This window comes from Pantoea sp. CFCC18179, from assembly GCF_059412405.1.
The window spans coordinates 57672-171544 of the sequence record NZ_JBNBPM010000005.1 but is presented as its reverse complement, the minus strand read 5'-3'; the positions used below and the strand labels follow the sequence as shown (position 1 = coordinate 171544).

At 54.0% G+C, this 113873-nt stretch carries 107 protein-coding genes, 10 tRNA genes and 1 riboswitch (2 of these 118 cut by a window edge); of the genes, 66 read left to right on the top strand and 51 right to left on the bottom strand.

Features of this window, described 5'->3' with window-relative positions; genetic code table 11:
• Positions 1–1677, bottom strand: partial view of a leucine--tRNA ligase gene (gene leuS / locus ACPUC7_RS12125; protein WP_494923101.1) — the 5' portion only. It extends 906 nt beyond the left edge of the window; 1677 of the gene's 2583 nt are visible here — the first part of the coding sequence; the start codon lies at positions 1675–1677; the stop codon falls past the left edge of the window.
• A gap of 222 nt (positions 1678–1899) precedes the next feature.
• Between leuS and ACPUC7_RS12120 the strand changes: the two genes are divergently transcribed.
• The gene (locus tag ACPUC7_RS12120; protein ID WP_007890691.1) at positions 1900–2382 is read left to right on the top strand and encodes a zinc ribbon-containing protein; all 483 of its coding nucleotides are present in this window, start codon (positions 1900–1902) and stop codon (positions 2380–2382) included.
• Positions 2383–2421: 39 nt separating this feature from the next.
• Here ACPUC7_RS12120 and ACPUC7_RS12115 read toward each other — a convergent pair whose 3' ends face one another.
• The 9 genes from ACPUC7_RS12115 to miaB all read right to left on the bottom strand — a co-directional run bounded on the left by ACPUC7_RS12115 (position 2422) and on the right by miaB (position 11725).
• Complete coding sequence (locus ACPUC7_RS12115) at positions 2422–3147, bottom strand: amino acid ABC transporter ATP-binding protein (protein WP_494923100.1); 726 nt, start codon at positions 3145–3147, stop codon at positions 2422–2424.
• The gene (gene gltK / locus ACPUC7_RS12110; protein WP_494923099.1) at positions 3148–3825 is read right to left on the bottom strand and encodes a glutamate/aspartate ABC transporter permease GltK; all 678 of its coding nucleotides are present in this window, start codon (positions 3823–3825) and stop codon (positions 3148–3150) included.
• On the bottom strand, positions 3825–4565 hold the full coding sequence (locus ACPUC7_RS12105; RefSeq protein ID WP_494923098.1) for an amino acid ABC transporter permease: 741 nt from the start codon (positions 4563–4565) through the stop codon (positions 3825–3827). Before ACPUC7_RS12105 ends, gltK begins: the two co-directional genes overlap by 1 nt.
• Positions 4566–4725: 160 nt before the next feature.
• The gene (locus ACPUC7_RS12100) at positions 4726–5619 is read right to left on the bottom strand and encodes a glutamate/aspartate ABC transporter substrate-binding protein (protein WP_343554064.1); all 894 of its coding nucleotides are present in this window, start codon (positions 5617–5619) and stop codon (positions 4726–4728) included.
• Positions 5620–6055: 436 nt separating this feature from the next.
• Positions 6056–7582 (bottom strand): apolipoprotein N-acyltransferase, encoded by a 1527-nt coding sequence (lnt, locus tag ACPUC7_RS12095; RefSeq protein ID WP_494923097.1) that lies wholly within the window; start codon positions 7580–7582, stop codon positions 6056–6058.
• A gap of 3 nt (positions 7583–7585) precedes the next feature.
• Complete coding sequence (gene corC / locus ACPUC7_RS12090; protein ID WP_343554066.1) at positions 7586–8467, bottom strand: CNNM family magnesium/cobalt transport protein CorC; 882 nt, start codon at positions 8465–8467, stop codon at positions 7586–7588.
• An 82-nt stretch (positions 8468–8549) separates the two neighbouring features.
• The gene (gene ybeY / locus ACPUC7_RS12085) at positions 8550–9023 is read right to left on the bottom strand and encodes an rRNA maturation RNase YbeY (protein WP_494923096.1); all 474 of its coding nucleotides are present in this window, start codon (positions 9021–9023) and stop codon (positions 8550–8552) included.
• Positions 9023–10093, bottom strand: a complete 1071-nt coding sequence (locus ACPUC7_RS12080) for a PhoH family protein (protein WP_343554068.1) — start codon at positions 10091–10093, stop codon at positions 9023–9025. The genes ybeY and ACPUC7_RS12080 overlap by 1 nt, the downstream gene beginning before the upstream one ends.
• Before the next feature lie 207 nt (positions 10094–10300).
• Complete coding sequence (gene miaB / locus ACPUC7_RS12075; RefSeq protein WP_343554069.1) at positions 10301–11725, bottom strand: tRNA (N6-isopentenyl adenosine(37)-C2)-methylthiotransferase MiaB; 1425 nt, start codon at positions 11723–11725, stop codon at positions 10301–10303.
• A gap of 169 nt (positions 11726–11894) precedes the next feature.
• Here miaB and ubiF point away from each other — a divergent pair, with 169 nt between their 5' ends.
• Positions 11895–13067 carry a 3-demethoxyubiquinol 3-hydroxylase gene (gene ubiF, locus ACPUC7_RS12070; RefSeq protein ID WP_494923095.1) on the top strand — a complete coding sequence of 391 codons (1173 nt, stop codon included), beginning with the start codon at positions 11895–11897 and terminating at the stop codon, positions 13065–13067.
• Positions 13068–13155: 88 nt separating this feature from the next.
• On the opposite strand, the gene ACPUC7_RS12065 is transcribed toward ubiF, so the two are convergent.
• From ACPUC7_RS12065 to nagB, 12 genes are all read right to left on the bottom strand, one after another.
• Positions 13156–13230: transfer RNA gene (locus ACPUC7_RS12065), tRNA-Gln, on the bottom strand.
• Between the two features lie 32 nt (positions 13231–13262).
• A tRNA-Gln gene (locus ACPUC7_RS12060) sits at positions 13263–13337 on the bottom strand.
• Between the two features lie 6 nt (positions 13338–13343).
• Positions 13344–13420, bottom strand: a tRNA-Met gene (locus tag ACPUC7_RS12055).
• Positions 13421–13446: 26 nt separating this feature from the next.
• Positions 13447–13521 (bottom strand) — tRNA-Gln (locus ACPUC7_RS12050).
• A 35-nt stretch (positions 13522–13556) separates the two neighbouring features.
• Positions 13557–13631, bottom strand: a tRNA-Gln gene (locus tag ACPUC7_RS12045).
• 21 nt (positions 13632–13652) lie between these two features.
• Positions 13653–13737, bottom strand: a tRNA-Leu gene (locus ACPUC7_RS12040).
• Positions 13738–13743: 6 nt separating this feature from the next.
• Positions 13744–13820: transfer RNA gene (locus ACPUC7_RS12035), tRNA-Met, on the bottom strand.
• A 215-nt stretch (positions 13821–14035) separates the two neighbouring features.
• Positions 14036–15703, bottom strand: coding sequence for an asparagine synthase B (gene asnB / locus ACPUC7_RS12030; protein ID WP_343554071.1), 1668 nt, complete (start codon positions 15701–15703; stop codon positions 14036–14038).
• A 328-nt stretch (positions 15704–16031) separates the two neighbouring features.
• On the bottom strand, positions 16032–16784 hold the full coding sequence (locus ACPUC7_RS12025; RefSeq protein WP_494923094.1) for an HAD-IIA family hydrolase: 753 nt from the start codon (positions 16782–16784) through the stop codon (positions 16032–16034).
• Between the two features lie 41 nt (positions 16785–16825).
• Positions 16826–18046 carry a DNA-binding transcriptional regulator NagC gene (gene nagC, locus ACPUC7_RS12020; protein WP_343554073.1) on the bottom strand — a complete coding sequence of 407 codons (1221 nt, stop codon included), beginning with the start codon at positions 18044–18046 and terminating at the stop codon, positions 16826–16828.
• Positions 18047–18053: 7 nt separating this feature from the next.
• The gene (nagA, locus tag ACPUC7_RS12015; RefSeq protein ID WP_494923093.1) at positions 18054–19202 is read right to left on the bottom strand and encodes an N-acetylglucosamine-6-phosphate deacetylase; all 1149 of its coding nucleotides are present in this window, start codon (positions 19200–19202) and stop codon (positions 18054–18056) included.
• 61 nt (positions 19203–19263) lie between these two features.
• Complete coding sequence (nagB, locus tag ACPUC7_RS12010) at positions 19264–20064, bottom strand: glucosamine-6-phosphate deaminase (RefSeq protein WP_343554075.1); 801 nt, start codon at positions 20062–20064, stop codon at positions 19264–19266.
• 331 nt (positions 20065–20395) lie between these two features.
• Here nagB and nagE point away from each other — a divergent pair, with 331 nt between their 5' ends.
• The 3 genes from nagE (at position 20396) to ACPUC7_RS11995 (ending at position 24871) form a co-directional block, all read left to right on the top strand.
• Positions 20396–22420, top strand: a complete 2025-nt coding sequence (nagE, locus tag ACPUC7_RS12005; RefSeq protein ID WP_494923209.1) for an N-acetylglucosamine-specific PTS transporter subunit IIBC — start codon at positions 20396–20398, stop codon at positions 22418–22420.
• Between the two features lie 152 nt (positions 22421–22572).
• Positions 22573–24240, top strand: coding sequence for a glutamine--tRNA ligase (gene glnS, locus ACPUC7_RS12000; RefSeq protein ID WP_494923092.1), 1668 nt, complete (start codon positions 22573–22575; stop codon positions 24238–24240).
• A gap of 235 nt (positions 24241–24475) precedes the next feature.
• Positions 24476–24871, top strand: coding sequence for a hypothetical protein (locus ACPUC7_RS11995; RefSeq protein ID WP_494923091.1), 396 nt, complete (start codon positions 24476–24478; stop codon positions 24869–24871).
• Between the two features lie 59 nt (positions 24872–24930).
• Here the strand turns inward: ACPUC7_RS11995 and fur are convergent, their stop codons facing one another.
• The 4 genes from fur to ybfF all read right to left on the bottom strand — a co-directional run bounded on the left by fur (position 24931) and on the right by ybfF (position 27607).
• Positions 24931–25380, bottom strand: coding sequence for a ferric iron uptake transcriptional regulator (gene fur / locus ACPUC7_RS11990; protein ID WP_007890672.1), 450 nt, complete (start codon positions 25378–25380; stop codon positions 24931–24933).
• Between the two features lie 354 nt (positions 25381–25734).
• Positions 25735–26265 carry a flavodoxin FldA gene (fldA, locus tag ACPUC7_RS11985; RefSeq protein ID WP_494923090.1) on the bottom strand — a complete coding sequence of 177 codons (531 nt, stop codon included), beginning with the start codon at positions 26263–26265 and terminating at the stop codon, positions 25735–25737.
• Positions 26266–26401: 136 nt separating this feature from the next.
• Positions 26402–26677 (bottom strand): LexA regulated protein, encoded by a 276-nt coding sequence (ybfE, locus tag ACPUC7_RS11980; protein WP_007890670.1) that lies wholly within the window; start codon positions 26675–26677, stop codon positions 26402–26404.
• Between the two features lie 165 nt (positions 26678–26842).
• Positions 26843–27607 (bottom strand): esterase, encoded by a 765-nt coding sequence (gene ybfF, locus ACPUC7_RS11975; RefSeq protein ID WP_494923089.1) that lies wholly within the window; start codon positions 27605–27607, stop codon positions 26843–26845.
• 248 nt (positions 27608–27855) lie between these two features.
• Here ybfF and seqA point away from each other — a divergent pair, with 248 nt between their 5' ends.
• Both seqA and pgm read left to right on the top strand, forming a co-directional pair.
• The gene (gene seqA, locus ACPUC7_RS11970) at positions 27856–28395 is read left to right on the top strand and encodes a replication initiation negative regulator SeqA (RefSeq protein ID WP_343554020.1); all 540 of its coding nucleotides are present in this window, start codon (positions 27856–27858) and stop codon (positions 28393–28395) included.
• 24 nt (positions 28396–28419) lie between these two features.
• On the top strand, positions 28420–30060 hold the full coding sequence (gene pgm / locus ACPUC7_RS11965) for a phosphoglucomutase (alpha-D-glucose-1,6-bisphosphate-dependent) (RefSeq protein WP_494923088.1): 1641 nt from the start codon (positions 28420–28422) through the stop codon (positions 30058–30060).
• A 39-nt stretch (positions 30061–30099) separates the two neighbouring features.
• On the opposite strand, the gene kdpE is transcribed toward pgm, so the two are convergent.
• Positions 30100–30774: a two-component system response regulator KdpE gene (gene kdpE, locus ACPUC7_RS11960; protein ID WP_343554022.1), complete on the bottom strand. Its 675-nt coding sequence runs from the start codon at positions 30772–30774 to the stop codon at positions 30100–30102.
• 247 nt (positions 30775–31021) lie between these two features.
• On the opposite strand from kdpE, the gene ACPUC7_RS11955 reads away from it, so the two are divergent.
• The 11 genes from ACPUC7_RS11955 (at position 31022) to nei (ending at position 40267) form a co-directional block, all read left to right on the top strand.
• Positions 31022–31222, top strand: coding sequence for a YbfA family protein (locus ACPUC7_RS11955; protein WP_343554023.1), 201 nt, complete (start codon positions 31022–31024; stop codon positions 31220–31222).
• A gap of 140 nt (positions 31223–31362) precedes the next feature.
• Positions 31363–32319: a YbgA family protein gene (locus ACPUC7_RS11950; protein ID WP_343554024.1), complete on the top strand. Its 957-nt coding sequence runs from the start codon at positions 31363–31365 to the stop codon at positions 32317–32319.
• An 11-nt stretch (positions 32320–32330) separates the two neighbouring features.
• Positions 32331–33758 (top strand): deoxyribodipyrimidine photo-lyase, encoded by a 1428-nt coding sequence (gene phrB / locus ACPUC7_RS11945; protein WP_494923087.1) that lies wholly within the window; start codon positions 32331–32333, stop codon positions 33756–33758.
• Positions 33759–33776: 18 nt separating this feature from the next.
• Entirely contained in the window at positions 33777–34520 is a 744-nt protein-coding gene (locus ACPUC7_RS11940) for a type 2 GTP cyclohydrolase I (RefSeq protein WP_494923086.1), read from the top strand.
• A 181-nt stretch (positions 34521–34701) separates the two neighbouring features.
• Positions 34702–35358 carry a 5-oxoprolinase subunit PxpB gene (gene pxpB, locus ACPUC7_RS11935; RefSeq protein WP_494923085.1) on the top strand — a complete coding sequence of 219 codons (657 nt, stop codon included), beginning with the start codon at positions 34702–34704 and terminating at the stop codon, positions 35356–35358.
• A complete protein-coding gene (gene pxpC / locus ACPUC7_RS11930; protein ID WP_343554028.1) occupies positions 35352–36284 on the top strand; it encodes a 5-oxoprolinase subunit PxpC in 933 nt (310 codons plus the stop codon). The genes pxpB and pxpC overlap by 7 nt, the downstream gene beginning before the upstream one ends.
• Positions 36274–37011 carry a 5-oxoprolinase subunit PxpA gene (pxpA, locus tag ACPUC7_RS11925; RefSeq protein ID WP_494923084.1) on the top strand — a complete coding sequence of 246 codons (738 nt, stop codon included), beginning with the start codon at positions 36274–36276 and terminating at the stop codon, positions 37009–37011. The genes pxpC and pxpA overlap by 11 nt, the downstream gene beginning before the upstream one ends.
• 56 nt (positions 37012–37067) lie before the next feature.
• A complete protein-coding gene (locus tag ACPUC7_RS11920; RefSeq protein ID WP_494923083.1) occupies positions 37068–37796 on the top strand; it encodes a DUF969 domain-containing protein in 729 nt (242 codons plus the stop codon).
• Positions 37796–38812 carry a DUF979 domain-containing protein gene (locus ACPUC7_RS11915; RefSeq protein WP_494923082.1) on the top strand — a complete coding sequence of 339 codons (1017 nt, stop codon included), beginning with the start codon at positions 37796–37798 and terminating at the stop codon, positions 38810–38812. The genes ACPUC7_RS11920 and ACPUC7_RS11915 overlap by 1 nt, the downstream gene beginning before the upstream one ends.
• Before the next feature lie 7 nt (positions 38813–38819).
• Positions 38820–39467 (top strand): pyroglutamyl-peptidase I, encoded by a 648-nt coding sequence (gene pcp / locus ACPUC7_RS11910; protein ID WP_494923081.1) that lies wholly within the window; start codon positions 38820–38822, stop codon positions 39465–39467.
• 11 nt (positions 39468–39478) lie between these two features.
• Positions 39479–40267 (top strand): endonuclease VIII, encoded by a 789-nt coding sequence (nei, locus tag ACPUC7_RS11905; protein ID WP_494923080.1) that lies wholly within the window; start codon positions 39479–39481, stop codon positions 40265–40267.
• Positions 40268–40382: 115 nt separating this feature from the next.
• Here the strand turns inward: nei and ACPUC7_RS11900 are convergent, their stop codons facing one another.
• Positions 40383–41666: a citrate synthase gene (locus ACPUC7_RS11900; RefSeq protein ID WP_343554034.1), complete on the bottom strand. Its 1284-nt coding sequence runs from the start codon at positions 41664–41666 to the stop codon at positions 40383–40385.
• A 636-nt stretch (positions 41667–42302) separates the two neighbouring features.
• Between ACPUC7_RS11900 and sdhC the strand changes: the two genes are divergently transcribed.
• From sdhC to ACPUC7_RS11790, 22 genes are all read left to right on the top strand, one after another.
• A complete protein-coding gene (sdhC, locus tag ACPUC7_RS11895) occupies positions 42303–42692 on the top strand; it encodes a succinate dehydrogenase cytochrome b556 subunit (protein ID WP_034829146.1) in 390 nt (129 codons plus the stop codon).
• Positions 42686–43033 (top strand): succinate dehydrogenase membrane anchor subunit, encoded by a 348-nt coding sequence (gene sdhD / locus ACPUC7_RS11890; protein ID WP_343554036.1) that lies wholly within the window; start codon positions 42686–42688, stop codon positions 43031–43033. The genes sdhC and sdhD overlap by 7 nt, the downstream gene beginning before the upstream one ends.
• Positions 43034–44800 (top strand): succinate dehydrogenase flavoprotein subunit, encoded by a 1767-nt coding sequence (gene sdhA / locus ACPUC7_RS11885; protein ID WP_343554037.1) that lies wholly within the window; start codon positions 43034–43036, stop codon positions 44798–44800.
• Positions 44801–44814: 14 nt separating this feature from the next.
• The gene (locus ACPUC7_RS11880) at positions 44815–45531 is read left to right on the top strand and encodes a succinate dehydrogenase iron-sulfur subunit (RefSeq protein ID WP_494923079.1); all 717 of its coding nucleotides are present in this window, start codon (positions 44815–44817) and stop codon (positions 45529–45531) included.
• Positions 45532–45737: 206 nt separating this feature from the next.
• Entirely contained in the window at positions 45738–48545 is a 2808-nt protein-coding gene (gene sucA / locus ACPUC7_RS11875) for a 2-oxoglutarate dehydrogenase E1 component (RefSeq protein WP_343554039.1), read from the top strand.
• A gap of 15 nt (positions 48546–48560) precedes the next feature.
• Positions 48561–49787 (top strand): 2-oxoglutarate dehydrogenase complex dihydrolipoyllysine-residue succinyltransferase, encoded by a 1227-nt coding sequence (gene odhB, locus ACPUC7_RS11870; protein ID WP_494923078.1) that lies wholly within the window; start codon positions 48561–48563, stop codon positions 49785–49787.
• Between the two features lie 60 nt (positions 49788–49847).
• Complete coding sequence (gene sucC / locus ACPUC7_RS11865) at positions 49848–51014, top strand: ADP-forming succinate--CoA ligase subunit beta (RefSeq protein WP_494923077.1); 1167 nt, start codon at positions 49848–49850, stop codon at positions 51012–51014.
• Positions 51014–51889 carry a succinate--CoA ligase subunit alpha gene (gene sucD / locus ACPUC7_RS11860; protein ID WP_101763214.1) on the top strand — a complete coding sequence of 292 codons (876 nt, stop codon included), beginning with the start codon at positions 51014–51016 and terminating at the stop codon, positions 51887–51889. The genes sucC and sucD overlap by 1 nt, the downstream gene beginning before the upstream one ends.
• 662 nt (positions 51890–52551) lie before the next feature.
• The gene (gene cydA / locus ACPUC7_RS11855; protein ID WP_494923076.1) at positions 52552–54123 is read left to right on the top strand and encodes a cytochrome ubiquinol oxidase subunit I; all 1572 of its coding nucleotides are present in this window, start codon (positions 52552–52554) and stop codon (positions 54121–54123) included.
• Positions 54124–54134: 11 nt separating this feature from the next.
• Positions 54135–55274 carry a cytochrome d ubiquinol oxidase subunit II gene (cydB, locus tag ACPUC7_RS11850; protein ID WP_343554043.1) on the top strand — a complete coding sequence of 380 codons (1140 nt, stop codon included), beginning with the start codon at positions 54135–54137 and terminating at the stop codon, positions 55272–55274.
• 15 nt (positions 55275–55289) lie between these two features.
• Entirely contained in the window at positions 55290–55406 is a 117-nt protein-coding gene (gene cydX, locus ACPUC7_RS11845) for a cytochrome bd-I oxidase subunit CydX (protein WP_343554044.1), read from the top strand.
• On the top strand, positions 55406–55699 hold the full coding sequence (gene ybgE / locus ACPUC7_RS11840; protein ID WP_343554045.1) for a cyd operon protein YbgE: 294 nt from the start codon (positions 55406–55408) through the stop codon (positions 55697–55699). Before cydX ends, ybgE begins: the two co-directional genes overlap by 1 nt.
• A gap of 197 nt (positions 55700–55896) precedes the next feature.
• Positions 55897–56301, top strand: a complete 405-nt coding sequence (gene ybgC, locus ACPUC7_RS11835) for a tol-pal system-associated acyl-CoA thioesterase (protein ID WP_008107385.1) — start codon at positions 55897–55899, stop codon at positions 56299–56301.
• Positions 56298–56984: a Tol-Pal system protein TolQ gene (tolQ, locus tag ACPUC7_RS11830; RefSeq protein ID WP_494923075.1), complete on the top strand. Its 687-nt coding sequence runs from the start codon at positions 56298–56300 to the stop codon at positions 56982–56984. The genes ybgC and tolQ overlap by 4 nt, the downstream gene beginning before the upstream one ends.
• A gap of 13 nt (positions 56985–56997) precedes the next feature.
• A complete protein-coding gene (tolR, locus tag ACPUC7_RS11825; protein ID WP_007890638.1) occupies positions 56998–57426 on the top strand; it encodes a colicin uptake protein TolR in 429 nt (142 codons plus the stop codon).
• 25 nt (positions 57427–57451) lie between these two features.
• A complete protein-coding gene (tolA, locus tag ACPUC7_RS11820; protein WP_494923074.1) occupies positions 57452–58729 on the top strand; it encodes a cell envelope integrity protein TolA in 1278 nt (425 codons plus the stop codon).
• A 116-nt stretch (positions 58730–58845) separates the two neighbouring features.
• Complete coding sequence (gene tolB, locus ACPUC7_RS11815) at positions 58846–60141, top strand: Tol-Pal system beta propeller repeat protein TolB (protein WP_494923073.1); 1296 nt, start codon at positions 58846–58848, stop codon at positions 60139–60141.
• 65 nt (positions 60142–60206) lie between these two features.
• Positions 60207–60722, top strand: a complete 516-nt coding sequence (gene pal, locus ACPUC7_RS11810) for a peptidoglycan-associated lipoprotein Pal (RefSeq protein ID WP_008107396.1) — start codon at positions 60207–60209, stop codon at positions 60720–60722.
• Between the two features lie 9 nt (positions 60723–60731).
• On the top strand, positions 60732–61538 hold the full coding sequence (cpoB, locus tag ACPUC7_RS11805; RefSeq protein WP_494923072.1) for a cell division protein CpoB: 807 nt from the start codon (positions 60732–60734) through the stop codon (positions 61536–61538).
• Between the two features lie 165 nt (positions 61539–61703).
• Positions 61704–61779: transfer RNA gene (locus tag ACPUC7_RS11800), tRNA-Lys, on the top strand.
• 53 nt (positions 61780–61832) lie between these two features.
• A tRNA-Lys gene (locus ACPUC7_RS11795) sits at positions 61833–61908 on the top strand.
• Between the two features lie 26 nt (positions 61909–61934).
• Positions 61935–62010: transfer RNA gene (locus ACPUC7_RS11790), tRNA-Lys, on the top strand.
• Positions 62011–62200: 190 nt separating this feature from the next.
• Here ACPUC7_RS11790 and ACPUC7_RS11785 read toward each other — a convergent pair.
• On the bottom strand, positions 62201–63664 hold the full coding sequence (locus ACPUC7_RS11785; protein WP_494923208.1) for an AlkA N-terminal domain-containing protein: 1464 nt from the start codon (positions 63662–63664) through the stop codon (positions 62201–62203).
• 158 nt (positions 63665–63822) lie between these two features.
• On the opposite strand from ACPUC7_RS11785, the gene ACPUC7_RS11780 reads away from it, so the two are divergent.
• The 3 genes from ACPUC7_RS11780 (at position 63823) to pnuC (ending at position 66267) form a co-directional block, all read left to right on the top strand.
• A complete protein-coding gene (locus ACPUC7_RS11780; protein ID WP_343554661.1) occupies positions 63823–64320 on the top strand; it encodes a methylated-DNA--[protein]-cysteine S-methyltransferase in 498 nt (165 codons plus the stop codon).
• 135 nt (positions 64321–64455) lie between these two features.
• A complete protein-coding gene (gene nadA / locus ACPUC7_RS11775) occupies positions 64456–65517 on the top strand; it encodes a quinolinate synthase NadA (RefSeq protein ID WP_494923071.1) in 1062 nt (353 codons plus the stop codon).
• Positions 65518–65544: 27 nt separating this feature from the next.
• Positions 65545–66267: a nicotinamide riboside transporter PnuC gene (gene pnuC / locus ACPUC7_RS11770; RefSeq protein ID WP_494923070.1), complete on the top strand. Its 723-nt coding sequence runs from the start codon at positions 65545–65547 to the stop codon at positions 66265–66267.
• On the opposite strand, the gene zitB is transcribed toward pnuC, so the two are convergent.
• From zitB to ACPUC7_RS11750, 4 genes are all read right to left on the bottom strand, one after another.
• A complete protein-coding gene (gene zitB / locus ACPUC7_RS11765; protein WP_343554658.1) occupies positions 66261–67226 on the bottom strand; it encodes a CDF family zinc transporter ZitB in 966 nt (321 codons plus the stop codon). The two genes, pnuC and zitB, sit on opposite strands and share 7 nt — an antisense overlap.
• A complete protein-coding gene (locus tag ACPUC7_RS11760) occupies positions 67195–70236 on the bottom strand; it encodes a hybrid sensor histidine kinase/response regulator (RefSeq protein ID WP_494923207.1) in 3042 nt (1013 codons plus the stop codon). Before ACPUC7_RS11760 ends, zitB begins: the two co-directional genes overlap by 32 nt.
• Positions 70237–70259: 23 nt before the next feature.
• Positions 70260–70844 carry a response regulator gene (locus ACPUC7_RS11755; RefSeq protein ID WP_494923069.1) on the bottom strand — a complete coding sequence of 195 codons (585 nt, stop codon included), beginning with the start codon at positions 70842–70844 and terminating at the stop codon, positions 70260–70262.
• A gap of 112 nt (positions 70845–70956) precedes the next feature.
• Positions 70957–71298, bottom strand: a complete 342-nt coding sequence (locus ACPUC7_RS11750; RefSeq protein ID WP_494923068.1) for a YbgS-like family protein — start codon at positions 71296–71298, stop codon at positions 70957–70959.
• Between the two features lie 298 nt (positions 71299–71596).
• On the opposite strand from ACPUC7_RS11750, the gene aroG reads away from it, so the two are divergent.
• Positions 71597–72649, top strand: a complete 1053-nt coding sequence (gene aroG, locus ACPUC7_RS11745; protein WP_494923067.1) for a 3-deoxy-7-phosphoheptulonate synthase AroG — start codon at positions 71597–71599, stop codon at positions 72647–72649.
• 60 nt (positions 72650–72709) lie between these two features.
• Here the strand turns inward: aroG and gpmA are convergent, their stop codons facing one another.
• The 6 genes from gpmA to modE all read right to left on the bottom strand — a co-directional run bounded on the left by gpmA (position 72710) and on the right by modE (position 79434).
• A complete protein-coding gene (gene gpmA, locus ACPUC7_RS11740) occupies positions 72710–73462 on the bottom strand; it encodes a 2,3-diphosphoglycerate-dependent phosphoglycerate mutase (protein ID WP_343554655.1) in 753 nt (250 codons plus the stop codon).
• A gap of 151 nt (positions 73463–73613) precedes the next feature.
• Positions 73614–74648 (bottom strand): galactose-1-epimerase, encoded by a 1035-nt coding sequence (galM, locus tag ACPUC7_RS11735; RefSeq protein WP_494923066.1) that lies wholly within the window; start codon positions 74646–74648, stop codon positions 73614–73616.
• Positions 74642–75790 (bottom strand): galactokinase, encoded by a 1149-nt coding sequence (gene galK, locus ACPUC7_RS11730; RefSeq protein WP_494923065.1) that lies wholly within the window; start codon positions 75788–75790, stop codon positions 74642–74644. Before galK ends, galM begins: the two co-directional genes overlap by 7 nt.
• Complete coding sequence (gene galT / locus ACPUC7_RS11725) at positions 75791–76834, bottom strand: galactose-1-phosphate uridylyltransferase (protein WP_494923064.1); 1044 nt, start codon at positions 76832–76834, stop codon at positions 75791–75793.
• Positions 76835–77102: 268 nt separating this feature from the next.
• Complete coding sequence (modF, locus tag ACPUC7_RS11720) at positions 77103–78575, bottom strand: molybdate ABC transporter ATP-binding protein ModF (protein WP_494923063.1); 1473 nt, start codon at positions 78573–78575, stop codon at positions 77103–77105.
• Positions 78576–78651: 76 nt separating this feature from the next.
• Positions 78652–79434 (bottom strand): molybdenum-dependent transcriptional regulator, encoded by a 783-nt coding sequence (gene modE / locus ACPUC7_RS11715; RefSeq protein WP_343554847.1) that lies wholly within the window; start codon positions 79432–79434, stop codon positions 78652–78654.
• A 118-nt stretch (positions 79435–79552) separates the two neighbouring features.
• On the opposite strand from modE, the gene ACPUC7_RS11710 reads away from it, so the two are divergent.
• The 4 genes from ACPUC7_RS11710 to modC all read left to right on the top strand — a co-directional run bounded on the left by ACPUC7_RS11710 (position 79553) and on the right by modC (position 82485).
• Complete coding sequence (locus ACPUC7_RS11710; protein WP_494923062.1) at positions 79553–79711, top strand: AcrZ family multidrug efflux pump-associated protein; 159 nt, start codon at positions 79553–79555, stop codon at positions 79709–79711.
• 253 nt (positions 79712–79964) lie between these two features.
• Positions 79965–80738 carry a molybdate ABC transporter substrate-binding protein gene (gene modA, locus ACPUC7_RS11705; protein WP_494923061.1) on the top strand — a complete coding sequence of 258 codons (774 nt, stop codon included), beginning with the start codon at positions 79965–79967 and terminating at the stop codon, positions 80736–80738.
• The gene (modB, locus tag ACPUC7_RS11700) at positions 80735–81427 is read left to right on the top strand and encodes a molybdate ABC transporter permease subunit (RefSeq protein WP_494923060.1); all 693 of its coding nucleotides are present in this window, start codon (positions 80735–80737) and stop codon (positions 81425–81427) included. Before modA ends, modB begins: the two co-directional genes overlap by 4 nt.
• On the top strand, positions 81427–82485 hold the full coding sequence (gene modC, locus ACPUC7_RS11695) for a molybdenum ABC transporter ATP-binding protein ModC (protein ID WP_494923059.1): 1059 nt from the start codon (positions 81427–81429) through the stop codon (positions 82483–82485). Before modB ends, modC begins: the two co-directional genes overlap by 1 nt.
• Positions 82486–82546: 61 nt before the next feature.
• Here the strand turns inward: modC and ACPUC7_RS11690 are convergent, their stop codons facing one another.
• Positions 82547–83365 carry a pyridoxal phosphatase gene (locus ACPUC7_RS11690; protein WP_494923058.1) on the bottom strand — a complete coding sequence of 273 codons (819 nt, stop codon included), beginning with the start codon at positions 83363–83365 and terminating at the stop codon, positions 82547–82549.
• 148 nt (positions 83366–83513) lie between these two features.
• Here ACPUC7_RS11690 and pgl point away from each other — a divergent pair, with 148 nt between their 5' ends.
• Entirely contained in the window at positions 83514–84506 is a 993-nt protein-coding gene (gene pgl, locus ACPUC7_RS11685) for a 6-phosphogluconolactonase (RefSeq protein ID WP_494923057.1), read from the top strand.
• Positions 84507–84545: 39 nt separating this feature from the next.
• Here pgl and ACPUC7_RS11680 read toward each other — a convergent pair whose 3' ends face one another.
• Positions 84546–85022 (bottom strand): kinase inhibitor, encoded by a 477-nt coding sequence (locus ACPUC7_RS11680; RefSeq protein WP_343551567.1) that lies wholly within the window; start codon positions 85020–85022, stop codon positions 84546–84548.
• Positions 85023–85051: 29 nt separating this feature from the next.
• The gene (bioA, locus tag ACPUC7_RS11675) at positions 85052–86347 is read right to left on the bottom strand and encodes an adenosylmethionine--8-amino-7-oxononanoate transaminase (protein WP_494923056.1); all 1296 of its coding nucleotides are present in this window, start codon (positions 86345–86347) and stop codon (positions 85052–85054) included.
• 87 nt (positions 86348–86434) lie between these two features.
• Here bioA and bioB point away from each other — a divergent pair, with 87 nt between their 5' ends.
• The 4 genes from bioB to bioD are packed head-to-tail and all read left to right on the top strand — an operon-like array spanning position 86435 to position 90025.
• Positions 86435–87466: a biotin synthase BioB gene (gene bioB / locus ACPUC7_RS11670; RefSeq protein WP_494923055.1), complete on the top strand. Its 1032-nt coding sequence runs from the start codon at positions 86435–86437 to the stop codon at positions 87464–87466.
• Positions 87467–88618 (top strand): 8-amino-7-oxononanoate synthase, encoded by a 1152-nt coding sequence (gene bioF, locus ACPUC7_RS11665; RefSeq protein ID WP_494923054.1) that lies wholly within the window; start codon positions 87467–87469, stop codon positions 88616–88618.
• Positions 88602–89357 carry a malonyl-ACP O-methyltransferase BioC gene (gene bioC / locus ACPUC7_RS11660; protein ID WP_494923053.1) on the top strand — a complete coding sequence of 252 codons (756 nt, stop codon included), beginning with the start codon at positions 88602–88604 and terminating at the stop codon, positions 89355–89357. Before bioF ends, bioC begins: the two co-directional genes overlap by 17 nt.
• Complete coding sequence (gene bioD, locus ACPUC7_RS11655; RefSeq protein WP_494923052.1) at positions 89354–90025, top strand: dethiobiotin synthase; 672 nt, start codon at positions 89354–89356, stop codon at positions 90023–90025. Before bioC ends, bioD begins: the two co-directional genes overlap by 4 nt.
• Before the next feature lie 116 nt (positions 90026–90141).
• On the opposite strand, the gene ACPUC7_RS11650 is transcribed toward bioD, so the two are convergent.
• On the bottom strand, positions 90142–90858 hold the full coding sequence (locus tag ACPUC7_RS11650; protein WP_494923051.1) for an ABC transporter ATP-binding protein: 717 nt from the start codon (positions 90856–90858) through the stop codon (positions 90142–90144).
• A 927-nt stretch (positions 90859–91785) separates the two neighbouring features.
• On the opposite strand from ACPUC7_RS11650, the gene uvrB reads away from it, so the two are divergent.
• The gene (gene uvrB / locus ACPUC7_RS11645) at positions 91786–93807 is read left to right on the top strand and encodes an excinuclease ABC subunit UvrB (RefSeq protein ID WP_343551559.1); all 2022 of its coding nucleotides are present in this window, start codon (positions 91786–91788) and stop codon (positions 93805–93807) included.
• Between the two features lie 65 nt (positions 93808–93872).
• On the opposite strand, the gene ACPUC7_RS11640 is transcribed toward uvrB, so the two are convergent.
• Positions 93873–94775, bottom strand: coding sequence for a gluconeogenesis factor YvcK family protein (locus ACPUC7_RS11640; RefSeq protein WP_494923050.1), 903 nt, complete (start codon positions 94773–94775; stop codon positions 93873–93875).
• 196 nt (positions 94776–94971) lie between these two features.
• A riboswitch (molybdenum cofactor riboswitch) is annotated at positions 94972–95107 on the top strand.
• Between ACPUC7_RS11640 and moaA the strand changes: the two genes are divergently transcribed.
• The 7 genes from moaA to ACPUC7_RS11605 all read left to right on the top strand — a co-directional run bounded on the left by moaA (position 95096) and on the right by ACPUC7_RS11605 (position 99739).
• Complete coding sequence (gene moaA / locus ACPUC7_RS11635; RefSeq protein WP_494923049.1) at positions 95096–96082, top strand: GTP 3',8-cyclase MoaA; 987 nt, start codon at positions 95096–95098, stop codon at positions 96080–96082. Its footprint overlaps the riboswitch before it by 12 nt.
• A 16-nt stretch (positions 96083–96098) precedes the next feature.
• Positions 96099–96614, top strand: coding sequence for a molybdenum cofactor biosynthesis protein B (gene moaB / locus ACPUC7_RS11630; RefSeq protein ID WP_343551556.1), 516 nt, complete (start codon positions 96099–96101; stop codon positions 96612–96614).
• Between the two features lie 2 nt (positions 96615–96616).
• Positions 96617–97102 carry a cyclic pyranopterin monophosphate synthase MoaC gene (gene moaC / locus ACPUC7_RS11625; RefSeq protein ID WP_343551555.1) on the top strand — a complete coding sequence of 162 codons (486 nt, stop codon included), beginning with the start codon at positions 96617–96619 and terminating at the stop codon, positions 97100–97102.
• Positions 97095–97340: a molybdopterin synthase sulfur carrier subunit gene (gene moaD / locus ACPUC7_RS11620; protein ID WP_494923048.1), complete on the top strand. Its 246-nt coding sequence runs from the start codon at positions 97095–97097 to the stop codon at positions 97338–97340. The genes moaC and moaD overlap by 8 nt, the downstream gene beginning before the upstream one ends.
• 2 nt (positions 97341–97342) lie before the next feature.
• Positions 97343–97795 (top strand): molybdopterin synthase catalytic subunit MoaE, encoded by a 453-nt coding sequence (gene moaE, locus ACPUC7_RS11615; protein ID WP_494923047.1) that lies wholly within the window; start codon positions 97343–97345, stop codon positions 97793–97795.
• Positions 97796–97875: 80 nt separating this feature from the next.
• The gene (locus tag ACPUC7_RS11610; protein ID WP_494923046.1) at positions 97876–98970 is read left to right on the top strand and encodes a DUF1615 domain-containing protein; all 1095 of its coding nucleotides are present in this window, start codon (positions 97876–97878) and stop codon (positions 98968–98970) included.
• A gap of 61 nt (positions 98971–99031) precedes the next feature.
• Positions 99032–99739 (top strand): Bax inhibitor-1/YccA family protein, encoded by a 708-nt coding sequence (locus ACPUC7_RS11605; protein WP_343551551.1) that lies wholly within the window; start codon positions 99032–99034, stop codon positions 99737–99739.
• A gap of 72 nt (positions 99740–99811) precedes the next feature.
• Here ACPUC7_RS11605 and ACPUC7_RS11600 read toward each other — a convergent pair whose 3' ends face one another.
• The 3 genes from ACPUC7_RS11600 to ACPUC7_RS11590 are packed head-to-tail and all read right to left on the bottom strand — an operon-like array spanning position 99812 to position 102788.
• The gene (locus ACPUC7_RS11600; protein ID WP_343551550.1) at positions 99812–100786 is read right to left on the bottom strand and encodes a lysylphosphatidylglycerol synthase domain-containing protein; all 975 of its coding nucleotides are present in this window, start codon (positions 100784–100786) and stop codon (positions 99812–99814) included.
• Entirely contained in the window at positions 100786–102030 is a 1245-nt protein-coding gene (gene clsB, locus ACPUC7_RS11595; RefSeq protein ID WP_494923045.1) for a cardiolipin synthase ClsB, read from the bottom strand. The genes ACPUC7_RS11600 and clsB overlap by 1 nt, the downstream gene beginning before the upstream one ends.
• Positions 102027–102788: an endonuclease/exonuclease/phosphatase family protein gene (locus ACPUC7_RS11590; protein WP_494923044.1), complete on the bottom strand. Its 762-nt coding sequence runs from the start codon at positions 102786–102788 to the stop codon at positions 102027–102029. The genes clsB and ACPUC7_RS11590 overlap by 4 nt, the downstream gene beginning before the upstream one ends.
• A 178-nt stretch (positions 102789–102966) precedes the next feature.
• Here ACPUC7_RS11590 and ACPUC7_RS11585 point away from each other — a divergent pair, with 178 nt between their 5' ends.
• The 4 genes from ACPUC7_RS11585 (at position 102967) to ACPUC7_RS11570 (ending at position 107362) form a co-directional block, all read left to right on the top strand.
• Positions 102967–103359: a YbhQ family protein gene (locus ACPUC7_RS11585; RefSeq protein ID WP_494923043.1), complete on the top strand. Its 393-nt coding sequence runs from the start codon at positions 102967–102969 to the stop codon at positions 103357–103359.
• A 313-nt stretch (positions 103360–103672) separates the two neighbouring features.
• Complete coding sequence (gene rhlE, locus ACPUC7_RS11580) at positions 103673–105064, top strand: ATP-dependent RNA helicase RhlE (RefSeq protein WP_494923042.1); 1392 nt, start codon at positions 103673–103675, stop codon at positions 105062–105064.
• Between the two features lie 4 nt (positions 105065–105068).
• Positions 105069–106016 (top strand): tRNA dihydrouridine(16) synthase DusC, encoded by a 948-nt coding sequence (dusC, locus tag ACPUC7_RS11575; protein WP_494923041.1) that lies wholly within the window; start codon positions 105069–105071, stop codon positions 106014–106016.
• A gap of 137 nt (positions 106017–106153) precedes the next feature.
• The gene (locus ACPUC7_RS11570; protein WP_494923040.1) at positions 106154–107362 is read left to right on the top strand and encodes an MFS transporter; all 1209 of its coding nucleotides are present in this window, start codon (positions 106154–106156) and stop codon (positions 107360–107362) included.
• Here the strand turns inward: ACPUC7_RS11570 and ppk2 are convergent.
• Both ppk2 and ACPUC7_RS11560 read right to left on the bottom strand, forming a co-directional pair.
• Positions 107359–108279 (bottom strand): polyphosphate kinase 2, encoded by a 921-nt coding sequence (ppk2, locus tag ACPUC7_RS11565; RefSeq protein WP_343551543.1) that lies wholly within the window; start codon positions 108277–108279, stop codon positions 107359–107361. The genes ACPUC7_RS11570 and ppk2 overlap by 4 nt on opposite strands.
• A 13-nt stretch (positions 108280–108292) precedes the next feature.
• Positions 108293–109906, bottom strand: coding sequence for an inorganic phosphate transporter (locus ACPUC7_RS11560; protein ID WP_343551542.1), 1614 nt, complete (start codon positions 109904–109906; stop codon positions 108293–108295).
• A 161-nt stretch (positions 109907–110067) separates the two neighbouring features.
• On the opposite strand from ACPUC7_RS11560, the gene ACPUC7_RS11555 reads away from it, so the two are divergent.
• Positions 110068–111093, top strand: a complete 1026-nt coding sequence (locus ACPUC7_RS11555; protein ID WP_494923206.1) for a transporter — start codon at positions 110068–110070, stop codon at positions 111091–111093.
• A 184-nt stretch (positions 111094–111277) separates the two neighbouring features.
• Here ACPUC7_RS11555 and ACPUC7_RS11550 read toward each other — a convergent pair whose 3' ends face one another.
• Together ACPUC7_RS11550 and ACPUC7_RS11545 are read right to left on the bottom strand one after the other, a co-directional pair.
• Positions 111278–112330, bottom strand: a complete 1053-nt coding sequence (locus ACPUC7_RS11550; RefSeq protein WP_494923039.1) for a L,D-transpeptidase family protein — start codon at positions 112328–112330, stop codon at positions 111278–111280.
• 196 nt (positions 112331–112526) lie between these two features.
• A protein-coding gene (locus ACPUC7_RS11545) for a glycoside hydrolase family 15 protein (RefSeq protein WP_494923038.1) crosses the window boundary here: on the bottom strand, positions 112527–113873 show its 3' portion. It continues 468 nt past the right edge of the window; only the last 1347 of its 1815 coding nucleotides appear in the window; its start codon lies off the right edge, out of view; it ends in the stop codon at positions 112527–112529.

Below are 113873 nucleotides of genomic sequence, written 5' to 3'. Positions count from 1 at the left end.
CGGCTCATCAGAGTTCACCAGGCCTGCATCACGCAGCAGCTTGTGATAGAAGCGGAAGTACATCAGGTGCATGATGGCGTGTTCGATACCGCCAACATATTGGTCAACCGGCAGCCAATAGTTCGCTGCGGCCGGATCCAGCATGCCTTCGTTGTAGTTGGCGCAGGTATAGCGCGCGTAGTACCACGATGACTCCATAAAGGTGTCGAAGGTGTCGGTTTCGCGCAGCGCAGGCTGACCGTTAACCGTGGTTTTCGCCCACTCAGGGTCGGCCTTGATTGGGCTGGTGATACCGTCCATGACCACATCTTCTGGCAGGATCACCGGCAGTTGATCTTCTGGCGTTGGCATCACGGTGCCATCTTCCAGCGTCACCATTGGAATTGGCGCGCCCCAGTAACGCTGACGGGAAACGCCCCAATCGCGCAGACGATAATTCACTTTACGCACGCCCACGCCTTTGGCTGCCAGCGCGTCGGCGATGGCATTGAAGCCCGCCTGATGATCCAGACCGTTGTATTCGCCGGAGTTGAACAGCGTGCCTTTTTCGGTCATCGCCGCTTCACTCAGATCCGGCGTGGAACCGTCGAGGTTAAGGATCACTGGCTTGATATTCAGGTTGTACTTGGTGGCGAATTCCCAGTCACGCTGATCGTGGCCTGGAACAGCCATAACTGCGCCAGTGCCGTATTCCATCAGCACGAAGTTAGCCACCCAAACTGGGATCTCTTCACCAGTCAGCGGATGGATAGCGTACAGGCCAGTGGCCGCGCCTTTTTTCTCCATCGTCGCCATATCGGCTTCGGCTACCTTGGTGGTGCGGCATTCGTCGATGAATTCAGCCAGCGCCGGGTTAGCGGCAGCAGCTTGCTGCGCCAGCGGGTGACCCGCCGCAACGGCGACATACGTCGCACCCATAAAGGTGTCAGGACGCGTGGTGTAAACCGTCAGCTTCTCTGCGCTGTTCGCCACATCAAAGGTGATTTCCACGCCTTCTGAGCGACCAATCCAGTTGCGCTGCATGGTTTTGACCTGCTCAGGCCAATCTTCCAGCTTATCGAGATCGTTCAGCAACTCTTCCGCGTAAGCGGTGATTTTCACGAACCACTGTGGGATCTCTTTGCGCTCGACTTTGGTGTCGCAGCGCCAGCAGCAGCCGTCGATAACCTGTTCGTTCGCCAATACGGTTTGGTCGTTCGGGCACCAGTTCACCGCAGAGGTCTTTTTGTAGACCATGCCTTTTTCGTACAGCTTGGTGAAGAACCACTGTTCCCAGCGATAGTATTCTGGTTGGCAGGTCGCCAGCTCGCGGCTCCAGTCATAGCCAAAGCCCAGCAATTTCAGCTGGTTCTTCATATAAGCGATGTTGTCGTAGGTCCACGGAGCAGGTGCGGTGTTGTTCTTCACCGCCGCGCCTTCGGCCGGCAGGCCAAACGCATCCCAACCGATTGGCTGCAATACGTTTTTGCCGAGCATACGCTGGTAGCGCGCGATCACATCGCCGATGGTGTAGTTACGCACGTGGCCCATGTGTAGGCGGCCAGAAGGATAGGGCAGCATCGAAAGGCAGTAGTATTTCTCTTTGCCTTCCTGCTCGGTCACTTTAAAGGTTTCGTTTTCGTCCCAGTGTTGTTGGACGCGGGTTTCTATCTCTTCCGGGCGGTATTGCTCTTGCATGGCTGCCTGTGGTCCTTTGTGAAAATCGGTTTGATGCTTTTTAGATCCGCATAGCATACCCATAAGGCTGCGCCTCAACAACTTTTCACGCCCTCAACGGCTGGATTTCTCCTCAATGCGCCGCCGCTTTCACCCTTTTGTGATTTCTCCCTGCGATACCTTAGCAATTGTGACAAAACGGCTAAACTTAACAGCAGCATCCGCAGCGGAAAGGAGAACAAAATGAATAACGTGGCGCAGGAATACCGTGCAACGATTGAAGCATTATCCCAGCGACTGGATCATGGCGAGCGTGATGTTGATGCGCTAGTGGCAGAGGCGCGGCAAAGCTTATTGGCGAAAAAAACGCTTTCACCCGCCGAGGTGAATGAAGTGATGCGTGCGGTGCGGCGCGATTTGCATGAATTTGCACTGAGCTATCAAGAGTCTTCCGATGTGGTCGGCGATTCGGTGTTTTTACGTGTTATTCGCGAAAGCTTGTGGAAAGAGCTGGCGGACATCACCGACAAGAGCCAGTTGGAGTGGCGTGAAGTGTTTCAGGACTTGCGCCATCACGGCGTTTACCAAAGTGGCGAAGTGGTGGGATTGGGCAATTTGGTGTGTGAGAAGTGTGGTTTTACCCGCGCGATTTATACGCCGGAGAGTTTAACGCGCTGCCCAGAGTGCGGGCACGATCAGTTCCAACGTCAGCCGTTTGAACCCTGATATGAAAACGGGCAGCGTTGTCGCTGCCCGTTCAATCGATTAATGCAGAATCTTCGCGAGGAAGTCTTTGGCGCGATCGGATTGTGGATTATTAAAGAAGTCATCCTTATTGGTGTCTTCGATAATTTTCCCTTCATCCATAAAGATCACGCGATTCGCCACTTTACGTGCAAAGCCCATTTCGTGTGTCACCACCATCATGGTCATGCCTTCATTGGCTAACTCCACCATCACGTCCAGCACTTCGTTGATCATTTCCGGATCGAGCGCTGAAGTCGGTTCGTCAAACAACATCGCGACGGGATCCATGCATAACGCACGCGCAATGGCGACACGCTGCTGCTGACCACCCGAAAGCTGGCCGGGGAATTTATCCGCGTGAGCCGAAAGACCAACACGTTTCAGCAGTCCCAGCGCTTTCTCACGCGAAGTCGCTTTATCCCGCTTTAATACTTTAACCTGCGCCAGCGTCAGGTTTTCAATGATGCTGAGATGCGGGAACAGTTCGAAATGCTGGAACACCATGCCCACTTTGCTGCGCAGTTGTGCCAGGTTGGTTTTTTTGTTGTTCACTTCGGTGCCGGTAACCTGAATGCTGCCCTGTTGAATCGGCTCAAGGCCGTTAACAGTTTTAATCAGCGTTGATTTCCCTGAGCCAGATGGACCGCAGACCACCACCACTTCACCTTTTTTCACTTCGGTGGAGCAGTCGGTCAGCACCTGAAAGTGCCCATACCACTTTGAAACATTTTTCAGGCTAATCATTTAAACCGTCCTTTTTCTTTTCAGATAGGTAACCAACAACGAAGCGCTCAGGCTGATCACGAAGTAGACCAGACCGGCAAACAAAATCATTTCAACCTGGGTGCCGTCACGCTCACCAATGGTGGAGGCGGTACGGAAGAAGTCGGCCAGGCTTAATACATAAACCAGCGAGGTATCCTGGAACAGCACGATGCCTTGCGTTAACAGTAGCGGCACCATGGCGCGAAACGCCTGCGGCAGAATAATCAATTTCATTGATTGCCAGTGCGTCATACCTAACGCCAGTGCTGCATTGGATTGTCCACGCGAGATACTTTGGATACCGGCACGGATGATTTCCGAATAGTAGGCGGCCTCAAAAAGTGCAAACGCGACCATCGCGGAAATCAGGCGAATGTCCGATTTAGGCGATAAGCCCAACACCTGTTGCAGAAACGCTGGAACCACCAGATAGAACCACAGTAGCACCATCACCAATGGCACCGAACGGAACAGGTTGACGTACAGCTTGGCAAACCAGCGAATCGGCATAATCGGCGACAGGCGCATCACCGCCAGAATCGTGCCCCAGATGATGCCAAAAATCACGGCAACAGCGGTGATCTTGAAGGTGATGAGCAGGCCATTCCACAGGTAAGGCAGGCTGGGAACAATCGAACTCCAGTCAAACTCGTACATTATTTGCCTCCCATATTGCCAGGCAGGCGAATTTTGCGTTCTACCAAACTCATAATCAGCATGATCACCAGGTTAATGCCGACATACGCCAAGGTGATGGCGGTGAAGGATTCGTAAGCGTGTGCCGAATAATCCAGCAACTTACCGGCCTGCGCCGCCATATCGACCAAACCAATGGTTGAGGCGATGGCTGAGTTCTTCACCAGGTTGAGCATTTCCGAGGTCATCGGCGGCACAATCACGCGATAAGCATTCGGCAGCAGCACATAACGATAGGTTTGCGGCAGCGTTAGCCCCATCGCCAGGCCAGCATTTTTCTGTCCACGCGGCAGCGATTGAATCGCCGCACGCACTTGCTCACACACGCGCGCAGCGGTGAACAAGCCGAGGCAAATGGTCGATGACAGGAAGAACTGAATGTTCGGGTCCAGCTCCGACTTAAACCACATGCCGAGGTTTTCTCCCACCAGTTCTGGTGCCACCAGATACCAGAAGAAGAACTGCACAATCAGCGGGATATTACGAAACAGTTCTACGTAGCAGGTACCAATCGTCGCCAACAGGCGGTTGGGTACGGTACGCAGAATGCCAAAGAAGGAACCTACCAGGAAGGCGATAATCCAGGCGCAGCAGGACACCGCAATGGTGACCTGGAATCCGGACCACAGCCAGCCGAGGTAAGTCGTATTGCCGAACGGGGCCTGTTGTAAAAAGATGCCCCAGTTCCAATCGATACCCATAACGAGCTCCGGTAAAAAAAGGGTAGCGAGGCTACCCATAAGATTGTTGAGCGGTGTCTTGCGTCCTGCTTCAGGGGAACGGCCTGTTGCAGTCTGTCTGTCCGCACCGCATGTTCAGCAATCGAGAGGGCAGCGGGCTGCCCTTGTTGTCGTTGTTAAATTAGAGTGCTTTGTCGTTCGGTGCTTTGAACAGGGCTTGCATATCTGGTGACAGTTCGAAGTTCAGGTTCAGATTCTTTGGTGGAATCGGTTGTTTGAACCAGGTTTCAAACCATTTAGAGGCTTCGCCAGAGGTCTGCGCTTTAGCAATGGTTTCATCCATCAGCTGTTTGAACTGTGGATCTTCATTACGCAGCATGCAGCCGTAAGCTTCTTTGGATTGCGGCGTGCCAACGATTTCCCAGTTGTCTGGTTTCTTCGCTTTAGCACGTTCACCCGCCAGCAAGGCATCATCCATCATGAAGGCCACAGCACGACCGGTTTCCAGCGTACGGAATGAATCGCCGTGGTCTTTCGCGCTGATGATGCGCATGTCCATTTTCTGATCGTCATTCAGCTTGTGCAGCAACACTTCTGAAGTGGTACCCGAAGTAACTACTACGGTTTTGCCTTTCAGATCGGCGAAATCTTTGATGTCGCCGCCTTTTTTCACCAACAGACGCGTACCGATGATAAATACGGTGTCAGAGAAAGCAGCCTGCTTCTGACGCTCCAGGTTATTGGTGGTTGAGCCGCACTCAAAATCGTAAGTGCCGTTCTGCAACAGCGGGATACGGTTCTGAGAAGTGATTGGCAGCATTTTGATCTGCAAATCGGGCTTATTCAGCTTGGCCTTGATAGCGGCCACGATAGCGTTGGAATAATCCTGTGAGTAGCCAACCACTTTTTGCTGGTTGTCATAATAAGAAAAGGGAACTGATGATTCACGATGCCCAACGACGATCACGCCGCTATCATTGATTTTTTTCAGGGTACCGGTGAGATCTTCCGCCTGGGCCGCTCCCGCTGCTGCTCCCAACAGTAAAAGGGATAATGCCACTTTGCGTATCTGCATGTTCCAACTCCTTCGTATGGATGTCGCGCAGAACATAAACTGCGCAGATTGTGATGTTGTGTGTATTTCGTGCTGCTTTTTTAGTAATCACCTAGCGCAAGCACGCGCAGGATAGTGATTAACATAGCGAATTGTTAACGCAATGAAACAAAAAAGTTTCTTTTTTGCGAGCCGCTCCGCACCAATAAAAGGCAAAAATCTACCAATGCGCTATTGAAGTGCGCATCACTGTCCTAAATTAGTGCGTAAAGGTTGCATTACGCTGACAAAAGCCGATGTTTGCGAAAATCACTGAAATAATTAGCAATGATCGTGCCAGCACGGTGAAAAAGGTAAAAATGGCAGCAGAGAATCGCGGCAAGCGCAGCGGAAGGGAGAGAAAACAGCGTATAAAAAAGGCGAAGTGATCACTTCGCCTGGTTATGTCTCGGTGTTATCAGTGGCGACGACGCAAAATCGCTACCACAATGCCAATCAGCGTCAGCATCCATACTGGCCAGATGCCGACTTTGGCATACGGCGTTTCACCAGTGGTTGGCGTGACTTTGGCTTCCAGAACATCCCGTGTGAATTGCGGCAGCTCTTTCTCCACCTCACCGTTGGCATTCACCACCGCCGTGACGCCATTGTTGGTGGAGCGCAACAGTGGACGCCCCAGCTCCAGCGCACGCATGCGTGCCATCTGGAAATGCTGCCACGGGCCGATTGAGTGACCGAACCACGCATCGTTAGATACCGTCAGCAGGAAATTGGTATCCGGACGGAAGTTCGCACGCACCTGTTCACCCAGCACTATTTCATAGCAAATGGCGCTGGTCAGGTTATATCCCGAGACTTTCAACTGCGGCTGCACATAGGCGCCACGGCTGAAGGAGGACATCGGCAGATCAAAGAACGGTGCCAGCGGACGCAGCAGGTCTTCCAGCGGAACAAATTCACCAAATGGCACCAGATGATTTTTCTGGTAGCGATTTTGGCTTTGATAGCTGTAAGGCTGCTCACCACCCAACACAATCACCGAGTTGTAATCGTGATAGCGGTTATCCCCTTCGACGCGAGAATCCACAATCCCCGTAATCAGCGAGCTGCCACGCGAACGCAGCTCCGCATCCAGCGCACGCAGGAACGGCTGCTGATTGCTTTCCAGGTCGGTAATCGCTGATTCAGGCCAGATGATGATCGGGGCTTTACCGATAAACGGTTGGCTGAAAGAGGTATACACGCGCAGCGTGTTCAGCAGTTGCTGCGGATCCCACTTCATCGACTGCGGGATGTTGCCTTGCACCATGGCGACATCAACGCTGCGTTCCGGCAACGGTTGATACCACTGCAACATGCGCAGCGGCCACGGCAACAGCAGCAATACGGCGGCGGCAACCAGGCTTTTTACCGTGCGATGATGCATTGCATGCACCAGCAATCCTGCAATCACCATCAGCAAGAAGGTAATGGTTTCCACGCCGGCTAACGGCGCCAGCCCTTTCAGCGGGCCGTCAATCTGGCTGTAGCCGAACTGCAGCCACGGGAAGCCGGTCAGCACCCAACCGCGCAAGAATTCACTAATTTGCCACAATGCCGGTGCGGCTAGCGCCAATCGCCACAGTGTGGCGCGCGGCCAAAAGCGGTTGAGCACGCTGGCAAACAGCAGTGGATAGAGCGACAAATACGCCGCCAGCAATACCACTAAGAAGACGTTGACCGGGCCGGGCATGCCGCCAAAGGTAGCAATGCTGACGTACACCCAATTGATACCGCTGCCAAACAGGCCAAAGCCCCATACGAAGCCAATCGCTGCCGCCTGTGCGGTGCGACGCTCCAGCAGCAGTAGTTGCAGACCAAACAGCGAAATTAACGCAGCAGGCCAGAAATCGTAGGGGGAAAAGGAAAGGGTGCCAACGGCACCCGTAATCAACGCCAGCAGCAGGCGAACCCGCTGCTGCGAGTAAAGAGAGGCTAAAGCCATAAATTATTCGTCTTCGAGTTGCGGTTGTGGTGAGTCTTCTGGAATTTTCACATGCACCTGGATGATACGGCGACTATCTGCCATCGCGACTTTAAACTGGTAGCCGTCAATAACAATACTCTCACCGCGAGCCGGAAGGTGGCCGAATCCCTGCATGACCAATCCACCAATGGTATCAACTTCGTCATCGCTGAAATCAGTACCAAAGACTTCATTAAAATCTTCAATTTGCGTTAAGGCACGCATGGTATAGGTGTGACGATTAAGCTGACGGATATCACGATCTTCTTCATCGTCATATTCATCCTCAATTTCGCCGACAATCAGCTCGAGAATATCCTCGATGGTTACTAAACCCGAGACGCCGCCAAATTCATCAATCACAATCGCCATGTGATAACGCTGCGAGCGGAACTCTTTGAGCATGCGATCGACACGTTTGCTTTCCGGCACCACCACGGCGGTACGCAGCACTTTTTCCATGCTGAAAGGTTCAGACGCGCTGGCCATAAATGGCAGCAGGTCTTTAGCCATCAAAATGCCTTCAACGTGATCTTTATCTTCGCTGATGACAGGAAAACGGGAATGCGCAGATTCAATAATCACCGCAAGGCACTCTTCCAGAGTTTGATTGCGTTTTAAGGTGATCATTTGCGAACGCGGAATCATGATGTCGCGCACACGCTGCTCGGCAATGTCCAGCACACCTTCGAGCATGTCGCGGGTGTCCTGATCGATCAGCTCTTTCTGCTCAGAATCACGGATTAACCCCAGCAGCTCATCACGGTTTTTAGGTTCACCGTGAAAAAGTTGGTTGATAAGTAGGGAGAAAAAACCCTTTTTACTACTGGGTGCGTCGCTGTTTTGAGAATGGTCGTCGCTCATGGCGTTTTTATTTAGTTCTCTCTGATGAGGGAAGGGTGCTGCCGGCATCCGCGCCAGCAGCGCAATAACCTAAGCCAGTGGCTCAGGCGTCTTCTTTCTCCGAAATGTACGGATCAGGATAACCAAGAGCAAGCATTATCTCGGTCTCCAGCGCCTCCATCTCTTCGGCTTCACTGTCTTCGATATGATCGTAACCCATCAAGTGCAGCGTGCCGTGTACCACCATGTGCGCCCAATGCGCTTCGACGGTTTTGCCTTGTTCAGCAGCCTCAAGCTCTACCACCTGACGGCAAATGATCAAGTCGCCAAGCAGCGGCAATTCAATACCTGGCGGCGCTTCAAACGGAAAAGAGAGCACGTTGGTCGGCTTGTCTTTGCCACGATAAGTCAGATTAAGCTCATTACTTTCGGCTTCATCCACCAAACGAATGGTGACCTCACTTTCCGGTTGAAAAGGGGTGACTGCCGCTTCCAGCCAGCGCTGAAAAGCGGCTTCTGCCGGCAGATTATTTTCATCGGCGCAGGCCAGTTGTAAATCAAGTATTACCGCGCTCATTAACGCTCCTGCGGGGTGGTTTGGCTGGCAAGCTGAGCGGCAATCGCTTCGCGTTTGCGCTCTTCTGCCTGTTGGTCACGGCGTTTCTGATCGGCGGTTTCCCAGGCTTCATAAGCATTCACGATGCGTGCGACAACCGGATGACGCACCACGTCTTCGCTGTGGAAAAAGTTAAAGCTGATTTCATCGACTTCCGCCAATACTTCAATGGCGTGGCGCAAGCCGGATTTGGTGCTGCGCGGCAAGTCAATTTGCGTCACGTCACCGGTAATCACCGCTTTCGAATTGAAGCCGATACGCGTCAGGAACATCTTCATCTGTTCGATGGTGGTGTTCTGGCTCTCATCAAGGATGACAAACGCATCGTTGAGCGTACGACCGCGCATATAGGCTAACGGAGCCACTTCAATTACGTTGCGCTCAATCAGTTTTTCAACCCGCTCAAAACCGAGCATTTCGAACAGCGCGTCATACAGCGGGCGCAGATAAGGATCGACTTTCTGACTTAGATCGCCGGGCAGGAAGCCAAGTTTTTCACCCGCTTCCACCGCCGGACGCGTCAAGAGAATACGGCGAATCTCCTGGCGCTCCAGCGCATCCACTGCCGCCGCCACCGCCAGATAGGTTTTACCGGTACCGGCCGGGCCAATACCAAAGGTAATATCGTGCGCGAAAATATTGGCGATGTATTGCGCCTGATTCGGCGTACGCGGTTTGATCACGCCACGCTTGGTTTTGATGTTTACCGCTTTACCGAACTCTGGCACGCTCTCCGCGCTTTGCTCCAGCACACGGCTCTCTTTGATTGCCAGGTGGATTTCATCCGGTTCGATATCTTTAATTTGTCCACGCATCGGCGCTGTATCGACATACAACGTGCGCAATATATTGGCGGCGGCATCGACGCACATTGAGCGACCAGTCAGCGTGAAGTGGTTATCACGACGTTTGATCTCAATGCCCAAACGACGCTCCAACTGCTTCACATTGTCGTCCATGGGACCACACAAACTCATCAGTCGTTGGTTGTCTGCCGGTTCAAGGGCGATTTCACGCGTTTCGATATTCAAATGAATCCTTAGGGTCGCTTAGGGCCAGTTGAAAAGGTGTATCAGAGGCTGCAAGCAAAGGATGTCGCCTCTTGATGGAATTATTTATGGCGCTGCGCATCGGCGCAAGCTTCAGAAACGATATTTGGGCAGCGTTTGCGGAAAGCAAGGGCGGCAGGATGAAACGGGCGACAGCACTTTGTGCGCTGCCGCTCAACATTCGTGGTTTCAAGGCTGGAACAGTCCGACGCCGATGTCATTCTCTTTGCGGGTTCGCGCAATCACCGAAGCCGGGCTTTCTGCCACGCGCAGGTCCATTTGATCTTCAGTGCGCACCAGAACACCGCGCAATGAGGTGGCATACACATCGACAATTTCGACATCAACGAACTTACCGATCATTTCAACCGGAGCTTCGAAGTTCACCACGCGATTACTGTCAGTACGACCGCTCAACTCCATCACATTCTTACGCGAAATACCTTCTACCAGTACACGCTGCGTGCTGCCCAGCATGCTGCGGCTCCACGCCATCACCTGTTGGTTAATGCGATCCTGTAAAATGTAAAGGCGCTGTTTTTTCTCTTCTTCCGGCACATCATCCGGCAAATCGGCGGCGGGTGTGCCTGGGCGCATCGAATAAATAAAGCTGAAGCTGACATCGAAATTCACTTCGCCAACCAGCTTCATGGTTTGTTCGAAATCTTGCTGTGTTTCGCCAGGGAAACCGATGATGAAATCGGAGCTCAGCAAGATGTCCGGACGCGCGGCTTTCAGCTTACGAATGATCGCTTTGTACTCTAGCGCGGTGTGCGCACGCTTCATCAGCGTCAGGATACGGTCTGAGCCGCTCTGTACCGGCAGATGCAGAAAACTCACCAACTCAGGTGTATCGCGATAAACATCAATGATGTCATCGGTAAATTCAATCGGATGGCTGGTGGTAAAACGAATGCGATCAATGCCGTCAATCGCCGCCACTAAACGCAACAACTCAGCAAAGCTGCAAACTTCACCATCAAAAGTGGCACCACGATAAGCATTGACGTTCTGACCGAGCAGATTGACTTCACGCACGCCTTGCGCGGCGAGCTGGGCGATTTCCAGCAGAATATCGTCGCTGGGGCGGCTGACTTCCTCGCCACGGGTGTAAGGCACCACGCAGAAGGTGCAGTATTTGTTGCAGCCTTCCATGATGGAAACGTAGGCGGTTGGGCCATCGGCACGCGGTTCTGGCAGGCGATCAAACTTTTCGATTTCCGGGAAGCTGATGTCCACGACAGGACTTTTGCTGCCGCGCACGGTGTTGATCATTTCCGGCAAGCGGTGCAAGGTTTGCGGGCCAAACACGATATCAACGTAGTTGGCGCGCTGGCGCAGACGTTCGCCTTCCTGCGAGGCAACGCAACCGCCGACACCAATGATCACATCGGGATTATCCGCTTTCAGCTTTTTCCAGCGACCCAACAGAGCAAAAACCTTCTCCTGCGCCTTTTCACGAATCGAGCAGGTATTGAGCAGCAGAACATCCGCCTCTTCAGCTTCCTCGGTGAGAGTGTAGCCGTGCGTACTGTTCAGCAGATCGGCCATCTTCGATGAATCGTATTCATTCATCTGACAGCCCCAGGTTTTGATGTGTAGTTTTTTGGTCATCGAACTAGCCATTGATTAACGCGAAGTGCAGGGCGCGTATTGTAATGCTTCGCTGTAGTGGTGGCTAGGCTTCACGCATCAACATCGCATCGCACTGCCAATTTCCGGTACACTTTCGCTATCAATGTGATGCTGGCAGGTATCACGGCAATAACAAGGATTAGAGTCGATGCAGGATTCACATTTTGATGTGGTGATCGTGGGCGGCGGCATGGTCGGTGCCGCGTTGGCGTGTGGTCTGGCGCAGCAGCAGTTTCGTGTGGCGGTGATTGAGCGCGCGGAGCCAGCCGTCTTTGATGTTGCGAGCGATCCCGATGTGCGTATTTCCGCGATTGGCGCCTCTTCGGTCGCGCTGTTGCAGCAGCTGAATGTTTGGCCACAAGTGCAAGCAATGCGTTGCGCACCGTATCGCCAACTGGAAACCTGGGAGTGGCAAAATGCGCATGTGACCTTTGATGCGGCCTCATTGGGTTTGCCTGAGTTGGGTTTTATGGTGGAAAACAGCGTCTTGCAACGTGCGTTATGGGAAAAAATGCAGCAAGAGGGCATTACGCTGCTTTGTCCGGCCAGCTTGCAGGGTTTGCAGCCGCATAATGCGGGCTGGCATGTGCAACTGGATAATGGCCAAACGCTGGATGCGCGTTTAGTGGTGGGCGCGGACGGTGCCAACTCGCGCGTGCGTCAGTTGGCGGGAATTGGCGTGCGTGGCTGGAACTATGCGCAATCCTGCATGCTGATCAGTGTGGAGTGTGAACACGATGCCGGCGACTCAACCTGGCAACAGTTCACGCCGCAAGGCCCACGTGCGTTTCTGCCGCTATTTGATCGTCGCGCGTCGCTGGTGTGGTATGACGCGCCAGCACGTATCCGCCAGTTGCAAAGTTTGCCATTGCCGCAATTGGAAAAAGAGATTCATGCCCACTTCCCGGCGCGCGTTGGTCGCTTCAAGGTAAAAGCTGCAGCATCCTTCCCGCTGGTGCGTCGCCATGCCACGCGTTATGTGATGCCAGGATTAGCCTTGGTGGGTGATGCGGCGCATACCATCAACCCGTTGGCCGGGCAGGGCGTTAATTTAGGCTATCGTGATGTTGATGCGTTGATTACTACGCTGGTAGAGGCGCGCAGCCAGGCGCAGATCTGGTCATCAAACGAAGTGCTGCAGCGTTATCATCGTCAGCGTTATAAAGATAATTTGTTGATGCAAGGTGGGATGGATCTGTTCTATTTCGCGTTTAGCAATAAACTGCCACCACTGCGCTTTGCACGTAATCTGGCGTTGATTGCGGCTGAGAATGCCGGAGCCTTAAAACGTCGGGTGCTGCGTTACGCATTAGGTTTGTGATTCATATCGGGAGCGTGACTTTGCGCTCCCTGATTTCCAGAATGCAGAAAACAATAAAGCCCGCAAAAGCGGGCTTTATTGTGCAATTTGGCTGGGGTGCAGGGATTCGAACCCCGGAATGCTGGTATCAGAAACCAGAGCCTTACCGCTTGGCGACACCCCAATAAATTGGTGCTTATTCAAATTGTCTTTGTATGGCTGGGGTGCAGGGATTCGAACCCCGGAATGCTGGTATCAGAAACCAGAGCCTTACCGCTTGGCGACACCCCAAAAATTTGGTGGCTACGACGGGATTTGAACCTGTGACCCCATCATTATGAGTGATGTGCTCTAACCAGCTGAGCTACGTAGCCAAAATACTGCTTACTGCTATCAACGATGGCTGGGATACCTGGATTCGAACCAGGGAATGCCGGTATCAAAAACCGGTGCCTTACCGCTTGGCGATATCCCATTCGTCGATTTTTATATCCACAACAATAATCGGATTGGCTGGGATACCTGGATTCGAACCAGGGAATGCCGGTATCAAAAACCGGTGCCTTACCGCTTGGCGATATCCCATCCGACTGCCGAAGACTGAAATGGTGCGGGAGGCGAGACTTGAACTCGCACACCTTGCGGCGCTAGAACCTAAATCTAGTGCGTCTACCAATTTCGCCACTCCCGCAAAAGATGGTGGCTACGACGGGATTTGAACCTGTGACCCCATCATTATGAGTGATGTGCTCTAACCAGCTGAGCTACGTAGCCATCTTTTGCGCATAACCTTCATCGGCGTTGCGGGGCGCATTATGCGTATTGAGTCTTGTAGCGTCAACAATTTTTTTGCCGTTTTTCGCCTTAAAACGCCTGTTTGTCTGGCTTGTAACCAGGCTGGCGGTTTATTCAGCAAATTTCATTCAATGTGTGTGATCTTGCACAAAAAAGGGGCTCAATTGAGCCCCTGATCTTATTGAGTATAAACCTTATTTGTAAGCGGACTGATGCACGCCAACGGCACGACCTGAAGGATCATCCATTGATTTAAATGCTTCGTCCCACTCAATCGCTTTAGCCGAAGAACAGGCCACCGATGGACCACCCGGCACACACTCAGCTGCGCTGGCAATTGGGAACAACTCTTCAAAGATTTCGCGATACAAATACGCTTCTTTCGAGTTTGGCGTGTTGTACGGGAAGCGGAAATGCGCCGTCGACAACTGTTGATCGGTGATTTGCTTCGCCGCCACTTCTTTCAGCGTATCGATCCAGCTGTAGCCAACACCGTCAGAGAATTGCTCTTTCTGGCGCCATGCCACGCTTTCCGGCAGATAAGAGGAGAAGCACTCACGCAGGATGTGTTTTTCCATCTTGCCGTTGCTGCCACACAGCTTATCTTCTGGGTTGATGCGCATCGCAACATCAAGGAATTTCTTATCGAGGAACGGCACGCGCGCTTCCACGCCCCACGCCGACATCGCTTTGTTAGCACGCGCACAGTCAAACATATGCAGCGCCAGCAGCTTACGCACGTTTTCTTCGTGGAATTCTTTGGCGTTAGGCGCCTTATGGAAATAGAGGTAGCCGCCAAACACTTCGTCCGCACCCTCGCCGGACAGCACCATTTTGATGCCCATCGCTTTGATTTTACGTGACATCAAATACATCGGCGTTGAGGCGCGAATGGTGGTCACATCATACGTTTCGATGTGATAAATCACGTCGCGAATCGCATCCAGGCCTTCTTGCACGGTGAAGTGGATTTCGTGGTGCACGGTGCCCAGATGTTCAGCAACAGATTTTGCTGCTTTCAGATCAGGCGAGCCTTCTAAACCGACAGCAAAGGAGTGCAGCTGTGGCCACCACGCATCGCTCTTGTCGGCATCTTCAACGCGCTTCGCGGCAAAACGTTTGGTCACGGCGGAAATGATTGAAGAATCCAGACCGCCAGATAACAGCACGCCATAAGGAACGTCTGACATCAGGTGACTTTTCACTGACTCTTCCAGCGCATGTTTCAGCTCAGCGGCATCAGTGGTGTTGTGCTCAACGGCGGAGAATTCCATCCAGTCACGCTGCCAGTAACGGCGGATTTCACCGTCGGCGCTCGACATGAAGCTTCCCGGCGGGAATTCTTTGATGCTGCGGCAAACCGGCACCAGTGCTTTCATCTCAGAAGCCACATACAGGTTGCCGTGTTCATCGTTGCCCATATACAGCGGGATGATGCCGATATGATCACGGCCAATCAGATATTGCTGTTTTACGCTGTCCCACAAAATGAAGGCGAACATACCTTGCAACTCGTCGAGGAAATCAACGCCTTTTTCCTGATACAGCGCCAGGATCACTTCGCAGTCAGAACCGGTCTGGAAAGCATAACGATCGCTCAACTCGGCACGCAGCGCCTGATGGTTGTAGATTTCACCGTTTACCGCCAGCACGTGGGTGTGATCGGCGTTGTACAGCGGCTGAGCGCCGTTATTAACGTCAACAATTGATAGGCGCTCATGCACCAAAATGGCTTTGTCATCGGCATACACACCTGACCAATCCGGGCCGCGGTGACGCATTAAACGAGAACATTCCAGCGCTTTCTTGCGCAGCTCAACCGGATCGCTTTTCAGATCCAACACACCAAAAATTGAACACATAACTGACTCCTGATCTCACCTTGTGGCGAATTATTTTTTACGTTTGTCCGGCAGCATTGACTGCGTGATGCATAAGAAAATGCGCTAAATGGTGGTGTTAACGCAAGCGAAAATGAAAAGTTTTGATAAAAATGATGTTGCCAGGCAATGAAAATTGAATTTTATTCAATTTATTACTGTTAATTTTAGACGGTATCTAATGATTTGGCGTTTCTGATGATTTCATGCGCAATGAATCGCTTACGTTAAGTTGATTTTGCGCCGTAAAAACAAAAGCCCTGCACGCATTCAATACGAGCAGGGCTATAAGTATCTGTGATGGCTGAAATCAGAACAGGTCGATATCCGCAACCGAAGGGTAGATCCAATCTGGACGGAATGGCATCGCATCAATATCGCTCAGCGTTGAGACGCCGGACAATACCAGAATGGTTTCCAGACCCGCCTGGAAGCCGGCCAGAATGTCGGTGCGCAAATTATCGCCCACAATCACCGTTTCTTCTGAGTGCGCATGCATCTTATTTAACGCGGCACGCATGATGTACGGACTCGGTTTCCCGACATAAAACGGCTTACGACCGGAGATGGTTTCAATACCAGCACACAATGCGCCGCAGGCGGGTACAAAGCCGCGCGCGTGAGTATCGGGATTGGTGGCGATGAAGCGTGCGCCATTGGCAACGAAGAACGCGGCTTTATGCATCATTTCCCAGTTGAAGGATCGCGTTTCACCGACGATAACAAAGTCAGGATTGACGTCAGTGATAGTGAAGCCGGCTTTGTACAGTTCGTGAATCAATGCGCCTTCGCCAATCACATAAGCCTTTTTGCCTTCCTGACGACGCAGGAAATCGGCGGTGGCCATCGCCGAGGTGTAAAACACCGAATCTGGCACATCAACACCGGCGTTGGCAAAGCGGTTAGCCAGATCTAACGCGGTTTGCGAAGGATAGTTGGTCAACACCACCAACGGCATATCTTTCGCCAGGATGCGCTGCAAAAATTCGTTCGCGCCGGGAACGGCGGTATTGTCGTGCATCAACACGCCGTCGATGTCACAAATTACGCTTTTAATCGTCATAGATTGCATCCAGTCGGGCCTGCTAAACAGCAGGCTGGTGGTTACTCTTCCAGCAGATGTTGCAGCAAAATGCCATTCAGCATTGCGCGTTTTGCCAGGGCGAAAGCGCCAATCGCCGAACGATGATCAAGCTCAGAACGCACCACGGGCAGATTCTTACGGAAGGCATTGAGCGCTTGGGTATTAATGCAACCTTCAATCGCAGGGAACAGCACTTTGTCAGCCTCGGTGATTTCACCGGCCAACACCACTTTTTGCGGGTTGAAGAGGTTAATAGCAATGGCAATCGCCTTACCCAAATAGCGACCAACATATTCGATCACTTCACAGGCCAACGCATCGCCATGATTGGCTGCGCGGCAGATCTGCGGCATCAGGCAATCATTCAACGTTAAGCTGCTTGGATAGCCTTGATTGAGCAGATGGCGTACGCGGTTTTCAATTGCACCGTTGGCGGCAATGGTTTCAAGGCAACCGAAATTACCGCAATGACAGCGCTCGCCTAACGGATCGACCTGAATGTGACCGATCTCGCCAACGTTGCCATTGCTGCCGAGGAAAATGTGTCCATTAGCGATGATGCCCGCGCCGGTACCGCGATGTAAACGCACCAGAATGGAGTCTGCGCAGTCGCGACTTGCACCGAAGTAGTGCTCAGCCAACGCCAGGCTGCGGATGTCATGACCGACAAAACTGGTGACGTTAAAGCGTTTTTTCAGGCTGGAAACTAACGGCCAATGGCTCACCGCAATGTGCGGCATATAGCGAATAATGCCGTTAATCGGATCGACTAACCCTGGCAGAATCACCGCGATGGCAATCAGCTCATGAATTTTACGCTGATGCGCCGCCATAAAAGCGCTGATGGCATTGAACAGGGCGTTTTCCAGCGTTTCCTGGGTGCGCTCTGGCAGCGGATAATCTTCCTGTGCCAGCGACTTTCCGCTCAAATCAAACAGCGTTAGTGTGGCGTCGTTACGCCCTAAGCGCACGCCAATGGTATGGAAATGACGCGTTTCGGTAATGATGGAGATGGCGCGGCGCCCGCCGGTGGAAGCTTGTTGTTCCACCTCTTTAATCAGGCCGCGCTCAATCAGTTGGCGGGTAATTTTGGTGACACTGGCGGGCGCAAGCTGGCTGTGTTCAGCGATTTGAATGCGCGATATCGGCCCTTGTTGATCTATCAGCCGATAGACGGCTGCACTGTTGAGTTGTTTGACAAGATCGACATTTCCTATTTGAGACTGGCCGCCAGTGGTCATTCAATACTTACTCGCTGAGGACGTTGTCTCCATTGACTAACGTCTTAGTGATTTGATAATCGCGGGTAAAGACAGTCAGGTTGGCGATTTTTCCTGCTTCAATCGATCCTAACTGTTTCTCCACACCCATCGCCTGCGCGGGATACAGCGTCGCCATACGCAGCGCTTCATCCAGAGCGATACCACAGTGTTCAACGCTGTTCTGCACCGCTTCAATCATGGTCAATGCAGAACCACTGAGGGTACCGTTTTCGTCAACGCACAGGCCATCGCGATAGTATATTGTTTTGCCTGCAAAAATGAATTGATCAATCGACGCGCCTGCCGGTGCTGTGGCATCCGTCACTAACACCAGTTTGTCGCCTTTGATGCGTTTTGCATTGCGCACATTAGCGTAATGGACATGTAAACCATCTGCAATGATGCCGCAGTATACATCAGGCGAATCAAACAGCGCACCGATCAGGCCTGGCTCACGACCGGCAAAGGTCGGCATGGCGTTATAGAGGTGCGTTGCGAAACTTACACCGGCACTGAAACCGATTTTCGCTTCTTCATAAGTGGCATTTGAATGGCCTGCGGAAACGATGATTCCCGCGTCACGTAGTTTGCGAATCACCTCGCTGCCTGCATTTTCCGGCGCTAAGGTGATTTTGGTGATGACATCGGCGTTGGCGCACAGGAAATCCACCAGTTCAGCGTCTGGCAGACGAATCAATTCCGGATTGTGCGTGCCTTTTTTCGCCTTGTTCAGCCATGGACCTTCAAGATGCAGGCCCAATGCCTGATTCTGATGCTTCGCCAGGTAGGCGCGCATGGTTTCTACCGCGCGCTTCATCAGTTCATCGGTGCTGGTGATCAGCGTCGGTAAATAGCTGGTGCAGCCCGATTTTTCGTTGGCGCGTTGCATGATTTCGAGGGTTTCAACGCTGATTGCATTGATGTCGTCATTAAATTGCACGCCACCGCAGCCGTTGAGCTGTAAATCGATAAAACCAGGAGCGATAAACGCACCAGCTACATCCTGCTGTGCGATTGCCGCGTCCAGGCTATCACGCGGACACACGCGCTCAATCAGGCCATTTGCAATGACGACAGCATGATTGTCCAGAATTTCATGACCGGTAAAAATCCGGCCGTTAACTAATGCGTACATCGTTTTTCTCTCCCGGCTAAGCCTGCTGCCTAACTAGCAGCAGGTTTTCTACAACGTGTTGTTACACACCCTTCATATTTTCCGCTTCCATTTCGCGGAAATATTTCACGGTTTTCACTTTCAGTTCCATGGTGGCTGGCTCATCACACACCACAACGGATTTTGCATGCAATTGCAGGCAGCTAATGGTCCACATGTGATTCACGTTACCTTCAACCGCCGCTTGCAGCGCCTGCGCTTTCAAATGACCTGTCACCAAAATCATCACTTCTTCCGCATCCAGCAGGGTGCCCACGCCAACGGTCAGCGCATATTTCGGCACCTGATCAACATCGCCATTAAAGAAGCGTGAGTTGGCGATGCGCGTATCGTGCGTCAGGGTTTTGATGCGGGTACGGGATGAGAGTGAAGAAGCTGGTTCGTTGAAGGCGATATGACCATCGTTGCCTACGCCACCCATGAACAGGTTAATTTTTCCATAGGCGCGCATCTTCTCTTCGTATTGACGACATTCTGCGTCAATATCTTCGGCATTGCCATTCAGAAGATTGATGTTTTGCTCTTGAATATCAACGTGATCGAAGAAGTTACGGTACATGAAGCTGTGATAGCTTTCCGGATGCTCTTTCGGCAGGCCAACATACTCATCCATGTTGAAGGTGACAACATGCTTGAAACTAACCTGGCCCGCTTTGTGCATGTCAATCAGGTGCTTGTAAGCTTCCAGTGGCGTGCCACCGGTTGGCAGACCCAGCACGAAAGGACGTTCTGCGCTAGGCTTAAACGCGTTAATGCGGTTAACAATATGGCGTGCAGCCCATTTACCCACTTGGGTAGTTGTGGCTAAAGGGATCAGTCTCATGTCTTCACCTCAATTAAGATTGGAAATGTGGAGTTGCGGTTTTCTGCCCTTAAGCGTAATGCGTTTAAGCTTAGCCATCCGGGAAAAGTGCGACTCGATATTTTTCATCATAAAATAAGTTTGTGGTGCTGGCTAGCATTTCGCATTCCCAAACCACCATTTTGGTGATTAAAGTCACAGTTGTAGTGGTTTTAATTTGCGAGGCGAATTAATTTGTCTTTACACTGCGCATCGTGGTGAAAAGTGTCATCAAGGTACCGGGCGACGGGATAATAAAATCAACTCGCGCCACGGCAAAACGCCAGTCTCATAGGGGGAGAATAAGGTGAGTATTTTAGGATATCTGCAAAAGGTCGGCCGCGCACTGATGGTGCCGGTAGCGACTCTGCCGGCAGCGGCAATCTTGATGGGTGTCGGGTATTGGATTGATCCAGATAGCTGGGGTGCAGGTAATGCGCTGGCAGCACTGTTAATCAAATCGGGCTCGGCGATCATCGAAAATATGTCCGTGCTGTTTGCCATTGGTGTGGCTTACGGTATGTCAAAAGATAAAGACGGTGCTGCTGCATTAACCGGCTTCGTCGGCTTCCTGGTGGTGACCACACTGTGTTCACCGGCTGCGGTTGCGATGATTCAGAAAATGCCGGTTGAGCAAGTGCCTGCCGCGTTCGGAAAAATCAATAACCAGTTCGTGGGTATTCTGGTCGGTATTCTCTCCGCAGAAGTGTATAACCGCTTCAGTCACGTTGAGCTGCCAAAAGCGCTGTCGTTCTTCAGCGGCCGCCGTTTGGTGCCGATTCTGGTCTCCTTCCTGATGATCCTGGTGGCGTTCATCTTGATGTATATCTGGCCGATCATCTTTGGTGGCCTGGTTAACTTCGGTGAACACATTCAGAAGCTGGGTTCTGTCGGCGCAGGCGTGTATGCCTTCTTTAACCGCTTGCTGATCCCGGTTGGTCTGCATCACGCGTTGAACTCGGTATTCTGGTTCGACGTAGCGGGCATCAATGATATTCCTAAATTCCTTGGCGGTGCGCAGTCTATCGCTGATGGTTCTGGTATCCCGGGTATCACCGGTCGTTATCAGGCTGGCTTCTTCCCAATCATGATGTTTGGTCTGCCTGGCGCTGCGCTGGCAATCTACCACTGTGCGCGTCCAGAAAACCGCGCCAAAGTGGGCGGTATTATGTTGGCTGCGGCCTTTGCTGCCTTCTTTACCGGTATTACTGAACCGCTGGAATTCTCCTTCATGTTCGTGGCGCCGGTGCTGTATGTGATTCACGCTGCGTTAACCGGTCTGTCCGTGTTCATCGCGGCAAGCATGCAGTGGATTGCGGGCTTCGGCTTCAGCGCCGGTTTGGTGGATATGGTGCTGTCAACGCGTAACCCGCTGGCAGTGCATTGGTGGATGCTGATCCCACAAGGTTTAGTGTTCTTCGTTATCTATTATGTGGTGTTCCGTTTCACCATCAAAAAATTCAACCTGATGACACCGGGTCGCGAACTCTCTGCGGGCGATGAAACTGACGGTTATGACGTTAATGTTGATAACAGCGGCAATGGCGAAAGCCAAACTGAATCGCTGGCACGTCGTTACATCGCTGCGATCGGTGGTTCAGACAACCTGACTCACATCGATGCTTGTATCACTCGTCTGCGTTTGAATGTAAATGACTCTGCGCTGGTCAATGAAGGTGTTGCCAAACGCCTAGGCGCTTCAGGTGTGATTCGTCTGAACAAGCAAAGTGTGCAGGTGATCGTCGGTACTCAGGCTGAAAGCATTGCTACTGCAATGAAAACGGTTCTGAGCAAAGGCCCAGTTGCCGCCTCGGCAGCAGCGCCAGCCGTAGCTCCGGTAGCAGCAAAACCACAGGCAGTGCTGAATAGCGAAAAAGCCGTTATCGCAACATTGTTGGCTCCGGTCACCGGTGAAGTGGTAGCGCTGGAAAATGTGCCTGATGAAGCTTTTGCCAGCAAAGCGGTCGGCGATGGTTTAGCCATCAAGCCAACCGATAAAATCGTGGTGGCACCAACTGCCGGTACCGTGGTGAAAATCTTCAACACTAACCATGCTTTCTGCCTCGAAGCAGAAAATGGTGTCGAGATCGTGGTTCACATGGGTCTGGATACCGTGGCGCTGGAAGGTAAAGGCTTCACGCGTCTGGTAGAAGAGGGCGCAGTCGTAACCGCAGGTCAGCCAATCCTGGAAATGGATTTGGATTTCCTCAACGCTAATGCGCGCTCAATGATCAGCCCGGTTGTGGTTAGCAACAGCGATGATTTCGCCGGTCTGAATTTACTGGCCAGCGGTTCAGTAGTGGCAGGTCAAACCCCGTTGTATGAGGTTAAAGGCTAAGTCCTTGTGATTGACCCAGAAGGCAGGAAGCAATTCCTGCCTTTTTTGTTTTAAAACGACCAACAAACGGTTGTTTCCCTCCTGCGCTTTGTGGATCATACTCCGTTACTTCGTGGTACAAATCACCCGTTATAGTTTTTGAGGATTTTGAGATGAGTGAGGCTGAAGCCCGCCCAACGAACTTTATTCGTCAGATCATCGACGAAGATTTGGCGAGCGGTAAGCACAACAGTGTGCATACCCGTTTCCCGCCTGAGCCCAATGGTTACCTGCATATTGGCCATGCGAAATCTATCTGCCTGAACTTTGGTATTGCGCAAGACTACCAAGGCCAGTGCAATCTGCGTTTCGACGATACCAACCCAGTGAAAGAAGATCTGGAGTTTGTCGAATCCATCAAGCGTGACGTGCAATGGCTGGGCTTTGAGTGGAGCGGCAACATTCGTTACTCCTCAGACTATTTCGATCAACTGTTCAACTATGCGGTTGAGCTGATCAACAAAGGATTGGCTTACGTTGATGAACTGTCTGCTGACGAAATCCGTGAATATCGCGGTTCGTTGACTGCACCGGGCAAAAATAGCCCGTATCGCGATCGCAGCGTGGAAGAGAACTTAGCGCTGTTCCAGAAGATGCGCGATGGCGGCTTCGAAGAAGGTAAAGCCTGCTTGCGTGCCAAAATCGACATGGCTTCCAGCTTTATCGTGATGCGCGATCCGGTGCTGTATCGCATTAAGTTTGCCGATCATCATCAGACGGGCAGCAAATGGTGCATCTATCCGATGTACGATTTCACCCACTGCATTTCGGATGCGATTGAAGGCATTACGCATTCACTGTGCACCTTGGAATTCCAGGACAACCGTCGCCTGTACGATTGGGTGTTGGATAACATCACTATTCCAGTGCATCCGCGCCAGTACGAATTCTCGCGCCTGAATCTGGAATACGCGGTGATGTCTAAGCGTAAACTGACGCAGTTGGTGAGCGAGAAGGTTGTTGAAGGTTGGGACGATCCACGCATGCTGACTGTTTCCGGTCTGCGCCGTCGTGGTTACAGCGCGGCTTCAATCCGTGAATTCTGCCGCCGCATTGGTGTGACCAAGCAGGACAATATCGTTGAGATGGCGTCTTTGGAATCATGCATTCGTGACGATCTCAATGAGAACGCGCCGCGCGCCATGGCGGTAATGGATCCGTTGAAGGTGGTGATTGAAAACCTGCCAGCGGGTCACGAAGAGATCCTCACCATGCCGAATCACCCAAGCAATCCGGAGATGGGCACGCGTGAAGTGCCATTCAGCCGTGAAGTGTGGATTGATCGCGCTGACTTCCGTGAAGAAGCCAACAAACAATACAAACGTTTGGTGCTGGGTAAAGAAGTGCGTCTACGTAATGCCTACGTGATTCGTGCCGAGCGAGTGGCGAAGGATGAAGAAGGCAACATCACCTGCATTTACTGCACCTGTGATGTGGATACCTTGAGCAAGGATCCGGCGGATGGCCGCAAAGTGAAAGGTGTGATCCATTGGGTTTCCGCTATTCATGCACTGCCAGCAGAATTCCGCCTGTACGATCGTCTGTTCAGCGTGCCAAATCCTGGAGCGGCGGAGGACTTCCTCACCACCATCAACCCAGCTTCACTGGAAATCAAGCAGGGCTTCGTTGAGCCAGGTTTGCGTGAAGCTGCGCCAATGGCAGCGTATCAGTTTGAACGCGAAGGCTATTTCTGTTCTGACAGCGTCTACTCGCAGCCATCCAAATTGGTATTCAACCGTACCGTTGGCCTGCGTGATACCTGGGCAAAAATCGGCGATTAATTGTTTTTGTTTCTAGCACCATAAGATAACGAAAGGGCGAGCAATCGCCCTTTTTTATTGCCTGCATTTGGCCTCAAACAACCATTTATGCTGATTCGCTAATAATGTGCTAATTGCCTTTCTTGCGACTATTCTGACTTTAGCAAAATTAATCCATTTGCCAGTGTGAAAAACTTTTTTTCAGGTAGGCTATGCGCTCTCAGACGTTGCTCCGCGGGTTATCGAAGGAAGAAAAATGACAAGTCTCGCTCTGGAAGCCAAACACAGCGTGGTGGTTTTACATCAGCTTATCGAACGTATTTTTAACCAGGCAGAAGGTAGCGATGACAGCATTGATCTGTTTTTATCGCACTTTCATCCCGAATTTAAAATGGTGACGCCGCAAGGCAAACAGATGGACATCCATGAAATGGAAACGCTGTTTCGCCAGTTGCATGGTCAACGCGAAGGGATGCGCATTGCCACCAGCGAGCATGCCATCATTTCGCAGCAAAGCCAGGAAGTGACAATTCAGTATCGTGAATTGCAGATGATGAATGGCGTCAATCAAACTCGCATCTCATTGGCGGTGCTGGATTGCAGCACGCCGATTCCGCGTTGGCGCTATCTGCAAGAAACCTTCGTTGCCTAATTCAGACGTAAAAAAACCGGCTTAAGCGCCGGTTTTTTTATACTGCATAGCACACTCGATTATTTATCGTGGAGCGTATCGTCTTCGCGGCAGTCTCCCAGAGCACAGTGACCATACAAGTACAGGCTGTGGTTGCTGAGCTTGATACCGTGGCGAGTGGCAATTTCACGCTGACGCGTTTCGATTGATTCATCGCTGAATTCGATAACCTTGCCACAATCCAGGCAAATCAGGTGATCGTGATGATGCTGCTGAGTCAGTTCAAATACGGATTTACCGCCTTCGAAGTTATGACGGGTTACGATGCCCGCGTCGTCAAACTGGTTAAGAACGCGATATACCGTTGCCAGGCCAATCTCTTCGCCCATATCGATCAGGCGTTTATACAAATCTTCCGCACTGACGTGATGGGACTCGGGTCCGGGTCCCTGAAGCACTTCCAGAATTTTCAGTCTGGGGAGAGTGACTTTCAGGCCAGCCTTCTTCAATGCGGAGTTGTTGTCAGTCATGCGGATATTGTCCTGTTACTTTGCTAGTCACTTACGGCGCAGGGGCCTTGAATGTTTAGGTCAACGCGCATTCTCATTTGCGTCTCATTATAGAACTCAAGCAGTGAAATGAAAACCAAGGCAACGTCCTTAATCACCATTAGCGGTAAGGATAATGTCTCTAACGTCTTCAAGACGTTTGGTTTTTGGATTCCATTTCACTCAGCCTCATTCTACTGCCAGAGGAATAAGCGGATGACCATTGCGGGTATTCTACAGATTTGCGGGGAAAAGTTAAAAAACCGTAGCTATTATTTTTATAGGAAATTCCGTTGCCCGATGTGAGTCAGCGCCCACATCGGGAAGAGAAGGGAATTAGGCTTCGATAATCTCTTTCAATTGCAATTCGTCAAAGATTTGCTTCACCCACTTCTCAACACGGTCGTTGGTCAACTCTGGCTGACGATCTTCGTCAATCGCCAGGCCGAGGAAGTGTTTGTCATCCGCCAAACCTTTCGACGCTTCGAAATGATAGCCTTCGGTTGGCCAGTGACCGACGATCACCGCGCCGTTTGGCTCAATGATGTCGCGAATGGTGCCCATCGCATCACAGAAGTACTCGGCGTAATCTTCCTGATCGCCACAGCCAAACAGCGCAACCAATTTGCCGTTGAAGTCGATCTCTTCCAGCGTCGGGAAGAAATCATCCCAATCGCACTGCGCTTCGCCGTAATACCAGGTTGGAATGCCCAGCAGCAGGATATCGAAGGCATCGAGATCTTCTTTGGCGCTCTTAGCAATGTCATGCACTTCGGCGACATCTTTACCCAGTTGTTTCTGGATCATTTTTGCAATGTTTTCAGTGTTGCCGGTATCGCTGCCGAAGAAAATGCCTACGATTGCCATGAGTTAGGTAGCCTCTTAAATCCTGAGTGTGGAAGTCAGTCAATTGACTGCACAGATATGCGAATAATAGCAGACCGGGAAAAAGCGCGGAACTTGTAAAGCCACGACATTTGTTCCTGCGTGCGGTCTGCGCGCGTTACGACAGTTTGAGCTGCGCCAGCAGCATTTGTTCAATCAATTCGCTGCGGCTGATGTTTTGCTGGTCGGCCAGCGTGCTCAGCGCATCAACCGCCTCGCTGGACATTTTCAGCTCGACACGACGCAGCCCACGCACTTTATCGCGCTTGAGCTGATTACGTTTGTTGATACGCAATTGTTCATCGCGCGTCAGCGGGCTGGTTTTCGGGCGACCAGGACGCCGCTCGTCTGCGAAGAGATCAAGCGTTGTACGGTCTGTTTGTTCTTTTGCCATGGTTTGTAAAACTGAGTGGGCGCGAACGGCGGAAAGGCGCTGCGCGATTAAAACATTATCGGCCCGACCGCGGCGAAAATATCCGCGGCAAATTTTTAGCGCGACATCATACTCCAGCGCCTTCCCTGACGCCAACCCTAAAGCATAGACAGCAAGCTTTTGCTTTTACAGGTTAAAAAAACGTCGAACCGCGCGCAAAACCGCATCAGGTTTCTCGGCGTGCACCCAATGTCCCGCGCCGCTGATCACATGTGCGTGCGCTTGCGGGAACTGGCGAAGCAGGGCGTCGCGATGCTGATTATCCAGATACGGCGAATCGCCACCGCGAATAAACAACGCCGGATGCGGCCAGGCCGGGACCTCTTGCCAGCCTGAAATGGTGCTGTAGTTGTCCCATAACACCGGTACATTGAAGCGCCATTCGCCATCGGCGAACGATTTCAGGATGAACTGGATTACACCTTCTTCAGCAATATGCTGGCGCATCACTTCAGCGGCTTCACTGCGACGCGTTACGCCCGCCGCGCTCACTGCGCGAATGGCGGCAAAAATTTCATCGTGGCGACGGGTTTGATAATCGACGGGTGCGATATCGATCATTACCATTTTTTCAATGCGTTGCGGGGCAATCGCGCTGAGCGCCATGGCGATCTTGCCGCCCATCGAATGGCCGATCACGCCAGCACGCTCAATATTGTGCGCATCCAGCGTCTCAACGATATCTTGCGCCATGGCGGCGTAATTCATCACTTCACTACGTTCAGATAAACCGTGGTTGCGAACATCAACTTGCAACGTCGGGCGTGCATCGCGCACACCGCGTGCCAGCACGCCAAGGTTATCAAGGCTGCCGAAAAGGCCATGAATTAACAGAATCGGCGTGGCATTTGCGGGAGATTGTTCAGTTTGCAGACGGGCGTTCAAAATCATGGCTAAAGTTCTTACGGTTGTGACCTTGGCTTAGGTTATCATGGATTCACCTGTCCAGCAGTCAGGCCGGTGGGCATTAGGGCATATTCCGACTTTTGCCCGGAAACGTTGCCAACGCTATCGGCTGCCACGGATTTAACTTTATAATCCTTATGTTAGAGCCCGCTCACGTTTTGCACAGCTGAATTTTGCTAAAGCCGTTGCATTAATGCGTGGTTCTGTCATTTGCCAGAATCGTACGGAAAAAGATGAAAACGATTGAAGTTGACGAAGAACTCTACCGTTATATTGCCAGCCACACGCAGCACATTGGTGAAAGCGCCTCTGATATTTTGCGCCGCATGTTGAAGTTCACCGCCGGTCAAAGCGCACCAGCTGCGCCTGCCGTGGGTGCATCAGTGAAAGAAGCACAACCTGCCAGCCGTGAAGCGCGTCCTCAGGATCGCGTGCGTGCGGTGCGTGAACTGCTGCTTTCCGATGAATATGCCGAGCAGAATAAGGCGGTTAACCGCTTCATGCTGGTATTGTCAACGCTCTATCGTCTTGATCCAGCAGCATTTGCTGAAGCCACTGCCTCGTTGCAGGGCCGCACCCGCGTTTACTTTGCGGGTGATGAGCATACGCTGCTGCAAAATGGCACCCATACCAAGCCGAAGCATGTTCCCGGCACGCCGTACTGGGTGATCACCAATACCAATACAGGTCGCAAATGCAGCATGGTGGAACACATCATGTTGGCTATGCAGTTCCCTCAGGAACTGACAGAGAAAGTTCGCGGCACCATTTAACTGAAGCGTCAGGGAGAAGCGCCAATGGCCAATCACCCCCGTGCTGGGCAGCCTGCTCAGCAGAGCGATTTGATTAACGTTGCACAATTAACCTCGCAGTATTACGTCCTGAAGCCCGATGTGGCCAATGCGGATCATGCGGTGAAATTTGGCACTTCAGGCCACCGCGGCAGCGCGGGACGCCAAAGCTTCAACGAACAGCACATTTTGGCGATTGCGCAGGCGATTGCTGAAGAGCGCAAAAAGAATGGCATCACCGGCCCGTGCTACGTTGGTAAAGACACGCACGCGCTGTCTGAACCGGCGATTCTGTCAGTGCTGGAAGTATTGGCGGCGAACGGTGTTGATGTGATTGTGCAGCAGGACAACGGTTACACGCCAACGCCTGCAATCTCAAACGCCATTCTTGAGCACAACAAACGCGGTGGCGCGCAGGCGGACGGCATCGTGATCACGCCTTCGCACAACCCACCGGAAGATGGCGGGATTAAATACAATCCGCCAAACGGTGGTCCAGCAGATACCAACGTGACCAAAGTGGTAGAAGATCGCGCTAACCAACTGATCAAAGGCGAGCTGAAAGACGTGAAACGTCTGCCGCTCGATCAAGCATGGGCGAGCGGCCACATCGTGGAGCAGGATCTTATTCAGCCGTACATTGAAGGTCTGGCGCAGGTGATTGACTTCCCGGCGATTCAGAAAGCTGGCCTGAAAATTGGCGTCGATCCATTAGGCGGTTCAGGTATCGCTTACTGGCAGCGCATCGCTAAACACTACAAACTGGATCTGACCATCGTTAACGATGCCATCGATCAGACTTTCCGCTTCATGCATCTGGATAAAGATGGTGTGGTGCGTATGGACTGCTCATCGGAATGCGCGATGGCCGGTTTGCTGGCCTATAAAGACAAATTCGATCTGGCATTCGGTAACGATCCTGATTACGACCGCCACGGCATTGTTACGCCAGCCGGTTTGATGAATCCGAACCACTATCTGGCTGTCGCGATCAACTACCTGTTCCAGCATCGCCCTCAGTGGGGCAAAGACGTTGCCGTCGGTAAAACGCTGGTATCCAGCGCCATGATCGACCGCGTAGTTAATGACATTGGTCGCAAGCTGGTGGAAGTGCCGGTTGGCTTCAAATGGTTTGTTGATGGCTTGTTCGATGGCAGCTTTGGCTTCGGCGGCGAAGAGAGCGCGGGCGCATCCTTCCTGCGTTTCGATGGCTCAGCCTGGTCAACCGATAAAGACGGCATCATTCTGTGCCTGCTAGCGGCGGAGATCACTGCGGTGACTGGCAAGAATCCTCAGCAGCATTACGACGAATTGGCCGAGCGCTTCGGCGCGCCAAGCTACAACCGTCTGCAAGCACCAGCAACGTCCGCGCAGAAAGCCGCGCTGTCGAAGCTGTCGCCAGAGATGGTCAGTGCTGACACGCTGGCGGGCGATCCGATTACCGCACGTCTGACCGCTGCGCCGGGCAATGGCGCGTCAATCGGTGGTTTGAAAGTGATGACGGAAAACGGCTGGTTTGCTGCGCGTCCTTCAGGCACTGAAGACGCTTACAAAATCTACTGTGAAAGTTTCCTCGGCGCTGAACATCGTCAGCAGATCGAGAAAGAAGCGGTTGAGATTGTTAGTGAAGTGCTGAAAAACGCCTAATCGCACTGCGAACAGAAAAGGCCGCTTAGCGGCCTTTTTTTATGGCATAAAACGATAGCCAATGCCGGTTTCTGTCAGCAAATGGCTGGGCTGAGTGGGATTCGCTTCCAGTTTCTGCCGCAAATGCCCCATGTAGATGCGCAAATAATGGCTGTGTTCGACCGCGTTCGGTCCCCAAACCTGATTAAGTAACTGACGTTGCGTCAGCACTTTTCCTGCATTATTCAGCAGCAAACTCAGCAAGCGAAATTCGGTCGGTGTCAGATGCACTTCTTGTTCATTACGCAGCACACGTCGCGCCGCTAAATCCACACTCACTTCGCCAAACTTCACGATCGGTTCTGGCTGCTCACGTTGATGACGACGCAGCGCCACACGCACGCGCGCCAGCAATTCACCAATGCCAAACGGCTTGGTGAGATAATCATCCGCACCGGCATCCAGCGCATCAATCTTATCCTGCTCATCGCTGCGCGCTGACAGCACAATCACCGGCATGCTGCTCCATTGGCGCACTTCGCGAATAAAATCATTGCCATCACCGTCCGGCAAACCGAGATCGAGGATCACCAAATCCGGCTTTCGCGTGGCGGCTTCAATCAGGCCGCGCTGCAACTGTTCCGCTTCAACAATTTTCAGACCTTCGCTTTCCAGCGCCAGGCGCACGAAACGGCGGATCTCTTTTTCATCTTCAACAATCAAGATGGTGGTCACGCTGCCTCCAGCGGCAAAAAAGTCAACGCACCACTTTAGCAATAAAGCGTCGCGCCGTCCGCGATGATGTTTTTAACCTAACGAGATCTTAGAATTTACATTTATGTAACTAACTTTCATCAGTGCACAAAAAGGTGAAAAAAAGCGCAAAATTAGTGGTCGGATGAGTAGTAAAATTACACAGCCAGGCGTAATATCTGCGGTAGATCACATTTCAACGCAATATTTACCACGAGGGAGGCAAAAGATGTATCAGGCATATCCACTCTATAAAATCGTGCTGCGCCGTGTGCTGGTGGTATTAATCGGTTTGCTGGCGCTGCCAGTGATGTTATTCCGCCAGGATCGCGCACGTTTTTACAGTTATCTGCATCGCGTATGGTGCAAAACCAGCACTAAACCAGTTTGGTTAGCGCAGTCAGAAGCCACGGCTGGCATTCACTGGTAATCGCTTTGCAGCAATAAAAAACCCGGCTACTTCCCATGAAGCGCTGGGTTTTTTATTGCTTCTCGCTTTGGCCCCGCTGTTATCCCCTCTCATTTCAGCTACACTTAAAACCTCTACAAGATTTTTGAGGTTGTACAAGTATGAGCGAGAAAATTCCTGTCGGTATCAGCGCTTGCCTGCTCGGGGATAATGTCCGATTCGATGGCGGCCACAAACGTTTTTCCTTCGCCACAGACGAACTCGTGCCATATGTGCGCTTCGAACCGGTGTGCCCGGAAATGGCAATTGGTTTGCCCACGCCGCGCCCAGCTCTACGCCTGGTGAAAGAGGGCGATGACAACATCCACCTCTGTTTCAGCAAAGACGGCGGTGAAGAAGTCACCGATGAAATGCAGCGCTGGTCAGCCGAGCGCGTCAAATCGCTGCATCATCTGTGCGGTTATATTCTGTGTGCCAAATCGCCTAGCTGCGGCCTGGAACGTGTGCGCGTTTATCAGCCTAAAACCAATGACAATCGTAAAGCCGGCACCGGCATGTTCACCGCATTTCTGCAAAAAGAGCTGCCGTGGCTACCGCTGGAAGAGGATGGTCGGCTGCATGATGACGCCATTCGCGAAAACTTCATGGGCCGCGTGTATGCGCTGCATGAGTTTAATGAGATGTGGCGCAGCGGGTTGTCGCGCCACAAATTGATGGCGTTCCACAGTCGTTACAAACTGCTGCTGCTGTCGCATGCGCAAGATGAATACCGCGAAATGGGGCGTTTTGTGGCGGCGATGGATCAGTGGGATTCGTTGGATGATTACGCTACTGAATATCGCAATCGCCTGATGCATTTAATGTCGCATCAGGCTTCGCGTCGCAATCACACCAATGTGTTAATGCACGTACAAGGATACTTCCGCCCGCAACTGAGCTCGCCGCAGCGTCAGGAATTGGCGCAGTTAATCGATCGCTATCGTCGCGGCGTGCAGCCATTGCTCGCGCCAATCACCATGCTGAAACATTACATGGCGGAGTTCCCGCATCCATGGTTGGCACAGCAGCGCTACTTTGATCCCTATCCAGAAGCGCTGCGTTTGCGCTACGGGCAATAATTCGGAGCTTTATGACCACCCATTTAGTTTGGTTGCGCAATGATTTGCGCGTCAATGACAACATGGCGCTGGCCGCAGCTTGCCGCGACAGTAAAGCCAACATTCTGGCGCTATTTATCGCCACGCCAAAACAGTGGCAGCAACATCATATGTCGCCAAAGCAGGCGGCATTTATTCAACAAAATTTGCGTTTATTGCAGGCATCGCTGGCCGAACGCGGCATTCCATTGCATTACCAACAATGTGATGATTTTGCCGCGTCGGTGGATTTTCTGGCGGAATTTTGTCAGCAGCATCAAGTGGATGAGTTGTATTACAACTATCAGTATGAAATCAACGAACGCGAGCGTGATGCCGCAGCCGAAAAGCGCCTGGATGCGCAAGGTGTGATTTGTCAGGGTTTCGACGACAGCTTGCTGTTGCCGCCCGGTAGCGTCCAAACCGGCAGCAACACCATGTTCAAAGTGTTCACGCCTTTCAGTAAAGCCTTTGTGCGCCGTCTGCATCAAGGCTTGCCGGAGTGCCATCACGCGCCAAAAGCCCGCGCTGATGCGCCGATTCGTATTGCGAAAAAGATTCCTGATTTTGATTATCCCAGCGAACAGTTTGATGAAAGCTGGTTCCCGGTGGGTGAAGAAGCGGCCTTAAAACAGTTGCGCCATTTCGCCAAACAGGCGGTGCAACATTATCCCGATCAGCGTGATTTACCGGCCATCGATGGCACCAGTCGCTTATCGGCGTATCTGGCGATTGGCGTGCTATCGCCGCGTCAGTGTTTGCATCGTATTTTGAAAGAACATCCCGACGCGTTGGACGCGGGTAAAGCGTTTACCTGGCTGAACGAACTGATTTGGCGCGAGTTTTATCGTCATTTGATGGTGGCGTTTCCGGCACTGTGCAAGCATCAGCCGTTTGTTGATTGGACGCGCAACGTGCGCTGGCAAAGTAGCAAAGAGCACTTAACCGCCTGGCAGCAGGGAAAAACCGGTTATCCGATTGTTGATGCAGCGATGCGACAGCTCAACACGCTGGGCTGGATGCACAATCGACTGCGCATGATAACCGCCAGCTTCCTGGTGAAAGATTTGCTAATTGATTGGCGCGAAGGTGAGCGTTATTTCATGCAGCAACTGATCGATGGTGATCTGGCGGCCAACAACGGCGGTTGGCAATGGGCTGCGTCAACGGGCACCGATGCCGCGCCTTATTTCCGTATCTTCAATCCCACCACGCAAGGCGAGCGTTTTGACAAACAAGGCGAGTTCATCCGCCAATGGCTACCGGAACTGAAAGATGTGCCGGACAGTGATATCCATCAACCGCAGGCTTGGGCTGAGAAAAATAATAAGAAACTCGATTATCCCGCGCCAATCGTGGAACATAAGGACGCACGTAAAAAGACACTAGACGCCTTTGAGCGCGCTCGCAGCGCGGCTTGAGGCGGTCAGGGAGCCGTAATGAACAATATCGAATTAGAACAGATCGTTAATCAGCAACTGAACAACAGTGCATTTAGCGACTATGCGCCGAATGGTTTGCAGGTGGAAGGCCGCGCCGAGGTGCACACCGTGATTACTGGCGTGACTGCTTGTCAGGCTTTGCTGGATGAAGCAGTAAAACGCAACGCCGATGCGATTTTGGTGCACCATGGTTACTTCTGGAAAAGTGAAGCGCCGGTGATAAAAGGCATGAAGCGTCAACGTCTGCGCACGCTGTTGGCGAATGACATTAACCTGTACGGCTGGCATTTGCCGCTGGATGCGCATCCGCAGTTGGGCAATAACGCACAACTGGCACGCCTGTTTGATATTGATGTTAAAGGTGAAATTCAGCCGCTGGTGCCGTGGGGCGAGTTGGCCGAACCGCTGAGCGGCGCAGCGTTTGCGCAGAAGATTGCCCAGCGTTTAGGCCGCACGCCGCTGCATTGCGGTGATAATGCGCCGGCGCTGATTAAACGCGTTGCCTGGTGCAGCGGCGGTGGTCAGGGCTTTATCGATAGCGCAGCTGCATTTGGCGTTGATGCCTTTATTACCGGTGAAGTCTCTGAACAAACCATTCATAGCGCGCGCGAACAAGGTCTGCACTTCTTTGCTGCCGGACATCATGCGACCGAGCGCGGCGGTATCAAAGCGTTGGGCGAATGGTTGGCAGCCCAGCATGGTCTTGATGTGACTTTTATCGATATCGATAATCCCGCTTAATTACACTTCACTCACGCCCTTAACCTGCGTTAAGGGCGCAAATCTATTGACACATCTCTGTCACTTTCGCATAACTTATTGCCTTTACGCATAAGCGTCACATTTGATCGCCATGAATGGCGTTCCTACGACACAGGCAAAACGCGGATGCGCGCCTGTGTTCATGACCAGGAGGTGGTTTTTGCAACGAGCACGTTGTTATCTGCTAGGTGAACGCGCAGTGGTGCTGGAACTGGAGCCGCCGGTTTCGTTGGCCAGCCAGCAGCGTATCTGGGGATTGTGCCAGCGACTGCAACACAATGAGCAGGTTGAGGAAGTGATTCCAGGCATGAATAACCTGACTTTACTGTTGCGCGATCCGCAGTTGAAGGCGCTGGACGCGATTGAACGCCTGCAACAATGGTGGGAAGAGAGCGAAGCCCAATTGCCTGAATCCCGTCGGGTAGAAATCCCGGTGGTGTACGGTGGCGCAGGCGGACCGGATTTGTCCGTGGTGGCCGATCGCGCCAGCATGACGCCACAGCAAGTGGTGGAACTGCACAGCAGCATCGATTACGTGGTCTATTTTATCGGCTTCCAGCCGGGATTCCCGTATCTCGGTGGCCTGGATGAGCGTTTGCATACGCCGCGCCGCGCCGAACCGCGCGTGTTGGTGCCGAGTGGTTCAGTTGGCATTGGCGGCAGTCAAACTGGCATTTATCCGCTGGCGGCCCCTGGTGGCTGGCAGTTGATTGGTCACACACCGCTGAGCTTGTTTGATCCGCTACAGCAACCGCCAACCTTGTTACGCCCCGGCGATAGCGTGCGTTTTGTGCCGCAAAAGGAGGGCGTATGTTGAAAATATTACGCGCCGGAATGATGACCTCCATCCAGGATCAAGGCCGCACCGGCTGGCGACAATTTGGTATCAGCGTCGGTGGCGCACTGGATCAACCAGCGATGCGCACCGCCAATATGCTGGTGGGCAATCCGGAGCAGAGCGCGGTGCTGGAAATCGTGCTCGGCCAGTTTAAAGCGCAGTTTACCCGCGACGGTTGGTTTGCCTTGACTGGCGCAGGTTGTAATGCCGATTTGGATGGCAAATCGGTGTGGACCGGCTGGCGTTTGCCGGTGAAAAAAGGGCAAGTGTTGACGCTCGCCACGCCAACGCGCGGCATGCGCAGCTATCTGGCGATAAATGGCGGGTTTGCCGTGCCGGACATGCTCGGTTCCGCCAGCACCGATCTCAAAGCGGCATTTGGCGGCTGGCAGGGACGTAAATTGCAGGATGGCGACCCATTACCGTTGGGCGAGCCAACGCATGATTTCAAAGACAAAGCCGGTGTACGCCAGTTGTTGTGGGGCAACCGCATCCGCGCTTTAGCTGGCCCGGAATACAACGAATTTACCCGTGAAGCGCAGCAAGGTTTCTGGCGCAGTCCGTGGAAACTCAGCCCGCAAAGTAATCGTATGGGTTATCGCTTGCAGGGACGCCAATTGTCGCGCGATGCGACACGCGATCTGCTATCGCACGGTTTGGTGCCGGGCGTGGTGCAAGTGCCACCGAACGGTCAACCAATTGTGTTGATGGCGGATGCGCAAACCACCGGCGGCTATCCGCGCATCGCCTGCATCATCGAAGCCGATCTTTATCATCTGGCGCAAATCCGCCTTGGCGAACCGATTCACTTTATCCACTGCACGTTGGAAGAGGCGCTGCATGCCAAGCAGCATCAGCAACGCTCATTCGACCAAATCGCCTGGGGATTAGCACATGAAGATTGATCTTAACGCCGATCTTGGAGAAGGCAGCGCCAGCGATCAGGAACTGCTGACGCTGGTTAGTTCAGCCAACATCGCCTGCGGTTTTCACGCTGGCGATGCGCAAACCATGCTGCAATCGGTGCGCTGGGCAAAAGCCTCTGGCGTAGCGATTGGCGCGCATCCGAGTTTTCCCGATCGTGAAAACTTTGGCCGCACCGCGATGCAACTGCCGCCAGAAACAGTGTATGCACAGATGATCTACCAAATTGGCGCGCTGAAAAGTATCGCCGAAAGCGAAGGGGAACGATTAGTCCACGTCAAACCGCATGGCATGTTGTACAACCAGGCGGCGGGCGATGCGCAATTGGCAGATGCGATTGCGCGCGCGGTCAAAGCCGTGGATAGCGGATTGATTTTAGTCGGCTTGGCGGGCAGCGCATCAATTGCGGCAGCGGCACATCACGGTTTGCGCACGCGCGAAGAGGTGTTTGCCGATCGTGGCTATCTGCCAAACGGCGCGTTGGTGCCACGCAGCCAGCCGCAGGCGATGATTGAAGATGCCAATTTAGCGCTGGTACAAACCTTAGCGATGGTGCAGCAGCGCCAGGTGCAGAGCATCAGCGGCGAATGGGTAAACGTCAACGCCGAAACCGTGTGTTTACATGGCGACGGCGCACACGCGCTGCAATTTGCCCGCACGCTGCGCGCCGCTTTTGCGACACATCAGATTGCGGTCACCAGCGCATAACAATTGAATGATTGCCCGGCACTTGGCCGGGCTTTTTCTATCTCACGAGGGTAAATATGGACAACGTGGTAAATCTCTGGCCGCTGCTGGGTATCGCCGCCATTATTCTGGGTTTTGTACTGCGCTTTAACCCGGTTCTGGTGGTGATTGTGGCGGGCTTCGTCACCGGATTGGCGGCACATCTGCCGCTGACCGACATTCTGGAAAAACTCGGCTCAGGCTTCCTTAACACCCGCAATCTGCCGCTGATTCTGTTGCTGCCGCTGGCGGTTATCGGCTTGCTGGAGCGCCACGGTTTGAAAGAACGCGCACAGAGCTGGATCGCCCAAATCAAAACCGCCACCGCTGGCCGTTTGCTGATCGTCTATCTGTTTGTGCGTGAAGCCACGGCGGCGCTGGGCTTAACCAGCCTCGGCGGACATCCGCAAATGGTGCGCCCATTGCTGGCCCCGATGGCGGAAGGTGCCACGGAAAACCGTTACGGCGAGGTGCCGCCGGAAGTGCGTCATCGTCTGCGCGCCATGTCGGCTGCGACAGACAATGTCGGTTTGTTCTTTGGTGAAGATATCTTTGTCGCGTTTGGCGCGATCATCTTTATGCACAACTTTATGCAGGAATCAGCGGGTATCAGTACCGAACCGCTGCATATCGCGCTGTGGGGCATTCCGACTGCGCTTTGTGCTTTCCTGATCCATTCGGCGCGATTGGTGCGTCTTGATCGTCAATTAGCGCGTGAATTGGGTGCCATCAATCAGCAGGCGTTGAACGCTAAGGGTGGCAAATAATGTTCCAGCAACAATATTTGATGTGGTTGGCAGGCGTGATCCTGCTGATTGTCGCGCTGCTTTCATGGCGTGACAGCACCAACCCGCGCCGTTTTACCACCGGTTTGTTCTGGGCGCTGTATGGTCTGATTTTCCTGATTGGCGATGGCGCCTATCAGCTGATGGGACAGTGGGCGGGCGATGCTGACGTTGGGCGTCGTTGGTTACATATCGGTGTCGGGATCGCCGTGGTGTTGATGGCGCTAATCGCCGGTTTCGGCGGCGTGCGTTTAGGCAGCTACCATCAACGCAGCGATGAGCAGAAGCAGGAAAGCGCCAAACGTCTGCATAACAAACTGTTCTTGCCAGCGCTGGCGATTCCGCTGGTGACGGTAATCGGCGTGCTGGCGTTTAATCACATCCCAGGTTTGCAGGAAAAGGTGTTTGGTCCGGGCAATCACTCCACCTTAGTGACGTTGTTCTCGATGATGGTGGGCTGCGTGCTGGGTTGGCTGATCGCGCTCAAGTTCACCCATGAAAAACCGCTGCAATCGATGCAGGAAACCCGTCGCTTGTTGGATGCGGTCGGCTGGGCATTTATTCTGCCGCAGATTCTTGCCACGCTTGGCCTGTTGTTCACCAGCGCTGGCGTTGGCACCGCGATTTCACATCTTACTGAACAGTATCTGGCGGTGGATAATCGGCTGGTGGCGGTAGCGGTGTATGCGATTGGTATGGCATTGCTGACCATGGTGATGGGTAATGCGTTTGCTGCGTTCCCGATTGTTACCGCCGGCATCGGCATCCCGATTCTGGTGCTGCAACACGGCGGCAATCCGGCGGTAATGGCGGCGATTGGTATGTTCTCGGGCTATTGCGGCACCCTAATGACGCCAATGGCCGCGAACTTTAACATCGTGCCCGCGCGTCTGTTGGAGTTGCCGGATCGTAATGCGGTGATCAAGGCTCAGGTGCCAACCGGTGTGCTACTGTTATTGGTCAATGTGGTGCTGCTCTACTTCCTGATGTTCTTGTGAGGTTGCAATGAAAACGGTGTTAATGACGGCGTTTGAGCCCTTTGGTGGCGAAAACATCAACCCTTCGTGGGAAGCGGTACGTTCATTTGATGGCAAAGAAATTGGCGGGGCGCGCATTGTGGTGCGCCAGTTGCCGGTGGTATTCGCCACCTGCGGCGAAGTATTAACGCGTGCATTGGAGGAGATCCAGCCCGATCGCGTGTTGTGCGTCGGACAAGCCGGTGGACGCGTGGATATTACCGTTGAGCGCATTGCTATCAATGTCGATGACGCGCGCATCCCAGACAACGATCAGCAGCAACCCATCGATCAGCCGATTGCGGCAGATGGCCCGGCGGCGTATTTCTCCAGCTTGCCGATCAAAGCTATCGTTGCCGCACTGCGCGAAGTGGGCGTACCGGCATCGGTGTCGCAAACCGCCGGGACCTTTACCTGCAATCACGTGATGTACAGCTTGCTGCATTGGATTCACACCACTAACAGTAAGGCGCGCGGTGGTTTCATCCATATCCCGTATATGCCGGAACAAGCGGCCAATCATCCGGGTGTGGCGAGTATGGCGACCGCCAGCGTGATGCTGGCGCTGGAAACCGCGTTGCATGTAATCCTCAGCACCGAAAATGATATTCGTGTGGTCGGTGGCGCTACGCATTAACAGGAGTGGTTATGCCTGAAGGACCGGAGATCCGCCGCGCGGCGGATCAACTGGCTGCGGCGATGGAGGGCAAACCGCTGACCGATGTGTGGTTTGCCTTTCCCGCGTTGAAAACCTACGAACCGGCATTGTTGGGCGCAACCATTAATGCCTTCGAAACCCGCGGCAAAGCGCTGCTCACACATTTCTCCAACGGTCTCACGCTTTACAGCCATAACCAGCTTTATGGCGTGTGGCGTGTGGTACCAACCGGCACGCAGCCGAATACCACGCGACAATTGCGTGTGCGGCTGGCGAATGCGGAACAAACCATCCTGCTTTACAGCGCCTCGGATATCGAATTGCTCAACGTCGATACGCTGGCGGCGCATCCGTTTCTACAACGCGTTGGCCCGGATGTGCTGGATAGCCGCTTAACGGTGGATGAGGTGCGCGAACGTTTGGTGTCTACGCGTTTTCGTCGCCGCCAGTTCAGCGGGTTGTTGCTCGATCAGGCATTTCTCGCCGGGTTGGGTAATTACCTGCGTGTGGAGATTTTGTGGCATGCCGGATTGCTGGCCTCGCATCGCGCGCAGGATCTCAGCGAGCAACAACTAACGGCGCTGAGTGAGGCGATGTTGGCGGTGCCGCGCTTGTCGTATCAGATGCGCGGTAGCATGAAGAAATATCATGAAGATGCGGCGTTTCGCTTCGAAGTGTTTCATCGGCAGGGTAAAAAATGTCGGCGCTGCGGCGAGGTGATTGAGAAGGGCGTGCTGTCATCGCGGCCATTTTATTGGTGTCCGGGATGTCAGGTTTAGTCTGAATCGACTGCGGATTGGATATTCGTAGGGTGCGCATTTATGCGCACCTGGTCACCATAAATGGCGACCCTACGGCAAAAAAATGGCGACCTATTGGTCGCCATTTTCATGTTTATTTTTTCAGTGCTGAAGTAAATTCGCGCTCAGTGTAACCGGTATAAAGCTGACGTGGACGCGCAATTTTCATGCCTTCGTCGTGCATCTCTTTCCAGTGTGCAATCCAGCCCACAGTACGCGCCATCGCAAAGATCACGGTAAACATGGAAGACGGAATGCCCATCGCTTTCAGGATGATACCTGAGTAGAAATCGACGTTTGGATAGAGTTTACGCTCAATGAAGTACGGGTCGTTCAGCGCGATGTGTTCCAGCTCCATCGCCACTTCCAGCAGATCATCTTTCATGCCCAACTCGTTCAGCACTTCGTGGCAAGTGTCGCGCATCACGGTGGCACGTGGATCGTAGTTTTTGTACACGCGGTGGCCGAAGCCCATCAGACGGAACGAATCGTTCTTGTCTTTGGCGCGCTTAACAAATTCAGGGATGTGCTCAACGGTGCTGATCTCTTCCAGCATACGCAACGTCGCTTCGTTGGCACCGCCATGCGCCGGTCCCCACAGAGAAGCGATACCGGCCGCGATACACGCAAACGGGTTGGCGCCAGAAGAACCAGCGGTACGCACGGTTGAAGTTGAGGCGTTTTGTTCGTGGTCAGCGTGCAGAATCAGAATACGGTCCATGGCGCGTTCCAGCACCGGATTGACTTTGTACTCTTCACACGGCGTAGCAAACATCATATGCAGGAAGTTACCGGCATAAGAGAGGTCGTTGCGTGGGTAAACAAACGGCTGGCCAATCGAGTATTTGTAGCACATCGCGGCCATGGTCGGCATTTTCGACAGCAGGCGGAAAGCGGCGATTTCACGGTGACGTTCAATGTTGACGTCTAAAGAGTCGTGATAAAACGCGGCCAGCGCGCCCGTCACACCACACATTACTGCCATCGGATGCGAGTCGCGACGGAAGCCATGGAACAGACGGGTGATTTGCTCGTGGATCATGGTGTGGCGGGTAACGATGGTGCGGAATTCTTCAAACTGGGCTTGGGTCGGGGCTTCGCCATTCAGCAAGATGTAACACACTTCAAGGTAGTTCGAGTGGGTTGCCAGCTGATCAATCGGGAAACCGCGGTGTAACAGAATACCTTCATCACCATCAATAAAAGTGATTTTGGATTCGCATGACGCAGTAGAGGTGAAGCCGGGATCGAAGGTGAACAGGCCTTGAGAGCCAAGGGCGCGGACATCAACAACATCTTGTCCCAGCGTACCTTGCATCACGTCCAGTTCAACAGACGTATCATCTTGTAGGGTTAGCGTCACTTTTTTATCTGTCATTATTTCGTCTCCATAGCGCCTTAAGGTAAGGATCTTAGACACCAGAATAGCCTTGTTGTTGCGTAAAACCACAATCTTCCCAGCATCACTCTACGGTAACGTTGGTCTTGCAAGGTTACAGAGTAAACGCGGAATTTGGGCCATTCGGTGGCGTCGGGGCATGACATGCTGCACATCGAGGATGTTAAAGTTCCTGTCACGACATAACTTCTTGGTAACCAATAACCTGATGCTTTTTACTGCTCGTATCGGCAATGTTACATAACTTGAGCTTAGGGGAAAGTGTATCCCCATAACTTTTGTGCATCATAGGGCTTTAATGCGATTGTTTGTAACTGAAATGTTGATCTTTTGTCAAATCAGATAATTAAAAATGTATAAATTGTGAAATTCGTGAGCAGGATCACTGTTCAGCCTAAATGTGACCAAAGAGATTGTAGGGGAATTGTAATCAGAATGTGATCCTCCTATACTGCGGCCAGGTCTCCGGAACACCCTGACACCAGGAGCCACCCAGCGTTTTACCCGCTTTATTTAACACTGGATGTTGCTATTTTGGTGGCGGTTGCAGTCTGAACACACGCTGTGTCTCTGATGCAACTCAGGACCGGAGGAAGCAAAATAAAAAAGAGCTGTGTGGGCAAAACCGTGAAAAAACAAAGACCTGTTAACTTGGATCTCTCGACGATCCGGTTTCCCGTTACTGCAATATCGTCCATTCTCCACCGCGTCTCCGGCGTGATCACCTTTGTCGCTCTCGGAATTCTGCTCTGGTTACTGGGTCTCTCCCTCTCTTCTCCTGAAGGCTTCCAACAAGCGGCATCCATCATGGATAGCTTCTTCGCCAAATTCATCATGTGGGGCATCTTAACTGCGCTGGCGTATCACGTCGTGGGCGGGATTCGTCATATGTTGGCTGATTTTGGCTTTATGGAAGAAACCCTCCAGGTGGGAACCCGTTCCGCGCAAGCGGCTTTTGGTATCACTGTCGTGCTCTCAATTTTGGCTGGAGTCCTCGTATGGTAAGCAATGCTTCTGCATTAGGACGCAACGGTATTCATGACTGGCTGTTGCTGCGTGCTGCTGCAATCTTAATGACGCTGTACATCATCTACATCCTCGGTTTTGTCGTAATGACCGGCACGTTGACGTATGAAAACTGGCACGGCTTTTTCTCCTCCTCTTTCACTAAAGTGTTCACCATGTTGACGCTGTTCTCGATTCTCATCCACGGTTGGATTGGAATGTGGCAGGTGTTAACCGATTACGTGAAACCAGTAGCAACCCGTTTGCTGCTGCAATTTGTGATTGTGGTTGCGCTGTTGTCGTACGCGATTTATGGATTCGTTGTGGTGTGGGGTGTGTAAATGAGTTTGCCAGTCAGAGAATTTGATGCCGTGGTGATCGGCGCGGGTGGTGCAGGTATGCGCGCCGCCTTGCAAATCTCCCAATCGGGCCAGACTTGTGCCCTGTTATCCAAAGTTTTCCCAACCCGTTCCCATACCGTATCGGCGCAGGGCGGTATTACCGTTGCGCTGGGTAATACCCATGAAGATAACTGGGAATGGCACATGTACGACACCGTCAAAGGTTCCGACTATATCGGTGACCAGGATGCGATCGAATATATGTGTCATGTCGGTCCAGAAGCGATTCTGGAACTGGAACACATGGGTTTGCCTTTCTCACGTCTTGATGACGGCCGCGTGTATCAGCGTCCGTTTGGCGGCCAGTCGAAGAACTTCGGCGGTGAGCAAGCAGCGCGTACCGCTGCGGCTGCCGACCGTACTGGTCACGCCTTGCTGCATACGCTGTATCAGCAAAATCTGAAGAACAAAACCACCATCTTCTCCGAATGGTATGCGCTGGATCTGGTGAAAAATGAAGACGGTGCGATTGTCGGTTGTACCGCCATCTGCATGGAAACCGGTGAAACCGTGTACTTCAAAGCCAAGGCGACCATTCTGGCCACCGGCGGCGCAGGCCGTATTTACCAATCCACCACCAACGCCCACATCAACACCGGTGACGGTGTCGGCATGGCGCTGCGCGCAGGCGTGCCGGTGCAGGATATGGAAATGTGGCAGTTCCACCCAACCGGTATTGCCGGTGCGGGCGTGCTGGTCACCGAAGGTTGCCGTGGTGAAGGTGGTTACCTGCTGAACAAGCACGGTGAACGCTTCATGGAACGTTATGCTCCGAACGCCAAAGATTTGGCCGGTCGTGACGTGGTAGCACGTTCGATGATGGTGGAAATCCGTGAAGGTCGCGGTTGCGATGGCCCTTGGGGTCCGCACATCAAACTGAAACTCGACCACCTGGGTGCGGAAGTGCTGGAATCCCGTTTACCGGGCATTCTGGAGCTGTCGCGTACCTTTGCTCACGTCGATCCGATTAAAGAACCGATCCCGGTAATCCCAACCTGTCACTACATGATGGGCGGCGTGCCGACCAAAGTGACTGGCCAGGCGCTGCGTGTGAACGAGCAAGGTCAGGACGAAGTGATTCCAGGCCTGTTCGCTGTGGGCGAAATCGCCTGCGTATCGGTGCACGGCGCTAACCGCCTTGGCGGTAACTCGCTGCTCGATCTGGTGGTGTTCGGCCGCGCAGCCGGTGTGCATCTGCTGGAGTGCATTGAAGAGCAGGGCGAACTGCGTGAAGCCACGCAGGAAAACATTGATGAAGCGATGGCGCGCTTCAATCGCTGGGAAAACAACACCACGGGTGAAGACCCGGTTGAAATCCGTAAAGCGTTGCAGCGCTGCATGCAGAACAACTTCTCGGTGTTCCGCGAAGGTGATGCGATGCGTGAAGGCTTAGCTGAGCTGAAAGAGATTCGTGAGCGTCTGAAATCTGCGCGCCTCGATGACCGTTCGCCAGACTTCAACACCCAGCGTATTGAGTGCCTTGAGCTGGATAACCTGATGGAAACCGCATACGCCACCGCGGTTGCCGCTAACTTCCGCACCGAAAGCCGTGGCGCACACAGCCGCTTCGACTATCCGGAGCGCGATGATGAAAACTGGCTGTGCCACAGTCTCTATGTTCCGCAGACGGAAAGCATGACGCGCCGTGAGGTGAACATGCAACCGAAACTGCGTGCGGCCTTCCCGCCGAAAGCGCGTACTTACTAATTGCGGAGATCATCATGAGACTCGAATTTTCAATCTATCGTTACAACCCGGAAGTCGATGACAAGCCGCGTATGCAGGAATACACGCTGGAATCGGAAGATGGTCGCGACATGATGCTGTTGGATGCGCTGATCCGTTTGAAAGAGAAAGACCCGACGCTGGCTTTCCGTCGCTCATGCCGTGAAGGCGTGTGCGGTTCAGATGGTCTGAACATGAACGGCAAAAATGGTCTGGCTTGCATCACGCCGGTTTCGGCGCTGGGCAACGGCACCAAGAAAATTGTTATCCGTCCACTGCCAGGTTTGCCGGTGATCCGCGACCTCGTGGTAGACATGGGACAATTCTATGCACAGTATGAGAAGATTAAGCCTTTCCTGTTGAATAATGGGGAAAATCCTCCGGCGCGTGAGCATTTGCAAAACCCGGATGAGCGTGCGCATCTTGACGGTTTGTACGAATGTATCCTTTGTGCTTGCTGCTCGACGTCGTGCCCATCGTTCTGGTGGAACCCGGACAAATTCATCGGTCCGGCTGGCTTGCTGGCAGCGTATCGTTTCCTGATTGATAGTCGCGATACCGAAACTGATGCGCGCCTGGATAACATGAATGACGCTTTCAGTGTTTTCCGCTGTCACAGCATCATGAACTGTGTGAGCGTGTGCCCGAAAGGACTAAACCCGACGCGCGCAATCGGCCATATTAAGTCGATGCTACTGCAACGCGGGGCGTAATACAGAAGTCACCTTCCGGGAACTTAGGTTCCCGGATGTTTACGGAAGCCTCTATAAGCGCGGTGCTGACCACGCTTATAAAGGTTCCCTTACGGGCCAGGCGCCGGTAGCGCACAGGTTCGTATCGCTGAACTCACTACGGCAAGCCGCGTAAGCGGTAACAAATGAAACCTCATAAAAAGCAGATTAATGCTTAAGGGATCACAATGCAGAACAGCGCGATGAAACCCTGGCTGGACTCCTCCTGGCTGGCCGGCGCGAACCAATCCTACATAGAGCAGCTCTATGAGGATTTCCTGACCGATCCTGACTCAGTTGATGAAATGTGGCGCGAGCTGTTCCAACAGCTGCCCGGCACTGGCGTGAAACCTGAGCAATTTCACTCAACTACGCGTGATTACTTCCGCCGCCTGGCGAAAGATGCCACCCGTTACACATCAACCGTCACCGATCCGGCCGCAAATTCCAAACAGGTTAAAGTGCTACAGCTGATTAATGCGTTCCGCTTCCGCGGCCATCAGCACGCTAACCTCGATCCGCTCGGCCTGTGGAAACAGGAAACCGTAGCCGATCTCGATCCGGCTTATCACGATCTGACCGACGCCGATTTTCAGGAAAGCTTTAACGTAGGTTCGTTTGCTATCGGCAAAGAGACTATGAAGCTGGCCGATCTGTTCGCGGCGCTGCAACAGACTTATTGTGGCTCGATTGGTGCAGAGTACATGCACATCAACAACACCGACGAAAAGCGCTGGATTCAACAGCGTCTGGAATCAGTGGTGGGTCACGCGTCATTCAGCAGCGACGAGAAAAAAGGTTTCCTGAAAGAGCTGACCGCGGCAGAAGGCCTGGAAAAATATCTCGGTGCTAAATTCCCGGGTGCAAAACGCTTCTCACTGGAAGGTGGCGATGCGCTGGTGCCGATGCTGCGCGAGATGATTCGTCACGCTGGCAAAAGCGGCACGCGCGAAGTGGTGCTGGGTATGGCGCACCGTGGTCGTCTAAACGTGCTGATCAACGTGCTGGGGAAAAAGCCGCAGGATCTGTTCGACGAATTCTCTGGCAAGCACAAAGAGCACCTCGGCACCGGCGACGTGAAGTACCACATGGGCTTCTCGTCTGACGTCGAAACCGAAGGCGGCTTGGTGCATCTGGCGCTGGCGTTCAACCCATCGCATCTGGAAATCGTTAGCCCAGTGGTAATGGGTTCCGTGCGCGCACGTCTCGATCGTCTGGCTGAACCAAGCAGCAATAAAGTGCTGCCAATCACCATTCACGGTGATGCGGCGGTGATTGGTCAGGGCGTGGTACAAGAAACCCTGAACATGTCAGCGGCGCGTGGTTACGAAGTGGGCGGTACCGTTCGCATCGTCATCAACAACCAGGTTGGTTTTACTACCTCCAACCCGAAAGATGCGCGTTCTACGCCGTACTGTACTGACATCGGCAAAATGGTGCTGGCACCGATTTTCCACGTCAACGCAGACGATCCAGAAGCGGTGGCTTTCGTCACTCGCCTGGCGCTCGATTATCGCAACACCTTTAAACGTGATGTGTTCATCGATCTGGTGTGCTATCGCCGTCATGGTCACAACGAAGCGGATGAGCCAAGTGCCACGCAGCCGTTGATGTACCAGAAAATCAAAAAGCATCCAACACCGCGTAAAATCTATGCCGATCAGCTGGAAAGCGAAGGCGTAGCGACCACTGAAGATGCCACCGAAATGGTTAACCTGTACCGCGATGCGCTGGATGAAGGCGAATGCGTGGTGCCAGAATGGCGTCCGATGAGCCTGCACTCCTTTACTTGGTCGCCGTACCTGAACCACGAATGGGACGAAAGCTACCCGGCAACTGTGGAGCTGAAACGCTTGCAGGAACTGGCGCGCCGCATTAGCAGCGTACCGGAGTCGGTTGAAGTGCAGTCGCGCGTAGCGAAGATTTACAACGACCGTAAAGAGATGGCCGAAGGCAATAAAGCCTTTGACTGGGGCGGCGCGGAGAACCTCGCGTATGCCACATTGGTTGATGAAGGCATTCCGGTGCGTCTGTCGGGTGAAGACAGCGGACGTGGCACCTTCTTCCACCGTCATGCAGTGATTCATAACCAGACTAACGGCTCAACTTACACGCCGCTGCACCATGTTCATAATGGACAAGGTCAGTTCAAAGTGTGGGATTCCGTGTTGTCTGAAGAAGCGGTACTGGCATTTGAATACGGTTATGCCACCGCAGAACCGCGCGTGCTGACCATTTGGGAAGCGCAGTTCGGCGACTTCGCTAACGGCGCGCAGGTAGTAATCGATCAGTTCATCAGCTCCGGCGAGCAGAAGTGGGGCCGTATGTGTGGTCTGGTGATGCTGCTGCCGCACGGCTATGAAGGCCAAGGTCCAGAGCACTCCTCAGCGCGTCTGGAGCGTTATCTGCAACTCTGTGCTGAACAGAATATGCAGGTGTGCGTGCCTTCAACACCAGCGCAGGTTTACCACATGCTGCGTCGTCAGGCGCTGCGCGGTATGCGCCGTCCGCTGATTGTGATGTCACCGAAATCGCTGCTGCGCCATCCGCTGGCCATTTCCAGCCTGGAAGAGCTGGCGACCGGCAGCTTCCAGCCAGCGATTGGTGAGATCGACGATCTGGATCCGAAACAAGTGAAACGCGTGGTGCTGTGCTCGGGCAAGGTTTATTACGATCTGCTGGATCAGCGTCGTAAGAACGAGCAAACCGACGTGGCCATCGTACGTATCGAACAGCTGTATCCGTTCCCGCACAAAGTGGTGCAGGACGTGCTGAAAAACTATTCTCATGTGCAGGATTTCGTCTGGTGTCAGGAAGAGCCGCTGAATCAGGGTGCATGGTATTGCAGTCAGCATCATTTCCGCGAAGTGGTTCCCTTCGGTGCGTCACTGCGTTACGCAGGTCGTCCGGCTTCTGCTTCACCAGCCGTGGGCTACATGTCCGTACATCAACAACAGCAGCAAGACCTGGTTAACGACGCGCTGAACCTTGGTTAATAAAAAGGAAAGAAAATGAGTAGCGTAGAAATTCTGGTTCCCGATTTGCCTGAATCCGTAGCGGACGCAACGGTTGCAACCTGGCACAAAAAACCCGGCGACGCAGTGAGCCGTGACGAAGTTCTGGTTGAGATTGAAACGGATAAAGTGGTGCTGGAAGTGCCTGCATCTGCGGACGGCATCCTGGAAGCCGTGCTGGAAGATGAAGGTGCCACGGTCACTTCTCGTCAGATTCTGGGCCGCTTGAAAGAGGGCAACAGCGGCGGGAAAGAGACCACTGCGAAAGCGGAAAGCAACGAGTCTACGCCTGCACAGCGTCAGACTGCCTCACTGGAAGAAGAGAGCAACGATGCGCTCAGCCCAGCGGTACGTCGTCTGATTGCTGAAAACAACCTCGATGCTGCGCAGATCAAAGGCACCGGCGTCGGTGGCCGTTTGACGCGTGAAGATGTAGAAAAACATCTGGCGAAGAAAGCTGACGGTGGCAAAGCCGCACCGGCTCCAGCGGCGGCTGCTGCTGCACCGCAAGCTGCTGTGGCTAACCGCAGCGAAAAACGCGTTCCTATGACGCGTCTGCGTAAGCGTGTTGCCGAGCGTCTGCTGGAAGCGAAAAACAGCACCGCGATGTTGACCACATTCAACGAAATCAACATGAAGCCAATCATGGACCTGCGTAAGCAGTACGGCGATGCGTTCGAGAAACGTCACGGCGTGCGTCTGGGCTTCATGTCCTTCTACATCAAAGCGGTGGTTGAAGCGCTGAAACGCTTCCCGGAAGTTAACGCGTCAATTGATGGCGAAGATGTGGTTTACCACAACTATTTCGATGTGAGCATTGCGGTTTCTACCCCGCGTGGTCTGGTTACGCCAGTGCTGAAAGATGTTGATGCGCTGAGCATGGCCGATATCGAGAAGAAAATTAAAGAGCTGGCAGTGAAAGGCCGCGACGGCAAACTGACCGTTGAAGAGCTGACTGGCGGTAACTTCACCATCACCAACGGCGGTGTGTTTGGTTCGCTGATGTCTACGCCAATCATCAACCCACCGCAGAGTGCGATCCTGGGTATGCACGCCATTAAAGAGCGCCCAATGGCGGTCAATGGTCAGGTGGTGATTCTGCCAATGATGTATCTGGCGCTCTCTTATGATCACCGTCTGATTGATGGTCGTGAATCCGTTGGCTATCTGGTCGCGGTGAAAGAGATGCTGGAAGATCCAGCTCGCCTGCTGTTGGATGTCTAATTTCGCCGGGCGCGCGGTGTGAAGGCGCGCCCAAACTCATATCTGAATGGATAGAACATCATGAATTTACATGAATACCAGGCGAAGCAGCTGTTTGCTCGCTATGGCATGCCAGCACCAACTGGTTACGCCTGCACAACACCACGCGAAGCAGAAGAAGCCGCATCAAAAATTGGCGCAGGTCCGTGGGTAGTGAAATGTCAGGTTCATGCTGGTGGCCGCGGTAAAGCGGGCGGCGTGAAAGTGGTTAACAGCAAAGAAGACATTCGTGCTTTTGCTGAACATTGGCTGGGCAAGCGTCTGGTGACCTATCAAACTGACGCACACGGCCAGCCGGTAAACCAGATTCTGGTTGAAGCTGCGACTGATATCGATCAGGAACTGTATCTGGGTGCGGTCGTTGACCGTGCTACTCGTCGCGTGATCTTCATGGCTTCAACTGAAGGCGGCGTTGAGATTGAGAAAGTGGCGGAAGAAACCCCGCACCTGATCCATAAAATGGCGCTGGATCCATTAGCCGGTCCACAGCCATATCAAGGCCGTGAGTTGGCGTTCAAGCTGGGCCTGAGCGGCAAGCAAGTTAGCCAGTTCACCAAAATCTTCATGGGTCTGGCGACCATGTTCCTTGAGCGCGATCTGGCGATGGTTGAGATCAACCCGCTGGTGATCACCAAGCAGGGCGATCTGATCTGCCTCGATGGCAAACTGGGCGCCGACGGCAACGCACTGTTCCGTCAGCCGGAACTGCGTGAAATGCGCGATCCAAGCCAGGAAGATCCACGTGAAGCGCATGCAACACAGTGGGAACTGAACTACGTTGCGCTGGATGGCAACATCGGTTGTATGGTGAACGGCGCCGGTCTGGCGATGGGCACCATGGATATCGTTAAACACCACGGCGGCGAGCCAGCTAACTTCCTCGATGTGGGCGGCGGCGCAACCAAAGAGCGCGTGACCGAAGCGTTCAAAATCATCCTGTCTGACGATGCGGTTAAAGCGGTATTCGTTAACATCTTCGGCGGCATCGTACGTTGCGACCTGATCGCAGACGGCATCATCGGTGCAGTAGCAGAAGTGGGTGTCAACGTGCCAGTGGTGGTACGTCTGGAAGGTAACAACGCCGAGCTGGGCGCGCAGAAATTGGCGGACAGCGGTCTGAACATCATTGCAGCAACCAGTCTGACAGACGCTGCACAGCGTGTTGTCGCTGCAGCGGAGGGTAAATAATGTCCATTTTGATCGACAAAAACACCAAAGTCATTTGCCAGGGTTTCACCGGTGGTCAAGGGACGTTTCACTCTGAGCAGGCTTTGGCCTACGGTACGCAGCTGGTTGGCGGCGTAACGCCAGGTAAAGGCGGCACTACCCATCTCGGTCTGCCGGTGTTCAACACCGTGCGTGAAGCAGTAGAAGCGACGGGCGCAACCGCCACCGTGATCTACGTTCCAGCGCCATTCTGTAAAGACGGCATCCTGGAAGCAATCGACGCAGGCATCAAACTGATCATCACCATCACCGAAGGCATCCCAACGCTGGATATGCTGACCGTGAAAGTGAAGCTGGATGAAGCTGGTGTGCGCATGATCGGCCCGAACTGCCCAGGCGTGATCACCCCAGGCGAATGTAAGATTGGTATCATGCCAGGCCACATTCACCAGCCAGGCCGCGTAGGTATCGTATCGCGTTCAGGTACGCTGACTTATGAAGCGGTTAAGCAGACCACTGACATCGGCTACGGCCAGTCAACCTGCGTAGGTATCGGCGGTGACCCGATCCCGGGTTCTAACTTCATCGATATCCTGAAACTGTTCCAGGAAGATCCACAGACTGAAGCGATCGTGATGATCGGTGAGATCGGTGGTAGCGCGGAAGAAGAAGCGGCAGCGTATATCAAAGCACACGTGACCAAGCCAGTTGTTGGCTACATCGCCGGTGTGACTGCACCGAAAGGCAAACGTATGGGCCACGCTGGCGCCATCATTGCCGGTGGTAAAGGTACCGCTGATGAGAAATTTGCTGCGCTGGAAGCGGCCGGTGTGAAAACCGTTCGCAGCCTGGCAGACATTGGCGACGCAGTTAAAGCGGTTCTGCCAATCAAATAAGGCTGTACGCTTATTTGCATCAAAGCCACCTTCGGGTGGCTTTTTTTATGACGCTAACCCCGCAAAAAGCAGGGAAAAAATTGCCACGAGTTGAAAATCCGCGGCTATGCTTATTTTGTTTGTTAGGTAAAGAAGAGAAAAGACGCTGGATTTATATCGGCAAAATAACAGCTAACCGGTGATGTTTAAGTTAAATAATTGCGATAAAGGTAATTGTTTTCTTAATTACACCAACCATTTATGACATCTAATTAACAACAGCTCTTACGATACATATCTGGAAATTTATAGTCTTAATCCAGATCAATAAATAGCGTGATATAGCAAACTTTACCGCTGGCAAAGCGCGCGCCAACCGGTATAAATTGCGCTGCATCAATTCAGTCTTCTTCATAATTTTTCAGGAGTTTGTGCCAGGCGTTGTTGCATCAATTCTGTCGCCTCCTCATCACTCTTCTGCATTAAATTGACTGGAATGATCATTTTTAAGGGAATTTTCAACACTGTTACTCGCTCACTTCGGGCAGCAGATTTCTCTGTTCTGTCAGTAACAAAACTGGAATCAATAATCAGTCGTTCCTGAATCTTATTCTGCGCGTCAATGTCTTTTGTTTGCCGTTGTCATCCGCAGAGCGAGTTCATGCGAGGAGCAAGGAGTCATCATGTTAGATATTGTCGAGCTGTCGCGTTTACAGTTTGCCCTAACGGCGATGTACCATTTCCTGTTCGTACCATTAACGCTGGGTATGGCGTTTTTGTTGGCGATCATGGAAACCGTATATGTCCTTTCGGGTAAACAAATCTATAAAGATATGACCAAGTTCTGGGGCAAGTTGTTTGGTATCAACTTTGCGCTGGGCGTGGCCACCGGTCTGACCATGGAATTCCAGTTTGGTACTAACTGGTCATATTACTCACACTACGTCGGCGATATCTTTGGTGCGCCGTTAGCCATTGAAGGCTTGATGGCGTTCTTCCTCGAATCCACCTTTGTTGGTTTGTTCTTCTTTGGCTGGGATCGTCTGGGCAAAGTACAGCACCTTGCAGTGACCTGGTTGGTTGCGCTCGGCTCGAACATGTCTGCGTTGTGGATTCTGGTGGCGAACGGCTGGATGCAAAACCCGATTGCCTCGGAATTCAATTTCGAAACCATGCGTATGGAGATGGTGAGCTTCTCTGAGCTGATCCTCAACCCGGTTGCGCAGGTGAAATTCGTGCACACCGTGGCGGCCGGTTACACCACTGGCGCGATGTTCATTCTCGGCATCAGCGCATGGTACATGCTGAAAGGCCGCGATTTCGCGTTCGCCAAGCGCTCGTTTGCAATTGCAGCCAGTTTCGGTATGGCGGCGATTCTGTCGGTTATCGTGCTGGGTGATGAATCCGGTTATGAAATCGGTGACGTGCAGAAAACCAAACTGGCCGCGATTGAAGCAGAGTGGGAAACCCAACCTGCGCCCGCCGCATTTACGCTGTTTGGTATCCCGGATCAGGAAACGCAGCAGAACAAATATGCGATTCAGATTCCGTATCTGCTCGGTTTGATTGCCACACGTTCGGTTGATACGCCGGTCACGGGCCTGAAAGACCTGCTGGCGCAACATGAAGTGCGCATCCGCAACGGTATGAAAGCCTATGCGTTGCTCAACGAATTGCGCGCAGGCAGCAAAGATCCTGCAATAAAAAGCCAGTTTGAAGAGAGCAAACGCGATCTGGGCTACGGCTTATTACTGAAACGCTATACGCCAGATGTGGCGAATGCCACTGAAGCCGATATTCAGAAAGCCACGCAAGATTCAATTCCACGCGTTGCTCCGCTCTATTTCGCCTTCCGCATCATGGTGCTGGGTGGCGTGTTGATGCTGGGTATCATTGCGCTTTCCTTCTGGAGCGTGATTCGTAACCGCATCGGTAAATCTCGCTGGTTACTCAAAGCCGCGCTATATGGCATTCCGTTGCCGTGGATCGCCATCGAAGCAGGTTGGTTTGTTGCCGAATACGGTCGCCAACCGTGGGCGATTGGTGAGGTGCTGCCGACTGCGGTAGCGAACTCATCACTGACCGTGGGCGATCTATTGTTCTCGATGATTCTGATTTGCGGTCTCTACACCTTGTTCCTGGTGGCGGAAATGTACCTGATGTTCAAGTTCGCACGCCTTGGTCCAAGCAGCCTGAAAACCGGCCGCTATCATCATGAAACGCTGAAAGCTTCATCTCAGCCGGCGCGTGGATAAGGAGAGCACCCATGTTTGACTATGAAGTTTTGCGCTTTGTCTGGTGGCTGTTGATTGGCGTGCTGCTGATCGGCTTTGCGGTCACCGACGGCTTTGATATGGGCGTTGGTATGCTGACGCGCGTGCTGGGGCGTACCGATACTGAACGTCGCATCATGATTAACAGCATTGCACCGCATTGGGATGGCAACCAGGTTTGGTTGATCACTGCCGGTGGCGCACTGTTCGCTGCCTGGCCGATGGTTTACGCCGCCGCGTTCTCTGGCTTTTATGTGGCAATGATTTTGGTGCTCGCTTCGCTGTTCTTCCGTCCGGTAGGTTTTGATTACCGCTCGAAGATTGAAGATATGCGCTGGCGCGGCATGTGGGATTGGGGCATTTTCATCGGCAGCTTTGTGCCACCGCTGGTAATTGGCGTGGCGTTCGGTAACTTGCTGCAAGGCGTGCCGTTCCATGCCGACGAATATCTGCGCCTGTTCTATACCGGCAACTTCTTCCAGCTGCTGAATCCGTTTGGCTTGCTGGCGGGTGTGGTCAGTGTGGCGATGATTTTGACGCAGGGTGCAACTTACCTGCAAATGCGTACCAATGGTGAACTCCATCTGCGTTCACGCAGCACCGCGCAGATCTCCGCGTTGGTGATGATGGTGTGCTTCGTATTAGCTGGTTTGTGGGTGAAATACGGCATTGATGGCTATGTGCTGAAAAGTGTTATCGATCATCACGCAGCATCCAATCCGTTGGGTAAAGATGTGGTGCGTGAAGCCGGTGCGTGGATGGTGAACTTTGAGCAAGCGCCAATTCTGTGGCTGTTCCCGCTGTTAGGTGTGGTGCTGCCGCTGTTGACCGTGCTGTGTTCACGCATGGAGAAGGGCGCCTGGGCGTTCATCTTCTCTTCGCTAACTCTGGCGTGCGTCATCATGACTGCCGGTATCGCGATGTTCCCGTTCATCATGCCATCCAGCACCGTGCCGGGCATTAGCTTGACCATGTGGGATGCCACATCCAGCCTGCTGACGCTTAAAGTGATGACCATTGCAGCCATCATCTTTGTACCGATTATCCTGGCGTACACCGCCTGGTGTTATTACAAGATGTTTGGCCGTATCACCAAAGAACACATTGAGAGCAATACGCACTCCCTGTACTGATTAAGGAGATTAAGCATGTGGTATTTTGCCTGGATTCTTGGCACCTTGCTGGCCTGTGCGTTCGGTGTGATCACGGCGCTAGCACTGGAACATATCGAAGACAGCCGCGCAACTAAGGACGAACAAGTCTGATGCGCACACTGATTCGGACGTTGTATCGTCTGATGGACAAGGGCCCGCTTCGGGCCCTTTCGTTAATTCTGGCACTGTGGTTGGCGGGCTGTGTTATTTGGCAACCATCACGCTTTGCTGCACGCACCAGCGATTTAGCCATCTGGCATGGATTGTTGATGATTTGGGCTGTGTGTGCCGGCGTGGTTCACGGCACAGGATTCCGTCCACTGCAAACACGTTGGCAGGCAGTGTTCTCGCCACTGCCGGCGATGGTCATCCTGCTGGCGGGAATCTTCTGGTTCTACCATTAAGTTCTGTCTCAGGACTTAACTTGCTGCTTTTTCAGGCGCTGACGTGAGTTTTTGTCAGCGCCCGGTCAAGAAACATCCTAAAATTCCTTCCAGTTGTTAACGTGTGATAATTATTTTCTCTTGGCTCTGGCGGACCATTCCCAAGCCGATCTCACTTGCGTATAGTAGCAACGTTTAAAATGAGACCGGGATGTAGAGTGAGTACTACGCTGTTTCGCTGGCCGGTTCGGGTCTATTACGAAGACACTGATGCCGGTGGTGTGGTTTACCACGCCAGTTATCTTGCTTTCTATGAACGAGCACGTACCGAAATGTTGCGCCAGCACCATTTCAATCAGCAGGTCCTGTTGGAAGAACAGGTGGCTTTTGTGGTACGACGCATGACGATAGATTTTGTTGCGGCTGCACGTCTTGATGATCTTTTGGAAATTCAAACCGAAGTGACATCGATGACGCGTGCAACTATGACGTTCTCGCAGCGTATCGTGAATGCAGAAGGTAAAGTGCTAAATGAAGCAGAAGTCCTGATTGCCTGCATCAACCCACATCTAATGAAGCCAATTGCGCTTCCCAAGTCTATTGTCGCGGAGTTCAAGCAGTGACTGACATGAATGTTCTTGATTTGTTCCTGAAGGCGAGCCTTCTGGTCAAACTTATCATGTTGATTTTGATCGGCTTTTCTATTGCCAGTTGGGCAATTATCATTCAACGCACGCGCATTTTGAATGCGGCGGGGCGTGAAGCCGACGCATTTGAAGATAAGTTTTGGTCGGGTATTGAGCTGTCACGCCTTTACCAGGAAAGCCAGGGGCGCCGTGATGAGTTGGGCGGTTCTGAGCAGATTTTCTATTCAGGTTTCAAAGAGTTTGCGCGTCTGCATCGTGCCAACAACCATGCACCGGAAGCGGTGGTGGAAGGGGCGAGCCGCGCAATGCGTATTTCCATGAACCGTGAATTGGAAGCGTTGGAAAACCACATTCCTTTCCTTGGCACCGTCGGTTCCATCAGCCCGTATATCGGTCTGTTTGGTACGGTGTGGGGGATCATGCACGCCTTTATCGCGCTGGGCGCGGTGAAACAGGCAACGTTGCAGATGGTTGCGCCGGGTATTGCTGAAGCGCTGATTGCTACCGCAATCGGTCTGTTCGCGGCGATTCCTGCGGTTATGGCCTACAACCGTTTGAACCAGCGCGTGAATAAGCTGGAACAGGGCTACGACAACTTTATGGAAGAGTTCACGGCTATCCTGCACCGTCAGGCTTTCTCCACCGACAACACGAAGTAAGTCGAGGTTTACGATGGCCAGAACCCGTGGTCGCGGTAAGCGCGACCTCAAGTCGGAAATCAACATTGTTCCGCTTCTGGACGTACTGTTGGTTTTGCTGCTCATCTTTATGGCAACCGCGCCGATTATTACCCAGAGCGTGGAAGTCGATCTGCCGGATGCGACAGATTCGAAAACCGTTTCTACCGATGATAATCCACCGGTGATTGTTGAAGTGGCGGGCGTCGGGCAGTACAGCCTGGTGGTGGATCACGATCGTATGACGCAGCTGCCGCCGGAACAGGTGGTGAGCGAAGCGCAGCGCCGGATTGAAGCCAATCCGAAAACGGTCTTCTTGATCGGCGGTGCGAAAGATGTGCCTTACGACGAAATCATCAAGGCGCTGAACCTGTTGCATCAGGCTGGCGTGAAATCTGTCGGTTTGATGACGCAGCCGATTTAAAGCCAACCGTTTTTGGGAACCGAGAGTGTCGAAGGCAACCGAGCAGAACGACAAGTTAAAACGCGCCATAATCGTATCGGTGATTCTGCATATCGTGCTGATCGCCTTACTGATTTGGAGCTCGTTTAACGAAAAAATCGAATCCAGCGGCGGTGGCGGCGGCAGCGATATTGATGCAGTGATGGTCGATTCCGGCGCCGTGGTTGAGCAATATAACCGCCAGCAGAATCAGCAAAGAGACAGTCAACGTGCCGAACAGCAGCGTCAAAAACAGTCGCAGCAGCAGGCCGAAGAGTTACAGCAGAAGCAAGCCGCTGAGCAGCAACGTCTGAAAGAGATGGAAAAAGAGCGTTTGCAGGCGCAGCAAGAAGCCAAAGAGCAGGCGAAGCAACAGGCTGAGCAGCAGAAAGCCGCTGAAGCCGCCGCTAAGCAAGCGCAGGATCAGCAGAAAGCTGCCGAAGCCGCTGCGGCGAAAGCCAAGGCAGATGCGAAAGCTGAAGCCGATGCGCAGGCCAAAGCCGCTGCGGATGCGAAAGCCAAAGCGGTAGAAGAAGCCAAGCAAGCCGCCGCCGACGCGAAGAAGAAGGCGGACGAACAGGCTAAAGCTGCCGCAGCTGAAGCGGCGAAAGAGAAAGCGGCACAACAGGCGAAAGCCGCCGCAGAATCGAAAGCTAAAGCCGATGCGGAAGCCAAAGCGCAAGCGGCTGCCGATGCGAAGGCGAAAGCTGCTCAGGAAGCAAAAGAAGCGAAAGAGCAGGCCGCTGCTGAAGCCAAGGAGAAGGCTGCCGCTGAAGCGAAAGAAAAAGCCGCCGCCGAGGCGAAGGCCAAAGCTGATGCCGCCGCGAAAGCGAAAGCCGATGCCAAAGCTAAAGCTGCTGCTGATGCGAAGAAAGCCGCTGCCGAAGCTGCGAAGAACGAAAATGCGGTTGATGACCTGTTAGGTGGTTTGTCTTCTGGTAAGAATGCACCGAAAAGTGGCACAGCTTCTGGCGGTGCAGCGGGGCAGGGCAATCAGAAGAAAGCCGGTGCATCCGGCGCGGACATCAACAATTACATGGGCCAGGTGGTTGGCGCGATTCAGAGCCGTTTCTACGATGCGGATCTGTATAAAGGCAAAGAGTGTAACCTGCGCATTAAGCTGGCACCGGATGGCTTACTGATTGATGTTAAGTCTGAAGGTGGCGATCCTGCCTTATGCCAGGCCGCGATCACCGCAGCGAAGCAAGCACGTATTCCAAAGCCGCCTTCACAGGCGGTGTATGAAGTGTTTAAAAACGCACCGATGCGTTTCAAACCGGAATAATGCAGTAACGTACGGCAGGTTGAACTATGGTTAGCTCGCCGTACTCTATAAGTACTCGTGTTTTTCAGGAACTGTGCGAATTATCATGAACCTCTGGTTCAGGTAAGGGAGAAAAGATGAAGCAGGCACTTCGTGTAACCTTAGGTTTTTTTGTACTGCTGTGGGCAGCGATGCTGCATGCAGAAGTCCGCATTGAAATTACGCAGGGCGTTAACACCGCACGTCCTATTGGTGTGGTTCCGTTCAAATGGGCTGGCCCAGGCGCGGCACCAGAAGACATCGGCGGCATTGTTGGCGCTGACTTACGTAACAGCGGCAAATTCAATCCGCTCGATCGTTCACGTCTGCCACAACAACCAACCAGCGCGCAGGAAGTACAACCTGCTGCGTGGAGCGCATTGGGTATTGATGCGGTCGTGGTCGGTCAGGTTACACCAAACGCTGATGGCAGCTATCAAATTGCCTACCAGCTGGTGGACACTGGCGGCGCACCGGGCACCGTGTTAGCGCAGAACTCGTACAAAGTGACAAAGCAGTGGCTGCGTTATGCGGCTCACACTGCCAGTGATGAAGTGTTCGAGAAGCTGACTGGTATCAAAGGCGCGTTCCGCACCCGCATCGCTTATGTGGTGCAGACCAACGGCGGCCAGTTCCCGTATGAATTGCGCGTATCGGATTACGATGGCTACAACCAGTTTGTGGTTCACCGTTCACCGCAGCCATTGATGTCGCCAGCCTGGTCACCAGATGGCAGCAAAGTGGCTTACGTGACCTTCGAAAGCGGCAAATCGGCGCTGGTGGTGCAGACCTTGTCTAACGGTGCAATCCGTCAGGTGGCTTCGTACCCACGTCATAACGGTGCGCCAGCCTTCTCGCCAGACGGTTCTAAACTGGCCTTCGCGCTGTCGAAAACCGGTAGCCTGAACTTGTACGTGATGGATCTGGCTTCAGGTCAAACGCGTCAGGTAACCGATGGTCGTTACAACAGCACAGAACCAACCTGGTTCCCGGACAGCCAGACGCTGGCTTACACCTCGGATCAGGCCGGTGCGCCACAGATTTATAAAGTAGGTATCAACGGCGGTGCGCCACAACGTATTACCTGGGAAGGTGCGCAAAACCAGGATGCGGATGTGTCAACCGACGGCAAAACGATGGTGATGATCAGCAGCGCCGGTGGCGCGCAGCACGTCGCCAAACAGGATCTGGTAACGGGAGCCGTTCAAACAATAACGGACACGTTCCTGGATGAAACGCCGAGTCTGGCGCCAAACGGCACAATGGTAATCTATAGCTCTACTCAGGGGATGGGTTCCGTGTTGCAGTTGGTTTCAACCGACGGGCGTTTCAAAGCGCGTCTTCCGGCAACTGATGGACAGGTCAAATTCCCTGCCTGGTCGCCGTATCTGTGATGCATGAATCCCCTGCACGGCGGGGGATAAAATGTATGGCAAACAAAATATAATAGGATAACAAAATGCAACTGAACAAAGTGCTGAAGGGTTTGATGCTGGCTCTGCCGGTTATCGCAGTAGCTGCATGTAGCTCTCACAAAAACAACAACAACGATCAGACCGGTATGGGCGCTAACGACGGTGCTTACGGTGCTGGCCAGAACGGTAACATGTCTTCTGACGAGCAAGCGCGCCTGCAGATGCAGCAGCTGCAGCAGAACAACATCGTTTACTTCGGTCTGGACAAGTATGACGTAGCTTCTGACTACGCTCAGATGCTGGATCAGCACGCTGCATTCCTGCGTGGCAACCCGTCTTACAAAGTGACCATCGAAGGTCACGCGGATGAGCGCGGTACTCCAGAATACAACATCGCCCTGGGCGAACGTCGTGCTAGCGCCGTTAAAATGTATCTGCAAGGCAAAGGCGTTTCTGCTGACCAGATGTCTATCGTTTCTTACGGTAAAGAAAAACCAGCTGTACTGGGTCATGACGAAGCGGCTTACGCTAAAAACCGTCGTGCCGTACTGGTTTACTAAGAGAATCACATGATTAGTAACTTCAGACTTCATCTGTTGAGTCTGTCGTTACTGGTTGGCGTAGCGGCTCCTTTGGGAGCCGCTCATGCCCAGGCGTCAATCAGTAGCGTTGGCTCAGGCTCGGTCGAAGACCGCGTCACCACTCTTGAACGTATCTCTAATGCCCAGGCTCAGCTTCTGCAGCAGTTGCAGCAGCAGATGAGCGACAACCAAAACGATATCGATTCGCTGCGCGGGCAAATCCAGCAAAACAGCTATCAGCTTAATCAAGTGGTTGAGCGCCAGAAACAGCTTTATCAGCAGATCGATAGCCTCAGCTCCGGCAGTAACGGTGCGGAGGCCAGCGGTGGTGCAGATGCTGCTGCGGCCGGTGCGGGTGCCGCTGCTGCAGGTAGTGCGAGCAGCGATAACGCTGCCAGTGCGGCTGCGCCAGCACAAACCGGTGATGCCAATACGGATTACAATGCTGCGGTTGCACTGATTCTGGAGAAGAAGCAGTACGATCAGGCGATCACTGCGCTGCAAGCGTGGGTGAAGAAATACCCTGATTCTACCTATCAGCCGAACGCCAATTATTGGCTGGGGCAGCTGTTTTACAACAAGGGTAAAAAAGACGATTCTGCCTACTATTTTGCCACTGTGGTAAAAAACTACGCGAAATCGCCAAAAGCCCCAGAAGCACTGTTTAAAGTTGGCGTGATCATGCAAGAGAAGAATGACACGGCGAAAGCCAAGGCAGTTTTCCAGCAAGTGATCAAACAATTCCCAAATAGTGATTCTGCTAAGCAGGCGCAAAAACGCCTCGCCGGGTTGTAATTTGTGCATAAAAGACCGGATTTCGTGTGATTTCTGGTCTTGCAGCATGAAAGGTAAGCGATTGACAGATTTAGTGGAAAATAACGGTTGCGCCCTCCCGCTAAATCAGTAATATATGCCGCCGTTGCCGGGACATATCTTAACAAGTATCGGCAGCCTGAAGATGGGTCGTTAGCTCAGTTGGTAGAGCAGTTGACTTTTAATCAATTGGTCGCAGGTTCGAATCCTGCACGACCCACCATCTCAACCCGTTGTTAGTGAGATGATTTCTTCAGTAAGCTTCACAACCTTGATGGGTCGTTAGCTCAGTTGGTAGAGCAGTTGACTTTTAATCAATTGGTCGCAGGTTCGAATCCTGCACGACCCACCATCAAAAACAGGTTGTAAGCCCCCAGCGGGTCGTTAGCTCAGTTGGTAGAGCAGTTGACTTTTAATCAATTGGTCGCAGGTTCGAATCCTGCACGACCCACCAGTTATGTAGAAAGGCGCCCTAAAGGCGCCTTTTTGCTTTTCTGCGTTTTAAATGCTTTGGGATCGGTTTCCTGCTGTAAAAGGCGGGGCGGATCGCTCAGAAATCTCACATCCCTGTGGACCGGCCTCGCCATCCCTGGCTCGGACGCTTCGCTCTTTCCGCTCCCGCCTTTTCTTGCCTGTTAGCAATTTTATTGCTTCTTAATCGGCGACAGACTTTTCCAGATATGCAGCACCGCATAACTACGCCACGGCCGCCAAACCTGCGATAACTGCTCAGCCACTTTGGCACTCACGCCGCCAAGATTATTGCGAATCGCAATATCTTCTTTTGGAAATGCATCCGGCCAGCGCAGGGCGCGCATGGCGATGTAACTCGCTGTCCACGGGCCGATGCCTTTCAATGCCAACAACTGTTGCTGTACCACGTCAGGATTTACTGCGCCATTGAAGCGTAATGCTCCCGTAGCACAGGGCTGTGCCAGTGATAGAATCGCTTGTGACCGCGCGCTAACAATCCCCAAACTCGCGATATCGTCGATGGTCGCCTCCGCCAAGGTTTCTGCCGTCGGCGGCAAGCGAGAAAGTTCCGGCCACGGGGTTTCAAGCGGTTCACCAAATCGCTGTGCCATGCGACTGCTTAACGTCGTTGCCGCTTTTACCGTAACTTGTTGGCCGAGTATTGCGCGAACACCCAATTCAAAGCCGTCAAACGCCCCAGGAACGCGTAAACCCGGATAACGCAACAAACTCTCCGTCAACAGAGGATCGTGGCTGAGATGCTCTGCAATGCGCTGTGGCTGTGCATCCAAATCAAACAGATCGCGTAGACGTCGCAACAAAGCTGGCAGCACCGGCGTTAACGTGGTGGTGAACTCGATTTTGAGTGACTGCTTCTCAGCTAAATGGCTAACGCGCACCCAGCCGCGACAATTCCCCAGCGCCACGGTGCGGTGATAAATGCCGTCATTCACCCATTCGACTTCCTTCATCACGCGCTGTTGCAAGAAATCGAGCATCGCGTCCCAATCGTAAGGCGGGCGATAACTTAATCGCAGTTCGGCACTTTGCTGCATCACGCTTACCGATTCCGGCTGGCTTTGCTTTCGCAACCGCGACGGCGTCATGCGATATCGCGCCTGGAACACGTCATTAAAACGCCTGAGACTGCGAAAGCCGCTGGCGTAGGCGATTTCCGTCACTGGCAGCGAGGTTTCGGTCAAAAGCTGCTTAGCGAGCAGCATACGGCGCGTCTGACGCAGTTCTAATGGCGATACGCCAAGCTCTTGCTGTATCACCCGCCGCAGTTGACGTTCACTGAGTTCAAATTCACTGGCGATATCGGCGAGCGTTTCCTGTTCTTCCAGTAAACCTTCTTCAATACGACGAATTAAACGGTCGGCAATGCGATGATGGCTATCAACAGGCGCAAAGCCTGGCGCCAGTTCAGGTCGGCAGCGCAAGCAAGGTCTGAAATGTGCTTTTTCGGCCGCTTCCGCACTGCTGAAAAAAAGGCAGTTCTTCTGCATCGGCGCTTTTACCGGACAAATGGGACGGCAATAGATGCCGGTTGAGGTCACACCAACAAAGAACAGGCCGTCGAAGCGGCTGTCGCGCGAGGTCAGCGCCTCGTAGGCAATTTCAGGATCGAACATCATCGTCTCCAGCAAATAAACTGCATGGTCGCGCAAGCTAAACAGGAAAACTCGCTGCTTTCGGACAGCTAACCAGTTTATGCTGATGACCGAAAACAGCCAGTTTAGGCTGACGAAAATGCGATAATCTTGCGCAAAGATTACGCCGGAGGTGCTCTATGTATTATGCCAAAATCACTGAAACCCCCGTTGGGGAACTGACGCTGATTGCTACCGATAAAGGCTTATCGGCGATTTTGTGGGAAAACGAAGGTTCGCAGCGCGTGCCGCTCAACCCGATCAGTCGCGACGATCAGCACCCGATTCTGTGTGAAGCAGAACGGCAACTGCGCGAATATTTCGCCGGTGAACGTCAGCAGTTTGATATGCCTTACGATACCGTTGGCACCGAATTCCAGAAAAAAGTCTGGCAAGCGCTGCTCACCATCCCGTTTGGCGAAACGCGCAGCTATCTGCAAATCGCTGAACAAATTGGCAACCCGAAAGCGGTGCGTGCGGTGGGCGCGGCCAACGGCAAAAACCCCTTGTCGATTATGGCGCCGTGTCACCGCGTAATTGGCAGCAACGGCAAACTCACCGGTTTTGCCGGCGGCCTGGCGGTCAAAGCCTTCCTGCTGGAACTGGAAAGCCCGCAAAAAAGCGCATTATTGCTGTAGAGCGCGCAAAAAAGAGACGACACTCTCGCGCAATTCCGCTATCGTGTTTAGCATATAAAACACGATGGCGGTTTTGATGCCGCATCATCGCCACAGTTGGCGATTTTGTTAAATTGATAAAACGAGAGCCGTGTCATGAGTCTGATGTTCGATCCTGAAAGCGCGATCTATCCTTTCCCGCCTAAACCGGCGCGTCTCAGTGAAGATGAAAAATCCCATTACAAAAACCAAATCAAACGCTTACTGAAAGAGCGTGATGCGGTAATGGTGGCGCATTACTACACCGATCCGGAAATCCAGGCGCTGGCGGAAGAGACCGGCGGCTGCGTATCAGACTCACTGGAAATGGCGCGTTTTGGTAGTAACCATCCGGCAAAAACCTTGCTGGTGGCAGGCGTACGTTTTATGGGCGAAACCGCCAAAATTCTCAGCCCTGAAAAAACCGTGTTGATGCCAACGTTGCAGGCGGAATGTTCACTCGATCTCGGTTGCCCGATTGAAGAGTTCAATCGTTTCTGCAATCAACATCCGGATCGTACCGTGGTGGTGTATGCCAACACCTCGGCGGCGGTGAAAGCGCGCGCGGATTGGGTAGTCACCTCGAGTATTGCGGTTGAACTGATTGAACATCTCGACAGCCTTGGCGAGAAAATCATCTGGGCACCGGATCGCCATCTTGGCCGCTATGTCACGCAGAAATCCGGCGCGGATGTGCTGTGCTGGCAGGGCGCCTGCATTGTCCATGATGAATTCAAAACTCAAGCGCTGCAACGCATGAAGGCGCTGTATCCCGATGCGGCGGTGCTGGTGCATCCGGAGTCGCCACAGGCGATTGTCGATTTGGCCGATGCGGTGGGTTCCACCAGCCAACTGATTCAGGCGGCCAAAACGCTGCCGCATCCACAAATGATCGTCGCCACCGATCGCGGCATTTTCTACAAAATGCAGCAGGCGGTGCCAGACAAAGAGCTGCTGGAAGCGCCAACAGCAGGCGAGGGCGCGACCTGCCGCAGCTGCGCGCACTGTCCGTGGATGGCGATGAACGGTCTGAAAGCGATTGCCGAAGGATTAGAACGTGGCGGTCGCGAGCATGAAATCCATGTCGATGCTGCGCTGCGCGAGGCCGCGTTGATCCCGCTTAATCGCATGCTATCCTTTGCAGCAGATCTCAAACTTAAGGTTAAAGGGAACGCATGACGCGCACCCTTCAAAAAGGTGCCGGTTATGGACTTCTTTAGCACGCAAAATATTCTGGTTCACATTCCGTTGGGTGTCGGCGGCTACGATCTGTCATGGATCGAAGCGGTTGGCACTGTTGCTGGCTTGCTGTGCATCTGGCTGGCCAGCCTGGAAAAAATCATCAATTACTTCTTTGGACTGATCAACGTCACGCTATTTGCGGTGATCTTCTTCCAGATTCAGCTGTATGCCAGTTTGCTGCTGCAACTGTTCTTCTTTGTCGCCAACGTGTACGGCTGGTACGCGTGGAGCCGACAAACCGCCAACAATGAAACTGAGCTAAGAATCCGCTGGTTGCCGCTGCCGAAAGCGTTGGGTTGGGGAGCGGCCTGCGTGCTGGCGATTGCGCTTATGACGCTGTATATCGATCCGGTGTTTGCTTTCCTGACCAAAACCGCAGTGGGCATTATGCAGAGTCTGGGCCTGAATGTGACGATACCGCAATTGCAGCCGGATGCCTTCCCGTTCTGGGATTCGTGCATGATGGTGCTATCGATTGTGGCGATGATTTTGATGACGCGGAAATACGTTGAGAACTGGCTGTTGTGGGTGGTGATCAATGTGATTAGCGTGATGATCTTTGCGCGTCAGGGCGTGTATGCGATGTCGCTGGAGTACGCGATTCTGACGCTGATTGCCCTCAATGGTTCGCGTTTGTGGATGCAAAGCGCACGCGAACATGGCTCGCGTGCGCTATCCCATCAGTGATGATGATGTGCGTGGCCTTCCAGCGCGGCATGGTCATGATGATCGTGCTGCGCGCCACTGCCTAATCCCAATTCACAATCTGGCCCGCTGCACGGTTGATACTCCATCTGCACCGTGGCGTGGGCAATTTGATAATGCTGATGCAGATATTGATGAATGCGTTGTAGCAATCCGTCGTGATCGTACGGCGGAATCACCTGCACATGCAGCGTTAGCACCGGTTTTTCCCCCACTTGCCAGATATGAACATGATGCACGTTGCGCACTTCGGCGATATTACGCGTCAATTCACGCGCCAGCTTATCGGCGTTGATGTGGCCCGGCGCACCCTCCAGCAATTCATGCAAACTCTCGCGCAACAACGACCAGGCGCTGCGCACCACCAGTAAAGACACCAGCAGCGACAGAATCGGATCAATCGGCGTCCAGCCGGTGAGCATGATAATCACCGCGGCGGCAATCGCGCCCACCGAGCCAAGCAGATCGCCCAGCACATGTAAGGCCGCGGCGCGCACATTAAGATTCTTCTCTTCACTGCCACGATGCAGCAACCAAAATGACAGCAAATTCGCCAGCAATCCGGCAATCGCTACGCTCAGCATCAAACCGCCCGCAATCGGCTGTGGCTGATAAAAACGTTCAATCGCTTCCCAGACAATCAATACCGTAATCACCAACAGGGCGATGGCATTCACGAACGCCGCCAGCGTGGTTAAGCGTAATAAACCAAAGGTATGTCGCGCATTCGGTTTGCGTTGGGCAAACTGCACCGCCAGCAACGCCACCAGTAGCGCGGCGGCATCAGTTAACATGTGCCCGGCATCTGCTAACAACGCTAATGAACCCGAAACCAACCCGCCGATGACTTCTGCAACCATAAACAGCGCGGTGACGATAAACGCCGCAGCCAGCCGCGAACGGTTGCCGCTAGGCGCGCTGTGAGAGTGAGTGTGTGCCATAATTTTCCAGTTGTTCAAGTAACCTGTTTGTTAATGATATCAGCAAATTGACATCATCCACCTGCATCTGCTGCTGTTTGGCCTGGGTAATCAGTTGCTGACAGCGATCGGCAACCGCATCCATGCCCAGCATTAACCAACTGCCTTTCATGCGATGCGCCGCGTGTTCCAGCGCTGTCCAATTTTGGCTATCGTTCGCGTTGAGCAGAGCGTCACGATCCTGCTGTAAGGTGCGCTGCAAGGTCTGGCAGATGCGCGGAATAAACGCCTGATTATGCTGTGCCAGAATCATCAGGCTTTCAGGCAATGCAGCTAGCGGATCGTGCTGTGCACGCGCCAGCAGCGGCGCAAGATGATCGAGTTCGATCGGTTTGAGCAGCAACGCTTCGTCATCCAGCAAATCGACTTTTAGCAATTGCACATCGGCAGAGCACAGCACGCGCAGCATCGAGCGGCCCGTTTGGCGCTGACGACGGCGCAGAATGCGCAGTAGCGTTAAACCATCCGGGCGCGGCATCATCTGGTCAATAAACAGGATATCGAACGGCTGCGCGGCATCCGCGTGCAGCAAGGCGCGCCCCTCTTCGAACACCTGCGCATCCACCCCGAAGTTGGCTAACTGCTGCTGCATCACCAACAGGTTAGTTGGATGATCATCGACAATCGCCACGCGTAAATGTGGATAATGCGGCCAGCGTTCGGTACGTTCAGACGCTGTTTCATCGCACAACTCCAGCGGCAATTGCACGCAGACGGTGGTGCCGCGATCCGGCGCGGAGGTCAGCGTTAAGCTTCCGCCCATGCGCTGCACGATTTCGCGACAGATAAACAATCCCAATCCGCTGCCTTGTACCGCATGGCTTTTGCCCGATGGCGCTTGATACCAAGGCTCAAACAATTGTGCTTGTTCATCGAGCGGGATGCCGCTGCCGCTGTCCGCAACGGTTAGTTCTATCTGCGATGCCACCGCCAGCGACAAACGCACTTCGCCGTGGCGGGTAAACTTCAGCGCGTTAGCCACCAGGTTATTGATCACTTGCTGCAAACGATCGCCATCCAGCAGCACGCAAGCTGGCAGCGGTGTAATTGCCTCAACAATCATGTTTGGCCCCGCATCGCGCATCAGCGGATGGTAGAACTGTTGCTGTTGCTGCAACCAATGCGTCAGATTGAGCGGGCGCGGCGCGAGGCGGAAGCTTTGATTTTCAATACGCGCGTGATCCTGCAAATCATTGAGCAACGCCATCAGCGAACGTGCGCTGCTGTGCATCAACGTCAGCCGTTCACTGGGATGTTGTTGCTGTTCCAGTTCCAGCAATCCAAGAATCGCCTGCATCGGCGTGCGCAGTTCGTGGCTGGCGGTGGCGAGAAACTGACTTTTGGCGGCGTTGGCGCGTTCAGCTTGTTCGCGTTGCAGCCGCTCGCGCCGTTGTTGCAAATAACGGCGCAGCAGCAACGCCAGCAGCAACAGAATAATGATGCCCGCAGCGATCAGAATCATTAATGGCACATTGCGCATCGCCATGGTGGTGCCGGGCTGCGGCGGTTGTGACCAACTTACGCGCATCTGATTCAGCGTATCGGGCGGAATTTGCTGTAACGCATGGTCGAGCAGGGCGCGCAACTGCGGCTGCGCCGTGCTGACCTGCGGTGCCAGCGGCCAGGCGATATCGCTGGCGGCAAAGGCCAGATGGACACGATTATCCGCGTGGCTCGCCATACGCCAGCGTGCCGAGAGCACGTTATCCACCAACGCATCGATTTGCCCGTTGTTCAGCGCTTGCCACAATTGGGCACGATCGTCGAACAACTGCGGCGTGATGCCAGCAGGCAGCAAGCGCTGGGCTAAATCGGCGCGCAGCACGCCAACGCGCTGGCCTTGCAGCGATAACCAGTTCATCGGTTGATGGCTGGAAAGCGTGTAAATGCCCCAAATGGCGCGCCACACCGGCAACGTATTGTTGCTGAGATCGTCGCCGTACAGCGGTTGCAACAGATTCAGCATCACCTGCTGTTGCTGCAACAAGGTATTCGCCTGTTGTGGATTATTCACCCAGCGCGGCGTGAAATGCAGTCCGGTGCTTTGACTTAGCGCGTTAAGCAGATCGATGCCAAAGCCGCGCGCGTTGCCATTGCTGTCGCGATAGCTCCACGGCGCATTATCCGCTTCCACCGCGTAGGGAATCTCCGCATGCTGTGCCAGCCACTGCTTCTCGCTCGCGCTCAGCATCAGCGTTTGCGTGTCCTGATATCGCAGCAGCGGCGGGCTCCAGCGTTGCTGCACGCGATTGCTGAATTCAGCTGGCAGCAAGCGCAACTGGCTATTGAGCCACTGAATCAACGCGCTATCGCGTGCCAGGGCGCGTAAGGTCAATTCACCCGCGCCGGGATCGGCGGTGATTTGGTAAATCTGCCCTTGCTGCAATTGTCCCAGCAGAAAACCGGCGCTGGCTTCATCGGCGACCAGATAATCGCTTTGTTGATTGAGTAAGGCGTACAGCGCCTGCAAATCGCCCGGCAAGCTGTGCCAACGATGCTGGCGCACAAACTCCGCTGGCAGCTGCGCCAAGGTGGCATCGGCGATAGTCAGCTGCGCGGTATCACTGTTGAACATGACTGCGCGTTGGTTATCGCGGTTGCGATAGATGCGAATCGGGCTGCTGTACCAGCTGTCGCTGAGTTGAACATCCGGCGGCAACTGCGCGTGTTCGCTGCTTAACACTAAATCGACTTCGCCACGCTGCAACGCGGCCAACTGCGCGCTGCGATCCGCGAAGCTTTGCAAGGTAAAGTGGGTGCCGGTAAGTTGGCTGAGTGCGCTGAGGTAATCGGCATCAATGCCCCAAATGCGATCGCCAATACGCATCGCCCAGGGCGCGCTGTTTTGTGCCGGAACTGCCACGCGCAGTGTGGCATGCCAGGGCTCGGCGTGCGGCGCGGGCATCATCGCGGGTAACATCACGCTGCTGGCCGGTTGCAAATCGGCTTTTGCCAGCAAGCTGAACAGCATAAATATCAGCAGTAGCAGGATTCTCACTGCTGCGCTTTCCACAGTTCAGCCAGTTCCACCACCGATTGCACACCGATTTTTTCCAGAATGTTTTTTTTGTGCGTGCTGACGGTTTTATTGCTGATATGCAACTGTTCGCCAATTTGCAAATTGGATAAGCCGCGCACCAGCAAGGCGACAATCTGCTGCTCTTTATCGGTCAACGGCAATTCAATGCGGGCAGGCAAGGGGGGAAAGGCCTGTTTGCCGCCGAGTACTGCCAAAATGGCACTGAGTAATTGCGCCATGCTTTGGCTTTTCACCACGTAACCTGCCGCGCCTAATGATACTGCGCTTAGCAAGGTGTGGCGGCTTTGCTGCGCCGAATAGATCAAGATAGGGCATTGCTGATCGCGGGCGCGCAAACGCCGTAAGAGTTCTAATCCATCGCAATCCGGCAAGCCAATGTCCAGCACAATCAAATCGAATGGCTGTTGCTGAATCAAGCGGCGCGCTTCGGTTTCATCGCCTGCGGCGTGAATGTTGAGGGTAATGGGTGAATTTACGCAAGCCGCTTCCAGTGCGACCGCAACCAGCGGGTGATCATCAATAAGCAGCAATGAAGCCATGACACAATTCCTGTGAAATTCATTGCATCAGCATAGCGGAAAAGGGCGAGGGGAAAAATAAACGGGAGAGCGAATGCCCTCCCGTGAATAACCGTTTAAACGAATGAATGCATTACTGCGAAGTGCCATCCGTTTTTTTATGATGCTTGGTGCCGACTTTTTTATTCATGTCCGGACATTTGCCATCTTTGCACATAGTGTTTTTGTGCATCTGCTCAGCGGACATATTGCCGGAACTGGTACCTGAAGTAGCGGCACTGTTGGTATTCATGCTGCCGTTGTTGATTTTGCTGTTATCAACATTGTTAGGTGGCAGATTCTGTTTTGCGCCACCCGCAGCTGCGCCCGCTTCTGCTGAAGCATTGGCTTCACCGTTGTTGTTATCAGCAGCAAAGGCTGCGCCGCTACCTAAAGTCATCGCTGCCGTCAGAAAGATAATTGCAAACTTATTCATCATTATGCTCCGGTAATAAATGGATAGTTGCCGTCTCACACCACTGGTGCTGAGTGACGAAAAGAGCGCATCGCGCGGAATATAATTCCACCAATTACGCTTCGCTTAAATATTTAATAATGCAAACACGTTAATCCTTAGTGCTTACGTTTAAAAAGCTTAGTTCATCACGTGATAAATGCAAATTTGAGATAACCATTTTAACCGCGGCGCGTAATTTACACCTACGGCGTGAAGGGCTACATTGGTCGGGTTGCGCCCGGCGCACGTTGGGCCAGAAATTTGAATGGAATTAAGTATGGATTACCAGAACGACGATTTACGCATCAGAGAGATCAAAGAATTACTGCCTCCTGTTGCTTTGCTTGAGAAATTCCCCGCAACCGATAAAGCTGCTGAAACCGTTGCACAATCACGCCAGGCGATTCACCGCATTCTGCATGGCGCTGATGATCGCCTGCTGGTGGTGATCGGCCCGTGCTCGATTCACGATACTAAAGCGGCAAAAGAGTACGCTGCGCGTCTGCTGCAACTGCGTGATGAGCTGAAAGGCGAGCTTGAAGTGGTAATGCGTGTTTACTTTGAAAAACCACGCACCACGGTGGGCTGGAAAGGGCTGATCAACGATCCGTTTATGGATGGCAGCTTCCAAATCAACGATGGTTTGCGTCTGGCGCGCAAGCTGCTGGTGGATATCAACGATCTCGGCTTGCCAGCGGCAGGTGAGTTCCTCGATATGATCACCCCGCAATATATGGCTGATTTGATGAGCTGGGGCGCGATTGGTGCGCGTACCACCGAATCTCAGGTACACCGCGAACTTTCTTCCGGTCTCTCTTGCCCGGTCGGTTTCAAAAACGGTACTGATGGCACCATCAAAGTGGCCATCGATGCGATTGGTGCGGCCAGCGCGCCGCACTGCTTCCTGTCCGTCACCAAATACGGCCACTCGGCGATTGTTGAAACCAGCGGCAACGAAGATTGCCATATCATCTTGCGCGGCGGCAAAGAGCCAAACTACAGTGCGCATCATGTAGCAGCAGTAAAAACCGGACTGGAAAAAGCCGGTCTGCGTCCGCAGGTGATGATCGACTTTAGCCATGCCAACAGCAGCAAGCAGTTCCAGCGTCAGATGGTGGTGTGTGATGACGTGGCGCAGCAAATTGCCGGCGGCGAGCAGGCGATTACTGGCGTGATGATTGAAAGTCATCTGGTGGAAGGCAATCAGAGCCTCGACAGCGGCAAACCGCTGGTATACGGCCAGAGCGTCACCGATGCCTGTATTGGTTGGGAAGATACCGAGAAAGCCTTGCGTCAACTGGCGCAGGCGGTTAAACAGCGTCGCGGCTAAATCCGCAGGCAATAAAAAAGGCCAGACTCGCGTCTGGCCTTTTTGCATTTCAGCGTTAACTTACTTTGCTTTACCCTGGTTTGCCACCGCCGCTGCTTTCGCAGCGATTTCGTCAGCATCACCCAGATAGTAACGTTTCAACGGCTTGAAGTTCTCGTCGAACTCATACACCAATGGCACGCCAGTTGGGATGTTCAGTTCGAGGATCTCGTCTTCGCTCAGGTTGTCGAGGTATTTAACCAGCGCGCGCAGTGAGTTGCCGTGTGCCGCAACGATCACTTTCTCACCGCTCTTGATGCGCGGCAGAATGCTTTCGTTCCAGAAAGGAATGACGCGTTCGATGGTCAGCGCCAGGCTTTCGGTGGTTGGCAGCTGTGCATCCGTCAGTGAAGCGTAACGTGGATCATGGCCAGGGAAACGCTCATCAGCACGATCCAGCTCTGGTGGGGTGATGGCAAAGCCACGACGCCACTGTTTAACTTGCTCGTCACCGTATTTAGCGGCGGTTTCAGCTTTATCTAAACCTTGCAGCGCACCGTAGTGACGCTCGTTCAGACGCCAGGTTTTCTCAACCGGCAACCAAGCTTGATCCAGCTCATCCAGCACGTTCCACAGGGTGTGGATAGCGCGTTTCAGCACTGAGGTGTAAGCGAAATCAAACACGAAACCTTCTTTCTTCAGCAGCTGACCGGCTGCTTTGGCTTCGGTGCGACCTTTGTCAGACAGGTCAACGTCATACCATCCGGTGAAGCGGTTTTCCTGGTTCCACTGGCTTTCGCCGTGTCGCACCAGTACCAGCTTAGTTACGGCCATAGCTTTACTCCTTAATGCTCGATTTACGATTAGTGTTGAAACCGGCTGCGGCCACCTGTGAAGCGGCTCACTAATAGCGCCATACCATAGCGGAAAACAGCGCACGGCGTAAGCCTGTCGGCAGCGCAGTGCGCGTTTTTCAACCGGCTGCTCAGTGCGGCGTGAAGCGATAGTGCGTCACGGACTGCCAGCGGTCGCCGGGTTGCAACCAGCAATCAGGCTGCGGCCATTCAGCGTGGTTGGGCGAATCCGGTAAAAATTCACTCTCCAGAGCAATGCCCTGGAAAGCAGTATAGCTGTCCTGCTCACGGGCGCGTGTTCCTTCCAGATAGTTGCCAGAATAGAACTGCAACGCCGGTGCGGCGGTAAACACACTCAGCTCCAGCTTGCCATCGGCAGACCACAAATGGGCTGCGGGCGCGTTGCTGTCGCCAGCGGTGTTGAGCAAAAAGGCGTGGTCGTAGCCTTTTACCGCTTTTTGATCGTCATCGGCGAGGAATTCATCGGCGACACGTTTCGGCTGGCGGAAATCAAAACTGTTGCCAGCCACGTTTTTCAGCGGCGCGTTCGGAATGCCTTCGCTATCGACCGGCAAGTAACGATCGGCGTGCAGTTGTAAGCGATGCTGGCGCGCATCACCATGATGCGCATCAAGATTAAAGTAAGCATGGTTGGTCAGATTGACCGGGCACGCTTGGTCGGTTTGCGCTTCATAGCGAATCGACAGGCAATTTTCATCATCAAGATGGTAGATAACATTGGCGATCAGATTGCCCGGAAAACCCTGGTCGCCATCCGGCGAGTCAAGGCGATAGTGCACTTCAGACTCGCTTTGGCTGACAATCTGCCAGCGGCGTTTATCGAAACCTTCTGGTCCACCGTGCAGTTGATGCGCGCCTTGATTGGCGGCCAACAGCAAGTTCAACGGCTTGAGTTCCGCCGAGGCGATGCGGTTAGCGTAGCGGCCCACCGTTGCGCCGAGATAGGCATCCTGATGCAGATAATCAGACGGCGTTGCGCAGCCGAGCAGCGCTTCACGAACGCTATGATCGAGCATGGGGACGCGCGCCGACATCCAGGTGGCGCCCCAATCCATAAAGGTGGCGACCATGCCGTTGCGATTGCGCAGCACGGTGATGCGCCACGGTTGCCCGTCAGGCGCATGAGAGTTCACATCGGTTACCATTGGCCAGCTCCTGCCGAGGCTTTGCACACGTAGAAGGTCTCTTTGATGCCGGTTTGCGCTTCATATTTCTCCGCTACGACAGCTTTAACCTCCTCTACCAGATCGGTTGGCATCAACGCCACGATGCAGCCACCGAAACCGCCGCCGGTCATACGCACGCCGCCGCGCGGGCCGAGTTGCGCTTTTACAATCTCAACCAGCTGATCAATTTGCGGCACGGTGATTTCAAAATCATCGCGCATTGACGCGTGTGATTCTGCCATCAACTCGCCCATACGTTTCAGATCGCCTGCGCTCAAGGCATCAGCCGCTTCCAGCGTGCGGGCATTCTCGGTGATCACGTGACGCACGCGTTTTGCCACCAATGCATCCAATTCGCCTGCTGAAGCTTCGAACTCTTCCAGCGTGACATCACGCAACGCTGGCTTGTTGAAGAAGCGCGCGCCGGTTTCACACTGTTCACGACGCGTGTTGTATTCGCTGCCCACCAGGCTGCGACGGAAGTTGGAGTTGATGATCACCACCGAGACATCTTCTGGCATCGACACCGCGCGCGTACCCAAGGTGCGGCAATCCAGCAGCATGGCGTGATCCGGCTGGCCGAGCGCTGAAATCAGCTGATCCATAATACCGCAGTTACAGCCCACGAACTGGTTCTCCGCTTCCTGGCCGTTGACCGCAATCGCTGCGCCGTCCAGCTTTAAAGCATACAACTGCTGGAACACGGTGCCGACCGCCACTTCCAGCGAGGCCGATGAACTCAAGCCTGCGCCTTGCGGCACATTGCCGCTGATCACCATATCGACGCCGCCAAAATTGGCATCGCGTTTTTGCAGATGTTTCACCACGCCGCGCACGTAGTTGGCCCACATTGGCTCTTTGACCGGCTCAATCGGCGCATCCAGCGAGAAGCTATCTTGCTGATTATCGTAATCAACGGCAACAACGCGCACCTGACGATCGTCACGCTTGGCGCAGGCAATCACCGTTTGATAATCAATGGCGCACGGCAGCACGAAGCCGTCGTTATAGTCGGTATGCTCACCAATCAAATTCACGCGGCCTGGCGCCTGAATGCTGTGCGTCGGCTGGTAACCGAAAGTGTCAGCGAAAACCTGTTGAGTAATGGATTTTAATGACATTTATTGTGCCTCGCGGAAATGGACATCGCTGACAGAACGTAGACGTTCAGCCGCCTGTTCCGCCGTTAAATCACGTTGGGTTTCGGCCAGCATTTCGTAGCCAACCATAAATTTACGCACCGTGGCTGAACGCAGCAGCGGCGGATAGAAGTGGGCATGCAGCTGCCAGTGATCGTTGCTTTCGCCGTTAAATGGCGCGCCGTGCCAACCCATCGAATAAGGGAATGAGCACTGGAACAAGTTGTCGTAGCGGCTGGTGAGTTGCTTCAGTGCCAGCGCCAAATCGCTGCGCTGGGCTGCGCTCAAATCGGTGATGCGTTTAACGTGCGCTTTCGGCAGCAGCAGCGTTTCAAACGGCCACGCCGCCCACCATGGCACCACGGCCAGCCAATGTTCGGTTTCCACCACGGTGCGGCTGCCATCTTTCAATTCGCGCGCAGCGTAATCCACCAGCAGCGGCGTGCCTTGCTCGGCGAAGTAGCGCCGCTGATGGTCATCTTCTTTCTGCGCTTCATTCGGCAGGAAGCTGTTGGCCCAAACCTGGCCGTGTGGATGCGGATTAGAGCAGCCCATCGCCGCGCCTTTATTCTCGAAAACTTGCACCCACGGATAGTGTTGACCGAGATCGGCGGTTTGCTCCTGCCAGGTGCGCACGATATCTTCCAGTCCGCTCAGTGGCAGTTCCGGCAGCGTTTTGCTGTGATCCGGCGAGAAGCAAATGACACGGCTGGTGCCACGCGCGCTTTCGCAGCGCATCAGCACATCTTCAGATTGCGGTGCATCCGGCGTATCGGTCATCAGCGCGGCAAAGTCATTGGTGAACACGTAGGTGCTTTTATAGTTGGGATTGATGTCACCGGTAATGCGGGTGTTACCTGCGCACAAGAAGCAGTCGGGATCGTGCGCCGGCAGTTGTTCCAGAGCCGGGGTTTCCTGCGCACCTTGCCACGGACGCTTAGCGCGATGCGGAGAGACCAGCACCCATTGATCGATCAATGGGTTATAACGGCGATGCGGATGATCGACCGGGTTAAATTTTTCCATGATGAGTCCTGGTAAACGGCAAACAGATAAAAATGATTTTGTTCAAAGTAGCACAAAGACCAGTTTGAAAGCGTGATCCAGTCTGGATAAATGGTATCGTTTACACAAGGTGACGATTCTCATTTTGTGGGGTTATTGCGTCTGTTTGATGGATTACCAGGCAATGAAATGGTAGCGGTTACATCTTGATGTGGGAAGGGATGACGGTGCGCATAAATGCGCACCCTACGCGAGATTTTGTAGGGGCGCCATTTATGGTGACCGCTAATTACTTCAGCGATTCCTGCAAGAAACCGTACCCGTGTTCTTGCGCGACAAAACTCAATCGGTGAGTAATACATTGCGGCGCATCTTCGGCGTGATGCGAGACAAACAGCAGTTGCGTACGGCCTTCGCCAATCAACACATCAACAAAACGACGTACCAGTTGGCGGTTGATCGGATCAAGCCCTTGCAGCGGTTCATCAAGGATCAACAAAGTGGGGTGTTTCACCAGCGCACGAGCAATCAACACCAGACGTTGCTGCCCCCACGATAAGCTGTGGAACGGCGCATCGGCCAATTGATTATCCATGCCCAGCAGCGCCAGCCATTGACGCGCCAACGCTTTTTGCCGATCGGAAACCGCCTGATACAAGCCAATCGAATCGAAGAAGCCGGAAAGCACCACGGTGCGCACGTTGCAGCTCACGCGATAATCGAGGTGCAGGCTGCTGCTGACGTAGCCGATATGCTGCTTGATATCCCAAATGGTTTCGCCGCTGCCGCGCCGGATGCCGAATAGCGTTAAATCGTTACTGTAACCTTGCGGATGATCGCCGGTCACCAGACTCAGCAAGGTCGATTTTCCTGCGCCGTTCGGTCCAACAATCTGCCAATGCTCACCGGGATTGACTTGCCAGCTGAGGCCATCAATCACCGCTTTATCGTTATACGACACCACGCCGTTGCGCAGAATCACACGCGGTGCCTCTTCGGCCAATTGCGGCAGTTGATCGGGCTGATCCGCTTCCGGCAAGGCCATGCCAGCCAGCTTTTCGCTGTGCGCTAACTGCGCCACCAGCGCTTCGGCCAAGATCGCGCGACGCTCACCAACGTGCGTCAGTGTGCATTCGGCCAGCACGCCAATTTTATCGACAAAATCAGGAATATCGTCAAAGCGATTCAGCACCAGCACCACGGTGTAACCTTGCTGATGCAGATCGTTAAGGGTTTGCGCCAGGCTGGCGCGAGAAGCCACATCCAGCCCATCAAAGGGTTCATCGAGGATCAGCAAATCGGGTTGCGCCATCAGCGCCTGACACAACAGCGTTTTACGCGTCTCGCCAGTGGAAAGGTATTTGAAGCGGCGATCCAGCAAATAAGTGATGCCAAACTGCTGCGCCAGCGCCTGACAACGCGCCTCGTCTTTGACTTCATCCTGAATAATCTGCGCGGCGGTACGACCGGTATCGTCTTCGCCTTCACTCAGCAAATCGGTGTTATTGCGTTCCCACTCTTCGCTAACCAGCTTTTGCAGTTGCTCCAGCGACAAACGCGTGCGGTGCTGGAAATCCTGCTGCACGTTGCCTTTGCCCGGTAAGAGTTCGCCAGCGAGTGCGCGCGCCAGCGACGATTTGCCGCTGCCATTTGCACCAACAAACGCCCAGCTTTCGCCGCTATTCAGGGTGAGATCGTTGAGGGAGAGTGCTCGGATGTCGCTAAGGTGAAACGTGCCTTGCGAAATTTGCAATGAAGCCATGATTTGTTCCGTTTTATGCATCGTGTCACTCAGTTTTAGCCAGCGACATTGGCGAAGTCAAATCATGGCGCGGATTTTAGAGCAGTGTGGCGATGATGGCGTGTTCGGCGTTAAAACTGGCGGTGACCTGCGCACCAACCTGTAGATTCTGCTGTTTAACTTGTGCATTGGTGACGGTGGCACACAGCGTTTCCCCGCTGGGTAGCGCCATCAACACTTCGCTGACCTGTTCACCCGGCTCAATCGCGCTGACTTCCGCCGCCAACTGATTATCGCTATCAGCGGCTTGTTGACTGACGTTAATCCACGGCGCTTTGATCAGCACCAGCACTTCTTTGCCGCTGTCGAGTTGCAGGCGCTCGGCGCTGCGTTCGGTGATCGCCACTTGTAAGCGCGTAACGCCGTCGGCCAGTTGCACCTCAATATGTTGCTGTACATGCTGATGATCGCTGGCGACAACCGTGCCAAACAATTGATTACGTGCGCTGGTTTGCAGCGAGAAGCGGGCAATCGCCGCCAGCAAACTGTCGAGCGGCAAGCTGTCGTTTTCCAGTGCGTCGTAGGCTTTCTGTTGAATCTGTTCCATCAACTGGAAAAGTTGAATCAACCGCTCGCCATAACGCGTAAGCTGCGCGCCGCCGCCGCCTTTGCCGCCGGTGGCGCGATCAACCAAGGTTTGATCGGCCATCTGATTCATCTCATTGATCGCGTCCCAGGCACTTTTGTAGCTGATGCCCGCCAGTTTCGCGCCCTGACTGATCGAGCCGGTTTGCTGCACGCGTTTTAACAGCTCGATGCGGCGCGGATCGGCAAACAGTTTTTGCTGAAGTCGAATGTGTAGAGAAAGTTCTGCCTGCATGTCAGCTCCTTAGGTCAATCCACTCAGTTTACTGCTTAAAAGTAAAAGCACGAAAAGGGCAGTGCGTTTTTTTCGCTAGCCGTTACAATCACTTTTTTATTTTCTGCGTGAGGTTTCCATGCTGGAACTGTTAAAAAGCCTGGCTGTAGCTATCATCATGGTGCCGATTGTGATGGCTGTGATGCTCGGTCTGATTTACGGCCTGGGTGAAATTTTCAACGTCATCTCAAAATTTGGCCGCCGCGAAGATCGCACCGCCAACAGCTCACACCACTGATTTCCAAACGCCCGCGCTCTGCGGGCGTTTTGCACTTAACTTCCGTAAAATCCTGCCGATATATACCCTAGATAATTCGAGTTGTAGCAAGGCGGCAAGTGGATGAATCCACAGGAGCTTACTTAAGTAAGTGACTGGGGTGAAGACACGCAGCCAACGCAGTTACAACTTGAATTATGAAGGGTATAAAGCTCATGACAGTATTTGTGTGCTCGTTGTATTATCAAATATATAACGTAACAAGGAGCAACAAATGCAAACAATCAATTACCGCTGGGCTGCTGCAACCTTTTTAACTGTTTCATTGGCGGGCCAGGCTGTGGCCGCAGACAAAATCACCGTGTTCGCTGCGGCTTCGTTGACCAACGCGTTGCAGGAGATCGCGACGCAATATCAAAAGAAAAGTGGCGTAGAAGTGGTATCGTCTTTTGCCTCTTCTTCGGTACTGGCGCGCCAGATTGATCAAGGTGCCCCGGCCGATCTGTTCATCTCAGCCGATCAGCAGTGGATGGATGATGTGGTAGCGAAAAAGAGCGTGGTTGAAAACACGCGCTACACGCTGCTGGGTAACGATTTGGTGCTGATTGCGCCGAAAAGTGACAGCGCCAAAACCGTCACCATCAATGCGCAAACCGACTGGAAAAGCCTGCTGAAAGGCGAGCGTCTAGCGGTCGGCGATCCGGATCATGTGCCAGCCGGGATTTACGCCAAAGAAGCATTACAGAAGCTCGGCGCGTGGGATGCGTTATCTCCGCAGTTAGCGCCGGCCAATAACGTGCGTGCGGCGTTGGCGCTGGTGGAACGTAACGAAACACCGTACGGCATTGTGTATGGATCCGATGCGGTGGCCAGCGATAAGGTGCAAGTCGTGGGACGTTTCCCGGAAGATAGCCACAAGCCGGTGGAATATCCGATGGCGATTGTTAAAGATCATCAGAACGCAGTGGTACAAGCCTTCTACAACTATTTGCAGGGGCCGGATGCCGCTGCCGTGTTTAAACAGTATGGATTTACGCCGAAGAAATGATACTGAGCGATCCCGAATGGCAGGCCGTATTTCTCAGCCTGAAAGTGTCTTGTGTAGCTGTAATTTGTAGCTTGCCGTTTGGCATCATGATGGCCTGGATTCTGGCGCGCTGCCGGTTTCCGGGCAAAACCTTATTAGACAGTATCGTGCATTTGCCGCTGGTATTGCCGCCGGTGGTGGTCGGCTATTTGCTGCTGATTGCGTTGGGCCGCCGTGGTTTTATCGGTTCCTGGCTGTATGACTGGTTTGGTTTCACCTTTGCTTTTAGCTGGCGCGGCGCGGTTTTGGCCTCGGCGGTGATGGCGTTTCCGTTGATGGTGCGCGCAATTCGTCTCGCGCTGGAAGCGGTGGACACCAAACTGGAGCAGGCCGCACGCACGCTTGGCGCAGGTCGCTGGCGCGTGTTCTTCACCATCACCATTCCATTGACGTTGCCTGGCATCATTGTCGGCACCGTATTGGCTTTCGCACGCTCGTTGGGCGAATTTGGTGCCACTATCACTTTTGTTTCCAACATTCCCGGCGAGACACGCACCATTCCATCGGCGATGTTTACCCTGATTGAAACACCTGGCGCGGAAGGCACCGCGGCACGCTTGTGTGCGGTGGCGATTGCGCTGGCATTGCTGTCATTAGTGGCGTCGGAAATGCTGGCGCGCTGGGGCCGTAAACGGCTGGGAGCGGCGTAATGTTAACTCTGCAAATTGCGCAGCAGTTGGGCGATCACCTGCTCGACGTCAACGTCAACATTCCCGGCAACGGCATCACCGCCATCTTTGGTGTTTCCGGTGCGGGGAAAACCTCATTAATCAATGCGATTGGTGGCTTAACCCAGCCGCAAAGTGGACGCATCCAACTCAACGATCGTCTGCTGTTTGATACAGAAACCAAGCTTAATCTTCCACCGGAAAAGCGCCGCATCGGCTATGTGTTTCAGGATGCGCGCCTGTTCCCGCACTATCGCGTACGCGGCAATTTGCAATATGGCATGGCGGCCTCCATGAAGCCGCAGTTTACTGCGCTGGTGGCGCTGCTCGGCCTTGAAGCGCTACTCAATCGTTTTCCCGCTTCGCTCTCTGGCGGTGAAAAACAGCGTGTGGCGATTGGTCGCGCCTTGTTGACTGCGCCGGACATCATGCTGATGGATGAACCGCTGGCTTCGCTGGATCTGCCGCGCAAACGCGAATTAATGCCGTATCTGCAAAAGTTGGCTAAGCAGGTTGATATCCCGATTCTGTATGTGTCGCACAGTCTGGATGAGATTTTGCAGTTAGCCGATAACGTGCTGGTGCTGGATAACGGCCAGAAGAAAGCGTTTGGTGCGCTGGAGAAAGTGTGGAGCAGCAGCGCAATGCGTCCGTGGCTGCCGCTGGCTGAACGCACTAGCGTGCTGCGTGTGCAAGTGCTGGAGCAACATCCCGATTACCCGATGACTGCGTTGTCGCTCGGCGATCAGCATATTTGGGTCAGCCGGGTGAATCAGCCGCTGAAAACACCGCTGCGTATTCGTATCGCCTCGGCTGATGTGTCGCTGGCATTGCAGCCGCCGCAGCACACTTCGATTCGCAATATTTTGCCGGCGCAGGTGGTTGAGTTGCTGGAGATTGACGATCAGGTGGAAGTGAAACTGCGCATTGGTATCAGCGAATTGTGGGCGCGCATTTCACCATGGGCGCGTGATGAGTTGGGCATTCGCCCCGATCAGTGGCTGTATGCGCAGATCAAAAGCGTATCGATTGTGGCGTAAATGATTCATTGCGCGGTTTGAGAAAAATCCGCGCAATGAATTGCGCCGCTACATTCTACGGTTACAGGACTTCTTGATAAATCACTTCGGCGATGCCCGGCTCCAGATTGGTGCCAATCACCTTTTTGGCGCGCGCTTTAATCGCTTCATCAGCATTGCCCATCGCCACGCCTAAACCGACCTGTTCCAGCATGCTGAGATCGTTATAGTTATCGCCAAACGCCAGCACGTCTTGCATGCTTAATCCCTGGCTCTCAACCCATTGCGCCAGACGTTTACCTTTACTGTTGCCGCCTTTGGCAATATCCACCTGATCGTGCCACGACCATTCACACGCCAGCCCTAATTCCGCTTCGGTGCGCTCGGCAAATTGTTGCAGCGCGCGCGTATCGGGATGTGACAGGGCAAACTTCCAGATCGACTTCGCCTCAATCGCCGCCTGCGCCAGACTCGGCACCTGCAGGAACAGGGGACGCTGCGCCTCTGGCAACGATTGCGCCCAATTCAGAGTGCGTGTGACATGGCCAGTTGGCGTTTGATACAGCATCGCATCATCCACATACAATAGTCCGTGGATGTTTTCTTCATCCAGCATTTCGATCACCCGCGCCGCTTTGCTTTTCTCCAGCGGATCGGATGCCAGCACCTTTTTAGCTGGATAATCATACAAATAAGTACCGTTACAGCAGATTGCGGGTGTATCCAGTTTCAGCGCCTGATAAAAAGGGTGGATGGCGCAATGGTGGCGACCGGTGACGATCAAGATTTTGACACCCGCCTGTTGCGCGCGGGCCAGCGCTTCGAGGGATTCAGGCAGAATGGTTTTATTCGGGGTCAGCAGGGTGCCGTCGAGGTCAAGGGCGATTACGCGGTAGCTCATTACACTTTCCGTCCGGGAGTTGGCAAAGCATTGAGTCTACACCCGGCAACGGCCCTGAGACAAAAAACAGGGCACAAATGAATCCAGCGCGACAAAATGAAACGCGCTACAGTTATCCCTTTCATCAGGCAGCGAATAAGGAAAACGCATGAAACAAGTCGTGTATACCGCCAGTCCAGAGAGCCAGCAGATCCATGCCTGGCAGTTACAGGAAGATGGCGCACTGACGTTATTGCAGGTGACGGATGTTGCCGGCCAGGTGCAGCCGATGGTGGTCAGCCCGAAAAAAGATTTCCTCTATGTGGGTGTTCGTCCGAATTTCCGTGTGCTGGCGTTCCGCATTGCGGCCGACGGTACCTTGAGCCTGGCCGGTGAAGCACCGTTGCCGGGCAGCCCAACTCACATTTCAACCGATCGCCAGGGCAACTATCTGTTCTGCGGTTCTTATAATGATGCCTGTGTCAGCATCAGCCCGATTAACAGCGACGGTTTACCGCAAGCGCCAAGCCAGGTAATCAATGGTCTTGATGGCTGCCACTCGGCCAACATCGATCTCGCAAACCAAACGTTGTTTGTCCCGGCATTGAAGCAGGATCGCATCTGCCTGTACCAACTGAATGCCGACGGCACGTTAGCGCCGCGCGAGCAAGCACAAGTCACCACGGTGGAAGGTGCGGGTCCACGTCATATGGCGTTCCATCCGAATGGCGCGTATGGCTATGTGGTGAATGAGTTGGATAGCAGCGTGGATGTGTGGGCGCTGAACAATGCACATGGCAAGGTTGAGCGAGTGCAAACGCTGGATATGATGCCAAAAGGCTTCAGCGACACGCGCTGGGCTGCCGACATCCATATCACGCCAGATGGCAAATTCCTGTACGCCTGCGATCGTACCAGCAGCACCATTACCGTGTTCAGCATCAGTGAAGATGGTTCAGTGCTGGCGATTGAAGGCTATCAGCCGACCGAAACGCAACCGCGTGGTTTCAATATTGATCACAGCGGCCAATATCTGGTGGCGGCAGGGCAGAAATCGCACCATATCGAAGTGTATAAAATTAAGGAGCGCGGCCTGCTTAATCCACTGGCGCGTTACGCGGTTGGACAAGGCCCGATGTGGGTAGTGATTCACGCGTTGTAATCAGCAATGAAAAACGGCGCCGATGGCGCCGTTTAGCGATTACGAATACATCACCGTAATCGACGCACTGGCCAGTGCATGGAAATGCACGTTAAAGCCGACCATGGCACCACTCGCACCGGCATCGACTTCAATCTTATCCACATCCATCGCATGCACGGTAAAGATGTAGCGATGTGATTCGCCTTGCGGTGGCGCTGCGCCGCCATAGCCGGTTTGACCAAAATCGGTACGCGTCTGAATGGCGCTCTCCGGCAACTCCGCCACGCCAGATCCCGCACCTTGCGGCAACACAGTCACTTCAGCCGGGATATTCGCCACCACCCAATGCCACCAGCCGGAGCCGGTCGGCGCGTCAGGATCGTAGCAAGTCACCACAAAGCTTTTGGTGCCCGCCGGAACATCGTCCCATGCCAAATGCGGCGACAGATTATCGCCCTGATATCCCATGCCATTGAAAACGTGTCGCTCTGGCATTTTGTCACCATCATTAAAATCCTGGCTAAATACGCGCATGATCTCTCCTTTAGGGTTGTGCAGTGCCTTCAATCATGGTGGAAATGCGCCGCAACATCCAGTGCCGCACTGACCGCTTGCGTCAGTTTCGTCAGTTCAGCAGGTGAAATCAGATAAGGTGGCATCAGATAGATCAAACGGCCAAACGGACGAATCCACACACCACGTTCGACAAAGAACTGTTGCAGCGCTGCCATGTTCACTGGCTGATGAGTTTCGATCACGCCAATCGCGCCCAAAACGCGCGCATCCGCTACCCTGTTGTGGCTGCGCAGCGGCAGCAATTCTGCCCGCAATTGCTGTTCGATGCGCGGCACCTGCAACTGCCAATCACCTTCGTTGATCATCGCCAGACTTGCCACCGCGACTGCGCAGGCCAGCGGATTGCCCATAAAGGTTGGGCCATGCATAAAGCAGCCCGCCGCGCTGCGGCTGATGGTATCGGCAACCTCGCGCGTGGTCAGCGTGGCGGAGAGCGTCATGGTGCCGCCGGTCAGCGCTTTGCCGAGGCACAGAATATCCGGCGTAATGCCCGCATGTTCGCAGGCAAACAGCTTGCCGCTGCGACCAAAGCCGGTGGCGATCTCATCGGCAATCAGCAGCAAACCGTAGCGATCGCACAGTTCGCGCACCTGTTGCAGATAGCGCGGATGATAGAAACGCATGCCGCCGGCACCTTGCACAATCGGTTCTAAAATCACTGCGGCGATGTCACGATGATGCATTTCCGCCAGTTGCGCGAAATCGGCAAAATCCGCCTCATTCCATTCATCGTCAAAGCCACACTGCGGCGCGCTGGCAAACAGATGCTCTGGCAGGTAGCCACGCCACAAGCTGTGCATGGAGTTTTCAGGATCGCACACCGACATCGCCGCGAAAGTATCGCCATGATAACCGCGCTTCAGCGTAAGGAATTTTTGCCGCGTTTGATTGCGCCCCAACCAGTATTGCAACGCCATTTTCATCGACACTTCGACGGCGATCGACCCCGAATCGGCGAGGAACACGCACTCCAGCGCTGCTGGCGTCATCGCAATCAAATGGCGGCTCAATTCCACCGCCGAGGGATGCGTTATCCCGCCAAACATCACATGCGACATCTGCGCCATTTGCTGCTGCAACGCGTGGTTGAGACGTGGATGGTTGTAGCCATGGATCGCCGCCCACCATGACGACATGCCATCCACCAGTTCACGCCCATCGGCCAGTTGCAGCTGACAGCCGTGCGCCGCAATCACCGGATAACAGGGCAGGGGATCGCGCATCGACGTGTACGGATGCCAGATATGCTGGCGGTCAAAGTTGAGGTCGTCCTGAGTGAACATCTGTCTTGTAAACCATTTTGAAAAGATTTAGTTTACAAGTATAACCACGTTAATCGTCGGGATGAACCCCTTTTTCTGGAGTAAGCAATGGCAAATCGCTGGACACTGTCACAAGCACAGGCACTGTTTGATAAACCTTTCCTTGAGCTGATGTTCGAAGCGCAGCAAGTGCATCGTCAACATTTCGATCCGCGCCAGGTACAAGTCAGTACGCTGCTGTCGATCAAAACCGGTGCCTGCCCGGAAGACTGCAAATACTGTCCGCAGAGCGCGCGTTACAAAACCGGTCTGGAATCGGAACGGTTGATGGAAGTGGATGCGGTGCTGGAATCAGCGCGCAAAGCCAAAGCCGCCGGATCGAGCCGTTTCTGCATGGGCGCGGCGTGGAAGAATCCGCACGAGCGCGACATGCCGTATTTGCAGCAGATGGTGCAGGGCGTGAAAGCGATGGGCATGGAAACCTGCATGACCTTGGGCACGCTGGATGGCAGCCAGGCGCAGCGCCTCGCTGAAGCCGGGCTGGATTTCTACAATCATAACCTCGATACCTCGCCAGAGTTTTACGGCAACATCATCACCACGCGCAGCTATCAGGAACGTCTTGATACGCTGGATAAAGTGCGCGGCGCGGGCATTAAAGTTTGCTCCGGCGGCATTGTTGGATTGGGCGAAACGGTGAAAGATCGCGCTGGTTTGCTGGTGCAGTTGGCAAATCTGCCGACGCCGCCGGAAAGCGTACCCATCAACATGCTGGTCAAGGTCAAAGGCACGCCGCTGGCGGATAACGATGACGTCGAGCCGTTCGATTTCATCCGCACCATCGCGGTGGCGCGGATCATGATGCCATCGTCGCATGTGCGCCTATCGGCCGGTCGTGAGCAGATGAGCGAACAAACGCAGGCGATGTGCTTCATGGCTGGCGCTAACTCGATTTTCTACGGCTGCAAACTGCTGACCACGCCGAACCCGGAAGAGGACAAGGATCTGATCTTGTTCCGCAAGCTGGGCCTCAATCCGGAACATACCGCCACCAGCGCAGGCGACAACGAGCAGCAATATCAGCTGAGCGAGCAACTGCTGCACGCCGATACCGAACAGTTTTACAACGCGGCTGTGTAAATGGCTTGGTCACAACGTATTGATCAGGCGCTGGCGCAGCGGCGTGCAGTTGACGGCTGGCGTCAGCGGCGGCGCGTCGATCACAACAGCGTGCGGGAAATCACCCTGGAAGGGCAGCGCTATCGTCACTTCTCAAGCAACGATTATCTCGGCCTCAGCCAACATCCGGCGGTGATCGCCGCATGGCAGCAAGGCGCGGCGGAGGCGGGTGCCGGTGCTGGCGCGTCCGGTCACGTTACCGGTTACAGTCGCCATCACGCACAGCTGGAAGAGCAGTTGGCTGATTGGCTCGGCTATTCGCGGGCGCTGCTGTTTATCTCCGGATTCGACGCCAATCAGGCGGTGATCCATCTGCTGGCGGAAAAGCAGGATCGCATCTTGGCTGACAAGTTGGCCCATGCATCGTTGCTGGATGCCGCCAGCCACAGCCCGGCCAGCTTGCGCCGCTTTGCCCACAATCAGCCAGAAAGCCTGGCGAAACTGCTGGCGACGCCGTCGGAAGGCGGCACCTTGGTGGTCACCGAAGGCGTGTTCAGCATGGATGGCGACAGTGCGCCGCTGGCGGAGATTGCGGCAGAAACGCGGCGCGGCAACGGCTGGTTGCTGGTGGATGATGCGCACGGTATTGGCGTAACCGGCGCGCAAGGGCGCGGTAGCTGCTGGCAGCAGCAAGTGAAACCTGAACTGCTGATTGTGACCTTCGGCAAAGGCTTTGGCGTGAGCGGTGCGGCGTTGCTGTGCGATGACGCCACGGCGGATTACGTCGAGCAATTTTCCCGCCATCTGATCTATTCCACGGCGATGCCGCCAGCACAATGCTGTGCGCTGTTGGCGGCGTTGCAGCAAATCCAGCAAGGTGATGCGCTGCGTGAAAAGCTGCACAGTCATATCGCCCGTTTCCGCGCTGGCGCCGCCGATTTGCCGTGGCAATTAATGGCATCGGATAGCGCGATCCAGCCGTTGATTGTTGGCGAAAACAGCGCCGCGCTGGCGTTGTCGCAGAGGTTGGCGCAGGCCGGTTGCTGGGTGAGCGCGATTCGTCCACCGACGGTGCCGCCGGGCACGGCGCGATTGCGTATCACGCTGACTGCCGCACATCACACCGATGATATCGATCGTCTGCTGGAGGCGCTGTATGACGCTGCAGGTTAACAAGCAAGCGGTGGCCGATGCTTTTGGACGTGCGGCTCAGCATTACGAACAGCATGCCGAGTTACAACGCTTGAGCGGTGACGCATTATTAGCGCTGGCACCGGCCGGTTTTGGCCCGCATCTGCTGGATGCCGGTTGCGGTACGGGCTGGTACAGCCGCTATTGGCGCGATCGTGGGCGCACGCTCACCGCGCTCGATCTGTCACCCAACATGCTGAAAACAGCGCGTGATCAGCAATCGGCGCAGCATTATCTGTTGGGCGATATTGATGATCTGCCGCTGGCGGATGAGAGCGTCGATGGCGTGTGGAGCAATCTGGCGGTGCAGTGGAGCAGCGATTTACACCTCGCGTTGCAGCAGTTTCTACGCGTAACACGTCCGGGTGGCACGGTGCTGTTTTCCACCTTGCTCGACGGTTCGCTGCATGAAGTGCATCACGCGTGGGCGCAATTGGATGGCCGTCGCCACGCTAACCGTTTTCTCAGCCAGGCGCAGTTTCATGACGCTACCGTCGCGCTGCCAATCAGTGTTGAGCAGCAAATCATCACGCTGCATTTTCCCAGTGCGTTGAGCGCGATGCGCTCGTTAAAAGGCATTGGTGCCACGCATCTGCACGATGGGCGCGGCACCAATGTGTTAACCCGCAGCCAGCTCGCAAAGTTAGAGCAGCACTGGCCGCAGGATGAAGCCGGTTACCGGCTGAGTTATCACCTGATGTTTGGAGTTTTACGTAAATGACACGCTGGTTTATTACCGGAACCGATACCGAAGTAGGCAAAACTGTCGCCAGCGGCGCGCTGTTGCAGGCCGCCAGCGCCGCAGGTTTGCGCACCGCAGGCTACAAACCGGTGGCATCCGGTTGTGACATCACACCAGCAGGCATTCGCAACAGCGATGCGCTGGCCTTGCAGCGCTACAGCAGCTTGAAATTGAGCTACGAGCAAGTGAATCCGCTGGCGTTTGTTGAGCCTACCTCACCACACATTATCAGCGCCGAAGAGCAGCGGCCGATTGAGTTCGCCCAGTTGTCGGCGGGATTACGCGCGCTGGAACAGCAAGCCGAATGGGTATTGGTCGAAGGCGCAGGCGGTTGGTTTACGCCATTGTCTGAGACGCAAACTTACGCCGATTGGGTTGAAGCGGAGCAATTGCCGGTGATTCTGGTGGTCGGCGTGAAGTTAGGCTGCATCAATCACGCGATGTTGACCGCCGAAGCGGTTAAAGCGCGCGGGTTGCGCTTGGCTGGCTGGATCGCCAATGACATTCAACCGCCAGGCAAACGCCATCAGGAATATATCGGCTCTTTGCGCCAGCGTATCGACGCACCGTTCCTCGGTGAAATTCCCTATCTGAGCGATGAAGCGCAACAGGCCGAATGCGGCCGTTATGTGACGTTGCCACAGTAGTGCAGAGACTTGCAGCACGCACAATTCGTAGCGGCGCGATTTATCGCGCACATAAATGGCGGCTCCGTGCCCATCCAACTATTGCGCAATAAATTGCGCCGCTACGGTACGTGCAATTATGTGGCTGTTAACCACTTATTCACCGTCAAATCATCCAACTGTGCCACTTTGCCGTGCGCGACATTGCGGCCACGATGCAGCAGCAGGAAATAGTCGGCAACGCGGCGCACAAACGATACATGTTGCTCCAGCAACAAAATCGTCAATCCGTATTCGCGATTCAAGCGGCGAATTAAATTGCCCATCTCCTCTTCCAGCCAAGGCGACATGCCTTCCGTCGGTTCATCAAGGATCACCAGCTTCGGTTGCAGCACCAGCGCACGCGCCAGGGCCAGATGTTGCTGCTGCTCCATTGGTAACTCGCCGCTGCGTTGATGACGCAACGAATAGAGTGCCGGGAACAGATCAAACACCATCTCCGGAATCGCGCGGCTGCGATCATCCTGCGCCGCCATCAGCGCAATCAGCAAATTATCTTCCACGCTCATTTGCGAGAAAATATGCCGACCTTGCGGCACATAGCCGATTCCGGTGCGCGCCCGCATCTCCGCCGGTTGCAGCAGCAAATCTTCCGGCGGCGCGCCATCTTCCTGCCAGATCATTGAGCCGCTGTTGATCGGCAAACGACCCATAATGCAGTTGACCAACGTGGTTTTGCCCATGCCCGGACTGCCCAGCACGCCGGTGCAGGTGCCCGGCGGCAGATCGAGATCCACATCCCACAGGATGTGGTTTTGACCGTAAAACTGATTCACCGAACGTAAACTCAGCATCTGACATACTCCTTCCAGATTATTAGCCTGAATGCTCCCGCTCTGTGTCGTCTGGCATACAGTCGTGCACGATTAATGGACACCGCTGTCGTTGGCAGAGAATCTGCCTGGGCGAGCCTATATGGCCTCGTCTTTCCATAGGTCTCGATAGGTTAATCACTGCAATTCCCAGGCCAGGTTAGGAATATTACCCGGTTAAGCCAGGAAATCGCGCAAATAGGCCGTTAAAAGTTGAGCAATGCTTAACAATTCCACTGAGTGATAACTTATCTGCACTTTGACGGTGCTGACTGCTTAACGTTTCTGGTGCATTTGATCGTTCACGAGGCAAAAACTGCGGAAATAAGTGGCCTTAAGCGCTGGGTTTTTTAGCAAACAGCCATGGCTAACAGGCAAAAAGAAGGGTTAATGCGACACGCTGAACGGCAAAAATAAATGCGAAAAAAATTTTTTTTGCCCTTAAGAACTCGTTGAGGAAATTTATACACAGCCGATGGGCTTTGGGCTGGATTCACTTATCCACCATTACTGTGGATAACCTTGTGCATTAACGACTGAAAACCGGGCGCAAGCGAGGAAAATCGCGGCCTTCATACATTATGCTGAGAAACTGGACTTTTGAGTCATGTCTAATAAAAACAGCAGGTTAGTAAAAAACAAGCATGCGATTTATCTGCCTTGTCATCTCACTGCAATTTAATGACACTCTATTGACAAATGTTAAAAGCATCCTCCGTTTGGGGATAACATTGCGCAACAACAGTTTGCGTTGTGCCGCTTAAATTGCACTGAAGAAATCCATGGCGAAGTCCCATTATCGTGCAAGCTTACTGTGATTATGTCCAGTATTTTTTTCTGGCAAATTCGCCATAGCAGAGTAGAATTACCAGCCTGCCCGCCGACTTCATCTGCTGGAACCGCTAAAACATGAGCAAAGCCTTTAAACTCAACTCCGCTTTCAAGCCTTCAGGCGATCAGCCTGAGGCCATTCGTCGCCTGGAAGAGGGGTTGGAAGATGGACTCGCCCATCAAACGCTGTTGGGCGTAACCGGCTCGGGTAAAACCTTCACCATTGCCAATGTGATTGCCGATCTTAATCGCCCCACCATGGTGCTGGCGCCAAACAAAACGCTGGCGGCGCAGCTGTACGGAGAGATGAAAGAGTTCTTCCCGGATAACGCCGTAGAGTTTTTCGTCTCGTACTACGATTACTACCAGCCTGAAGCCTATGTGCCGAGTTCCGATACCTTTATCGAAAAAGATGCGTCGGTGAATGAACACATCGAGCAGATGCGATTATCGGCGACCAAAGCGCTGTTGGAACGCCGCGATGTCATCGTAGTGGCCTCGGTTTCGGCGATTTATGGTTTGGGCGATCCCGATCTCTATTTGAAAATGATGCTGCATTTGACGCGCGGCATGATTATCGATCAGCGCAGCATTCTGCGACGCCTTGCCGAGCTGCAATACACCCGCAACGATCAGGCATTCCAGCGCGGTACCTTCCGCGTACGCGGTGAAGTGATCGACGTGTTCCCGGCGGAATCCGATGAGATTGCGCTGCGTATCGAGCTGTTTGATGAAGAAGTTGAGCGGCTGTCGCTGTTTGATCCGCTCACCGGGCAAGTCGACTCGGTGATCCCACGCTTTACGGTCTATCCGAAAACGCACTACGTCACGCCGCGCGAACGTATTTTGCAGGCGATGGAAGAGATCAAAGATGAGCTGGTGATCCGCCGCAAGGTACTGCTGGAGAACAACAAACTGTTGGAAGAGCAGCGCATCTCGCAGCGTACCCAGTTCGATCTCGAAATGATGAACGAGTTGGGCTACTGCTCCGGCATCGAAAACTATTCGCGCTACCTTTCTGGACGCGGGCCGGGCGAACCGCCGCCAACCTTGTTCGACTACTTGCCCGCCGACGGTTTGCTGGTGGTTGACGAATCGCACGTGACTATCCCGCAGATTGGCGGCATGTATCGTGGCGACCGCGCGCGCAAAGAGACGCTGGTGGAATATGGCTTCCGTTTGCCGTCGGCGCTGGATAACCGTCCAATGCGCTTCGAAGAGTTTGAAGCCGCGGCACCGCAAACCATTTATGTCTCAGCTACGCCAGGCAATTACGAGCTGGAGAAATCCGGTGACGAAGTGATTGATCAGTTGGTGCGTCCAACTGGTTTGCTTGATCCAGTGCTGGAAGTGCGCCCTGTGGCAACGCAGGTGGATGACTTGCTCTCCGAAATCCGCAAACGCGTTGAGATCAATGAGCGTGTGCTGGTGACGGTGCTGACCAAGCGTATGGCGGAAGATCTCACCGAATATCTGGTCGAACACGGCGAGAAGGTGCGTTATCTGCACTCGGACATTGATACTGTCGAGCGCATGGAGATCATTCGCGATCTGCGTCTCGGCGAGTTCGATGTGCTGGTCGGCATCAACTTGCTGCGTGAAGGTTTGGATATGCCGGAAGTGTCGCTGGTGGCGATTCTGGATGCCGATAAAGAAGGTTTCCTGCGCTCCGAACGCTCGCTGATTCAGACCATTGGCCGTGCGGCGCGTAACATCAACGGTCGGGCAATTCTGTATGCCGATAAAATTACGCCGTCGATGGAACGCGCGATGGGCGAAACCGAACGCCGTCGCGAGAAGCAGCAGAAATACAACGAAGATAACGGCATCGTGCCGCAAGGACTCAATAAGAAAATCACCGATATTCTGGAGCTGGGCCGTAACGTGGTGAAAACACGCGGCAAAGGCAAAACCGCGTCACGAACCGCAGCGGAAGCCGAAGCGAATTATCTGGCGCTTACGCCGCAGGCGATGCAGAAGAAGATTCACGAGCTGGAAGGGCAGATGCAGCAACACGCGCAGAATCTGGAGTTCGAAGAAGCCGCCAGCGTACGCGATCAGTTGCATCAATTGCGCGAGCTGTTTATTGCGGCGTCGTGATGCGCGTCCAGGTCACCATAAATGGCGACCCTACGAAACGCAGCGCATGGATGCGCGGCGGAAAATTAAAATGCCTGAATCGCGTGCTCCAGCGCGATGCGCAACAGCTGGCGGTCGTGACGATATTTGATATCGGCGGCTTCCAGCGGTTCGCGGATCACCACACGTTCTTCAACCCCGCTGATATCGGATGCGGGGCTGACCACAATCGCATCAATCACCCGCTTACCAATGGCTTTTTCCATCATCGCCAATTTATCCGCCACGGTTAATCCGGCGGCGGCCGGGCTTAACTCTTTACCCAGATTGCCAATAAATACCATCGTCGCGGGCGTGCGACGCAGCGCACGCGCCATCTCTTCCATCAGCAGAATCGGCATCAGGCTGGTGTAAAAACTGCCGGGACCGATCAGAATTAAATCCGCTTCGGCAATCGCATCAAGCGCTTCTCGCGTGGGTTGGACGTTAGGATGCAGCATCAATTCTTGCGGCGGCTGCTTCATTTCATCAATCGCGGTTTCGCCGTACACCATATTGCCTTCGTCATCCTGCGCCACCAAATCCACTGGCTGTTCCGACATCGGAATCAAGAAGGCATCAACTTTGAGTAAATTGCGAATGATGTTGATGGCTTCCAGCGGACGCACGCTCAGGTGATCCAACGCTTTCAGCATCAAATTACCTAAATTGTGCCCGGCTAATTCGCCGTTGCCGCTAAAGCGATATTCAAACATCGCGGTGGCGACACTGGGTTCGGTAATCAGCTGATTGATGCAGTTGCGCATATCGCCCCAGGCAATGCCGCCTTCCGAACGGCGAATACGTCCGGTCGAACCGCCGTTATCGGTGGTGGTGACGATGCCAGTTAATCGCGAACCTAACGGTGCCAGCGCTGACATCACGCGGCCCAAACCGTGTCCGCCGCCCAATGCCACCACGCGATCTAAATCTGCCAGGGTACGATTCATGTTGCTCCTTTGTCTCTGACGTCCACGCATTGAGGCGTAGTTGAACTGATATGCATCAATATTTGCGGCGTATTTTAACGTATTCTGTCGCGAAAATGCGGTGAAAAACACGTTATGTATCAATATATATAGCGAAATTCACTGATGGATGCCGAATGATAATCGCGCTACCATTCGCGTTAACCGTGTTGTCGATAATGACAACAAACTCCCAAGCCTGTGTTCCTAAGTCACAAAGATATGGAATTCCGGCCGCAGCCTTGAGCTGCCAGGGTGCAGAAAGAAATGACTGCATCTCCCGACTTTGGAAAGGTGTTCAGGTGCCACAATTTACAGATGCCTACGCGCGCAGCTTTTACTATCTGCGCCTGTCGGTGACGGATGTGTGTAACTTCCGTTGTACCTATTGCTTGCCCAACGGCTACCAGCCGAACGGTACGCACAATAAAAGTTTTCTCTCGCTGGACGAGATTCGGCGTGTGACGCGTGCCTTTGCGGCAGCCGGCACCGAAAAAGTGCGCCTGACCGGCGGTGAACCGTCGATGCGGCGCGATTTTACCGACATCATCGCCGCGGTGCGGGAAAATGGTGCCATTCGCCAAATCGCTATGACCACCAACGGTTATCGCATGGCGCGCGACGTGCGCGCCTGGCGTGACGCCGGGCTCACGCACATCAACGTCAGTGTCGATAGTCTGGATGCCCGCCAATTCCACGCCATTACCGGCCAGGACAAATTTGCCGACGTGATGGCGGGCATTGATGCCGCCTTTGATGCCGGTTTCGATAAGGTTAAAGTCAACAGCGTGCTGATGCGCGATGTTAACAGCCATAGCCTTAACACCTTCCTCGATTGGCTGCGCGCGCGGCCGATTCAACTACGCTTTATCGAGCTGATGGAAACCGGCGACGGCAGCGATCTGTTCCGCCGTCATCACATTTCCGGTGAAGTGATCCGCGATCAACTGATAATGCAAGGTTGGCAGCGCCAGCCGCGCGGCCGTAGCGATGGCCCTGCGCAAGTGTTTCGTCATCCGGATTATCAGGGCGAAGTCGGCCTGATCATGCCTTACGAAAAAGATTTTTGCGCCAGCTGCAACCGCCTGCGCGTTTCGGCGCTGGGCAATTTGCATCTGTGCTTGTTCGGTGACGGTGGCGTACCGCTGCGCGATTTGCTGGCGTCAGACGGTCAGCAAGCCGAGTTGCAGGAACGTATCGCCCACAGCCTGGGACAGAAAAAGCAGACGCATTTTCTGCATCAGGGCAATACCGGCATCACACAAAATCTCTCCTTTATTGGTGGCTAACACAGGAGTTTCGGCCATGGGTAAACCTTCCGGCGAGTTTGTCGCCTTAAATGTGGCGGTGATGACCGTCTCGGACAGCCGCGATGCCAGCAATGACACATCGGGCGATTATCTGCGTGAAGCGCTGACTGAAGCGGGACATCAGGTGGTGGATCGCGCGCTGGTGCCTGATAACCGTTATCGCATTCGCGCCACGGTCTCAAGCTGGATTGCCAGCGACGATGTGCAGGTAGTGATCGTTAATGGCGGCACCGGTTTTAACAGTAAAAACAGCACGCCTGAAGCGTTGCTGCCGCTGCTGGATCGCGAAATCGAAGGCTTTGGCGAGCTGTTCCGTATGATCTCCTATGAAGAGATTGGTAGTTCAACGCTGCAATCACGTGCGGTAGCCGGTTTGGCCAATCACACGCTGATTTTTGCCGTGCCGGGTTCGACCAACGCCTGCCGCAGCGCGTGGGAACGCATCATTGAGGATCAACTGGATGCGCGTACGCGTCCGTGTAATTTCGTCTCACATTTGAAGAAGTTGTAAGCATGTCATCCTTAACGCATATCAATGCCGCTGGCGAAGCCCACATGGTGGATGTCTCCGGCAAAACCGAAACGGTGCGCGAAGCCCAGGCTGAAGCGCTGGTGCTGATGAGCGCCGAAACACTGCAAATGATCATCGACGGCAGTCACCACAAAGGTGACGTGTTCGCTACCGCGCGTATTGCTGGCATCCAGGCGGCGAAACGCACCTGGGAACTGATTCCGCTGTGCCATCCGCTGATGCTGAGTAAAGTGGAAGTGACATTGCTGGCTGAGCCTGAGCACAACCGCGTGCGCGTCACGTCGCTGTGCCGCTTAACCGGCAAAACCGGCGTCGAGATGGAAGCGTTAACCGCGGCCTCGGTCGCCGCGCTGACCATCTATGACATGTGCAAAGCGGTGCAGAAAGATATCGTCATCGATCAGCTGCGTTTGCTGAGCAAAAGCGGCGGCAAATCCGGTGATTTCAAGGCGGTGAGCAATGATTAAGGTGCTGTTTTTTGCTCAGGTGCGTGAACTCACCGGCACCGCTGCGCTCGAACTCGCGCCGGAATATGCCGATGTTGCCACGCTGCGTTCGGCGCTGTCAGAAAAGGGCGAACGCTGGGCGCTGGCGCTGGAATCCGGCAAATTGCTGGCCGCCGTCAACCAAACGCTGGTGCCAATGAATCATCCGCTACAGGCTGGAGATGAAGTCGCTTTCTTCCCGCCGGTTACCGGAGGTTAAGCATGGAAACCCGAATTCGCGTAGGCGTAGAACCGTTCGATGTGGGCGCGGAATATGCGCAACTCGCGGCGCACGACAGCGACGGCGCAGTGGTAACGTTTACCGGCAAAGTGCGCAATCACAATCTTGGCGACAGCGTAGCGGCGCTAACGCTGGAGCATTATCCCGGCATGACCGAAAAAGCATTGGCCGATATCGTGGTGGAAGCGCGCCAACGCTGGGCATTGCAGCAAGTCACGGTGATCCATCGCGTCGGCGAACTGTTTCCCGGTGAAGAAATCGTGTTTGTCGGCGTCAGCAGCGCCCATCGTGGCAGTGCGTTTGCCGCGACTGAATTCATCATGGATTACCTGAAAACCCGCGCACCGTTCTGGAAGCGCGAAGCGACTGCGCAGGGCGATCGTTGGGTGGACGCGCGCGACAGCGACCATCAAGCCGCTGAGCGCTGGAGTTAGCGCGCAAAATCCTCCGGCTCCGATAGCGGCAGACCACTGAAAACGTTAAGGTACGGTTTTTGTTGGCGTCAGGGAGCAGGATGAAAAACACTAAGATAATCACAGGCGCAGCGTTACTCGCCGCGCTGGTGCTGGCCGGTTGTAGTAGCAAAAAAGAGCCGCAGGCTCCGGCGCGCCAGCCGGCCGATGTGAAAAGCCAAATCCAACAGTTGTTACCGAGCGATGTGAAACAAAAATCCGCCTGGGCCGACGACATCTACACCGCATTCCGCGTGCAGCAAATCGAACCCAGCGCCAGCAACATTTGCGCGGTGATTGCCGTTACCGATCAGGAATCCAACTTCAACGCCGATGCGCCTGTGCCGGGCTTGCCAAAAATCGCCTGGGGCGAAATTGATCGCCGCGCCGCCAAAGTGCATGTTCCCGCTTTCCTGGTACGCACCGCGCTGCTGATCAAATCGCCAACCGGTGAAAGTTATGCGGCGCGCCTCGATAAAGTGCGCAGCGAAAAAGAGTTGAGCGCCATCTTCGATGACTTTATTGATATGGTGCCGATGGGGCAGAAGCTGTTTGGTAATCTCAACCCGATTCACACCGGCGGGCCGATGCAGGTCAGCATTGAATTTGCCGAAGCGCATGCCAAAGGCTATCCGTACGCCATCGATGGCTCGATTCGCCGTGAAGTGTTTACCCGACGCGGCGGCATCTACTTTGGCACGCTGCATCTGCTCGGCTATCCCGCCGATTACAGCCAACCGCTGTATCGCTTTGCCGACTTCAACGCCGGATGGTACGCCAGCCGCAACGCTGCATTCCAGGCGGCGGTGGCGCGCGCCAGCGGCATCAAACTGGAGTTGGATGGCGATTTGATTATGTATGGCAGCGAGCAAGCCGGTTCAACGGAATTAGCGGTGCGCAGCCTGAGTAAGCAACTGGATATGAGCAATCGCGAAATCCGCCGCGATCTGGATAAGGGCGACACAGAAGCGTTTGCCAACAGCACGCTGTGGAAACAGACCTTTATCCTTGCCGATAAAATGGCGGGAAAACGGCTGCCGCGTGAAATGCTGCCGGGCATCAAACTCGAAAGTCCGAAAATTACCCGTAATCTCACCACCGCGTGGTTCGCCCAGCGCGTGAATGGTCGCTATCAACAGTGCTTGACGCGCCGTTGACGCAAACGGGTGTACACTCCACACTTACAGGGTTTTCTAACGTTTAAGAATGAGGCGCTTCATGGACCGATATCCACGTAATGATTCAATCGTGCAGCAGGCTTCCACCTCGCTGCAAACCTATATGGCGCAGGTCTATGGTTGGATGACCTGTGGCTTGCTGCTCACCGCATTTGTGTCGTGGTTTGCCGCGCGCACCCCGGCTGTTATGGAGCTGGTGTTCGCCAACCGCATCACCTTCTTCGGCCTGATCATCGCGCAGTTGGCGCTGGTGTTTGTGCTGTCTGGCATGGTGCATCGTATGAGTGGCGCGGTGGCGACTGGGCTGTTTATGCTCTATTCGGCGCTGACCGGTTTGACGATGGCGAGTATTTTCCTCGTTTACACCTACTCTTCCATCGCCAGTACCTTCTTCGTAACGGCGGGGATGTTCGGGGCGATGAGTTTCTACGGCTACACCACCAAACGCGATTTGAGCCGTTTCGGCAGCCTGCTGTTTATGGCTTTGATTGGGATTCTGCTGGCGTCGCTGGTGAACTTCTGGCTGAAAAGCCCAGCGTTGATGTGGGCGATTACCTATATCGGTGTGGTGGTGTTTGTAGGCTTGACCGCCTATGACACGCAGAAGCTAAAAGCGATTGGCGAGAACATCAATGTGAATGACAAAGAGAACCTGCGTCGCACCTCGATTATGGGCGCGCTGACGTTGTATCTCGATTTCATCAACCTGTTCCTGATGTTGCTGCGCATCTTCGGCAACCGCCGCTAAACCACGTACGTCTTCGTAGGGTCGCCATTTATGGTGACCAGGTCGGCATAAATGCCGACCCTACGATGATGGTTAGCGCGAAACCGATTTCTCCATCTTCTGCTCATTCTTCTGCCGCAAATGCTTGGCGCGACTCTCCAGCCACAAATACAGCACCAGCGCCACCAACAGCGGCAAGATAAAATAGAGCACGCGATAAGCTAGCAGCGCCGCAATAATCGTCCCGTGCGAAGCATGTTGCCCGCTCAACAACGCCAGGAAAACCGCCTCCAGCACGCCAATACCCGCCGGAATATGAATAATCACTCCCGCAATGCTGCTGATCAGCAGCACGCCTAACACAATCGGATAATCCACCTGACGTGCCAGCAGCAGCCAAATAATCGCGCCCATCACCATCCAGTTAGCACAGGAAACCGCGAATTGGAATAGCGCCATACGCAGCGAGGGCAACTGCAAATGCTGGCCTTTTACCGTCCAGCGACGCTTTTTCGCAAAGGCGCAGGCCCACAGATAAATCGCCACCGTCACCAGCAGCGCCGCGCCAATAATCCGCAGAGTGGTTTCGCCGATAAACCAGCCAGCAGGAATTGGCACCATGCCAGCGGCAAACACCACGCCGGCCAGCAAAATGTAGCCCAGCCAGTTGGTGGCGATGCTGAGCGAGAAAATGCGCGTAATGGTATTGCCCGGCAAACCCAGCCGTGAATACAAGCGGTAGCGCATCGCCACGCCGCCAACCCAGGTACTCAGCGTCAGGTTGAAGGCGTAACAGATAAATGACACCAGCATCACCTGACGTTTTGCTAGTTTATGGCCGCAATAAGCGCGTCCGATCAGATCGTAGAGGCCGTAAGTGAGATAACTCACCACCACCAACGCGGCGGCGATCAGCACCACATAGCGGTTATAGCCGATGATGACGGTGTAAACGTCATCCCAATTCACCTTGCGCGCGTAGACCACCAACAGCACGATCACCGCGATGAAAAACAGCCAGGTGAGAATTTTCTTCGTCAGTTGCCAGCGCTGATTTTTTTTCGACATTAGGGTTTTGCTCCTGGATTATCGACTTCGACCCGATCCTGGGTTTCCATCTCGGGTTGTACCGGCGGAGCAACTTGCGACAGGCGCGGTGTATGGGCAGGCAACCAGCCAGCGATGGCGGGGAAGTGGCGTAAAAAGTGGAACACAATCACACCCTTGGTCAGCTGCCACCAGTTGCGTGGCGGCAGTTTATCCTCTTCGACCCGCACGCAATCCTGCTGAATCAGCAGTTCGAGATTATCGCGCAGCGTTTGGTTGAAGGCGCGATCGTGCACCATTAAATTGGCTTCCAAATTGAGCGATAAGCTCAGCGGATCGAGGTTACTGGAGCCGACGGTTGACCATTGCTGATCCTGCACCGCGATTTTGCCGTGCAGCGGGCGGCGGCAGTATTCATACACTTCCACGCCGCCATCGACCAAATAGTTATAGAGCAGCTCAGCACCGACTTTAACAATCGGCATATCTGGTTCCCCTTGCACGATCAGCCGCACACGCACGCCGCGTTGCGCCGCACTGCGCATCTCTCGCAGCAGACGATAGCCGGGGAAGAAATAGGCATTGGCGATCACCACATCCTTTTTAGCTTTACGCAACATGTCGAGATAATGCTGTTCAATATCATCGCGATGTTCATCGTTGTCGCGATAGACGAATAGCACCTGCGCTTCGCCGGGCATGGCGTTGACCGCCGGACGATGGGATCGTGCGCCCCACCAGCGACGCGTAGGTTGTTCACTGCCGATCTGTTGCTGCACGTAGCGCGCGATGTCCTGCACGATCGGGCCTTTCACTTCTACCGCATAATCCTGTTTAGCCTGCGCACCAAAATCCACGTTATGTTCGGCGGAGAAGTTGATGCCGCCGACAAAGGCGATCACTTCATCGGCCACCACAATTTTGCGGTGCAAACGGCGGAACACATTGGTGCGCATGCCAAGCACCAGCGGGCGCGGATCGTAGTAAATAAAGCGCACGCCAGCGGCGGTCAAACTCGCGACGAAGGTGTCCGACAGTTCATGCGAACCGTAGCCGTCCACCATCATTTCGACCTTCACGCCACGCTGGGCGGCGGCCAGCAATGCATCATGCAATTCGTTACCGACTTCATCCTCAAACAGGATGAAGGTTTCCAGCAACAGCGTGCGTTCGGCGCGTTGAATCGCGCCCATAACGCGCGGGAAAAACTGGTCACCGTTTTCGAGTAGACGGATCTGATTACCGTCGCGCCAATTGAAATTCATAGGAAAATCTCCACCGCCAACGGCGCATGATCGGACAGGTGCGACCAGGGTTTAACCGGCAACGCCCAAGGTTGACTCACTTTCGCGTTGCGGATGTAAATGCGATCGAGCCTGAGCAGCGGAAAGCGCGCCGGGAAGGTGCGGGCAGGGCGGCCCGTTTTAATGCTGAACACTTCCTCCAATCCCACCGCGCGCTTGAGGAAACGATTGGCGCTGACTTGCCAGTCATTAAAATCACCGGCTACCACCAAAGGCGCATGCGGTGGCAAGGTATCAATGATGTCGCACATCATCTTCATCTGCGCCTGACGATGCTTCTCCTTCAGCCCCAAATGTACACAGAATACGTGCAGCGGATCGGCGCGATCCGGCAGGCGGATTTGGCAGTGCAAGATGCCGCGCTTTTCACTTCCGGCGACAGAAATATCGCGGTTTTCATATTCAACAATCGGAAAACGTGACAATATCGCGTTCCCGTGATGTCCCTCAGGATAAACGGCGTTACGGCCATAGGCAAAATCGTGCCACATGGTGTCGGCCAGAAACTCGTAATGCGAGGTTTCCGGCCAGTTCTCAATGTGCAGCGAATGGATGGCATGCGTGCCCATCACCTCTTGCAGAAAGACAATATCTGCGGAGGTTGCGCGAACTGCATCGCGCAATTCCGGCAGGATAAAGCGGCGATTGAAGCTGGTAAAACCCTTGTGGGTATTGATCGTCAGGACTTTAAATGAAAATCCTTGCGTATTTTGTGGCATACTTCGACGCGCTCCTTTTCATCTTCAACAGCACAAAGTGTAGTCTTTGTCACAAACGTAAGGTGTTGCGAGCGGAAAATTAGGGCGTAATCCGAAATTTGCTTTACATTGAGGAAGTTCGTCTGGCCTCCAGCCAGATACACTTGGGCGACCTGTTGGGTCTGCCAGGAGATAGAGAATGAAATGGTCTAATCGTGTTCAGATTGTTACCGGACAAACCTGTTTGCATATCGCGATGCACCTGCTGGTGATTGCGGCGCTGGTTTGGGGCTGGAAACATAGGGCGCTGGTTGAAGTGAGCAGTACCCTGGTGGCGGCTTATGCGGTGGTATTTATTGCCATGCTGGTCATGCAGCGTAGTGCCCGTTTACGTAGATGGGGTGATTCCCTCGAAGAGGTGACCACCACGTACTACTTTGGCGCAGCGATGTTAACGCTGTTCCTGATCTCCCGCGTGATCCACAACAACCTGCTGCTTGGTTTGCTCGGCGTGGTGATGTTAGTGGGCCCGGCGCTGGTTTCGCTGCTGGCGAAAGAACCGGTGCAGCGCATCGAGAAGAAGCGCAGTTGATTGATTGGTGTTCCGCGGAACCCATCAGAGAAGGAGCCGCTTGCGGCTCTTTTTTTATGCCTGCGGTCATTCTGGTCACCATAAATGGCGACCCTACATCATCCTGCACCGTAGGGTCGCCATTTATGGTGACCGCCAAACCCACGTTGGGAAATTTTGTTGGTCGCGGTCACGCGGGAAAGCTGCTAAACTCGCGCCCTTACGCATGGTAGTTTGTGCCCTTTTCACACGTACGCCCCACGGCTTGCGTCATATCCCTCCTGAAAACTACATCGCCCACGGCGATCAGGACGGTTCGGAGTAATACACCTGCATGTCATTTGACTCTCTCGGCTTAAGTGCCGATATTTTGCGTGCGGTAGCAGAACAAGGCTACCAAGAGCCGACGCCAATTCAGCGTCAGGCGATTCCTGTGGTGTTGGCGGGTCGTGACCTGTTAGCCAGCGCCCAAACCGGTACCGGTAAAACCGCCGGCTTTACGCTGCCGCTGTTACAGCGTCTTACCGCGAAACCGTCTACGGCGCGTGGCCGCCGTCCGGTACGTGCACTGATCCTCACGCCGACCCGCGAACTGGCGGCTCAGGTGGGCGAGAACGTGCGTGAATACAGCCAATATCTCGATATCCGTTCGCTGGTGGTCTTCGGCGGCGTAAGTATCAACCCGCAGATGATGAAACTGCGCGGCGGCGTTGACGTGCTGGTGGCGACACCGGGCCGTCTGCTCGATCTGGCGCACCAGAACGCGGTTGACCTGTCGCAAGTTGAAATCCTGGTGCTGGACGAAGCTGACCGCATGCTCGACATGGGCTTCATCCACGACATCCGTCGCGTACTGGCGCGTCTGCCTGCTAAGCGTCAAAACCTGCTGTTCTCCGCGACCTTCTCTGACGAGATCAAAACGCTGGCGGAAAAACTGCTGACCAACCCAGAACAGGTTGAAGTGGCGCGTCGCAACACCGCCTCTGAGCAAGTTTCTCAGCAAGTGCATTTCGTGGATAAGAAGCGTAAGCGGGAACTGCTGTCGTTGATGATTGGTCGTGATAACTGGCAACAAGTGCTGGTGTTCACCCGTACCAAACACGGCGCCAACCACTTGGCAGAACAGCTGAACAAAGACGGCATCACCGCTGCGGCGATCCACGGCAACAAGAGCCAGGGCGCGCGTACGCGTGCATTGGCTGACTTCAAATCCGGCGGCATTCGCGTGCTGGTGGCGACCGACATCGCGGCGCGTGGTCTCGATATCGAAGAACTGCCGCACGTGGTGAACTACGAGCTGCCGAACGTCGCCGAAGATTACGTGCACCGTATTGGTCGTACCGGCCGTGCGGCGGCAACTGGTGCGGCGCTGTCGCTGGTGTGTGTTGATGAACACAAACTGCTGCGCGATATCGAACGTCTGCTGAAGCGTGAAATCCCGCGCATCGAAGTGCCGGGCTTTGACGTTGATCCAAGCATCAAAGCTGAGCCGATCCAGAATGGTCGTCAGCAGCAAGGCGGCGGTCGCGGTCAAGGCGGACGTGGTCAAGGTGGACAGGGTCGCGGTCAGGGCGGCAACGTTTCTCGTCCGCACAGCGGCAATGCACCACGTCCGCAAGGTGAAGCGCGTTCCGCACGTCGCCCAGCGCAAGGTGCAGGTCAGGCGGCTCCGGCAGCGAACAGCGGTCGTCGTCGTCCAGCACCGAAGAGAAGTGGGAACGCCTAACGTCATGAGGGTTTTACTGGCGCCGATGGAAGGCGTGCTCGATTCGCTGGTGCGTGAGTTGCTCTCCGGAGTGAATGATTATGACTTATGCGTGACCGAGTTCCTGCGCGTGGTCGATCAACTGCTGCCGGTAAAATCCTTTTATCGTTTGTGTCCTGAGCTGCATAACCACAGCCGCACGCCATCTGGCACGCGGGTGCGCATGCAGCTATTGGGGCAATATCCTGAATGGCTGGCCGAAAACGCCGCACGCGCGGTGGAACTCGGTTCGTGGGGTGTTGATCTCAACTGCGGTTGTCCGTCGAAGCTGGTTAACGGCAGCGGCGGCGGCGCAACATTGCTGAAAGATCCGGAGCTGATTTATCGCGGCGCAAAAGCAATGCGTGAAGCAGTGCCGGATCATCTGCCGGTCACGGTCAAAGTGCGTTTAGGCTGGGATTCCGGCGATCGACGCTTTGAAATCGCCGATGCGGTGCAGCAAGCCGGTGCCAGCGAATTGGTGGTACACGGTCGCACCAAAGAAGACGGTTATCGCGCCGAGAGCATCAACTGGCAGGCTATTGGCGAAATCCGCCAGCGTCTCACTATCCCGGTGATCGCCAACGGTGAAATCTGGAACTGGCAAGACGCGCAGGATTGTATGCGCATCACCGGTTGCGATGCGGTGATGATTGGGCGCGGCGCGCTCAACGTGCCGAATCTGGCGCGCGTGGTGAAATACAACGAAGCGCCGATGGCGTGGCCCGACGTAGTGGCGTTGCTGCTCAAGTACACGCAACTAGAAAAGCAGGGCGATACCGGCATGTATCATGTCGCGCGTATCAAGCAGTGGCTCGGTTATCTGCGCAAAGCGTATAACGAAGCCGACGGCCTGTTCAGTGAAGTTCGCACCCTCAAAGTCTCCACCGACATCGCCACCGCGATTGAGCGGCATGCTCAAGCAATCAGCTAAATCGCGCCGCTACGGAATGTGCGCTCTTCATTACCTCCATTCTGTAAAAACTTTATAACTAAAAAAGTCGCGATCTATTAGCAGGCTAAGGTTATAGTTGTGGTTCAATTTCATCACCATTCCCGACGCCACTTTCCATGTCTGACGCCGCTGTACTGAGTAACGCTCAGTTAAATAAACGTATTCTCTCCGTCATCGTTTTCACCTTCTTTTGCTACCTGTCGGTCGGTTTACCGCTGGCGGTGCTGCCGGGATTTGTGCATAACCAACTGGGTTTCAGCTCATTCATCGCCGGATTGATCATCAGCCTGCAATACTTCGCCACGCTATTAAGTCGCCCGCATTCTGGTCGTCTGGCGGATCGTTATGGCCCGAAACGTGTGGTGATGATGGGATTGGTGTTCTGCGGCATGAGCGGCGTGCTGTCGATTATCGCCGCCCTGTGCAGCGGCGTGCCGATGTTGAGTTTGGCGCTGTTAGCGGCGGGGCGCTTGTTCCTCGGCGTCGGTGAAAGCTTTAGTAGCACTGGCTCAACTTTGTGGGGCATGAACATTGTTGGCCCGCTACAAACCGCCCGCGTAATTTCATGGAACGGCGTGGCGACCTATTTCGCCATGGCGATTGGTGCGCCGCTTGGTGTACTGCTCAATCAATGGTTTGGCATCAGCGGCTTTGCTGGTTTAGTGGCGATCATGGGCATTGTTGGCTTCTGGATGGCAAGCCGCAAAGCCGCAGTCAGCGTCACCGCAGGCGTGCGCATTCCGTTTCATCGCGTGGTCAGCCGCGTATGGCTATTCGGTTTAGCCTTGGGCTTTGGCACCATCGGCTTCGGCGTGATCTCCACCTTCATCACTTTGTATTTCGCCAGCCGCGACTGGAGCGGTGCTGCCTTTGCGCTGACATTATTCAGCCTCGGATTTGTCATCGTGCGCCTCGGTTTTGGTCGCTACATCACCCGTTTTGGCGGCTTGAAAGTGGCGTTGGTGTCGTTCGTGCTGGAGTGCGCCGGTTTGCTGCTGATTTGGCAGGCCGACAGCATTTGGCTGGTGGATATTGGCGCGTTCCTCACCGGCGGCGGCTTCTCGCTGGTGTTCCCGGCGTTGGGCGTGGAAGCGGTGAAACGCGTGCAGCAAAAAGATCAGGGATCGGCGCTGGGCACCTATTCGGCATTTCTCGATTTGGGCTTGGGATTAACCGGGCCGGTGGCGGGTTTGCTGATTGGACATTGGGGCATGCAGTCGGTGTATTTCGCGGCGGCGTTGATGGTGCTGGGCGCGTTTGCCATTACGCTGCGCTTGCAACAGCAGCACGGCCGCGAGGCAGCCGTGCAAACTGTCAGCGATTAATACTTATCGGGCACCAGCATGTGCTCTGGCACCGGCGAGCGGCGATAGTCTTCTGAACGCTCGCGCGGTGGCAGCATAATGGTTTTCGATTCGCTCTCTTCGTACGGCATCTGTTGCAGCAAATGGCTAATGCAGTTCAAACGCGCACGCTTCTTATCCACGCCTTGCACCACCCACCAACGCGCTTCTGGAATGTTGGTGCGCTCCAGCATCTCTTCTTTGGCTTCAGTGTAATCTTCCCAGCGGCGACGGCTTTCGAGGTCCATTGGGCTGAGTTTCCACTGCTTAAGCGGATCGTGAATACGACTGAGGAAGCGCAATTCCTGCTCTTCATCGGTGATCGAGAACCAATATTTGATGATCTGAATGCCGCTGCGCGTCAGCATTTTTTCGAATTCCGGCACGCTGCGGTAAAACTCTTCCACTTCATCTTCGCTACAGAAACCCATCACGCGTTCAACGCCCGCGCGGTTGTACCAGCTGCGGTCAAACATCACGATTTCACCGGCTGCTGGCAGATGGGCAATATAGCGCTGGAAGTACCATTGAGTTTTCTCGCGATCGTTGGGTGCAGGCAGCGCTGCTACGCGACAAGTGCGCGGGTTCAGGCGCTGGGTGATACGTTTGATCACGCCGCCTTTACCGGCTGCATCGCGGCCTTCGAACAGAATCACCACACGATGTCCGGTGCGCATCACCCAATCCTGCAACTTCACCAGCTCGCCTTGCAGATGCAGCAGCTCGCGGAAGTAGTGGCGACGAAACGCTTTATCACCATCGGCGGTTGGCTCGCCGTTATCGTTGAAACGCAGATCGTCCAGCTCCATCTCCAGCTCTTCGTCGTAGCTGTCATAAAACTCCTGCAACAGACGCTGATTAAACGTCTCGCTGTGGAAGCTATTGTCGTGTGTCGCCATTATTTCTCTCCCGTTAAAGGTGGATAAACAGGGTGTAAAGCAGCCCTGAAAGCAAAACAGAAACTGGTAATGTCAGCACCCATGCCATCGCCAGATTGCGCAGGGTAGAAAGCTGTAAGCCTGAACGGTTGGCGGCCATCGAACCGGCAACGCCCGAAGAGAGCACATGGGTGGTGGAGACCGGCAGGCCAAACACGTCGGCGGCACCGATTGTCGCCATCGCCACCAGTTCGGCGCTGGCACCTTGCGCGTAAGTCAGATGCGTTTTGCCAATTTTTTCACCGACCGTCACCACGATGCGACGCCAGCCCACCATGGTGCCGAGACCCAGCGCAATCGCCACGACCACTTTCACCCACATCGGGATAAAGCGCGTGGCGGCATCCAGCTCTTTCTTCACTGCCGTCAGATTGCGCGCGGTCTCTTCCGGCAACGCGACTTTGGCGGATTGCAGGTGTTTGATCGATTCAGAGGCCAGATACATGTCATTACGCGTGTTGGTCACTGCCTGGGCGGGGATATTTTCCACTGAGCCGTAACGACGAATCTGATCGCCGATATCGCCCAGCATCATGCCCAGCGCGGGGATAACTTGTGGGCGATTCTGGCTGGTACGCACAAATTCAGTCAGCACTTCACGCGGCGCAGGCATCGCGGCCGGGGCCGGTTGCAGCGTCAGCAATTGCTGTTCGGTGACTTGGGTTAAAGCGGCAACGCGTGGGATTTGCTCCGGCGGCAGCGAGCGGTTCAGCGCATAAGCAATCGGCATGGTGCCGACCAGAATCAGCATGATTAAGCCCATGCCTTTCTGACCGTCGTTCGAGCCGTGCGCGAATGACACGCCGGTGCAGGTCAGGATCAGCAAGCCACGAATCCACACAGGCGGCGGCTGATTGCCTTTCGGCGCTTCATACAGCTGGCGATTACGGATAAAGGCTTTCATCGCCAGCAGCAGCAGGGCGGCACACACGAAGCCGACAATCGGTGACAACAGCAGCGCGTAGCCGACTTTAATCGCCTGATCCCAATCGACGCCGCTGGTGCCGCTGCGACCGTGCAGCAGCGCATTGGCCACGCCAACACCGATGATCGAACCGATCAGCGTATGCGATGAGGACGCCGGCAGACCGAAATACCAGGTGCCGAGGTTCCAGATAATCGCTGAGAACAGTAGCGCGTAAACCATGGCAAAGCCGTTGCCGCTGCCCGCCTGTAGAATCAATTCCACCGGCAGCAGCGAGATAATGCCAAATGCCACCACGCCGCTGGAGAGCAGCACGCCGAGAAAGTTCCACAAGCCAGACCACACCACCGCCACGCCCGGCGACAGTGAATGGGTATAAATCACCGTGGCGACCGCGTTGGCGGTATCGTGGAAGCCATTCACAAATTCAAAGCCGAGCGCGATGATCAGCGCCACACCGAGCAGCAGGAACGGGGTGTAACTGGTCACCGGCGCGCCGGTCTCTTCGACATCGCTCACCAGGTTAATGCCGGCGTACACCAATCCCGCCACCAATAGCAGGATAAAGATCAGCCGTGATGCCGGACCGTTGCCTTTGTTAAGATTCGGGCGTCCACTGTGGGACGAGGAGGATGACGATGCAGGTAAACTGTTTTCAGCCATAAAACACCTCAGTGTTAATACACGATGCTCGAATGGCATCCGTTAATGGCAGTGTGATACGTGGTTTGTATGACAGAATGATGATGGCGATCACGCTCTGTCATCGTACTGCAACAAAGCTGTCGCACTCTGTGGACCTGACCGATCCGGGACTTGTTTCTATGCTCCAGCCGGTGTTACCGCTTACCTCATTGCCCGACTTCAATAATGAAGTTGCCGGACTGATTCACGGTTATCTGTTTACTCCTGAAACGCCCCCACAACGGCTTAATGCCCGTGAAGCGGCGCAGCTGGCGCAACAACAGCTGCCGGAATCCTACTTTCTCTGGTTACACATCAACCTTAACCATGCGCGTGCTGAACGTTGGGTTCAGGACCACTTTGGTGTTGATAGCGATTTTTTCGATGAGATACATTCGTCCTCGCCGCGCACCCGATTAGCCCATCAAAACGATGCGCTGCTGGCGGTGCTCAATGACGTGACCTTTAGTAAAGAAGAGCGCAGCACGCAAAACGCCACGTTGTGGATTTGGTGCTGTCCGCACGTCATCGTTTCCGCGCGCTATCGGCCGGTTGGCATGATTGAACGCATGCATCAGCAGATCGATAAACTGCAATTCACCGAACCCGATGCGATGCTGCTGTGGCTGTTGGGCGAGCAGGAAGCGCAACTGGAACAAGTGGTGCGTCGATCCAGCCAGGCGGTGGATGCGATTGAAGAACGCTTGTTAAGTGCCGCGATTAAAACCAATCGCCACGAATTAGGGCATCTGCGCCGCATGCTGCTACGCGTGCAGCGTTTGCTGGCACCGGAACCGGCGGCGCTGTTTCGTTTGTTGAATCGCCCGCCCAAATGGCTGAAGCGCGAACCGCTCGGTGAGCTGCGTATTTTCACCGAGGAGTTCAGTGTGGCGCTGAATGATTTGGCCGGATTGATGGAACGCATTCGCTTATTACAGGAAGAGATCGCTGCGCGCTTGATGGAGCAGAGCAACCGCACGCTGTTTTTGCTGACGGTGATCACCGTGCTGGCGCTGCCGATCAATATCGTGGCAGGATTTTTTGGTATGAACGTTGGCGGCATTCCGCTGGCGAATAATCCGCACGGCTTTTTGCTGCTGGTGTTGGTGGTGCTGGCGTTTACGCTGGTGGGCGGTTGGCTGGCGTTCCGCAGACCGCGGGATTAAGTGTTGATGTCCAGGTCACCATAAATGGCGACCCTACGGATTGGTGCGGTTTTCGTCGGGTCGCCATTTATGGCGACCATACCATTCATAGCACCTGTAGGGTCGCCATTTATGGTGACCTCATCATCTCCAGACATAAAAAAAGCCAGCCCGCAGGCTGGCTTCTTCTCACCGCTAACCGCGATTACAGGCTAGAAGCAGGCTGAGCCGCTGGTGTTACCGCGCTCGCACCTTGTGGTGTCATCGGCTCTTCTTTTGGCGTTGCATCAGAAGATTCCTGCACTGGCACCGGCGCAGGCTGCGCGTCGTCAGGCTGACCGTTAATTTTGATCGGCATACCGTTACGCGCCTGGATAGCGTTGTTCACCGCATCCTGATTGGTGCTGGCATCAGCCACCACTTTGGTCACGGCAGAGGTCAATGTAATCGGCACCAGCTCACGTGAATTGAACTGCTCTTCAGTGGTCGACAGCGGGTTGTGAACTTCCACATAACGTGAACCGTCTGGCTCAACGGTAGCTTTCACTGGCTGATCGATGAACTGCACGCGCGTACCCACTGGCACGTTGTCGAACAGCCATTTGATGTCGTCAGCACGCAGACGCACACAGCCGTGGCTCACGCGCAGACCAATACCAAAGTTGGCGTTGGTGCCGTGAATCGCATACAGGCGACCAATGTACAGCGCGTACAAGCCCATTGGGTTGTCCGGACCAGCCGGGAACACCGCAGGAATAGTTTCGCCACGCGCGGCATAATCTGCGTGCATGCCTTTGGTTGGCGTCCAGGTTGGGCCATCTTTCTTACGCTCAACCGCAGTGGTCCAGTTGATTGGCGTGTCTTTACCTAACTCACCGATACCGATTGGCAGCACAACCACAGTTTTGGTGCCTTTCGGGTAGTAATAAAGACGCATCTCAGCGCTGTTGATCACGATGCCTTCACGCGGTGCGTCAGGCAGAATCAGCTGCTGAGGAATGATCATTTTAGTGCCAGCTTTCGGCAAGTAGACGTCAACGCCCGGATTGGCTTCCAGCATGTTGCTGAGGCCCATCTGGTACTGTGCAGCAAAGGCTTCCAGCGGAAGTTTGCTGTCATCAGGGACGGTGATTTCAATATTCTCGCCGATCAGACGGCTGTTAGCCGGCGGCAGCGGATAAACAACTGCAAATGCCGACTGGCTGAACGCCGCCAGTGCGAGGGCGAGTGAAGCGAACGCGCGAATGCTCTTTTTCATGTTTTTCAAGTCGTTATGGCCCTGTATCAGGCTTGTCAGTGTGTCGAAACCATCGTGGTCGGGGTGACCCGCTGCGCATTATATGTGCATTGACGCATTGATGGAAATCACGATTTAGCTTGGCTGCAGATACTTTACTCAATTGGCTGTGTTTAACGGACAATTCTCTTCGCATTGCAGCCCAAAATGTGAATTTTCACGGCTGCCACAGCGTCACTTCATTGCTCAATTTACGATTGAGGAAAAAAGCGGCACTGATCAACGCCAGATGCGACAACGCTTGCGGCATATTGCCCAGCGCGTTGCCGTGCGGCGTAAACTCCTCGGCATACAGGCCCAGTGGATTGGCGTAACTCAGCAGCTTCTCAAACTCGAAATGCGCCTCATGCACCCGGCCAGCACGCGCCAGACACTCCACATACCAGAAGGAGCAGGCGGCAAACGATCCCTCTTCGCCTTTTAAAGCATCGGCAGGCGTCTCGTGAATGTTATAGCGCCGCACTAAACCGTCGCTCACTAAATGGGTTTTAATCGCGTCGAGAGTGGAAATCCAATCCGGATCGGTGGAGCTGACAAAGCGCACCAGCGGCATTAATAGCATTGATGCGTCAAGGAAACTGCCGCCGCGCGTGGCGGTGAAGTGGCCCAATTCGGGGTTCCAGAAATTTTGCCAGATATCATCGCGGATTTCGCTGCGCACCCGATCCCAACGTTCATACGGCATTGGTAACGAACGTTTTAAACCGAGGCGTAAGGCGCGATCCAGCGCCACCCAACACATTAAGCGTGAATGCAGGAAATGTTGCGGTTCGCCGCGCATCTCCCAAATACCAGCATCGGGCTGATTCCAGTTCACGCAGACGTAATCGATCATGTCCGATACGTATTTCCAGCCGCGATGTGAAATAGCCTCGCCGTATTTATTGGCGAGATAAATCGCGTCCATTAATTCGCCGTAGATATCTAATTGGGTTTGTCGCCACGCATCATTACCAATGCGCACCGGACGCGAATTGGCGTAGCCAGAAAGATTGAGCAACTCGGTTTCGTGCAATTCGGTGCCGCTGTCGAGGCGATACATCACCTGTAGATGCGGCGTGTCATCGTGGCTGTGCTCGACGCAGCGTCCGACCCATTTGGTGAAATCGCGCGCTTCTTCGGTGTAACCGAGTCGCATCAAGGCGTACATGCTGAACGACGCATCGCGAATCCACGACGCGCGATAATCCCAATTGCGCTCGCCGCCGAGCTCTTCCGGCAAACCAAAGGTGGCGGCTGCGGCAATCGAACCGTGTTGATGCGAGGTCAACAGTTTCAGCGCAAGCGCCGATCGCGTCACCATCTCCTGCCAGCGGCCGCGATACGAACTGTGGCTGCTCCAGCGCCGCCAAAACGCCAGCGTGTCGCGAAAGCATTGTTCGGTGGCAATGTGCGCGACGTTTTCATCGTCATCACTACCAAAAATGAACTCCGCTGATTCGCCCGCTTTAAGCGTGAATTCGGCTACTGCGCTGTGGTTTTCACGCGTCATCACCACCGTGGC

Excerpts from the sequence above, each read along its gene's own strand:
- ACPUC7_RS12120 (WP_007890691.1), top strand. The coding sequence starts at position 1,900 with ATGAATAACGTGGCGCAGGAATACCGTGCAACGATTGAAGCATTATCC.
- ACPUC7_RS12115 (WP_494923100.1), bottom strand. The coding sequence starts at position 3,147 with ATGATTAGCCTGAAAAATGTTTCAAAGTGGTATGGGCACTTTCAGGTG.
- gltK (WP_494923099.1), bottom strand. The coding sequence starts at position 3,825 with ATGTACGAGTTTGACTGGAGTTCGATTGTTCCCAGCCTGCCTTACCTG.
- ACPUC7_RS12105 (WP_494923098.1), bottom strand. The coding sequence starts at position 4,565 with ATGGGTATCGATTGGAACTGGGGCATCTTTTTACAACAGGCCCCGTTC.
- ACPUC7_RS12100 (WP_343554064.1), bottom strand. The coding sequence starts at position 5,619 with ATGCAGATACGCAAAGTGGCATTATCCCTTTTACTGTTGGGAGCAGCA.
- lnt (WP_494923097.1), bottom strand. The coding sequence starts at position 7,582 with ATGGCTTTAGCCTCTCTTTACTCGCAGCAGCGGGTTCGCCTGCTGCTG.
- corC (WP_343554066.1), bottom strand. The coding sequence starts at position 8,467 with ATGAGCGACGACCATTCTCAAAACAGCGACGCACCCAGTAGTAAAAAG.
- ybeY (WP_494923096.1), bottom strand. The coding sequence starts at position 9,023 with ATGAGCGCGGTAATACTTGATTTACAACTGGCCTGCGCCGATGAAAAT.
- miaB (WP_343554069.1), bottom strand. The coding sequence starts at position 11,725 with ATGACCAAAAAACTACACATCAAAACCTGGGGCTGTCAGATGAATGAA.
- ubiF (WP_494923095.1), top strand. The coding sequence starts at position 11,895 with ATGCAGGATTCACATTTTGATGTGGTGATCGTGGGCGGCGGCATGGTC.
- asnB (WP_343554071.1), bottom strand. The coding sequence starts at position 15,703 with ATGTGTTCAATTTTTGGTGTGTTGGATCTGAAAAGCGATCCGGTTGAG.
- ACPUC7_RS12025 (WP_494923094.1), bottom strand. The coding sequence starts at position 16,784 with ATGACGATTAAAAGCGTAATTTGTGACATCGACGGCGTGTTGATGCAC.
- nagC (WP_343554073.1), bottom strand. The coding sequence starts at position 18,046 with ATGACCACTGGCGGCCAGTCTCAAATAGGAAATGTCGATCTTGTCAAA.
- nagA (WP_494923093.1), bottom strand. The coding sequence starts at position 19,202 with ATGTACGCATTAGTTAACGGCCGGATTTTTACCGGTCATGAAATTCTG.
- nagB (WP_343554075.1), bottom strand. The coding sequence starts at position 20,064 with ATGAGACTGATCCCTTTAGCCACAACTACCCAAGTGGGTAAATGGGCT.
- glnS (WP_494923092.1), top strand. The coding sequence starts at position 22,573 with ATGAGTGAGGCTGAAGCCCGCCCAACGAACTTTATTCGTCAGATCATC.
- ACPUC7_RS11995 (WP_494923091.1), top strand. The coding sequence starts at position 24,476 with ATGACAAGTCTCGCTCTGGAAGCCAAACACAGCGTGGTGGTTTTACAT.
- fur (WP_007890672.1), bottom strand. The coding sequence starts at position 25,380 with ATGACTGACAACAACTCCGCATTGAAGAAGGCTGGCCTGAAAGTCACT.
- fldA (WP_494923090.1), bottom strand. The coding sequence starts at position 26,265 with ATGGCAATCGTAGGCATTTTCTTCGGCAGCGATACCGGCAACACTGAA.
- ybfE (WP_007890670.1), bottom strand. The coding sequence starts at position 26,677 with ATGGCAAAAGAACAAACAGACCGTACAACGCTTGATCTCTTCGCAGAC.
- ybfF (WP_494923089.1), bottom strand. The coding sequence starts at position 27,607 with ATGATTTTGAACGCCCGTCTGCAAACTGAACAATCTCCCGCAAATGCC.
- seqA (WP_343554020.1), top strand. The coding sequence starts at position 27,856 with ATGAAAACGATTGAAGTTGACGAAGAACTCTACCGTTATATTGCCAGC.
- pgm (WP_494923088.1), top strand. The coding sequence starts at position 28,420 with ATGGCCAATCACCCCCGTGCTGGGCAGCCTGCTCAGCAGAGCGATTTG.
- ACPUC7_RS11955 (WP_343554023.1), top strand. The coding sequence starts at position 31,022 with ATGTATCAGGCATATCCACTCTATAAAATCGTGCTGCGCCGTGTGCTG.
- ACPUC7_RS11950 (WP_343554024.1), top strand. The coding sequence starts at position 31,363 with ATGAGCGAGAAAATTCCTGTCGGTATCAGCGCTTGCCTGCTCGGGGAT.
- phrB (WP_494923087.1), top strand. The coding sequence starts at position 32,331 with ATGACCACCCATTTAGTTTGGTTGCGCAATGATTTGCGCGTCAATGAC.
- ACPUC7_RS11940 (WP_494923086.1), top strand. The coding sequence starts at position 33,777 with ATGAACAATATCGAATTAGAACAGATCGTTAATCAGCAACTGAACAAC.
- pxpC (WP_343554028.1), top strand. The coding sequence starts at position 35,352 with ATGTTGAAAATATTACGCGCCGGAATGATGACCTCCATCCAGGATCAA.
- pxpA (WP_494923084.1), top strand. The coding sequence starts at position 36,274 with ATGAAGATTGATCTTAACGCCGATCTTGGAGAAGGCAGCGCCAGCGAT.
- ACPUC7_RS11920 (WP_494923083.1), top strand. The coding sequence starts at position 37,068 with ATGGACAACGTGGTAAATCTCTGGCCGCTGCTGGGTATCGCCGCCATT.
- ACPUC7_RS11915 (WP_494923082.1), top strand. The coding sequence starts at position 37,796 with ATGTTCCAGCAACAATATTTGATGTGGTTGGCAGGCGTGATCCTGCTG.
- pcp (WP_494923081.1), top strand. The coding sequence starts at position 38,820 with ATGAAAACGGTGTTAATGACGGCGTTTGAGCCCTTTGGTGGCGAAAAC.
- nei (WP_494923080.1), top strand. The coding sequence starts at position 39,479 with ATGCCTGAAGGACCGGAGATCCGCCGCGCGGCGGATCAACTGGCTGCG.
- ACPUC7_RS11900 (WP_343554034.1), bottom strand. The coding sequence starts at position 41,666 with ATGACAGATAAAAAAGTGACGCTAACCCTACAAGATGATACGTCTGTT.
- sdhD (WP_343554036.1), top strand. The coding sequence starts at position 42,686 with ATGGTAAGCAATGCTTCTGCATTAGGACGCAACGGTATTCATGACTGG.
- sdhA (WP_343554037.1), top strand. The coding sequence starts at position 43,034 with ATGAGTTTGCCAGTCAGAGAATTTGATGCCGTGGTGATCGGCGCGGGT.
- ACPUC7_RS11880 (WP_494923079.1), top strand. The coding sequence starts at position 44,815 with ATGAGACTCGAATTTTCAATCTATCGTTACAACCCGGAAGTCGATGAC.
- sucA (WP_343554039.1), top strand. The coding sequence starts at position 45,738 with ATGCAGAACAGCGCGATGAAACCCTGGCTGGACTCCTCCTGGCTGGCC.
- odhB (WP_494923078.1), top strand. The coding sequence starts at position 48,561 with ATGAGTAGCGTAGAAATTCTGGTTCCCGATTTGCCTGAATCCGTAGCG.
- sucC (WP_494923077.1), top strand. The coding sequence starts at position 49,848 with ATGAATTTACATGAATACCAGGCGAAGCAGCTGTTTGCTCGCTATGGC.
- sucD (WP_101763214.1), top strand. The coding sequence starts at position 51,014 with ATGTCCATTTTGATCGACAAAAACACCAAAGTCATTTGCCAGGGTTTC.
- cydA (WP_494923076.1), top strand. The coding sequence starts at position 52,552 with ATGTTAGATATTGTCGAGCTGTCGCGTTTACAGTTTGCCCTAACGGCG.
- cydB (WP_343554043.1), top strand. The coding sequence starts at position 54,135 with ATGTTTGACTATGAAGTTTTGCGCTTTGTCTGGTGGCTGTTGATTGGC.
- cydX (WP_343554044.1), top strand. The coding sequence starts at position 55,290 with ATGTGGTATTTTGCCTGGATTCTTGGCACCTTGCTGGCCTGTGCGTTC.
- ybgE (WP_343554045.1), top strand. The coding sequence starts at position 55,406 with ATGCGCACACTGATTCGGACGTTGTATCGTCTGATGGACAAGGGCCCG.
- tolR (WP_007890638.1), top strand. The coding sequence starts at position 56,998 with ATGGCCAGAACCCGTGGTCGCGGTAAGCGCGACCTCAAGTCGGAAATC.
- tolB (WP_494923073.1), top strand. The coding sequence starts at position 58,846 with ATGAAGCAGGCACTTCGTGTAACCTTAGGTTTTTTTGTACTGCTGTGG.
- pal (WP_008107396.1), top strand. The coding sequence starts at position 60,207 with ATGCAACTGAACAAAGTGCTGAAGGGTTTGATGCTGGCTCTGCCGGTT.
- cpoB (WP_494923072.1), top strand. The coding sequence starts at position 60,732 with ATGATTAGTAACTTCAGACTTCATCTGTTGAGTCTGTCGTTACTGGTT.
- ACPUC7_RS11785 (WP_494923208.1), bottom strand. The coding sequence starts at position 63,664 with ATGTTCGATCCTGAAATTGCCTACGAGGCGCTGACCTCGCGCGACAGC.
- ACPUC7_RS11780 (WP_343554661.1), top strand. The coding sequence starts at position 63,823 with ATGTATTATGCCAAAATCACTGAAACCCCCGTTGGGGAACTGACGCTG.
- nadA (WP_494923071.1), top strand. The coding sequence starts at position 64,456 with ATGAGTCTGATGTTCGATCCTGAAAGCGCGATCTATCCTTTCCCGCCT.
- pnuC (WP_494923070.1), top strand. The coding sequence starts at position 65,545 with ATGGACTTCTTTAGCACGCAAAATATTCTGGTTCACATTCCGTTGGGT.
- zitB (WP_343554658.1), bottom strand. The coding sequence starts at position 67,226 with ATGGCACACACTCACTCTCACAGCGCGCCTAGCGGCAACCGTTCGCGG.
- ACPUC7_RS11760 (WP_494923207.1), bottom strand. The coding sequence starts at position 70,236 with ATGCTGTTCAGCTTGCTGGCAAAAGCCGATTTGCAACCGGCCAGCAGC.
- ACPUC7_RS11755 (WP_494923069.1), bottom strand. The coding sequence starts at position 70,844 with ATGGCTTCATTGCTGCTTATTGATGATCACCCGCTGGTTGCGGTCGCA.
- ACPUC7_RS11750 (WP_494923068.1), bottom strand. The coding sequence starts at position 71,298 with ATGAATAAGTTTGCAATTATCTTTCTGACGGCAGCGATGACTTTAGGT.
- aroG (WP_494923067.1), top strand. The coding sequence starts at position 71,597 with ATGGATTACCAGAACGACGATTTACGCATCAGAGAGATCAAAGAATTA.
- gpmA (WP_343554655.1), bottom strand. The coding sequence starts at position 73,462 with ATGGCCGTAACTAAGCTGGTACTGGTGCGACACGGCGAAAGCCAGTGG.
- galM (WP_494923066.1), bottom strand. The coding sequence starts at position 74,648 with ATGGTAACCGATGTGAACTCTCATGCGCCTGACGGGCAACCGTGGCGC.
- galK (WP_494923065.1), bottom strand. The coding sequence starts at position 75,790 with ATGTCATTAAAATCCATTACTCAACAGGTTTTCGCTGACACTTTCGGT.
- galT (WP_494923064.1), bottom strand. The coding sequence starts at position 76,834 with ATGGAAAAATTTAACCCGGTCGATCATCCGCATCGCCGTTATAACCCA.
- modF (WP_494923063.1), bottom strand. The coding sequence starts at position 78,575 with ATGGCTTCATTGCAAATTTCGCAAGGCACGTTTCACCTTAGCGACATC.
- modE (WP_343554847.1), bottom strand. The coding sequence starts at position 79,434 with ATGCAGGCAGAACTTTCTCTACACATTCGACTTCAGCAAAAACTGTTT.
- ACPUC7_RS11710 (WP_494923062.1), top strand. The coding sequence starts at position 79,553 with ATGCTGGAACTGTTAAAAAGCCTGGCTGTAGCTATCATCATGGTGCCG.
- modA (WP_494923061.1), top strand. The coding sequence starts at position 79,965 with ATGCAAACAATCAATTACCGCTGGGCTGCTGCAACCTTTTTAACTGTT.
- modB (WP_494923060.1), top strand. The coding sequence starts at position 80,735 with ATGATACTGAGCGATCCCGAATGGCAGGCCGTATTTCTCAGCCTGAAA.
- modC (WP_494923059.1), top strand. The coding sequence starts at position 81,427 with ATGTTAACTCTGCAAATTGCGCAGCAGTTGGGCGATCACCTGCTCGAC.
- ACPUC7_RS11690 (WP_494923058.1), bottom strand. The coding sequence starts at position 83,365 with ATGAGCTACCGCGTAATCGCCCTTGACCTCGACGGCACCCTGCTGACC.
- pgl (WP_494923057.1), top strand. The coding sequence starts at position 83,514 with ATGAAACAAGTCGTGTATACCGCCAGTCCAGAGAGCCAGCAGATCCAT.
- ACPUC7_RS11680 (WP_343551567.1), bottom strand. The coding sequence starts at position 85,022 with ATGCGCGTATTTAGCCAGGATTTTAATGATGGTGACAAAATGCCAGAG.
- bioA (WP_494923056.1), bottom strand. The coding sequence starts at position 86,347 with ATGTTCACTCAGGACGACCTCAACTTTGACCGCCAGCATATCTGGCAT.
- bioB (WP_494923055.1), top strand. The coding sequence starts at position 86,435 with ATGGCAAATCGCTGGACACTGTCACAAGCACAGGCACTGTTTGATAAA.
- bioF (WP_494923054.1), top strand. The coding sequence starts at position 87,467 with ATGGCTTGGTCACAACGTATTGATCAGGCGCTGGCGCAGCGGCGTGCA.
- bioC (WP_494923053.1), top strand. The coding sequence starts at position 88,602 with ATGACGCTGCAGGTTAACAAGCAAGCGGTGGCCGATGCTTTTGGACGT.
- bioD (WP_494923052.1), top strand. The coding sequence starts at position 89,354 with ATGACACGCTGGTTTATTACCGGAACCGATACCGAAGTAGGCAAAACT.
- ACPUC7_RS11650 (WP_494923051.1), bottom strand. The coding sequence starts at position 90,858 with ATGCTGAGTTTACGTTCGGTGAATCAGTTTTACGGTCAAAACCACATC.
- uvrB (WP_343551559.1), top strand. The coding sequence starts at position 91,786 with ATGAGCAAAGCCTTTAAACTCAACTCCGCTTTCAAGCCTTCAGGCGAT.
- ACPUC7_RS11640 (WP_494923050.1), bottom strand. The coding sequence starts at position 94,775 with ATGAATCGTACCCTGGCAGATTTAGATCGCGTGGTGGCATTGGGCGGC.
- moaB (WP_343551556.1), top strand. The coding sequence starts at position 96,099 with ATGGGTAAACCTTCCGGCGAGTTTGTCGCCTTAAATGTGGCGGTGATG.
- moaC (WP_343551555.1), top strand. The coding sequence starts at position 96,617 with ATGTCATCCTTAACGCATATCAATGCCGCTGGCGAAGCCCACATGGTG.
- moaD (WP_494923048.1), top strand. The coding sequence starts at position 97,095 with ATGATTAAGGTGCTGTTTTTTGCTCAGGTGCGTGAACTCACCGGCACC.
- moaE (WP_494923047.1), top strand. The coding sequence starts at position 97,343 with ATGGAAACCCGAATTCGCGTAGGCGTAGAACCGTTCGATGTGGGCGCG.
- ACPUC7_RS11610 (WP_494923046.1), top strand. The coding sequence starts at position 97,876 with ATGAAAAACACTAAGATAATCACAGGCGCAGCGTTACTCGCCGCGCTG.
- ACPUC7_RS11605 (WP_343551551.1), top strand. The coding sequence starts at position 99,032 with ATGGACCGATATCCACGTAATGATTCAATCGTGCAGCAGGCTTCCACC.
- ACPUC7_RS11600 (WP_343551550.1), bottom strand. The coding sequence starts at position 100,786 with ATGTCGAAAAAAAATCAGCGCTGGCAACTGACGAAGAAAATTCTCACC.
- clsB (WP_494923045.1), bottom strand. The coding sequence starts at position 102,030 with ATGAATTTCAATTGGCGCGACGGTAATCAGATCCGTCTACTCGAAAAC.
- ACPUC7_RS11590 (WP_494923044.1), bottom strand. The coding sequence starts at position 102,788 with ATGCCACAAAATACGCAAGGATTTTCATTTAAAGTCCTGACGATCAAT.
- ACPUC7_RS11585 (WP_494923043.1), top strand. The coding sequence starts at position 102,967 with ATGAAATGGTCTAATCGTGTTCAGATTGTTACCGGACAAACCTGTTTG.
- rhlE (WP_494923042.1), top strand. The coding sequence starts at position 103,673 with ATGTCATTTGACTCTCTCGGCTTAAGTGCCGATATTTTGCGTGCGGTA.
- dusC (WP_494923041.1), top strand. The coding sequence starts at position 105,069 with ATGAGGGTTTTACTGGCGCCGATGGAAGGCGTGCTCGATTCGCTGGTG.
- ACPUC7_RS11570 (WP_494923040.1), top strand. The coding sequence starts at position 106,154 with ATGTCTGACGCCGCTGTACTGAGTAACGCTCAGTTAAATAAACGTATT.
- ppk2 (WP_343551543.1), bottom strand. The coding sequence starts at position 108,279 with ATGGCGACACACGACAATAGCTTCCACAGCGAGACGTTTAATCAGCGT.
- ACPUC7_RS11560 (WP_343551542.1), bottom strand. The coding sequence starts at position 109,906 with ATGGCTGAAAACAGTTTACCTGCATCGTCATCCTCCTCGTCCCACAGT.
- ACPUC7_RS11555 (WP_494923206.1), top strand. The coding sequence starts at position 110,068 with ATGCTCCAGCCGGTGTTACCGCTTACCTCATTGCCCGACTTCAATAAT.
- ACPUC7_RS11550 (WP_494923039.1), bottom strand. The coding sequence starts at position 112,330 with ATGAAAAAGAGCATTCGCGCGTTCGCTTCACTCGCCCTCGCACTGGCG.